The following is a 115343-nucleotide window of genomic DNA, read 5'->3' on the forward strand; positions in this document are numbered from 1 at the left end:
CCCATCCCGAACACAGAAGTGAAACAGCTCAGCGCCGATGATAGTGTGGGAGTTCCCATGTGAAAGTAGGACACTGCCAGGCTTTAATACTAAAAAGCCCGACTCTAATCGAGTCGGGCTTTTTTTTCGCCTGGTTAATAGGTAATCAACACATCACCCCACGCGTAATAATTCTTGCCAGTTAGTTGTATAGCTTTGGGTCTTATGATCTTGTTTCATTTTCCAGGGTCGTGTGAAGCCTTCTCGTGCGATCTTCAACATATCCCTGCCTAATCTATTATTAACATCATCTAATAACATCATCAGATCTGTGTCGATACGACTGTGTGGTTCTGAAAATAGACTTGGCTGTTGCTGATTAATTGACGTTATTTCACTGAGAATAATGCCTGCTTTGGCATAACGTACTCTGGGAAGGTATATTTTATCTAAGGCAAATAGCGCTGCCTTTAATAGCTGCCTTGTGTCATTGGTGGCTACATTTAAAGCAACACAAAGATTACCGTGATAAAAACGGGTATGGTCTTGGAATGGACTGCTACGAATAGATACGTATACCAGCGAGCATAACGATTGTTGCTTCCGGAGTTTTACAGCTGCACGACTAATATAAAGCGTGATAGATTCTGCCAAACTTTGTTTTTCGGTAACGGGAATACCAAAACTCCGCGAACTAAGAATTTGTTTTCTGGGCGGGATCATCTGATCTAATTCAAGACAGGCAACACCGTTGAGCTCTCTAATCGTTTTTGCCATAACAACACTGTATTGACTACGTAAGTTATTGGCTTGGGAATGCTTAAGATCAAATGCCGTTGATATGTTGTTGCTATGATTTAGTTTCTCAGCGAGTTTTCTGCCGATCCCCCAGACTTCGCTATGTGGAATAGTAGCGAGCAAACTATCTAATGATGTATTCGAAAGCTCGTTAAAGTTAGAAACGCCGGCTTGATGTTTTTTGGCACAATGGTTTGCCAGTTTAGCTAACGTCTTAGAAGAACCAATACCTACCGAAACAGGTAACCCCGTCCACTGTCTAATAGTTTCGCGCATCTGCCTAGCGTAGTCTGTAAGATTTAAGTGCTGAAAGCGGGTTAGATCTAAAAAGCATTCATCAATAGAGTAGATCTCTTGATCGGGGCTAAATTGATTAAGGATCCGCATTACGCGATTACTCATATCCGCATATAAAGCGTAATTTGAAGATAAAGCGATAACGTTGTGCTGCTGTGCGAGATCTTTGAATTTAAACCATGGTGCCCCCATTGGTATGCCAATTTGCTTGGCTTCATCGCTACGGGCAACTGCACAACCATCGTTATTGCTGAGCACGACGACGGGACGACCATTTAATTTGGGGTTAAATACACGCTCACAGGATACGTAAAAGTTGTTTACGTCGATAAGTGCGATATGACGAGCTGGTTTTGTCATATCAAAACCGTCGGAATGCGCCAGTCACAACACCCCAAATTTCAAATTGCATACCTTCATTAATGATGATTGGACGGTAGTTGCCACTGCTATTTTCTGGCAATAGTAATGGCCGTCCATTAGCATCTATACCAAGCCTTTTGATAGTAAACTCACCATTCACGACGGCGAGAACGATGTGGTTCTTAACCGGTTTTTTTGAGCGGTCAACGATCGCTTTGTCACCCGGCATTAAACCAACGTCAATCATTGACTGTCCTTCAATCGTGACAAAGAAGGTGGCATCTTGGTTATCGATCAGAAACTCATTTGGATCAAGCCGTTTTTCCATATGCTCATCTGCAGGGGACGGAAATCCGGCTGCGACTTTACTGCTAAATAATGGATAGCTATGGTTTTGTAATGCAGCACTTGGATAACTAATCAGATTATCGTTTAGCGCTACTATTGGCTGCTGGCTTTTATACATCTGAATATAATCACGCACTAACTGTTGTTGGCTTTCAGGAATGCGCATGACAACGGTTGGCTCTTGTGTCGAACTGCCTTTTTTACGACCAGCCCCTAAGCGTTTGCCACCATGTGAAGAACGTTTTTCCACGATATACAACTTGATATATTGAAACAATAAATCAAGTTTAGTGATTATCTATCATGCTGACAAGTATCGATCGCTATTCACACTCTGCATAATTTTCAACGCGAAACCTTGGTGTACAGATCGCTAAAAATATTAAATCTCCAATACCCGTATTGGTCATTCGTTGACGTGTATCTGGTGGAATAACGACAACATCACCAGCAAATACCGTTTGTGCAGGAAGATCGCCGACTTCAACATCGCCTTGCCCTTCCAAAATGACATAACGCTCTGTTGTTGCACTTAATTGGTGCCAATGAGTGGTTACGCCGCGCTCAATACGTGCACGCGCGATAGAAACATCCGGATCTTGCGCGGCATTATGTAACTCATTGATGTAGCAACCTTCAACAAAAAAATATTCTTTGCTGGCTGCAAAACGCTGGATATATGGCTTCATAGCGACATATTAGCGCTGTTTGATGACAGTAAGCAAAGCTGAAAAAGATCGTGCACAACTCACTATGGCACTGTTAATGCAGCATTTTTTGTGAACTCACTTGTGGGAGGCGCGATATGAAACTGTTCATGGTGCTCTTACTCTTTGTTTCGTCGGTTCACGCTCAACCAGAACCGATGCCGTGGAAACGTATGATGTTCACGGGCGGTAACCATATCATTATGGGCTTTGCACCGCCTAATTTGCAGTATGCCGAAACCTTAAATATTTTCATTGAAGGTGATGGCATGCCTGGAACGGCACTGGCTTTAGCACAAAGTACAGGAGGTAACTCGGTATATCTTGCACGGCCTTGCCAATATCTTGAAAGCACACGATTTAATAGCTGTGATAAAGCGATTTGGACATCACATCGCTACTCACAAGAAGTCATTGATTCAATGAACCGTGCAATTACGGCAGTAAAAATTCGCTATCAAGCCAAGTCGGTGCGTTTGATTGGTTACTCAGGCGGCGGTGCGGTGGCCAGTATTATCGCTGTAAAACGTCCGGATGTTGATTTACTACTTACTGTTGCTGGTAACTTAGATCATAAGCGTTGGACCGATTACAACGCGTCACAGCCGCTTATAGGTTCACTTAATCCTGTCGATTTTAGTAAAGCCCTAGAAGCGATACCGCAAATCCATCTAATAGGCGAGCGAGATGATGTCGTGCCAGGCTCGGTACTAGCGTCGTATTTATCGAAGTTGGAAAAATTCGATAAGGTGACTAGCCGTATAATTGTTGGGGCTAATCACACGTGCTGTTGGTCGATGGCAGTTGCTGAAGTGTTAAGCCACTAATTAATCTAGGCTGGCGAGCCACTCATCGTCAGAGCCTTCGTTTATGCCTTCAAATAAATAAGTAGATAGATAGCGTTCACCGGTATCAGGAAGCATCGCTAAAATGACAGCGCCAGGCTCAACTTGCTCAGCCACTTTCATTGCTGCGGCTAATGTACCGCCACATGAAAGTCCAACAAAAATGCCTTCTTCACTGGCTAATCTTTGTGCCCAATGCTTAGACTCTTCATCTGAGACAGTATAAAGCTCGTCATAGACATTTCGGTTAAGCACGTCAGGAATAAAGTCAGGTGTCCAACCTTGAATTTTATGTGGCTGCCAATCGGCACCTGATAATAGGGCTGCATTTTCAGGTTCCGTTGCGATGATTTTGGTTTGTGGGCGTGCTTGCTTAATCATTTCACCAGCACCGGTTAATGTGCCGCCAGTACCCCAGCCTGAAACCCAATAATCTAAACGTTTACCAGCAAAGTCTTTGAGGATTTCGGGACCAGTAGTATTTCTGTGATAGGCTGGATTAGCTGGGTTTTCAAATTGTCGTGCTAGAAACCAGCCATATTTGTTGGCTAATTCTTCTGCCTTTTTCACCATACCCGTGCCTTTTTCTGCAGCAGGCGTCAGGATCACTTTAGCACCTAAGGCACGCATTATTTTGCGTCGTTCTACAGAGAATGTTTCCACCATGGTCGCAACAAATTTATAACCTTTAGCAGCACAGACCATGGCTAGAGCTATACCTGTGTTACCTGAGGTTGCTTCGACAACGGTCATTCCTGGCTTTAAAACACCGCGCTGCTCAGCATCTTCAATAATGGCAATAGCAAGCCGATCTTTTACTGAAGCCATTGGATTAAATGATTCGACTTTAACGTACATATCAACATGCTTAGGCGCGATATGATTAAGGCGAACAATAGGGGTGTTACCAATGGTGTCGAGGATGCTGTTATAAATCATGATGAGCTCGAATGTAATGAATTAGGCTAAGCCTACAAGAAGTTAGTGTTAGAAACAAAAACAGCCGCATGAGCGGCTGCCTATGAACAACAGATCAAGGTATTAAGTTGGGCTGCTGACGTGAATATTTTGTTTGGTTGACTGTTGATGGCTTGGCTTTTTAACCGACTCTGGATTTGCGGTGATCTGCAACGCCTTAAGAATATTTTGACGGGTAATAGAACCGACCAAACGATTTTCTTTAATGACTGGCATGCATTTGTAAGCTGTCTTTAAAAAAATATCGGCTACATCGATGATAGAGGCCTCGAAGTCGATAGTTTCAACGCTGTTGTGCATATATTCTTCAACGCGGCCAGCTGTTTCACCTTGGTAAGCCGCATTTAAAGCTACTTGCATACAGTCTTTTTCAGATAAAAAGCCGATAAGGTTACCGTGATGATCAATCACCGGTGCCCCAGACACCTTAAATTCAATTAACTGATGAATGGCTTTTAATACATCCATGTCAGGCGTGAACGTTAGTTTAGTACCGTTCATGTGATCTTTAACTTTCAGTGATGCCAACATGTTGCTCTCCTCAGCGCGTTAAGCATTTTCCTGCGCATGCTTTCTGGCTGCGCATTCTTCTTTTTCTGCGGCTGAGCAGGCACCACCACAACTTCCTGACAAGCCGACCTGATTAAGGCCACCACAACTGCCTTTGATGGCATTACGTCCAAACAATACGCCAATTGCCATTGCCGCGACAACAACTAATAACAGGACAAAAGCAGCGATAAATGTCGACATTTAGCCCCCGAAGTCATCCAGCATGATGTTTTCACGTTCAACGCCTAAGTCTTCAAGCATTTTGATAACAGCAGCGTTCATCATTGGTGGACCACACATGTAGAACTCACAGTCTTCTGGTGCTGGATGATTTTTTAAGTAATTTTCATAAAGCACGTTGTGAATGAAGCCGGTGTAACCTTCCCAGTTATCTTCTGGTAAAGGATCTGACAGGGCGACATTCCAAGTGAAATTGTCATTTTCAGCCGCCAGTTGATCAAAGTCTTCGGTATAGAACATCTCACGTAGGCTACGAGCGCCGTACCAGAAAGTGATCTTACGCTTAGACTTCAATCGGCCAAGTTGATCGAAAATATGTGAACGCATTGGTGCCATACCTGCACCACCGCCGATAAAGACCATTTCTTTGTCGGTATCTTTGGCGAAAAACTCACCAAATGGACCTGAGATAGTCACTTTGTCACCCGCTTTCAGGTTAAAGATGTATGACGACATAATGCCCGGTGGTACATCATCAGCATTTGGTGGTGGTGATGCGATCCGTACGTTCAGCATGATGATGCCTTTTTCTTGCGGATAGTTCGCCATTGAGTAGGCACGCACAACATCTTCTTTTACGATTGATTTGTAGCGCCACATGTCGTAACGATCCCAGTCGCCACGATATTCATCACCAATCGAGAAGCTCTTATATTCAACAGTATGCGGAGGGCATTCGATTTGAATAAAACCACCGGCGCGGAATTTAACATCTTCACCTTCAGGTAATTCCAGAATCAGCTCTTTGATGAATGTGGCTACGTTGTCATTAGAGCGAACAGTACATTCCCACTTCTTAACACCGAAGACTTCTTCAGGAACCTGAATACGCATGTTTTGTTTAACGGCAACTTGGCAAGAAAGGCGATCACCTTCGGCTGCTTCACGTTTAGTGATATGTGACTCTTCCGTTGGCAAAATTGAGCCGCCACCTTCAAAAATCTTGACCTTACATTGAGCACAAGTACCACCGCCACCACAGGCAGATGAAACAAACAAATTAGCATCTGCTAATGCGCCGAGTAATTTACCGCCTGCAGGAGTGCGAATAGTTTTTTCGTCATTGACGATAATTTCAATATCACCGGTCGCGACTAATTTAGAGCGTGCGCTGAGAATGATACCGACCAGTACTAAGATGATCAGTGTGAATAAAACGATACCAAGTATGATTTCCATTACAGTTGAATCCCCGAGAAGGCCATAAACCCAAGCGCCATCAGACCGGTGGTGATGAATGTGATCCCCAAACCTTGTAAACCATCAGGTACATCAGAGTATTTTAATTTTTCGCGGATACCAGCAATGGCAGTAATTGCTAATGCCCAACCAAGTCCACTACCCACACCATAAACGGCACTTTCTGCGAGGTTGTAATCACGTTCAACCATGAATAGCGTTCCTCCCAAAATGGCACAGTTAACGGTAATTAACGGTAGGAAGATACCCAATGCGTTGTAGAGTGCTGGCGCATATTTATCCATCGCCATTTCAATGATTTGCACCATCGCTGCGATAACGCCGATATAACTGATAAGACCTAAGAAACTTAGATCAACATCAGGTAAACCAGCCCAAGCCAGCGCACCTTCTTGCAGCAGATATTGGTAAATCAAATTATTAGCTGGAACCGTGATGGCTTGCACGACAATAACGGCGATACCCAGACCTAATGCTGTTTCAATTTTTTTCGAAACAGCAAGGAAAGTACACATGCCCAAGAAGAATGCTAAGGCAAGGTTCTCGACAAAAATCGAGCGAATAAACAGACTGAGATAATGTTCCACTTACAGTACCTCCGTCCGGTGAACTTGATGAATTTGATAATCCGGTGATTCCGCTTGTTGTGGTTTCCAACTACGGATAGCCCAAATCATCAGACCAATAATGAAAAATGCACTTGGTGGAAGTAGCATTAAGCCATTTGGAATATACCAACCACCTTCATTGGCTAAAGGAATAATGGTTTGACCAAATACTTTACCTGTACCAATTAATTCACGGCAGAACGCAACCGCCATCAAGATAAGGCTATAACCCAGGCCATTACCTAAACCATCTAGAAAACTCATCATCGGTGGGTTTTTCATCGCGTAGGCTTCAGCACGACCAAGAACGATACAGTTGGTAATAATCAAACCAACAAATACCGATAATTGTTTACTTGCCTCATACGCATAGGCTTTGAGGATTTGGTCAACGATGATTACCAGAGAAGCAATAACCGTCATTTGCACGATAATACGAATGTTGGTCGGGATATGCTTACGAATAGAGCTGATAATAGCGCCCGAGAAAGCCGTAACACTAGTGAGGGCTATCGACATGATTAATGCCGCAGTCATACTCGTTGTTACCGCAAGGGCTGAACAAATCCCGAGTACTTGCAGTGTGATTGGGTTGTTGTCGATTAATGGATCAACAATATTTTTTTTCGCCTGACTTGCCATTAGTTACTCTCCAACTCAGCGCGTAAGTTATGTAAAAACGGACCAAAACCTTGCTCGCCCAACCAATAAACCATCATGTTTGAAACACCTTGACTGGTTAATGTTGCACCCGAAAGGCCATCGATTTTGTATTCAGCATTGCTGGCATTTTCATCTACAAAACCACGAACAACACGTAGTTCAACGGTGCCATTTTCATCGTAGACTTTTTTGCCTTCCCACTTGGCGCGCCAGCGAGGGTTATCAATCTCACCACCAAGACCTGGCGTCTCAGCATGTTGATAAAACCGCAGACCGCTAATGGTATTTAAATCGGACTCAAGGGATATGAAACCGTACATGGTTGACCATAAGCCATAACCACTAACAGGCAGAATGACTTGTTGGACTGCATCTGTTTCGGAATCACGTAATAAATAAATCGTGGCGTATTTCGCACGACTACCAATTCCCGCGATGTCGTTTTCGATATCAACACCATACTCTGGTGTGCCGGCCGCTTTATACTGATCGAAGCTGGTTGGATCGATATCAGTTTCGGCATATTTGCCTTCATCCAAATTAACCAGCTCAACGTCAAAACGCTCAAAAGCAGCATCGATATCCATGCCCGATTCATAAAGACCGGTCACAGCCAGAATATTTTGGCGAATATCATTTTTTTGATTAATTGTCTGTTGACCTCTAAGGGCGACTGCAGCGGTTGATACTAAAACCGAGCAGACCAGACAAAGTAAGACCGCGATGAAAATGGTTTTACGCGGATCGTCATTTGGCAGGGACATTAGCCCACCAAGAAATCCTGATTTTTTAGTCGTATCAGTCATAGTTTAGCTTCGTTGTAGTCTGCGTTTAACGTTAGCTTGCACCACAAAATGGTCAATGAGCGGTGCAAAAATATTGCCGAACAAGATGGCAAGCATGATGCCTTCAGGGAAAGCCGGGTTCACAACACGAATAAGTACCGTCATAAAACCAATCAAAATGCCGTAAATCCAGCGACCTTTATTGGTCATGGCCGCAGATACTGGGTCAGTTGCCATAAACACCATGCCAAAGGCTAAACCACCCAAAGTCATGTGCCAGTACCAAGGCATAGCAAACATTGGGTTCGTGTCACTGCCGATGACATTAAAGAGGGCGCTGGTCAGGAACATGCCGAGGAATACGCCGAACATGATCCGATAAGAAGCCACGCGAGTGATAAGCAAAAAGGTCATACCAAACAAAATGGCTAATGTGGAGGTTTCACCTAATGAGCCAGGCATAAAACCAACGAATGTTTGCCACCAAGTGTAACCAGCATCTGTTACTGCCTGAATACCACCTAATGCAGCCAAGCCTAACGGTGTTGCACCTGTATAACCATCAATCGCTGTCCAAACGGCATCACCTGACATTGATGCTGGATAGGCAAAATAAAGAAATGCACGGCCAGTTAAAGCTGGGTTCAGGAAGTTTTTGCCTGTACCACCAAAGACTTCTTTACCAATCACGACACCAAAGATGATACCCAAGGCAACCTGCCAAAGCGGTGTTGATGGCGGTAGTGTCAGGGAGTAAAGCATTGAGGTAACCAAAAAGCCTTCATTTACTTCATGGTTACGGACGGCGGCGAAGATAACTTCAAAGATACCACCGGCAACAAGGGTGGTGAGGTAGATGGGCAAAAAATACAGCAGCCCGTGGAACATATTAGAAAAAATACTTTGCGGGTTATAAGCAATACCAAAGGTATTCATGATCCAACCGCGCCAGCCTTCTGCAGTCGCCATGCCGAGTTCTGCCATGGCGCTGTTAGCTTGGAAACCTGTATTCCAAAGCATTAACAGTAAAACGGGGAATGTGGCGACAACCACATAACTCATGACCCGTTTTAGATCGATACCATCACGAACATGCGGTGAGCCGCGGGTTGTATCCGCAGGGCTGTAGATAAATGTATCAACCATTTCGTAGAGAGCATAAAACTTCTCATATGGCCCACCTTTTTGAAAGGATGGCTCGATACGGTCAAGGAATCTTCTAAGACGCGCCATGATTAACCTTCTTTTTCAATTTGCGAGAGATTGGCTCGCAATGCTGGGCCGTACTCATACTTACCGGAACAAACATACGAACACAGGGCCAAGTCTTCTTCGTCTAATTCAAGACAGCCCAATGCTTGCGCTGAATCGGTATCACGTACCAATAAAGCCCGCAGTAATTGTGTTGGCAGAATGTCTAATGGCATTACATATTCAAAAACACCGACCGGCACCATGGCGCGAGGGCTACCATTTTGCGAACTAGTCAGTGCCAAGTTTTTCTTACCAAAGATTTTCGAGAAGAAAACATTTAATGCCGAGAATTTATCTTTACCACCTGGGCGGATCCAGCCAAGTAATTCACGTTGATTACCTTCAGCGATCACAGAGATTTGGGTATGGAAACGACCCAAATAGGCTGCCCAGTTGTTAGCTGTATGGCCTTGTAATACGGAGCCCGATACCACGCGAGACTGAATACTTTGCACTTCACCACGCACCAAGTCTTCGGTATTAGCACCAAGACGAGTACGAATTAAGCGTGGTGAGTTAACCAGTGGGCCGGCCATCGCGACGATACGTTCAACCCAATATTCACCAGTGGTAAATAATTTACCGATAGCTATAACGTCTTGGTAACCAATGTGCCAAACAGTTTTCTTGACGCTAACAGGATCAATGAAGTGAACGTGAGTACCTACTAAACCACTTGGATGTGGGCCTGAGAAAGTATGCGTTTCAATCTGTTCGTTGGCAGGTGTTGGCAATGCCGCTTGTGGCGTTTGGCATAAGTTAATTTTGCCTGCAGTGAGTCGGCTTAAGACAGTTAAACCATTTTTGAAGTCGTCACTGTATTCGTTAATGATGACGGCTGGATCGGCTGCTAAGGGATTACTGTCGATCGCCGTGACAAAAATGGAGTGGGGTTCGGTGCCCGGTAGCGGAGACTTGCTATATGGGCGTGTGCGTAAGGCTAACCATAAGCCAGAATCTAACAGTTGCTTCTCAACCGTTTGTTTATCAAGTTGGTTAAGTGCATCGGCTTGATAGCTATTAAAAGTGATGGCGTCATCACCCTCAAGATCGATGACAACAGATTGGAGTGCACGTTTGGCGCCACGGTTGATGGCTTTGACAATACCAGCGCCGGGAGCGGTGAAAAAGACGCCTGGATTTTTCTTATCTTCGAACAAGGGCTGACCAAGTTTGACTCGATCTCCTTCTTCTACCAGCATCGTGGGGCGCATTCCCACGTATTCATTCCCTAGAACAGCGACCGAAGTGACCGAGTTACCATCGCTGATGGTTTGTTCCGGCGCGCCTGCTATGGGCAATGTTAGCCCTTTCTTGATTGAGAAGTGCATATCCCACCTGATTAGTGACAAGCCAATGTTGTCTACAGAGTTCGTTGATTTAATAGCCTCTGATTATAGCTGCTAAAGTAAGGGGAATGGAAGCCAATAAGGCAGATTTAATGCGGGTTTTCAGCCGGTTTTTTGTCGTAAATTGGTTGCTGCTTTAACCAGACATAACCTACCAAGAAGCCAATAAGTGCAACAACCGCTGCAAGCAGGTAGGTGGCTGATGGGCCTGGTTCGAGCCAGAGATAACCGCTAATCAGACTGCCTGCAGCACCGCCGGCGCCGAAGCTGACACTACTATACAAGGCCTGCCCTCGGCCTTGATTGCGACCTGTGAAGTGTTCGTGAACCCATGCGATAGCTGAGGCATGGAACATGCCGTAACTTGCTGCATGTAAAGTTTGCGCAGCAATCAGCATGGGCAGATTTTCTGGAAACAGTGCGATTAAGGCCCAGCGAAGTGCACTTAAAATGCAGCTAGTTAACAACACCAACCGAATACCAAACTTAGGTAACCAGCGGTGCATTAACAAAAAAACACCAATTTCAGCGACGACACCAAGTGACCATAAAATACCGATGAGGCTTCTCTCGTACCCATACATCTCAAGGTAAATACTATAGAACGTATAGTAAGGCCCATGCGCTAGCAGCATTAGAAAACAAATGGCTAAAAAGGCAATGACCGACGGCTGTTTTAAAATCGTTTTTAGCGGGACTTGTTTAAGACTTAAATGTCGACTTGCTGATTCCGGCACTGTCAGGCTGACTAGCCAAATACCTGCTGTGCTGATAAGTAAGGCATACGGAACAACCCCAGCATCATACTTTTCAGTCAACCAGCCCAACAATAAAACAATGACGATAAAACCAATCGAACCCCATAACCGAATTTTGCTGTAGTGGTGGCTGTGTTCACCCAGATGTTGCAGGGTGGTGACTTCAAATTGCGGTAGGGTGGCGTTCCAGAAAAAGCTAAATCCCATCAATACCAAAGCCATCCAAAGATAACTTTGGTCGATAAGAATACCGCTGAAAATGATGACGCCGATAAAGCTTGCCAGACGCACAATCTTCATCCGCTGACCTTGATGATCGGCTATCCATCCCCAGACATTGGGTGCAATGATCCGGCTTGCCAACAATATGGCGGTTAATTCACCAATTTGGCTGGCTGAAAATCCTTCCCACTGCAAATACAGGCCAAAGTAGGGGACCAATACCCCTAATGTGGCAAAGTAGAAGAAATAAAAGCCAGACAGTCGCCAATAGGGGACTTGTGGAAGTGGCATTAATCCTGAGCTTGAGCCGGAATAATTGGCGTGTCAGTTACGACATCCGCATTTTGTGCGCGGTGACGTAGCATATGATCCATTAATACTAGCGCTAGCATCGCTTCTGCGATAGGCGTCGCCCGGATACCAACACAGGGATCGTGACGACCATGAGTCACAACTTCGATTGGATCACCGTTAACATCAATACTTTGGCCAGGAATACGTAAACTTGATGTTGGCTTGAGCGCCATACTGACAACAATATCCTGACCGCTCGAAATACCACCTAATGTGCCACCGGCGTTATTGCTTAAAAAGCCATTCGGTGTCATTTCATCACGATGTTCGGTGCCTTTTTGGGTGACAGAGTCAAAGCCTGCACCAATTTCCACACCTTTAACGGCATTAATACTCATCATTGCGTGAGCGATATCAGCGTCCAGACGATCAAAAATAGGTTCACCTAAGCCTGGAGGTACATTGCGAGCAATTACATTCACTCGGGCTCCAATCGAATTACCTTCTTTACGAAGCGCGTCCATATAATCTTCTAATTGGCTTTCGATAGCCGGATCCGGGTTAAAAAACAGGCTGTTATCAAGGTGTGAGAAATCGAGTGTTTCGGCTTTAATGGGGCCGAGCTGGGCCAAGTAGCCTTGAATCTCAATTCCATAGCGGTCACATAGGTATTTTTTGGCAATACCACCAGCAGCGACACGCATTGCGGTTTCACGAGCTGACGAACGGCCACCACCACGATAATCACGAACACCATATTTGTGATGATAGGCATAATCAGCATGGGCTGGACGGAATTGCTGTGCGATGTTGCCGTAATCTTTAGAGCGCTGATCAACGTTCTCAATTAATAGGCCAATCGGTGTTCCGGTTGTTTTACCCTCAAAAACGCCAGACAGAATTTTGACTGAGTCAGGCTCTCTACGCTGCGTTTCGTGTCGGCTTTTGCCCGGACGACGACGATCTAAATCGCCTTGTAAGTCAGCTTCAGTTAATGCCATTCCCGGCGGGCAACCATCGACAATAGCACCAAGCGCTAGTCCATGACTTTCACCAAAGGTGGTGACTGTGAACAGTTTTCCGAAGCTGTTGCCTGACATAAAAATTTCCGGTCAAAAATTAAACAATAAAAAGCGTAGCAAATCCGAGGAATGCCATAAAACCTACCACATCTGTGATGGTGGTTAATAAAACACTGCCTGAAAGTGCAGGATCAATACCGAGGCGTTTGAGCGCCAGCGGAATGGTGACACCAGCCATTGAGGCGGCTAAAAGGTTGATGATAATCGAAACACCAATTAACACCGCTAAGCCAACTTCTTGGAACCAAAGGTAAGTTACAAAGGCGATCGTAATCGCCCAAATCACTCCATTTAGCGCACCAACGGCAATTTCTTTTTTGAGTAGCCAACGTTTATTTTTATCATTGAGCTGGCCCAGTGCCATAGAGCGAATAACAAGCGTTAACGTCTGGCTACCAGCAATGCCGCCCATGCTGGCAACGATCGGCATTAATACGGCAAGCGCCACTACTTTTTCGATGGTGGTATCAAATAAACCAATGACCCATGCAGCCAGAAAAGCGGTGATCAAATTGATACCAAGCCATAAAGAACGACGATGAACACTTTTCTTAACAGGGGCAAAGGTATCTTCATCTTCACCCAAACCCGCCATACTCAACATTGAGTGCTCGGCGACATCACGGATAACGTCAACCACGTCATCGATGGTGATACGGCCTAGCAAGTGATTATCTTTATCGACAACCGGTGCAGAAATCAGGTCATGTTTCTCGAAGCGGTGCGCAATGTCTTCATCAGACATATTGGCCGGAATCGGCTCAACCTGATGCGACATAACTTCACGCACGGTCATTGAGCGACTGCGACTGACGACTTGCGACAATCTTAGTGTGCCTAGGTATTTGTCATTGTGATCGACGACATACAAGCTATCGGTGTTTTCAGGCAATTCACCAAGCATACGCAGATAACGAAGTACAACTTCCAGCGTGATATCAGAACGAACAGTCACCACGTCGGTGTTCATCAAACCACCGGCGGTGTCTTCTTCATAACCCAAAATCAGTTCGATGCGACGACGGCGTTGACTGTCCATCGCTCGCAAGACTTCTTGCATCACATGATCTGGCAGATCTTGTAATAAGTCGACCACGTCATCGGTGTCGAGATCTTCGGTCGCGCTGAGCAGATCTGCAGTGTCCATGTCGACCATCAAACTGGTACGGACATCTTCACCGATATAGGAGAGGACTTCACCACGCAGCTCTGGATTGATGATAGGCCAGCAAACTTTACGTTCAGGTGGTGGTAACGATTCGAGTAAATGCGCTGTTTCTGCCGGGTGTAGGCTTGCCAGTAATCGACGCATTCGTACAAAGCGACCACTATGCAGCGCTTCAGCGAGGGTATCTAATGATCGATTTAAAGCGTGGTGTTGATCCAGCTCTGACATTTCCGGCTCCACATGGCGTCGGTGTTTGGGGATTGATTTGCCGCGTATTTTAGCTTGTGGCGCCGATACTTGATAGCGTTAAATCTCATGCCGCTTAGTTGATGACAGTCAAACTAGTCGTTTGCAATGGGAATAAAACTCAGATTTATCACCAACAAGCGGAATAAGAAAATTAATGATCGTGCACGGGCGCGTTGATTTGCTCCAGCAACATGTCTGCTTCGAGCGCATCAGACACTTCCATGATCTGCATGGTATTACTTGGCAGTTGGCTCAAGTCTGTTTCGTTGATGATCTGTTTGACTTCAAGCAACGCATTGGGATGCATACTGAAATTTTCTAATCCCATTGCCAACAGTAGACGTGTAAATCGCGGATCACCAGCCATCTCACCACACATCGAAACAGGCACGTTATGACGTTTACCTGCTTCCAAAGTAATGTGAATCAGCTTCAATACGGCAGGATGCAGCGGATCATAAAGGTAGTTCACATGATCATCGATACGATCGATCGCCAAGGTGTACTGAATCAAGTCATTGGTACCAATCGACAAAAAGTCGACATGGCGGGCAAACATATCGGCACATACCGCACTGGCTGGAATTTCAATCATGGCACCGGTTTCGATATGTCGGTCGTATTCCAACCCCTCACGATCTAATTCAACTTTGCATTGCTCAAGCAAATTACGCGCTTGCAGGAGTTCATGCATGGTTGAAATCATTGGGAACATGATTTTGATTTTGCCAAACGCCGAGGCGCGCAAAATGGCACGTAATTGCGTGCGGAACATGGCAGGTTGCGCTAGACAAAGGCGAATAGCACGCAGACCTAAAGCCGGATTGGTCACAACGTTTTGTGATAACTGGCGACCACCGTCAACCGTTTTGTCAGCACCTAAGTCAAAGGTACGGATGGTTACCGGGTGATTATTCATGCCCTCAACAACATCACGATAAGCAGCTAACTGCTCTTCTTCTTCCGGTGGTGTTAATCGGTTCATGTACAGAAATTCGGTACGGTATAGACCAATACCTTGAGCACCTGCTGCCGAAATAGTACTGATATCTTCAGGCAACTCCGCATTAGCCAATAGTGTTATATCTTTGCCATCCCGCGTTTTGGTTGGCTGCGATTTATAGCGGCTTAAAGACGAAATATGTTCGTCAAAGGCAATACGACGTTGTTGGAATTCAGCAGTGACTTTTTCGTCAGCCCCGGCAATCATAATACCGGCTTCACCATCTACAATTAATGGTTCGTTATCTTGGACATAACGTCTGACCGACTCAACACCAATAATCGCAGGAATACCAAGACTGCGCGCCAAAATGGTGGTGTGAGATGTGGCGCCACCATGCTCCGTGACAAACGCGGCAATGCCTTGATGCTGCATCAAAACGGTATCTGCTGGTGTCAAATCTTCAGCAATGATGATATGGCCTTTCAGGCGGCCATCTGGAATTTCGTGATCAGCAACTTCTTGATCGGCCAAGATCCGGTGAACACGGTTTACCACATGGTCAACGTCATCTCTGCGGGTACGCAGATAAGGGTCATCCATTTCATTGAAAACGTTGATGAGTGCATCACGCTGTAACTGCAACGCCCACTCAGCGTTACAACGACGCTGACGAATCATATCGACAGGCACTTTGCTTAATGAGGAATCATTAAGCATGAGAATGTGCGTATCGATAAACGAAATCACATCTGATGGCGCATTCGCCGGAATATGATTTCTAATGGATTTCAACTGCTGCTTGGCTTGCTCAATGGCATCGAGTAAGCGGTCGACTTCTTGCTCAATAGCAAATGCCGGGATTAAGTATTCTCTAACATCGGGCTGATTGTGAAACAGAATATGGGCACGCCCGATGGCGATACCTCGAGAAACGCCTAACCCTTGTAATTCTAGGGTCATTCGCCTTCTCCAAAATAATTGCCGATTAATTCGCCAATGGCTTGTAATGCGTCATCCGCATCTTCGCCATCAGCTTTCACGGTAATTTCTGTACCTTTAGCCGCAGCGAGCATCATGACACCCATTATGCTTTTACCATTGACTTCACGATCTTGGCGACGCACCAAAATATCGGCTTTATACGCTGAGGCGGTTGTGACAAACTTTGCCGCTGCACGTGCGTGTAGGCCTAATTTATTAATGATAGTAAAGGTTTGCTCGGTCATGACAGGTATCCAGAGTGATGACAGCGAACAATACCTTCCTGGCCACCACTGATTGCTTTATTTTCTAATTCTTCTAGGTTCAGTGTCGGATAGTTCAGCACCCGAATCAGCATGGGCAGATTCAAACCAGAGACAATTCGAATGTCATTGCGGTCTGAAACAGCACAAGCAATATTACTGGGAGTGGAGCCAAACATATCCGTGAGGATCAGGATTCCATGTCCTTGATCCAGCCCGACTAAATCGCGATCCAATTGCTTTCGAATAGCATCGGGATCATCTTTGACCTCAATCGAAATGACTTTGGTCGGCAACGGGCAGCAAGACAACATCTGTCGTGCAGTGTTGATAAGCTCAGTACCGATATGGTTATGCGATACGATTAAAATACCTACAGTCATGCGCTGTCTCTGGGCCAGTTTTCAAGGCGGGTAACGGCCTTGAATGTAATGGATAACAAGTGATTTCGCAAATCTCAGCTGTTTTCTGAGCTGTCTCTATAAAGCGCGTTTACAAACTTTTCTTCGGTGTCGGTAAGGCTTTTTTGGCGTAGCCAAATGCTAAGCCGCTCATGTAAAGATAAAGTGTTTTGTGTACACAAGGTCAGTTGCGGTAGAACGACACCAAGTATTGTCATGGTCTGTTGCGGTGAAAATTGCACCGTATCTGTTGGTGTATTGGTTAACAAAACCATGCAATCAATTTCACAGTGGCTTATAAGTTGTTCAACGCCAAATAGCGCTTGGATGTCCAATAGACCAAGTTCTCGATGATGTAAAAAGCCATACGCATTTTGAGGCGCGTTGGCGATAACACTATCTTGCTGTCGATGAAGTTCAACGATGTCGTCAGCGATGAATTGAGCGCCTTGGTTCAGCAAACTCAAGGCAAAACTACTTTTACCAACGCCGGGCTCGCCGCAAATCAGAATGCCTTGTGATTGCCAACGAACCATCACACCATGTTGGTGATGTTTTTCTTCGTTAGACATAGATGGGAGGGTAAGAAGTTGGTAACAGGAAATTAATCGTCGTCGATCGACAATAGGTATTCAAATAAGGCTTCAGCACTACCCGCATTACGGATTTTGCCGCAACAATCAGCATCCCTGAATAAGGTCACAAGACGTGATAAGTGTTGTAGATGATTTTCAGAATCTTCTTCTGGTACCAACAAACCAAACGCGATATCAATTGGCTGTCCATCTGCAGCTTCAAAATCAATGGGTTCTGCCAAGGTCAACATGGCTGCAATCGTGTGGGTTAAGCCCGGCACGCGTGCGTGCGGAATTGCGACACCTTTACCGAGACCGGTACTGCCTAAGCGTTCCCGCTCAAGCAGTACCTGAAACACTTTCTCAGCGCCCAAAGACTCACTGTTGGCCGCCAGCTTATGGCTGAGGTTCTCCAACACCCGTTTTTTACTGGTGGCTTCGTCTTGATAACTAATGTTATCTGCATTCACTAACAGTGCAGCGATGAGCATATGTCAGACCTTAACTCGCGTTGTGCTTTTTCATTGCACCATCGGCTTGATGGTGGTCTTTGATTTTATCTTTGTGTTTGATGATCTGACGGTCCAATTTGGCCACCAGATTTTCGATCGCGGTGTACATGTTTTCATTTTCGTCTGAAGCAAACAAGTCTGCACCACTAACGTGAACAGTCGCTTCTGCTTTTTGACGCTCTTTCTCGACGGACAGAATCACATGAACATTCGTCATATGGTCAAAGTGTCGGGTCAGTTTTTCAAATTTTTTATTTACATGATCCCGAAGACTGTCGGTGATATCTAAATGTTGTCCGCTTAGGTTTAATTGCATAATGCATCACTCCTCTTGGTGGATGAAAACTGGTTTACACCAGTCGCTTACGCTCATTTGAGGGCGCTATCATCAATGTCTCACGGTACTTAGCGATCGTTCGACGCGCTACATTGATGCCCTGTTCACCGAGAATATCAGCAATTTTGCTGTCACTCAGTGGTTTTCTTGGATTCTCAGCCGCTACTAGTTTTTTGATAATGGCACGAATTGCGGTCGCTGAACATTCACCACCGCTTTCTGTGCCGACATGGCTTGAGAAGAAAAATTTCAATTCAAATATACCGCGCGGCGTATGCAGATATTTCCGGGTGGTTACGCGAGAAATAGTCGATTCATGCATTTCGACCGCTTCAGCAATATCTGCAAGCACTAGCGGGCGCATCGCTTCTTCACCATGGTCAAGAAAGTCTCGTTGTCTTTCGACAATGGCTTCGGTGACTTTAATGAGGGTTTCATTTCGGCTTTGTAAGCTTTTCAAAAACCAGCGTGCTTCTTGCAAATTATTTTTTAAGTAAGTGTTTTCGGCACTGCTATCTGCGCGATTAATAAGTTGTGCGTAGTGATCAGCAATTTGTAAGCGAGGCGCGTTGTCAGGGTTCAAAGATAACTGCCAGCGGCCATTAATTTTTTTGGCATAAACATCAGGGACAATATATTCGGTATTGTCCGTTTGAATTGCGCTGCCGGGGCGAGGGTTCAGTAGCTGAATACTGCGGACCAACTCGGTAAGCTCATCATCACTAACTTTTAATGCGCGTTTAATGGCAGCATAGTCACGTTTGGCAAGCGTATCGAGATGTTTATCAATCAGCTCAGTAAGCAAATCGATATGTTGTAATGCGGCAACATCATAGACGCGTAATTGAATTAACAAACATTCGCGAAGATCTCGTGCGCCGACACCGACAGGATCAAAATGCTGGATCCGGTGTAATACGGTTTCAATCTCATCCAACTCAATGTCTGCAAGCTCTTCACCTAGACTTAGCTGAACATCTTCCATTGTGCATTTGAGATAACCGTCATCTTCGATGGAGTCGATGATAGTGGTGGCGATGGCTTGTTCGGCATCGGTAAACGGTGTTAAGCGCATCTGCCATAACAAGTGTTGTTGCAGACTATCACTACTTCCGTCTTGGCCTTCACGGTCAAAATCACCATCCGAATTATTGCTACTGCTGCTTGGATTGGAAGGCTGATGGTCGTAGGTGTCTTCCCACTGTGAATCTACCGGCAAATCTTCAGGTATATCACGGTTGTCCAGTGAACTGATTTCTCGACTGTCGTCGTTATTATTTCGCGCACCCACTTCCGGCGCGTCGTAATCGTAGTCTTCTTCGACTTCCAGCAACGGATTACTTTCGAGCGCTTCCTGAATTTCGGCCTGAAGTTCTAATGAGGAAAGTTGCAACAAGCGAATGGCCTGTTGTAACTGTGGCGTCATAGACAGACTTTGGCCGACACGTAGCTGTAATGAGGGTTTCACTTATTTTGGACGACAAGATGTTATGAGCATGATTCAATGTTACCGCAAAGCAAACGCCGTTGCCTATACAGCTTTTTAAAAATTAATGACTCAATGTTCGTTTGGTAAAGCGCTATACAACGTCTAGCAATGATTTCAGTGATTTTTGAAAACTAAATAAAGCGATATGAGCGCTAAGATTTAGAGCAGTTTTACCGCGCTTGCTTTAAAACTGAGCCATAGCCAGTCACCAATTTGAAACTGCAACTCTTTCAGTGATTCATAACTGATAATGACTTTAAATGTCTCGCCACATTCGATGTGAAGGCGAACCTCATGACCATCCTCAGCGATTTGAGTTAAACGTCCTTGGAGCTGATTTCTAGCACTACTGTCTGAATGTGACTCCCGACTTAGCACGATATCTCTAGGATCGATGGCAATGTGGCGGGCAGATGGCTTAGTTGCGGTGGTAAATAGTTTGATTTTGCCGGTTTCAAAGCATTCACCGGTCAAATGCCCGTGAAACAAATTGAGTAGTGGTGTTTCGGTCAGTTGCCCATGCATTAAATGGATATGCTTAGAGGCAAGGGCATAAGCTTGCAGCCTATCGTGGGTGGTAAAAATAATGGTGCGATTTTCAGTTTGAAAACTTTGTATCAACCTTTCTAACTGTTGGATATGCTGACTATCGAGATGTGAGAAGGGCTCATCAAGCAACAAAATATCTGGACGGTAAGCCAGCACCCGCGCTAAGGCTGCACGTTTCAGTTCCCCGCCAGAAAGGGTCGCTGCATCTTGTTCGGCGAGATGCGTCAGGTTGGTGGCAACTAATGCTTCTGCAATTCGCTCAGCATGTAAAGCTTTAGGGATGTGCTGGCAACGTAACGCTAACGTGATGTTATCGCGAATCGATCCCGGTAATAAGTAGGGTTGTTGTGTGACAAGACCAATACGTTGGCGTTGTAATCTTGTTATCGGCGATGTTGGCTCGCCAGATAATAAAACATCACCAGTGCTTGGTTGGTTGAGTAGTGCCAAAAGCGACAGTAATGTCGATTTCCCCGCGCCATTTTGCCCTAGGATTGCAGTTGTCTCACCTTGTGGAATATCAAGTGTTGGGATTGCCAGCGCACAGTGTGAGCCGTAATTCACCTTTATATTGCGTAGTTGATAACAAGTTGTCATCGGATACGCTTATCCAAAGCTGATAAGGTGAAGTTCAAAACAAAAGCAATCACCAGCAGTACAACGCCCAGCGCAAGGGCTAACTCAAACTCACCTTTGCTGGTTTCTAAAGCGATGGCTGTCGTCATGGTGCGGGTATAGCCCTCAATATTACCGCCTAACATCATGGCAGCCCCGACTTCGCCAATCGCACGACCAAAACCCGTGATAATGGCAATCACGATAGCTAGCCGAACAGTCCGAATGATTTGGAAAGTTTGCTGGCGGCGATCTGCGCCAAGACTTTTTAAGGTCGGTAACAAACGCGGGTCAGCACTTTTCACCGCAGTAATGCTGAGGTTCATCATGATCGGAAAAATCAAAATGGCCTGAGCCAAGATGATTGCTGTCGGGGTATAGAGTAGTCCCCAACTACCGAGAGGGCCCATGCGGCTGAGTAATCCATACAGTAATAAGCCAATCACAACCGTTGGCATGGCCATTAATGTATTTAAGAGATGCTGGAGACCGTTTTTACCGAGAAATGATGAGACTGCCATCAACACCCCAGCAGGTACGGCGAATATCGCTGCAATCAGTGAAGCGACTACGGAAATCGCCACTGAGGTAATGATGATTTGCCAAACAGCGGCATCCAACTGCAATAGCAGTTGTAATGCTGCCATTAAAGAGTCTGCAAAATACTGCATGAAAGAACTGGCTAAAAGGCTAGTCTTCGATTAAGCCTAAGCGCTCACAAACAGTTAATACCGGTTCGGATTTATTCATGCTGTAGAAGTGCAATCCCGGTACTTCAATTTCTAATAATTGTTCTGTGAAATCGGTTAAGAAGTCCGTAGTGAAAGCCTGCATCGATGGAATGTCATCGTAATAAGCTTCCAGCTGTTTACGTAACCAGCGTGGAATTTCGGCGCCACAGCCTGCGGAAAAACGCGCTAATTGTGCGTAATTATTAATCGGCATGATGCCCGGAATGATCGGAATATCAATACCTGATTGCATACAACGGTCGGCAAAGTACAAATACGCATCGATATTGTAAAAATACTGCGTAATAGCACTGTCAGCGCCGGCATCTACTTTGCGTTTAAAGTTTTCAAAGTCACTGTTGGCATCTTGTGCCTGTGGATGAACTTCAGGATAAGCGGCAACTTCAATAGTGAAGTGATCACCCGTTTCCGCGCGAATAAATTCGACTAACTCATTGGCATAACGAAAATCGCCTGGATCACGCATACCGGATGGCAAGTCACCGCGTAAGGCGACGAGGCGCGAAATATTATTATCGCGATAGGTTTGCAAAATACTGCTAATGCGCTCTTTGGATGAACCAACACACGATAAGTGTGGTGCGGCATCAATGCCTGTTTCAGCAGCACGTTGTTGAATAGCGACGACAGCATCAAGCGTATTGTCTTGCGTAGAACCACCAGCACCAAACGTGACCGAATAAAAAGCCGGATTAAGTGCTGCTAGGTCATCTTGAACCATTTGCAGGTTGCTAACGCCTTTTTCCGTTTTGGGTGGAAAAAACTCGCAGCTAATAACAGGTGATGTCGCCATAAGGTTTACTTCTCTACAAAGAAAAAGGGCTAACCGAAAGTTAGCCCTTTTCCGGTTTTAGTAACGGTAATGATCAGGTTTATATGGGCCGTCTTTTTCTAGTCCCAGATATTTTGCCTGATCTGCAGTCATTTCGGTTAATTGTGCACCGATACGACTTAAATGCAGACGCGCTACTTTTTCATCTAAATGTTTTGGTAAGACGTAAACTTTGTTTTCGTAGTTTTGGTGGTTATGCCATAACTCGATTTGCGCCATTACTTGGTTTGTAAATGAGGCTGACATCACAAAGCTTGGATGGCCAGTTGCACAACCCAAGTTAACCAAACGACCTTCAGCTAACAGAATAATACGTTTGCCATCAGGGAAAATGACATGATCAACCTGAGGTTTGATATTTTCCCATTCGTATTTACGCAGAGATGCAACGTCAATTTCGTTATCAAAGTGACCGATATTACAAACGATGGCTTCGTTTTTCATCGCAGCCATATGGTCATGATTGATGACATTGATGTTGCCGGTTGCCGTTACAAAAATATCGGCTCTATCAGCAACTTCATCCATCGTAACAATGCGGTAACCTTCCATTGCTGCTTGTAGCGCGCAAATTGGATCAATTTCAGTCACCATGACTGTTGCGCCCATGCCGCGGAATGCTTGAGCACAGCCCTTACCAACGTCGCCGTAACCCAACACCACACAGATTTTACCGGCGACCATCACGTCAGTGGCACGCTTGATACCGTCTAACAATGATTCGCGGCAGCCATAAAGGTTGTCGAATTTTGATTTAGTCACTGAATCGTTAACGTTGATTGCAGGGACTTTCAAAGAACCTTCACGCATCATTTCATAAAGACGGTGAACACCAGTGGTGGTTTCTTCTGACAGACCACGCACATCAGCTAATAACTCAGGGTAGTCGGTGTGCATTAACATCGTTAAGTCACCGCCATCATCCAAAATCATATTTGGACGCCAGCCATCTGGTCCTAAAATTGTCTGACGGATACACCAAACAGCTTCTTCTTCGGTTTCGCCTTTCCAAGCAAAAACGGGAATACCTTGGTCGGCAATAGCCGCCGCAGCATGGTCTTGGGTTGAGAAGATGTTGCATGATGACCAGCGAACTTCTGCACCTAATTCAACCAGCGTTTCGATAAGAACGGCTGTTTGAATGGTCATATGTAAACAGCCAGCGATACGCGCACCTTTTAATGGTGCTTTGCCGGCATATTCTTCACGTAATGCCATCAATCCAGGCATTTCGCTTTCTGCGATTTTAATTTCTTGATGACCCCATTTCGCCAAATTGATATCGGCGACTTTGTAGTCAGGCACTAAGTTTTCTACGACTGATTCCATGATAAAAAATCCTGTAATTATTTGAGGCCAGCAGCGTCACGAAGGACGGGGGCCAGATCGGTGTTTTCCCAACTAAAGCCAAGTTCTTCACGGCCAAAGTGACCATAGGCAGCAGTTTGTTTATAAATGGGTTTAACCAAATCAAGCATTTTGATAAGGCCAACTGGGCGAAGGTCAAAGTGTTCACGAACCAGTTCGACCAGACGGGCTTCACTGACTTTGCCTGTACCAAAGGTATCAACACTGATCGAGGTTGGTTCGGCAACACCAATGGCATACGACACTTGAATCTCACAACGATCAGCAAGGCCAGCAGCAACAATATTTTTGGCAACATAACGACCAGCATATGCTGCACTACGATCGACTTTTGATGGATCTTTACCTGAGAAAGCACCACCACCGTGACGTGCCATACCGCCGTAGGTATCAACAATGATTTTACGACCAGTCAAACCACAGTCACCGACAGGGCCGCCGATAATAAACTGACCAGTTGGGTTGATATGAAAACGGGTTTTTGATGATAACCACTCAGCCGGTAAAACGGGCTTGATGATGTGTTCCATGACGGCTTCATGCAGATCACTTTGTGTTACATCCGGGTTATGTTGGGTAGATAAGACAACTGCATCAACGCCAACCGGTTTACCGTCTTCGTAAATAAACGTGACTTGGCTTTTCGCATCAGGGCGCAGCCATGATAGCTCGCCTGATTTACGCACTTCAGCCTGACGTTTAACCAAACGGTGTGCGTAGGTAATTGGTGCTGGCATCAAAACATCCGTTTCACTGCTGGCATAACCAAACATTAAACCTTGGTCACCGGCGCCTTGCTCTTCTTCGCTGCCACGATCTACACCCATGTTGATATCAGGCGACTGTTTACCGATGACTGACATCACACCGCAAGTTTGGCCATCAAAGCCGACATCTGAACTGGTGTAACCGATATCACAAATGGTATCTCGAACGATTTGTTCAAGGTCGACCCAAGCCGTTGTACTGATTTCACCAGCAACAATTGCGACACCGGTTTTGATCAGCGTTTCGCATGCAACGCGAGCAGCAGGATCCTGTTCGATAATAGCGTCGAGCACGGCATCGGAGATTTGATCAGCGACTTTATCTGGATGACCTTCTGAAACAGATTCAGAGGTAAAAAGATAAGCACTACTCATAGACTGCATCCTCATTAGATAATGTAGGTACAGATAGACGGACTAGGAGAAAAGTTCAGCAACCTTGTCCATTACTATCAGTGACCTGTTAATAATGAACGCGGTTTAAAGATTTTAGTGGGTAAGCCTAGCAGAGTAATCTCTGTCGCAGCGTTCCTTACCCGAGTGATACATGATAATAGAAAGCCCAAAAAAAACAAGTTGAGCGGGCCTAATCAAGCATTAGTTGCTGGCCATATTGTTTTAGCCAATCTCGGTGCTGACGGTAGTTGGGTTCGTGCGTTGCAACTAATTGCCAAAAGGCGGGGCTATGATTCATATGGCGAAGATGGCAAAGCTCGTGAATGATCACATAATCAACCACTTCCGCTGGTGCTTGAATTAAAAGCCAATTGAGTTGTACTTCACCTCGACTATTGCAACTTCCCCAACGTGCTTTATACCGACGAAGACGAATCGCTTTTGGGGTTAACCCTGTTGCAGTTGCTAATTTTTGGCAGCGATTCGGCAAATAGTCTTCAGCTAATTGTCGATAGCCTTTTAGAAAAGCATTTTTAATCTCAGCTTCTGTTGCGTCATTCGGCAGTTTGAGAGAAAACTGCTGTGTATCAAACATCAACTGACGGCGCTGCGATACGTTTAGATTCAACTGGATTGGATAGTCTTGGCCTAGGTATGGTTGATGACTACTCACTAAAAATTGGCGTTGGGATATTGCTGGCAGTGCGTTAAGTTTTGCTTGTAACCAAGCTTGCTGGCGGGTCGCAAATTGTTTTCCAAGCCATAGTGGCGCGCGCTTTGGCATGAGTAACGATACTTGGCCTGCACGCACTTGTAATGCCATCGTTTTGCGTCTACCACTGCGTTTCACCTTGATGGTGATGTCGTTAAGGGCAAAACTACTCATGTTGAAATTAGGCCAAAAAGATCCATGCGGGCATTTTACCCGCTGATTTGCGAAAATAGCCGATTAACTTTTAAGAAAACTTGCTTGTGAACGCTGAATTAACTTTTGCACACCGATTATCCGTAGCGCCCATGCTGGATTGGACCGACCGTGATTTTCGCTATCTTTGTCGTTTGTTGTCGCGGCATACCTTGTTGTATACCGAAATGGTAACGACCGGTGCTTTATTGCATGGCGATACGCAGCGATTTTTAGACCATGATGCGGCAGAGTATCCATTGGCTTTGCAATTGGGTGGCTGTGAACCCAAAGATTTGGCGGCTTGTGCAAAATTAGCTGAAGATGCGGGTTATCAAGAAGTAAATCTTAACGTTGGTTGCCCGAGTGATCGTGTGCAAAATGGTCAGTTTGGTGCTTGCTTAATGGCGAGCCCAGATTTGGTCGCCGAGGGGGTGGCAGCGATGAAAGCGGCGGTCAATATCCCCGTCACCGTGAAAACGCGATTAGGTATTGATGAGCAAGATAGTTATGCATTTTTGCATCAGTTTGTGACAGCGATAGATAGCGCGGATGCGGATGCCTTAATTTTACATGCACGTAAGGCATGGCTTCAGGGATTAAGTCCGAAGCAAAATCGTGATATTCCGCCATTGGATTATGACCGTGTGTATCAGATTAAGCAGGATTTCCCGAGTCTTCATGTCGATATTAATGGCGGTATTCATACACTCGATGAAGCTGAGGAACATTTAGTGCATATCAATGGCGTGATGATTGGCCGCGCTATTTATCACCAGCCTTATTTATTGGCTGAGGCCGATAAACGCCTTTTTGCTGATGAGCATGCTGTCCTGTCAGAGCATGAGATTGTTGAACAAATGTTGCCGTATATTGAGCAACGAATGCGTGAGGGACGACCTTTAAAATCTATTACGCGTCATATGTTGGGGATGTTTCAGGGTAAGCCCGGTGCGCGCCGTTGGCGCCGCTACTTAAGCGAAAACGCCCATCTCAAAGGTGCTGATACGGACGTTATTCGCCAAGCGCTCAAGCTATTGGTCTAAAGTTTAATTACGCAGGCCAGTGCCTTTATTTAATAAATGTAGTGCATAAATGGTCAGTGCGACAATAAATAACAGAATGATGCCAAAAGCTGTGAATACTGAGACATCTGAAATGCCCAATAATCCATAACGGAATGCATTTACCATATAAAGTACGGGGTTTAGCATCGATACTTTTTGCCAAAACTCTGGCAGTAAAGAAATCGAATAAAACACACCACCCAAATAGGTAAGCGGCGTCAGAATAAAAGTCGGGATAATCGATATTTCATCAAAGCTACGTGCATATACCGCGTTGATAAAACCACCCAAAGCAAACAGCACGGCGCTTAACAACACCATGGTTAACGTTATCCAATAATGTTGAATGGTGAGGTTAGTGAAAAAGAGCGCTACAACAGAAACAATCAAACCAATACATAAACCTCGCGCCGTACCGCCAGCCACATAACCAGCCAAGATTAGATAATTTGGCACAGGGGCGACAATGAGCTCTTCAATATGACTTTGAAATTTGGCGCTAAAAAAAGATGAGGCGACATTGGCATAAGCGTTGTTGATGATTGCCATCATAATCACGCCAGGCGCAATGTATTCCATATAGGTAAAACCATCCATTTCGCCAATACGACTGCCAATGAGGCTGCCGAAAATGATGAAATACAATGTCATTGTAATCGCCGGTGGTAATAGGGTTTGTGCCCAGATCCTTAAAAAACGACGCACTTCACGAGTCAAAATGGTTTGGAATGCAATCCAATGCTGATAGTGACGAGCAGGGCGCATTAATGATTCTCCGATGGTTCAACCAATTTCAAGAATAACTCCTCTAATCGGTTAACTTTATTTTTCATACTGGCGATTTGAACACCACGTTCGGTGAGGACCTGAAATAGACCATTCAGGCTTTCGCTACGATTCAGTTCTACTTCGATGGTGGTGCTATCAATCTGTTGATGCTCAATACCAGCAAGCAAACTGCTGTCAGTAAGAGGTGTTTGCAGATCTAAAACAAAAGTTTCTTTATCAAGACGGTTTAACAACGATTTCATGTCGGTGTTTTCGACAATACGGCCTTTATCGATGATGGCAATATTGCGGCATAGGTTTTCTGCTTCTTCAAGATAGTGAGTTGTCAGAATAATGGTCGTACCTTGTTGATTAATATCACGCAAAAACGTCCACATAGAACGGCGTAACTCAATATCCACACCCGCAGTGGGCTCATCCAGAATTAATAATTTAGGGTTATGGACCAGTGCACGCGCAATCATCAAACGACGCTTCATACCCCCTGATAAAGCGCGAGAAGGGGTGCTGCGTTTATCCCAAAGACCTAATTGCTTAAGTAGAGCATCAGCGCGTGGCTCGGCTTCTTTGGTCGACATACCGTAGTAACCAGCTTGGGTCAGCAGAATATGTTTAACCTGTTCAAAACCATTGAAATTAAATTCTTGTGGTACAAGGCCAATGTAACTTTTTGCCAGCTCGGTATCGGTATCGAGATCGGCATCGAAAATATGGACTTTGCCTGCGCTCTTGGTCACCAATGAGGTTACAACACCAATCGTTGTCGATTTGCCGGCACCATTTGGTCCGAGCAGAGCAAAAAAGTCACCTTGTTCGACACTGAGATTGATATCTTTGAGGGCTTCTAGCCCGTTTCCATAGGTCTTGTTCAGATTTTTGATCGTGAGTGCTGTCAAAATTTTCAGTCCCAAGCAGAATTAGGGGCGTTAGATTATCATGCCCATATGTCAGATGAAATTTTGCCGTCCGTAGTTCCCCCACAATCAGAAGATGAACTGATGCAGCGCTGTCAGCAAATTGCTGGCCAAACACTGGGTCAGTTAGCTGCTCAGGCTGGCATTATCGTGCCAAATGATCTTCGTCGCCATAAAGGCTGGGTGGGAAACTTACTTGAAAATCTACTGGGTGCCGATGCAGGCAATCATGCTGAGCCAGATTTTACTGGGCTTGGCATTGAGCTTAAAACTTTACCGCTGGCAGCCAATGGACTCCCCAAAGAATCTACATATGTTTGCACTGTGAGTATGACGGAAACTGGCGAGCTAAGTTGGCAGGATAGTTGGTTATGTCGAAAGCTTTCAAAAGTGTTGTGGTTACCGGTTGAAGCAGACAAACAAATTCCCCTAGCAGAGCGTTATGTCGGACAGGGGTTTATTTGGCAACCAGATGAAACGCAAACAGCACTGTTAAAACAAGACTGGGAAGAGCTGATGGATGCCTTAGTGCTGCATGGACAAGCTGGACTTACAGCAAGACATGGGCAGGTATTACAAATTCGTCCCAAAGCGGCAAATAGCCGTGTGTTAGCGCAAGCAATTGCTGATGATGGTAGTGTAGAACTTCAGAATCCACGTGGCTTTTATTTACGCAGTGAGTTTACCGCTCAAATTTTGCAAGCTGATAAGGCTTGCCGTAGCCCTGCCTGAAAAGGCAGAATGTGGGCAATGGAGAAGGAATCACCTGTGCCAAAACTCAATGCGCTTGTGGTAGATGCGTCTGCCGAATTTCGTGATAAAGCAAAAAATATCCTTGAATCTGCTGGGTTCAGCGTCGAACTAGCAGAAAACGGTCAGCAAGGTCTGGTATTGGCTAACGCCGCACGATTTCGCTTAGTTTGTTGCAGTGACGATCTGCCTGATATTGCGGGAAGCGAGTTTTGCGGCCAATTGCGAGCAATCAACGGCTATGACTTTGTTGCCGTTCTGGTGCTCACTGAGAATGACACGGCCCGCACTTTAAAGCAGGCCTTACTCGCTGGCGCTACCGATATTTTCAGTAAACATGATGCCAAAGAGCTGGAAACCTATGTTCAACGTTTGGCAGAACGTGAAACTCGACACTTGTCTGGTCGTGTGTTGTTTATTGAGGATTCAAGAGTTCTTCAAACCATCATTATCGACTTGCTGACTGATATGGGCTTGGATGTGGATGCCTATACCTTTGCTGAGGAAGCTTGGGAGGCATTTAATGGTGGCGACTATGATTTGGTTATCACTGACATCATGCTCGAAGGCTCAATGAGCGGTATTTCACTTGTCAGAAAAATCCGTCGCCTGCGTGAAGAATATGCCAATGTGCCTATCATCGCGACCTCTGGGTTTGACAATATTTCACGCAAAATTGAGTTATTTCATTTAGGCGTTAATGACTTTGTCTCCAAGCCTATTGTTCGTGAGGAACTTCGCCAACGGGTTTTTAACCACATCACTAGCTATCAAAATGTACGTGAGCTACGTGCTCAGCAAAACTCTCTATACAGCTTGGCGATGTTGGATCAACTGACACAGCTATTTAACCGTCATGCTTTACGTGAGTTTGCCGGTAAATATTTCAGTGAGGCTTATCGTTTCAAACGAAACTTATCGATGGCTGTACTGGATCTGGATAATTTTCGAGCGCTCAATGATGAGTTTGGTCATGTCAAAGGTGATCAAGTGCTGGCGGAGCTTGGTAACTGGTTTAAGCGCCATGTCCGAGATGTCGACATGGTTGCACGTTGGGCTGGCGAAGAGTTTGTTATGTTGTTACCCGGCTGTGATGCCGCAGCAGCTGTCGGATTGATGGAGCGTATGCAGAAGCGTTTAACGCGCTTTAAACCAGCTAATTTAGATATCACTATCAGTGTTGGTGTGGCTGAACTACGTCATAAAGAACATGACACCTTAAATAGCTTATTTGAGATGGCTGATCGGGCGATGTATCAAGCCAAAATGGCAGGTAGGAATTGCGTTCGACATTACCAACCAGAAAACGATTAACAGACCGGTGGTTAGCCTTTAGCAAACGCTTCGCATTGTTGTTGGGTCAGCATAAAGATGCCGTGACCACCGTTCTCGAAATCCAACCACATAAAGCCCGTTTCTGGCCATTTCTCGGAAACGGCTTCATCACTGTTGCCAACTTCAACAAACAGTAAGCCATCTTTTGTTAAGAACTCTGCTGCGCCACAAATAATCTTTTCAACAAGCGCTAGGCCATTGTCATCGGCGCGCAATGCCATTGTTGGTTCATGCCGATACTCGGCAGGCAGTGTCGCCATTTCATCGTCACCAACATAAGGTGGATTACTAATAATCAAATCGTATTGTTGTGATCTATCAAGGTTTGACCATAAATCAGACTCAATCAAAGTTAAACGATCCGTTAATAGATGTTTGTTTTGATTAATTTTGGCAACAGTTAAGGCGTCACTACTGATATCAACAGCATCCACTTCTGCTTCAGGAAATGCTATTGCCAGCGCGATAGCAATGCAGGCACTACCCGTGCACATATCTAAGATGCGATGTACTTCGGTTTCTTCATGCAACCATGGTGAAAACTGTTCATCAATGAGCTCTGCAAATGGCGAGCGAGGAATAAGGACACGCTCATCTACATAAAATGGTAAGCCAGCGAACCAGGCTTCGTGGGTTAAATAGGGGACAGGAATATGGTTCTCAACGCGCTGTTTTACCAGATCTAAAAAATCCTGTTTTTCGTCAGTCGTTAGACGGGAGTCGAGAAAAATCTCAGGGAGATCATTAACGGGTAGGTTTAGGCAATGCAAAAGCAACTGTGCAGCTTCATTGAAGGCCGAGTCATTTCCATGACCATAAAATAATTGTGCCTCATGAAAGCGAGATGTTGCCCAACGAAGCAGGTCACGCAGTGTAAATAACTGCGTAGCTGCTGCTTGATAATCTACAGCCATTAGTGCGCTGTAATATCAACAAAGTGGCCGGCAACTGCAGCGGCGGCAGCCATTGCAGGGCTTACCAAGTGGGTACGACCACCTTGTCCTTGACGACCTTCAAAGTTACGGTTTGAGGTTGAGGCGCAGTGTTCACCTGACTCTAAGCGATCCGCGTTCATTGCCAAGCACATAGAACAGCCTGGATCACGCCACTCAAAGCCTGCCTCGATAAAGATTTTATCTAAGCCTTCTTGCTCTGCTTGTTGTTTAACTAAGCCTGAACCAGGCACGACCATGGCCTGTTTTAAAGTGCTAGCAACTTTGCCACCTTTAATGGCAGCCGCTGCTTCACGTAAATCTTCAATACGCGAGTTTGTGCATGAACCAATGAATACCCGGTCCAGTTTGATATCCGTAATGGCTTGGTTTGCAGACAAGCCCATATAGGCTAATGCTTTTTGCATACCGTTGCGTTTGACGGCATCTGTCTCAGTGGCAGGATCTGGAATGTTGGCACTCACCGGGACAACCATTTCTGGTGATGTTCCCCAAGTGACTTGTGGTTTGATATCTGCCGCTTTTAAAACCACAACTTTATCAAAATGCGCACCTGGATCTGAGTGTAATTCACGCCAAGCGGTAACTGCTTTCTCCCAATTTTCACCTTTTGGTGCGAATGGGCGGTCTTTTAGGTAATTAATCGTCGTATCGTCTACAGCGATCATGCCAGCACGAGCACCAGCTTCGATGGTCATATTGCAAACAGTCATACGACCTTCAACACTTAATGCTTGGATGGCTTCACCAGCAAATTCAATTGCGTAACCTGTACCACCAGCGGTACCAATTTCACCAATGATAGCCAAGACAATATCTTTAGCTGTGATACCAGGATTCACATGACCTTCAACACGCACTTGCATGTTTTTAGATTTACGTTGGATTAGGCATTGCGTAGCCATAACGTGTTCGACTTCAGAGGTACCAATACCAAAGGCCAAAGCACCAAAGGCACCATGCGTTGAAGTATGAGAGTCACCACAGACAACAGTCATGCCAGGCAAGGTCGCGCCTTGTTCTGGGCCAACAACATGCACAATACCCTGACGCATATCGTTTAAACCAAACTCTGTGATGCCAAACTGCGAGCAGTTTTGATCCAATGTTTCGACTTGTAAGCGCGAGATAGGATCCGCAATACCTTGGTCGCGATTGCTCGTCGGCACATTATGATCTGGTGTCGCCAAGATCGAATTTAAACGGTAGGGCAAACGACCGGCCAAACGAAGACCTTCAAAGGCTTGCGGTGAAGTCACTTCATGGACTAAATGGCGGTCAATATAGAGTAGCGCGGTGCCATCGCTCTCACTGCGAACTACGTGTTGATCCCATAATTTGTCGTAAAGTGTTTTTGCGGTCATATTCGTGCACTACAACTGAGTAAATAAACGAGTCATTATACAGCGATATATGCTGTCGCTCTATGGACTCTTCAAGTCTGCAATGCTTGAGTGTTTTTTCAGGCAAAAAAAAGGCAGCCCGGAGGCTGCCTTTTCTGGCATAGCATTTCAGGAAAGTGATTATTCCATGTTTGCGTGACGGTAACGCATATCTTCTTCTGCAATACCTTTCTCGTGAATCAAGTAAGAAATGGTTGCTTCCAGAAAAATCAATGTCGACAGTTCAAACATAGTACCCATAGGCATGCCTTTGGTTGTCGCAAAGCTGTCATCGTTACCGATTTGAACAGTTTGATCTGCAATATCACCAATCGTTGACTTAGATTTTGAGCAAATCAAAATCACTTTAGCGCCTTCAGATTTAGCTTTATTGGCAAATGACACCAATTGCGTTGTTTCACCAGAACCAGAGATAACGATTAATAAATCGCCACTACGGATGCTTGGCGTAGCAACTTCGCCTTGCACATAGGTTTCATAACCACTATGCATCAATCTCATTCCTAGGAAATTACCTACCAGCTTGGAACGACCCGCACCGGTAATAAAGATGCGTTTGGCGTCATCACACATTGAAACCAATTTGGCTTCGTATGAATCGTCAGTCTGACCAAGGATGTCAGTGATTTTGTTTAAGAGTAGATCACGATGCATTGTATTTTTCCTTATTTCTATAATGCTTAGGCTGCGTCAACCAGTGCACGCAGTTCTTTAGCAGATTCTGCTGGAGAAGGTGCGCCGTAGATAGCTGCACCAACAACAACGATAGCCGCACCTGCTTGTACGCAGCTTTGGATAGTGTCTTTGTTGATACCACCAGCAACAGAAACTTTCAGACCCAGACCTAAACCAGTGATGGTTTTCAGATCTTCAAAAGGAGTTTGACCAGCAGCTTGTGCGTCAAGACCAGTGTGAACACCGATGATGTGAGCACCGTTAGCAGCAGCTTCTTTAGCAACAGCAGCTTTATCTTCAACACCGATCAAGTCGATTTGAGCTTCACCGTTGTTAGCGTTAGCAGCTTTGATAACACCTTTCATGGTAGCCATATCTGAAGCACCCAGAACAGTAGTGATATCACCACCAGCTTCAAAGAAAGGAGTCGCTTCGTATTCGCCAGCGTCCATAGTTTTCAGGTCAACCAAGATTTTCTTGTCTGGGTGAGCTGCTTTAAGCGCTTTAACCAGTTTCAGACCGTTGTACTTGATGCAAGGTGTACCGATTTCCAGGATATCAACGTAAGGAGCGACTTGTTCAGCCAGCGCCATAGTTGCGTCAAAATCCAGTGAGTCCAGAGCCATTTGAATTTCAGCCATGTTTTTTACTCCTATAAATTAAAAAATAATCCCAGCTTTTGTTTAAGGGACTTTCTAATCATCAATTAGAACAGCAGGCTGTTCCAAAAGACTGTTGTTGAGCCGGCAAGACTTTGCTAATCGGCTCAACGAATGCTAATAAATTGCGATTAGCCTTCCAGTTCTGCCAGACGTGTAGCCAGCAGGTCTTCCAGTGTTTCCAACGCTTTAGCAAAACCATCAATACCTTCTGACAGTTTTTCAGTTGCCATGCGGTCTTCAGCATGCATAGCGTCGAAAGTTTCTTTTGTCATTTCGATGCGTTGAACGTCAGATGATTGTGCATCTGCTTCGTTCAATTTACGTGGCAGTTCACCTTCAGTTGATTGCAGCTCATCCAGAAGGCCTGGAGAGATAGTCAACAAGTCAACACCTGCCAATTCAGTGATTTCACCAACGTTACGGAAGCTTGCGCCCATAACTTCAGTTTTCAAACCAAATTTCTTGAAGTAGTTGAAGATTTGCGTAACAGAAACCACACCTGGATCTTCTGCTGGTGCGTATGAATCACGACCAGTGTCTTTCTTGTACCAGTCAAGGATACGACCAACGAAAGGAGAGATCAGTTGGATACCGTTTTCACCACAAGCAACAGCTTGGTGTAAACCAAATACCAATGTCAGGTTAGTGTGGATGTTTTCTTCTTCCAACACTTTCGCAGCCATGATGCCTTCCCATGTCGCTGCGATTTTGATCAGGATACGATCACGTGAAACGCCAGCCGCTTCGTATTGAGCGATAAGGTCACGACCCTTAGCGATAGTTGCTTCAGTGTCGTAAGACAGACGTGCGTCAACTTCTGTAGAAACACGACCTGGAACGATGTCTAGAATTTTCAGACCGAAAGATACAGCCAGGCGGTCAAATGCCAGTGTAGCAACTTCTGTTGCTGAAGCATCAGCACCCAGAGTTTCACGAGCAGCTTTCAACGTGTCATCAACAATGCTTTGGTATTGCGGCATTTGTGCTGCAGCAGTAATCAGTGATGGGTTAGTTGTTGCATCACGAGGAGTGTATTTTTCGATGGCTTGAATGTCACCGGTGTCGGCAACGACCACGGTCATTTGCTTCAGTTGATCAAGTAAGTTCGCCATGTGAGTACCTTTATTACTTAGCTAATTAAATATAGTTTTATTGTCACTGTCGGGCGGGCTCAGTAAAAATTGCCGGCCAAAGCCGGCATTTTTCAGAGCCTAAAAATCATCAGCACATGTTGGGCGTGCCGATAATGGTAGATCTGTTTGTAACGTGCTTAAGCTTTGCTACGGATGTAGCTTTCTACACCAGTCAGCGGCTTGCCGTTAGCATTGCTACGGATGTATTTTTCAACACCGGTCATTGGTTTGTTGTTGCTCATCTTGTTACGGATGTAGCTTTCAACGCCAGTTAATTGTTGACCATTTTGTGCTTGGTTACGGATGTAACGTTCAACACCTGTCAAACCGTCGTTTGCTGAAGCTTTCGCAGCATCATTACCACAGCAGCTTGCGCTACTAGATGATGAAAACAGGCCTTTAAAAAAGCCACAGATTGAAGCTAATAAACCTTTTTCACTCATGAGAAATACCCCTGTTACCTTTATTCGAACCCCATCTGCCCAACAATCCAATGAGGTTGGTGCAACGGGTAAATTACTATTTTAGGTTTATTGTGGCAAGCCAACCCACTTTAGTAGACCTTCAATTATAGATCTGCTTTACGAGATTTGACCACAGTCAACAGATGAGACTTTTGTTGTCTTAACTGTTGCGCATAACCCGGTGTGAATGAACCTTTATAAAAAAAACGAGTGGCTAAAAGCCACTCGTTTTAGTCTTAACGAATTGCGTTAACTCCGCTTATGCAGCGTCAACCAATGCGCGCAGTTCTTTAGCTGATTCAGCTGGTGAAGGTGCACCGTAGATAGCAGCACCAACAACAACGATAGTAGCACCAGCTTGGATTGTTTTCTGGATGGTGTCTTTGTTCAGGCCACCAGCAACAGAAATACGAACACCCAGGTTCAGTGAAGCGATCGCTTGCAGGTCAGCAAATGGAGTTTGACCAGCTGCTTGTGCGTCCAGACCAGTGTGAACACCGATGATTTGCGCACCGTTTTTAGCTGCTTCAGTTGCAACAGCTTTTTTATCTTTAACGCTGATCAAGTCGATTTGAGCTTCTGCGTTGTTAGCGTTTGCAGCTTTGATTACGCCACCCATTGTTGCTTTGTCAGAAACACCCAGAACTGTACAGATATCTGCACCAGCTTCGTAGAAAGGAGTTGCTTCGTACTCACCAGCATCCATAGTTTTCAGGTCAACCAGGATCAGGTTGTTAGGGAATTTGGCTTTCAGCGCGGTAACGATTTCCAGACCGTTGTACTTGATGCAAGGGGTACCGACTTCCAGAATGTCGACGTAAGGGGCAACTTGCTCTGCAAGTGCGATAGTTTGGTCGAAATCCAGAGAATCCAGAGCCATTTGAATAAGTGCTTTTGCCATGCTGACATGCTCCTAAAAATTGATTTAATTTATGGTTTTACGTTGAATTTACGCTCGCAGACTATAAAGCAGTTGCTTTAGACCTGTCAATTTTTAGGGCAATGCGCACTGTTATGGGGCGTGTTGTTGCTGGACAGGTTGATTTCAACTATGCGAGGCTTTGCTGCAAACGAGGTTGGATAAAACAACCTATCTATCAGCTAAATGAGCAATAAGATGACATTAAAAATAGATGATATTGGCGGTTTAATAATCGACATGGATGGCGTGCTTTGGCACGGTAATCATGCATTGCCGGGCTTGAGCGAGTTTTTTCAGACTTTGCGTGAGTTGGATATTCGCTTTGTTCTCGCCACCAATAATGCCAGCCTGACGCAGCAACAATATATCGATAAATTAGCCAACATGTCGGTTGATGTCGCGCCTTCTGAAATACTGACCTCCAGTATGGCGACTGCGCTTTATTTAAAAGAAAATTTACCTGAGGAACATCGACGAGTTTATGTCATTGGTGAAGCAGGATTAACTGAGCCCCTTGAAATACAGGGGTTTACTATTACTGATTTATATGAAGTTAATCAACCAGAAAAAGGCATCACAAATGTTGGCGCTGACATTGTGGTCTCTGGGCTAGACCGAAAGCTGACTTGGGATAAGCTCGCGACGGCGACACTAAATATTCGTGCGGGAGCGGCTTTTTATGCCACTAATGCAGATACGACTCTGCCAACTGAGCTTGGTGAAGTTATGGGAAATGGTGGCGTGATTGCTGCGCTAATCGCAGCGACCGATGTAAAACCTAAAGTAATAGGTAAGCCAGAGCCTATTTTGTATCAACAGGCATTAGAAATCCTAGGCACAAACCAACAGAATACGATTGCCATTGGGGATCGTTTGAATACAGATATTTTGGGTGCAGTTAATGCAGGAATGCGCAGTCTGATGGTGTTAACCGGAGTGTCTAGTGAGGCTGATTTGGCATCGATTGACTATGCACCGGATTGGATTTTGCCTGATTTACCTGCCGTGACAGCCACACTAAAAGCAAGCTTCTAAAGGATTTGACCATGAAAAAAATCATTAACAACGTCGATGAACTGTTGGATGAAAGTTTAAATGGTTTTGCCATTGCGCATCAGAACATTGTTGTTTTTAACCAAACACCGCGCTTTATTCAGCGTAAACAGATTGCGAGTAAACCCAAAGTCGCCCTTGTTTCTGGTGGTGGCAGTGGCCATGAACCATTACACGCAGGATTGGTAGGGCAAGGCATGTTAGATGCAGCTTGTCCGGGGCAAGTCTTTACTTCACCAACGCCAGATCAAATGTTAGCTGCTGCTGAGCAAGTGGAAAATGGTGCCGGCGTGCTTTTCATCGTCAAAAACTATGCAGGCGATGTCATGAACTTTGAGATCGCTGCAGAAATGTTGGACAAAGATAATGCGACAGTTTTAGTCGCCGATGATGTGTCTTTGCCTGCTGATCACAGTACTGGTCGACGCGGAGTTGCGGGGACTTTGATAGTTGAAAAAATCGTTGGTGCAGCCGCCGAACAAGGATTTGACTTGCAAGCTTGCAAAGCTATTGGTGAGAAAGTCGCGAAAAACACGGCATCAATGGGCTTAGCTTTAACCAGTTGTACAGTTCCTGCGGCGGGCAAGCCGACGTTTACCATAGGTGATGACGAGGTTGAAATTGGTGTTGGGATTCATGGTGAACGTGGCCGAGAGATTACAAAGCTGGTTGAAGCCAACCAACTTATCAGCAAGTTAACTGAAACGATTGATAAGGAGCTTCAACCAAAAGCCAGGCAGAAGGTGCTTTTGCATGTGAACGGTCTAGGTGGGACACCACTAATGGAGTTGTATCTTGTCTTTGAGATTGCCGCAAAATATTGGCAAGACAAAGGGGTAGAAATTCACCGTTCTTTAGTTGGTAATTTCACTACCTCCTTAGATATGGCAGGATGTTCGGTGACCTTAACATTGCTCGATGATGAACTGACCGCACTGTGGGATGCACCAGTGCATACTGCCGCATTACGTTGGGGATGTTAGTTAGCTTTTCCGCTAATTACTTCTGAGACCGCTGCCAGTATCAGTTGACTGGTTCTTGCTCCAGCATCGATATGCCCGCGTGCTCTTTCACCCAGGAAAGACGCGCGGCCCTTTGTGGCTAACATCTCTTTCGTCGATAACATTCCGTGTTCAGCAGCTTGGTTCATAGCGGCTAATGCATCGTTCAAAGATGCTTGTTTCTTTACACTCTCATTAAGGCTAGTCATTGCTGGAATAAGGGTATCCAGCATAGTTTTCTCGCCAATATCAGCTTTACCTCGGGCTTTTACTGATTCCACGCCAACGGTAAATATTGTTGCCATATTTATCATATCAATGGGTTTATCTTTTGCTGTTTTCCCCATAGTCACAAACATGGAGCCAAATAAGGAACCGGAAGCACCACCCATCGTGGACATCAATGTCATTCCGACTTTACTAAACGCTGCAGCCAAATCGAGTTTATCAAGTGCATCCGCATCTTTGATTAATGCATCAAGGCCTCTTTGTAAATTGATTAAGTGATCACCATCACCGATGGCTTGATCAAGTTCTGCAACTTCATCTGCATGATTATTTAATGTTGTTTTGATGCTGTTGAGAAAAGAGGAGATAGGTGAGTACATGTATATTCCAAGCTGCTCATATTTCATTTCAAGCTATTAAAAAATAACTATTAGAGCAAGTTTTAGTTAAAAAAAAGCCCCAACCCGAAGGTTGAGGCTTTTTCAGACTTAAGTTTGAATCCTAAGATTCAAAACTATATGGTCTTACCAAGTGATGAAACCACCCAATGTGAACACATCAACTTCTGCATCAGTTCCGTCATGCAGTTCAGTTTCCATCATTGAGTATTCAGCAACCAGTTTCAGGTTAGCTGTAACATCATGATAAATACCAAAAGTTGTCAGTTCATTTTTATCATATGGAGCTGTTGTTGTCAGATCAGTTTCACCTGAAGTGGTATCAAGTGTTGATTCACCAAATGAAACAGATGCAAGTGTGGTGCCTGCAAAACGGTAACCAGCTTGAACAAACCAGCCATCACCGTCACGTTCTTCACCATTAGCATCGACAGCTGAATATGCAAAAGCATCAGCACCGAAGATTTGTTCCAAACCACCAGCAGCACCAACACCTTCATTATCAAAGTAAGAACCTACAAACTCAAATCCTGCAAACTTCAAGTGAGTACCAATTGAATATGCATTTGATTCAACTGATTGTTCGCCAACAACGCCACCGAAATTAGCATCAATTTCTTGGGTCATACCAGCTAACCATAAGTTTACTGAGCCATTGTCAAAAGCAGTTGCATAACTGATTTGACCTTCAAAACGCGGGTCAGCTTCAACGAAATCAGCAGTGTTAGTTTCGCCAGACGGAGTAACATCAACTGCATCCATTACAGCAAAGGCAGCTTTGAAACCATTCATGTCTGGAGTGGTATAACGGATTTGTGAACGCCAATCAGCGTAATCGTAACCGTAACCAATACGACCTAGAGTGGTTGTACCAGAACTTTGACCACCAAAAGCTGTAACGCCAGTTGCACCAACACCAAATAATGTTTGCTCTGCTAGAATTTCGTTTGAACCATATAGACCTAATGCTTTACCAAACAGAACTTGACCAAAGGAACCGTCAACAGTACCAAATGCTTCACGTTGTTCCATCTCGTTCTCACCGGCATTACCAGTAAAGTTGTTAGTGGATGGTGAGATAGAAACACGTGCACCAATTTTCAGACCATTAATTTCTGGTGCTGAAACATTGAAACCGAAAAATGCTGGTAAAAGACCGTTTGCAACTTCATTGTTGTCTTGACCGCCGCCAGCGCTATCTTGATCAGATGCGATGAAGAATTGGTTGATGTTACCGTCAACACTGAATTCGTAACCATTTTCACCACCAACAACGATTGTCGCGTTGGCTGCGCCGGCTGCTGCGAATGCTGCTGCGCCGACCAGTGTAGCTAATGTAGTTTTTTTCATTGTCTGTTCACCTTCTATAGTTGTTAACAGATTACTTTAAGTTTCTCTCGTAACCGGATTCAATCGCGGTTAGAAGTCTATTTTCCACATCCGTTTTCTGTTTGCAACACTTTTACAACAAAAAAACCACAGATTTTGTATCTTTACCAAAAAGTGTGTGTTTTTTACAACAGTTCGGCGTTTTGATGAATACGGATTTGTTGGGTGGTTTTATCTAAGGTTTTGAAAATAAAGTTATTATTTGTGTTTTGGCGGTTTGTTGTGATTTGTGTCGCAAAATAACGATTGATGGTGAATAATCTTTAAGCATTATTTAAAGAGAAAGTTTCAGGCAATAAAAAAGCCCGCTATGCATGCATAGCGGGCTTTGAATTCGATGGTGGCTCGACCTGGAATCGAACCAGGGACACAGGGATTTTCAATCCCTTGCTCTACCAACTGAGCTATCGAGCCAACAAGGTGGCGTATTAAACCTGCTTGCCTTTGGACTGTCAAGCCTCACGGTAATACTTATCAGAGGATAGCTTGTAGCAATATGGGCATCATGTTGTAATGGCGGCGATTTAACTGGTTTTGCATGGATAGAATAATGATAAAAAAACAAAGCTGGGGAGTAGCGATAGCACTAGTGTTAGCGCTAGCTATTGGCATTTTAGTTGGTCCCTTAATCACGGATGTTGATTGGCATCGTCAGCTTGATAGCTGGTTGGTTGCTAATGATGACGATGACGACCATGATGATGACGATGATGTTGCAATTGCGCCAATGACGGTGGTCTTGGATGAAACGGCGCAGCATTTAGCTGGTATCAAGACAATCAATGTAGAGCCAAGTCGTTTTTATCCTGAGAATCGTGCGAGAGCCACGGTTATTAGTATTCAACCGATGCTAAATCAGCAAGCAGAGCTTCGCCAGTTACGGGCAGCCTATGATGTCGCCAAGGTGCGGGCAGAATCAACAAAACAAGAGTTAAATCGCTTACAACGACTGGTAAAAGCAACTGGCAGTATTGCCAATAAAGATGTTTTAGCTGCAGAGGCTGCTTGGCAGGAAGCTAAAGCAGCTCAAAATCAAGCTCAAGTCCAAATTAGCAATGCAGAGCACACCATCCGTCAGCAATGGGAAACCAATATGGCTGATTGGATCTTCAACCCTCAAGACAATGACTTTAAGAGCTTAGTTGAACGAACTGACAGCCTATTATTAGTGACAATGCCTGTCGGCCAACCGTTACAAGCTGATGTTAATGTTATTCGTGTTGCCCCTGAAGGTGATAGATCCCAGGCTCGTAAGGCTCATTACATTGCACCAGCTATCAGTGTAGATAGTAGCTTACAAGGTGAGACTCATTATTTCCGGGTAAATACTGGCCGGTTACGCGCTGGAATGCGTTTGGATGCCTGGGTGCCAGAAAGCCAAGAGCCTGTGACCGGTGTCATGATTCCTGATGATTCAATCATTTGGTATGCAGGACAACCTTGGGCTTACACTGAAATTGATGAAGGTTTATACCAACGTGTTTCTTTACAACACACTTTACCTGCCGCAGAAGGATTGTTTGATGAGCAAGGGCTGATAAATCCAGGTGATTTACTTGTAGTGGATGGTGCCCAAACATTGCTATCTGAAGAGTTCAAATGGCAGATAGTTGAAGAAGATGATGATGACGATTAAGTATCGGCTGAAACGGATTTTAAGTAACTCATTGGTTTAGCCGAGGTTAGCATGTTATCGAAACTTGTCGCTTTTTCAGTACGTTTTCGCGGGGTTGTGATCGCGCTAGCTGTGTTAATGATGGCTTATGGTGTCTATAAGTTATCTAATGCCAGTTTGGATATTTTTCCAGAGTTTGCCCCGAAACAAGTCATTATCCAAACAGAGTCTCAGGGCTTAACTGCCGAGCAAGTCGAAATTCTAGTGACCCAACCCTTAGAGAATGGTTTAGGTGGGCTCCCTGATGTTGAGTTTGTTCGTTCAGCATCGACGCCGAGTTTGTCCGTCGTCACGATTACCTTTAAAGATAGTTCGGATACCTACACCAATCGCCAACTGGTTTCCGAGCGTCTGGTTAGCGTCCAATCAGCAATGCCAGCAGGTATTACGCCATTAATGGTGCCTTTAGAGTCATCTTCAGGAACGATTATGACGATTGGCCTTACCAGTGATCATCATGATTTGATGACGCTGCGTGCATTGGTTGATTACACCTTGTCGCCAAGATTGTTGACAGTGCCTGGTGTTGCCGATATCAACACCTTTGGTGGTCATGAAAAACAATTACAGATCCAAGTTAATCCGCAAGCCTTAAAACGTTACGACCTATCTATAAATGACATTACTCAGATAACGCAAGGCGCGACAGAGCTTCGAGGAATAGGCTACGTCGAGAACCATAATCAACGCATGATGTTGACGGTATCAGGCCAGCCGATGACACCACAAGAAATGGCTAAAGTCGTCGTCCGCAAGCAAGGCGATGATCTTATATTACTGGGTGATGTTGCAGATATCAGATCTGGCCCTGCACCAGCAATTGGTGGCGCGGCAATTAGTGGTGAACCCGGTATTGTCATCATGGTGATCGGCCAATACCAAGCAAATACGTTAGCGGTTACCGAAGGTATTGAGGCGGCATTAAAAGAGTTTAAAGATGGTTTCGCGGCGGATGGCATCACGTTACATGATGATTTATTTCGACCTGCCAACTATATCCAGAACTCGTTAGACAATATCCAGCATCACCTGATGATCGGTGGTGGTTTAGTGCTACTGGTCTTGTTCTTATTTTTATTCAATATCCGTACGGCGCTAATTTCGATTACCGCTATTCCATTGTCTTTGTTTGCTGCGATTATCGTGCTACTCGAGCTAGGTGTGAACATCAACATTATGGTGTTGGGTGGACTTGCAATTGCGCTGGGCGAAGTGGTCGATGACGCCATTATCGATACCGAGAATATATTCCGTAGACTTCGCGAAAATGCGGCTTTGGCTGTACCAAGGCCAACGATGCAGGTGGTATATGAAGCCTCTATGGAAGTGCGTAGCTCGGTGGTTTACGCAAGCTTTATCGTGATGTTGGTATTTATTCCGTTACTCACACTCAGCGGTGTAGCGGGGCGTATGTTTGAGCCGTTAGGAGAAGCTTACATTTTGGCGATTTTCGCTTCTTTGTTAGTGGCGTTAACCGTAACACCTGCGCTTTGTCATATTTTGCTAAGCAAACAAATGCGTCATGACAGCCAAGAACCACCATTAATTCGTAAAATGACGCCGATTTATGGCCGTATTTTAGGGCGAGTAAGTCGTTTCCCTAAATTGACCTTATTTGGGGTACTTATTTTCTGCCTAAGCGGTATTGCAACTTTACCTTTCCTTGGCGGTGGCTTTTTGCCAGAACTTCGCGAAGGTCATTACATTATTCATACAGCAAGTATTCCCGGCACCTCAATTGAGGAGTCATTGCGTGCTGGTGGTTTAATTGAGAAACACGTTGCGGAAATTCCGGGTGTTAGAGCGACATCTCAATGGGCAGGCCGGGCAGAGCGTGGTGCCGATACCTATGGCACGCATTACAGTGAATACGAGGTTGATTTGGAGCCAGGATTAAGCGGACCAGAACAACAAGCCATTTTGGATGAAATACGGGAAATTCTAGAGTCTTTCCCCGGTATGGCATCAGAAGTTAATACTTTCTTAGTTGAGCGTATTGATGAAACGATTTCAGGTTACACCTCGTCGGTCGTCGTTAATATTTTCGGTAAAGATTTAGATGAACTCGACCAAAAAGCCAAACAAGTTGCAGCGGTCATGGCTGAAATCGAAGGTGCGGTTGATATTCAGATCCGTGCGCCTGCAGGCGAACCTCAAATACAGCTTCGTTTGAGATTGGATGAGCTGGCATTCTGGGGACTAAGTCCAGCTGAAGTTACGCAGACATTACAAAGTGCTTATGATGGCGCCCATGTTGGCCGAATCAATGAAGGTAACCGTTTATTTGATGTGGTGGTGGTATTGCCAGAATCACTTCGTAAACAACCAAGACAAATTCTAGATCTGCCATTACGCAGTGCTGATGGCATTATGATTCGTATGGGGGATGTTGTTGAGCTCAACCAGATAGCAGGACGCCATGCCATTTTGCATCAAGGTGGTCAGCGTCTCCAAACAGTCACATGTAGTGTCAGTGGTCGTGACCTCAACTCATTTTTTGCTGAGCTGAGTGAGCGTGTGCATGATGACGTCGACTTTTCTGCCCACCTCTATCCTGAGTTTACCGGGGCTGCAGTGGCACAAGCCCAATCACGTGAAGATCTAATCGTACATTCAACGTTAGCTGGTATTGCCGTTTTACTCTTGCTTTATATGGCGCTTCGCAGTTTGCCGAATATGTTGCTGGTATTAGTTAATCTGCCATTCTCACTAGTCGGTGGGGTTATCGCCGTATTAATGACCACTGGTGTGTTATCCATTGGTTCATTAGTTGGCTTTGTGACGTTGTTTGGTATTACGCTACGTAACTCAATTATGTTGGTCTCGCACTACCATTACTTAGTCGAAAAAGTGGGCATGCCGTGGAATATGGATACTGCGATTAAAGGTGCGCAAGAGCGTTTGCCATCCATTTTAATTACGGCTTTAGTTACCGCACTAGCAATGTTACCGATTGCTTTAAATGCAGATAGTCCTGGACGTGAGATCATGGGACCGATGGCAGCAATTATTATTGGTGGCTTGGTATCCTCGACTATTCTTAACTTGTTGGTCTTACCAAGTGTGATGTTACGTTTTGGTCGATTCCGTCAGGGACAAAATGACGAAATCGCTTATTGAGCTAATCAATAGGGGTTAACCAAGCGATGGCAATGATCAGTAGCACAACGCCGATCATTGCCAGCTCTAACCACATCAGCTGCCAATCGCGAAGGTTTTGACATCATCCCCTCGCTGCTCTGCAAAGAATAGATAAATCTCACGTAACTCATCAGGGCTGAACTGAATCATGATGAGTTGCTGGCCGGGATAAATCAGGTTGGGATCACGACCCATTACATTGGTTTTAAAGTTATAGACATAACTTGTTGTGACTTTATTATCGAGAATTTTGCCCAGAAATGAGCTAAAGCCATCAGGTAACGGTTCATCAGCATCAGCCGGAATAATCGCACTAACGTTAGATTGTCGTCCGACACCTTCAATACGCATTCCTTGACGAAATTTCTCAATCAAGCCGGCATGAATAATGCCCCATAAACCCTGACGGTCAGCATCGGTCACACGATGCAAATAAAGCAAACTATCATCAGTGATGACATCAGCACCCAGGATATCGCGTACGGCGAACTCTTGAGTGCCACGGTTAATGGTGACATGAATTTCCTGTTCATCATCAATGGCCAGCGTTTCTAACTCACCGGCAGTTAACTCACGTTGCAGGTTTTCTGTTCTAAGCTCGGTCACAGGTTGGTCAATATCATCACGATTTAATAATACGTTTAATGGGGCGGTGATGGTTTCACCTGATTCGGTAATGATAGTGACAGGGGCGATATGATCTTCTTCACGCTTACCAATGTCAGCGATCGTTGTTTGCTCGCGAGTTTCTTCAACATAGTTGAGTGTTAATGGCGTGTCATCATCAAGGCTTTTATCCGCCATTAATTTCTTTAATGTCGTGACACGTTCTTCAAGTTGAGGAAGGGCGATTAAACCATCAGGGCGAATGAACTGATCTTGATGTTCATTGATAGTGGTGGCTTCTTGCTGTTCTGGCGCAAGATTATCAACAAAAGCATCCGCCTCATTTTCACGGATTTCTTGCTGGCTAGGCAGATTGTCATCAACCTCTATCGTTTCAAGCGGTAAATCAGGTTCCGCCAGCTCTATTGGTGGATCGACAATCTCTTTTTTAGAGATCGATTCACCATCAGTAAATAGGATATAGCCAAACAACATCAAGATTGCGACTGCCAGCAAGGCTGCCAGCCAGGCTGATCCGGATCTAGCAAACTGAGCCATAATACCGCCTCTGGTTATGGGTGTACCTTCGTCGAGAATAAGTCAGCAAGTGTCGTTTTATCAAGTTGTCGCGCCCAACTAACTTGTTGCCATGAATGATGTTCTAGTTGTTTTATGAGCGTTTCGGCCTGTTGTTGGTTAAATGCTGCTTGCGCTGGCAAGAGCTTTAATAAGGCGCCTTGAAGAGCTGTTAAATTGACTGACGTTGAACTGACAACGGCGATTAAGGCGTCAAATAAAGCGTGTAATGATACTGCGCCAAGTAAGGCTGGAAACTGTCGAATTTGAATACCATTTTGAGTAACGACTAAGCTAAGCGCGCAATTAGACAGTAAATTGGCATGTTCGCTGATGGCTTGTTTTTGTTCATTAGTGGCAGGAAAGTCAATCGGTACCAAAACCGGACGTGCTGTTACCTGTCCAGATTCTAGTGACTTGTGTAATTGTTGTTGGCGGATTTCACGGTCAGCTTGGCCCAAATCGATTAGCCATGTTTCATGCTGTTTTTCGACTAGCGCATAACTATTTGCCACCACTTTTAAAGCAGAATTGGTTATTTCTGGTTTTGCTTTTAGTAGTGGCGGTGCTTGATACGGTTGTCTTTGTTCAACAACTTTATTGGCAGGTTTTGCTTTTTCTGGTGTCGAGACCATCGGCAATGGCAATGTGTCAGTCTCAGCTAGCGCATCTCTAACTGCGCCCGTTATCAAGCCATGGATCAACCTCGCTTCACGAAAACGCACTTCATGTTTGGTTGGATGAACATTGACATCAACACGATCCAGCGGCACTTCGAGGTATAAAACATAAGCAGGATGACGTCCTGCTGGTAGTGATTCAGCAAATGCTTGGCGGACAGCATGACTGATTAATCGATCGCGAATGACACGACCATTAATAAAAAAATGCTGAATATCGTTATGCGGCCTGTGGGCACTCGCTGGTGCTAACCAACCAGTAAGGTGCATAAAGTCGATTTTTTTATCAATTATTAAAGCTTGATTGGCAAAGCGACTACCGCAAAGTTTAGCGATGCGTTGTTGCTTAGCTTTATCGTTATCAGCAATGGGTAGGGCAAGTTTTTGTTGGCCATTAATTTGGCAATCAATGCCTAATTCAAAACGGCTTAATGCAAGGCGCTGCAAAGTCGTCAAAATATGCTGTTGTTCGGTGCGTGCGCTACGTAAAAAACGGCGACGTGCGGGAAGGTTAAAAAATAAATCACGCACTTCAACGGTGGTGCCTAAAGGATGTGCGGTTGGTGAAACTTGGCTGTCTTCTCCTTTAACCTGCCAGCCGCAGTCGCTATCTTTTTGCCTTGAAGTCAGCGTTAAGTGTGCAACTGAAGCGATACTTGGCAATGCCTCGCCCCGAAACCCTAGACTCGCAATATGACTTAAATCTTCGCTGCTGGTTAATTTGCTGGTGGCATGTCGACTTAATGCCAGAGGTAAATCTTCAGGGTGGATTCCTGTGCCATCATCACGAATACTGATGAGCTGACTGCCAGCGCCATCGATACGAATGGTGATTTGTCGGGCGCCAGCATCAAGACTGTTTTCAACGAGCTCTTTGACAACTGAAGCAGGACGTTCGATAACCTCACCGGCCGCAATTTGGTTGGCAAGTTGTAAGGGCAGGGCATGGATGCGTTTGGCTTCAGACATCAGCCTAGTTTAGCAGTTGTCGACTTAATATCGACTTACGGAATTTGTAATACTTCGCCAACTCGGAGCGTTGTACCACGCAAGTTATTGCTAGATTGCAGCTCAGCCATTTTGACTTGGTAGCGTTGTGCAATACCACTGAGCGTGTCACCACTGCTGACAATGTGTTGCTGTGGACGCACTTGCTGGGTAACAGGGTTACGTTGGAAGTAGGTGCGAATACCATTCATCATCGCGGCAGCCAGTTTGTACTGGTGATTACCGTTTTTCAGGTTTTGCTCTTCAGTTGGGTTCGAAATAAAGGCTGTTTCAACCAAAATTGATGGAATATCAGGTGATTTCAGAACCACGAAACCGGCTGATTCAACTTGTTTTTTGTGAACTTTACCAACCCGTTTTAGGCCGCTGAGTACGGTATTACCGACTTCTAAGCTTGCCTCTAAACTCGCTGTTTGAGACAAATCTAATAAGACTGAGGCCAATAAGTCATCTTTATCTTCAAGGCTAATGCCACCAGCTAAATCGGCTGCGTTTTCACGATCTGCCAGAATCTGTGCTGCTTCACTACTCGCGCCGCGATCAGATAAAACAAACACCGATGATCCTCGTGCATTTTTATTCGTAAATGCGTCAGCGTGGATTGAAATAAACATATCAGCACCGTTTTGTTTGGCGCGTTGAATACGTTGGCGTAAGGTCAAGAATACGTCACGGTCTCGCGTTAAATACGCTTTCATGCCAGGTTCGCTGTTGACCAATGTGGCAAGTCGCTTTGAAATTTGCAGTACGACATCTTTTTCGCGAGTACCTGTTGGGCCAATGGCACCAGGATCTTGACCACCATGACCTGGGTCAATCGCGATCACAATGTCTCTGCGTGGCAACACATAGGTGTTTTTTACCGTTTGGTTTGTCGCAGGTGTTGGTGTTGGCGCTACTTTTTCTTCGGTAACTGATGGCACAGAAACTAAAGCAGGTTTTTCTTCTTTGTCAGCTTTTTCTGCTGTAGCTAATTGTGTCTTATCGGCAGCTAAATCAACGACAAGTCTATGAGGGTAGGTGCCATTTGCCGCTAGCTTTTGCGTTTCAAATACTTGGTCTTTGTGTAAGTCCAAGACTAGACGAAGTGTTTTACTATCAAGCTGACCCTGACGAATATTTTTGACTGGCGTATTGCTTAGTGAAGGCAGCTTCAACTGTTTATTGGTTTTACCGCCACTGATATCGATAACCAGACGAGAAGGGTTTTGTAGGGTAAAAGTTTTATAGCTAACTGACTCATCTAAATCGAGCACTAAACGGGTTGTTTTGTCAGTTTGAGACATGCGGATCTCTTCTACCGTCGCCGAATAAGCCGGCAACGTTAGGCCAAACATCATCAGTGAGATGAGCAGATAACGCATTTTTCAGTTTCCGCTTTTCTTGAGTCTTGGCCTAATTGTGAAATCGCTTAGCAGAAAAATCAAGCTTTTTGTTTATTTTTAAACAAGATAGCGTTGAAAGCTTGACTGAGTGTGAAGTTCGTCGCAGATTTTTTTGCCTAACGAACTTTGGCTAATTAATTCAATCTCACGGCCTTCGGTTTGATATTGCAACTTGATCGTCATATCCGGCTTGGGAAGTAAGTCCCCACCTTGTTCTGGCCATTCAATTAATAGCAGTGCCGAGTCACTTAAATAGTCTTCAATACCTAAGTAAAGTAACTCTTCAGGATCGGCGAGTCGGTATAGATCAAAATGAAATACAGTTTTGCTACCGAGCGTGTAGTGCTCAACCAGGGTGTATGTTGGGCTTTTTACATTTCCCTGATGCCCTAAAGCTTGTAAAAGGCCACGAACAAAAGTGGTTTTACCGGCACCCAAATCGCCTTCTAGGTGAATGGTAAAACCTTCAACGGGCAGAACATTGGCCAATAAAGTGGCAAACGCCAGTGTATCTTGTTCATCTTTGAGCCACATAATTGGTCAATCTTTTTGGTTAATCAGTCGTTGCAAAAAAGGCAGTAAATCCAGCGCTAGCAGACCACACTCACCGTTTACTTTGGCGGCATTATCGGCAGCAAGTCCATGCAAGGCAACCGCCATTTGTGTAGCAAGTTTGATGGGAAAATGCTGAGCTAACAGGCCACCAATAATACCAGTCAGACAATCTCCCATGCCGCCAGATGACATACCGGGGTTGCCGAATGGTGATAGCAATAATCCATCTTCTGAGCAAACTAAGCTGCCACAACCTTTTAGCACAACGGTGCCACCATATTTTTTCTGTAAGGTATGTGCGGCCTCAATACGATTATTTTGGACTTCTGAATTCGAGATGCCCAATAACGTGGCAGCTTCGCCAGGATGTGGGGTTAATACCCAATTATTCGGACAACTTGGATGCTGGCTTAGTAGGTTTAATGCGTCAGCATCAACAACCATGGGTTTTTCTGCAGCCAAAGCAGCATGTAAAACTAACTGTGCCCACTCGTCTTGACCAAGTCCGGGACCAATACAAATAACCGTGGCTTTATCGATAAGCGGCGATAAGTCACTGGCTTGGTTAATGCCGTGACACATGATTTCAGGTCGCGATAAATTCAAAAATGCTGCATGACTTGGGTGTGTTGCCACACTGACAAGGCCAGCACCTGTCCGGGCTGCAGCTTGGGCTGCAATATTGACCGAACCTGACATGCCCTCATTACCGCCAATGATGAGCACATGACCAAACTGACCTTTATGTGCGTTTCGCTTGCGAGGGGCAAGGTTTGGCAAAAGCGCATCTAGACTAATGCGATTAGCCAATGGCGATATTTGCGAAAAAATATCTGCTGGGACGGCTAAGTCCACATAGTGAATTTCGCCAGCATGATCGGGGCCATCATGGCTCATCAAGCCAATATTGATACCGATAAAACTGAGCGTCTTATCGGCTTTGACGGCTTTGCCCATGACACTGCCAGTGTCGGCGTTTAATCCTGATGGAATGTCTAACGCAAACACCGGCGTATTGGATAAGCTGTTGATTTTATCTATGGCTAATCCGTAGTCACCACTTACTTCACGATTGATACCCGTACCTAACAATGCATCAACCAGCAGATCTGATTCTGGCCACTCATCTTGAAGGGTTTGAATTTGAATGCCTGATGTCAGCGCGGATTGATAGCTAGCTTTAACGGCTTCAGACATCGAATCAATTGCGCCAACAAAAACAATGTGCGCGCTAAAACCTGCTTGAGTAGCTTGCTTGGCAAGTTCAAAACCATCACCACCGTTATGACCATGACCACAAACAATTAATATGTTTCGGCTAAAAGGCCATTGCTGTTGCAGCATTTTTAGCGCCGCTTTACCGGCTCGCGCCATCAAAATCGGTGACGATAATTGATGTTGTTCAAAAGCGAGTCTATCTAACTCACGTGTCTGCGCTGCACTATAGAGTGCATTTGGCAATATCGACATGATTGACTCCGCAGCCTTATGGTTCATTTCTCTATAATAACGGGCATGGCCGATTTAAATACAGCACAGTCTGCAAACGCATTGTTGAACCAGCTTCAGCAATTGGCTGTGCAATGTGGTTTTCAGCAACTCGGCATTAGTGACATTGATTTAAGTTCAGCCGAGCAACACCTCCAAAGTTGGTTAGCCAAAGGGTTTCACGGTGAAATGAGCTTTATGGCTAAACATGGTGATAAACGTAGTCGTCCTGCTGACTTACTGCCAGATACCATTCGTGTGATAACTGCCCGTATGGATTATTGGCCGGATGAGACTGCAGAACCATGGCAAATTATCGGTGATGATCAAAAAGGTTTTGTCTCACGTTATGCGCTGGGCCGTGATTATCACAAACTCATGCGTAAGCGCTTACTACGTCTATCGCAAAGTATTGAAGAGGTCCTTGGCCCGATGGGCTATCGAGTTTTCTGCGACAGTGCGCCAGTGATGGAAAAGGCACTGGCAGAAAAGTCTGGACTAGGTTGGATTGGAAAACATACCAACGTATTAAATCGCCAGCATGGATCTTATTTTTTTCTCGGTGAGATCTACACCGATATGCCGTTACCGTTAACGTCGCCCGTGTCGGCACATTGTGGTGATTGCACGGCTTGTATTGATATTTGTCCGACGCAGGCGATTGTTGGGCCGTATCAACTTGATGCGAGGCGTTGTATTTCATATTTGACCATTGAGCTACGTGGCATTATTCCGGTCGAATTACGGCCGATGATGGGCAATCGTATATATGGTTGTGATGATTGCCAGTTGGTATGTCCTTGGAACAAATTTGCCAAACCAAGCCGAGAAGATGCTTTCCAGCCACGAGAGGGCTTAGATGCGCCGCAATTATTAGATCTTTTTGCTTGGACAGAAGATGACTTTTATCAAAAACTTGAAGGTAGCCCGATCCGCCGAATAGGTTATAACTGTTGGCTCAGAAATATCGCGGTTGCGTTAGGTAATGCCAAACCCAACGAAAAGATTACACAAGCGTTAAATGAAAAACGTAGCCAAGTCAGTGACATGGTGGCAGAGCACATTGATTGGGCCATCGAACAACATCGTTTGTCATAAATTTGTCACGGCAAACCGCTACCCTCACGCATTCAGAAAGTCTGTAATGAGCTTCGTTTGTGAAATTAATTTTTGTGTCTCGTGCCTTAATAACAGCCATGTTGTTGTTAATCCTCATTGCTGCGGCAGCCGGTTTTTGGGGCTGGCAGCAACTTGATAAACCCTATCAAATCGTCCAGCAGTTCCAGCAATACAAATCCACTTTTGATAGTGATATCAAAGAACTATTAGCGCGCTACTTGGCTTCGGGGGATGCCGAGTTACTTCAACAAGCCGAGACTAAGCTGATTGATTTGCAAGACAGCCGACAATATTGGCTTAGCGATGACGACAATACCTTGATTCAGTCTGAAGTGATTGCCCTGCAAGAAGAGATTGTGAATGTGCGTGCCGCAGGTAAGTTAGCCGGTAATCCACAAGCGTTGTTGGTCAATAACGAACGTGAGCGTGACGGTGAAATAGGCGTATTAACGACCTACGGTTTGCATGAAAATGCGCAATATACTGAAACCCAGCCTAAGTTCTTAGCCAACCTGACACGAATGAGTGCCAGCTTGAATCAAATTGGTCGTTTACGTCAGGGGTATTTGAGTAATCCAACTGAGCAAGCAGAGCAGGCTTTGCTTGCCGAAAACCAAGCGTTTGCTGACTTGCTGAAAGAAATCGAAGCGATGCCACGTTTTGATGTTTTTAAAGAACAAACCATGCCGACTTTGCGACCTGAACCACCAAGTGAAATTGGTGAGACAGCCATTGATTCGCTCAAGTCGCTAACGAATCGTTATCAAAAAGAGTTGCAAAACACGTTGCAGTTTCGTGCTGATCTGCAACAAGGGCGTGACAACCTAAATGCCCGTATCAGTCAATTATCGACGACGTTAGCGCAATTTCAGCAACAAATAGACGATATTAAGCAGCGAATCAGTCAAAGAGTGAAATGGACATTACTCGGCGTCATGTTAATGATCATTGCCACCTTAGCGACTGTTTCGATTTTGCAGCAACGCCTTATCCGCTTTCTGGTTCAGCTCGAAGGCTTTTTCAGTCGCATGTTAAAAGGTGACTATGAGCAAACCTTGCAAGCCGCATTGCCTTATGAAGAACCGCGAAGTGTTGAGCAATCCGCATTACAGCTTCAGCAACATTTAGCTGAATTGGTTAAACAGCTTGGTGAGCAGTCCGTTGCGGTAATGGCAGCGAGTGATGAGGTGATGATGTTGTCAGGCAAAGCGGTCAGTTTAAGTACACAGCAAAAACATGCTAATGACGAAGTCGCCACAGCGATTACCCAGCTGTCATATTCATTTAAAGAAGTTGCTGAAAATGCCAGCAATGCCTCGGATTCAGCAAACTCTGCTTCAGATGCCACACAAGCTGCACGTTCGCAGTTAACAGAAGCGGCCGAAGCCAGCCAAAAAGTGGCGAGCGATTTGTTAGTCCTTGAAACCGTGATGAGCGAGTTAGAAGGCCAGGGCAAAAATATCAGTGCCGTGCTGGAAGTCATTCAAGGCGTTGCTGAACAGACGAATTTATTAGCATTAAATGCGGCGATTGAAGCAGCCCGTGCGGGTGAACATGGTCGCGGTTTTAGTGTGGTTGCCGATGAAGTTCGTCAATTAGCTTCACGCACACAGCAATCAACAGAAGAAATTCGCGGCATCATCACAACCATCATGCGTAGCAGTAGTGAGGCTGCGGTGATCGTTAGAAATCAAAGTGAAGCGGCAAGCCGTACTGCAGAGCAGGGCTTACAAGCCAAATCTGCGATGAAGCCAGTGGTTCAAGCCGTCGAAAAAATTCGCGAGATAAACTCGGCCATAGCCGTTGCGACGCAACAGCAAACTTCAGTCGTTGATGATATCGCCAGAAGCACTGAGAAAATTAAAGTGCACTCCGATAAAGTGAGTACACAAATGGCTGATATTGAGCGTGCTGGTGGTGGTCTGAGTACGGTGAGCCAATCCCTTAATTCGGTGATACAACGACTCAGAGCCTGATTTTCTGATCCCGGAAAGATCGTTATCATGGGCCGTCAAATAAGGAGCCAACGATGTCCGGCAATTTTTTTCAGGATGTATTAGCACAACAAATTCAACGCCGAAAAGTGCTGAAACTCGGTTTAGGTGGTTTGGTAGCGGCTGCGATGCCGAGCTCACTGCAAGCTGCCAAATTACTTACCGAATCAAGCAGTTTGATGGGCTTTAAGCCCGTTCCCGCTGCTGATTTATTAGATACCGTTGTTGTTCCTGATGGCTATAAAGCTGAGATTTTCTATCGTTGGGGGGATCCGATTTCTGATGGTCCGGCATTTAAATTAGATGCCAGCAATAGCGCGGCAGATCAGTTACAACAAGCGGGTATGAACCACGACGCGATGCAATATTTTTCGTTACCAAAAGGCTCAGCAAATAACGATCATGGCCTTTTGGTCATGAATCATGAATATCTAGATTTAGATCTGATTCATCTCGATGGCAGTCATAATCGTTCGCCTGAAACCTACACCGCTGACAAGGTCGCCAAAGAGCAAAATGCACATGGCGTGTCTTTAATTGAAGTGCAAAAAGTCGATAATCAGTGGCAGATCGTTCGTCCATCACAATATGCCCGACGACTGACGGCAAATACCGAAATGATGGTTAGTGGGCCTGCTGCCGGTCATGACTTGTTAAAAACAGATGCTGATCCTGAAGGCACAAAAGTACTCGGCACCTTTAACAACTGTGCCAATGGCAAAACGCCGTGGGGTACTTACCTCACCTGTGAAGAAAACTTCCATTTCTACTTTGTGTTTGATGCCGAAAAAACACGTGATCCCGAAACAACGCGTCGTTGGCAGCGATACAAATTAGGCTTTAGTTATTATGGCTGGCAGCAATTTGATAAGCGGTTTGATTTGGACTTTGCCCCGAATGAAGCGAATCGTTTTGGCTGGGTTGTTGAGTTTGACCCTTACGATCCTAATAGCACGCCAGTAAAACGAACGGCTTTAGGTCGGTTTGCCCACGAAAATGTGGCGCATAAAATTGCCGAAAATGGGCAGATCGCTTTTTACTCAGGTGATGATTCCAAGTTTGAGTACATCTATAAATTTATTACCCGCGATGCATGGGACGGCAGTTTAGGTGCCCATAACGGTAAATTACTGGATGACGGTGACTTACACGTAGCGCGGTTTGAAGCTAATGGCACCGTAAAGTGGATACCTTTAATCTTCGGAGAAAAAGGTTTAACACCTCATAACGGTTTTACGGATCAGGCTGATATTTTGATCCATGCAAGAGCAGCGGCAGATACTGTCGGTGCGACCAAAATGGATCGGCCGGAGTGGATAACCGTTCACCCTGAAACTGGCGATGTCTATGTCTCGCTAACCAATAATAGCGATCGCGGAGTGGATGGTAAGCCGGGTAAAGATGCGGCAAATCCACGTAACCAAAATATGTTTGGTCATATTATTAAGATTTTTGAGACGGATGCCACGGCAACAGATGCAAGCTGGCAGGTTTTTGTTTTGGGTGGCGAGGGCGAAGGCGAACAGTTTGCTAACCCGGATGGTTTATATATTGATGACTGTGGTGTGCTCTGGATTCAAACCGATGTCAGTCCAAGTGTTATGAATGATGGGCCATTTAAAGCCTTTGGTAATAACCAAATGCTGGCGGCTGATCCGAAAACGGGGGAAATTCGACGGTTTTTAACTGGCCCAATTGGTTGTGAAGTCACGGGTGTCATCATGACGCCGGATATGAAAACCATGTGGGTGAATATCCAGCATCCCGGTGAAACATTATCTTTTTTAAGTAAACAAGGTGTTGAAACAACACCAGACAATCCAAGAGCCGTTAGTAACTGGCCAGATCAATTGGCAACTGGACGACCACGTTCGGCAACAGTGTTAATTACCAAAGAAGACGGCGGCATCATCGGTAGTTAAATTAAACGTCTAAAATGTGATTAAAGGGGAGCATTAAAAGCTTTAATTCTTCCTTAAGTTTTCCTTTTGATAATGCTCTCCAACTCACTAGGAGAGCGTTGTCATATGTCATTCCAACCTGCAAAAACACTCGCTTTTTCTGATAAATATGACGAAAGTCATGCTAAAGCGTATTTCTTAAAACATACCCAAGGATTTGCCAGACGTTTATCGAATTGGCGAGATCAGCAAATTGCCCGAAAAGCATTAAAACTTGCCGGGGATCCAAAACAGGTGCTAGATTTGCCCTGTGGTACCGGACGTTTTTGGTCGGTGCTGGCAGAGCGGCCAGACCGAGAAATTTACGCCTGTGATAACAGTCAGCAGATGATTGACATGGGCTTGGCTTACCGATCACCTGAGTTAACAAGCAGAATTAAAACTTTTCAGGGATCCGTTTTTTCTTTATCGGTGCATGATAATTTTGTTGAGACAATTTTCTGTATCCGGCTTTTGCATCATATTGGTGACGCGACTGACCGTTTAAATATACTGAAAGAGTTTCATCGCGTTGCTAAATCAACTGTCATTATTTCACTCTGGGTAGATGACAACTTTAAAGCTTGGCGACGTAAGAAACTGGAGGCGAAAAGAAATGGACGCGCCTACCAGAATCGTTTTGTCATCCCCAAAGAAACGATTGAACAGGAGTTTGCAATGGCAGGTTTTTGTATCAAAGGTCATTTGGACTTTATACCTAAGTGCGCGATGTGGCGAACTTACGTTCTCGAAAAAGTTGAGGTGTAGTGATGCACGATCAACAGCAAGGCCCTTCGAGAAATCCCACTTTTTTTTCTGAAACCTCAAATGCGTTATGGATGAATGATTCCGACTGGTTTGAGGAGCCAAACTTTCGCCGAGGTGGCTGGAGTGGCGTGATTAAAACCACGTTGAGCCAAGCGATGCAAGCTGACGAAGTCTTTATCAAACGTCAGGAAAATCATGTTACCCGCTCAATCATGCATCCCATCAGTGGTCTGCCCACTTTCTTTAGAGAATTCCGAAACATTAAAAAATTGCAGTCAAAATATATCTCAACATTAGATGTGATTTATTTTGAAATGCGGGCATCAAAAGCCATTATTGTGACCAAAGCATTGGTTGGTTATGTCGGTTTAGATGCGCTTGATCTAAACCATTTAAATGCTGACGAAAGACGCACTTTAATTCGTGATATCGCCATTGAAGTTCGCAAATTACATCAAGGCCATTTCCGACATAATTGCCTTTATCCAAAACACATCATGGTGAAACCGGATGGTGATCATTGGTCAGTCAAACTCATTGACCTTGAGAAGCTCAAATATTCGGTATTTAGCTGTAATGCCACATTACATGACCTGAGTAGCTTTTTCCGTCATCGTCCTGAAGCATGGACGGTTAAGGACACCGTGCAATTCTTTCAGGTGTATTTTGATGAACAGCAATTAAGCATAGAAACCAAAAGAATTATTCGTTTAATTGGCAAAAAGATTTGGCTTAAAGATCAGCGCCAGCCTGTGGGTTTAACCGGTGAAGATTTAACCGTAAACCAAGTCACCAAAATGCAGTTGGTATTTACTGCTTTACAAGTCACTTTTGAGCACTTTAACTCACAGGCGCGACAAGGTTTTTCTCGGGTATTTCGTCGGATTGCTGCCTTATAAGTTTTTAAAGGCAGCAATCGCGTCTTGTCTTGCCTGTTTGTAGTCAACAATAGGCTGCGGGTAACCGCATTGTTCACGTAGTTCTGCTGGCGGATTATGAATTTGCTTAGCAGGCACGTCGGCAAGCTCTGGCACAAAACGTTTGATGAATTTGCCCTCAGGATCATATCGCTCTGATTGCAATGTTGGATTAAATACACGAAAGTAAGGCGCAGCATCAACGCCAGTTGATGCACTCCATTGCCAGCCACCGTTGTTGGCTGCAAACTCTCCATCAATTAATTTATCTAAGAAATAATCTTCACCTCGTCGCCAGTTGGTCAGCAGTAACTTGGTTAAAAAGCTGGCAGCAATCATGCGGAGACGGTTATGCATCCAGCCAGTTTGGTTAAGTTGACGCATCGCGGCATCGACAATCGGAAAGCCGGTTTTACCCTCACACCACGCTTGAAAATCAGCCTCGTCCTGACGCCATTTAACGTTTTTGGTTTCTGGTTTAAATGGCTGCAACATACTGATCCGTGGGAAATACAGCAGTAATTGACGATAAAAATCCCGCCAAGCGAGTTCACGAAGCCAGTCATCATGTCGCCATTCTCGATTTTGTTCACCGCAATAAAACTGCACGACGGCCAATAATCGGCGAGGGCCAAGCTGGCCATTTGCCAAGTAGGGCGACAAAACGCTGGTGGCAGGTTTTATCGGAAAATCACGCTGTTTTTTATAATCCTGCAATTTAATATCGGCAAACGCCGAAAGTTTGGTTAATGCACTTTCTTCATCTCCCGGCCATAAGTCTTCACGAAAGTCGCCAGCCCAATGACAGTCGAGTTTAGGTTTAGCTAAAGCTTTGCCTTGTGATTTGGGTAATGGGTGAGGCGCTTGTTGTGTTTCTTCGAGAATTTGCAGCCAGCGGCGGTAATACGGCGTGAAGACTTTAAATGCCTCGTCTTGTTGGGTTTTAACCGGTAGTGACACTAACAAGTCATGCGGTAAAGCATGTACTTCAACATCAATGTCAGACAGGGTTTGTGTGACGGCATCATCACGCTTATTTTCATCCAGCGGTGTTTCTAGTTGAAACCATAAGCCGTCGATTGAGGCATCTTTGCAAAATGTTTTCAGTAGCGCCGGTACATCAGCAAACCAATCTGCTTCTAGTAAAGTAAAAGGGATGCCGAGCTCAGCCAATCGTTCAGCAATATCTTGAATTGCTGCGGCTTTTAATCCCAAACGGGCTGGTGATTCATGATGCTGTTGCCATTGTTTTGGCGTTGCGACATAAAGCACGTGTAATGGCCCGACTTGCTGTGCTTGGTATAACGCAGGGTTGTCATCGAGTCGTAAGTCATTACGAAGCCAAACGGCTTGGGTATTAGGCATGTTTGCTCCTACGGTAAATTTCGATGCAATTTTTCAGCATGTTGCAAAATTGCGTCGCGCTCATTATCTGATTTTCGCTGCCAATTTTTAACTTGCATACTCAATCTTGGATTACTGCTCAACAAGTCTTTATGTCGATCAATAAACGCCCAGTACAGCGTGGTAAACGGGCAAGCTTTGTCGCCATGGGCTTGTTTGGGATCAAATGGACATGACTTGCAGTAATTCGACATCCGATCAATATACGCACCGCTGGCAATATAGGGCTTTGAGCCAACTAAGCCGCCATCTGCATATTGGCTCATGCCAAGGGTATTGGGGATTTCAACCCATGCCACGGCATCAACATACATGGCGAGATACCATTCATGAATCGCTTTGGGTTTCACACCCCAAAGTAAGCTAAATAACCCCGTTACCATCAGTCGTTGAATATGGTGGCCGTAACCATAATTCAAAACCTGTGAGACCGCTTGGTTTAAGCACGTCATTTGGGTGTTGGCATCCCAATACAGTTTGGGTAAATCACGACGAGCGTTTAAGGCATTCATGTCATGCCAGTCATTTCGTGCATGCCAATATAAACCGCGAATATACTCACGCCAGCCCAGAATTTGCCGGATAAAACCCTCTACAGCATTTAATGGCGCTTTGTTGCTTTCGTAGGCATCGACAGCGGCGTTGATGATTTCTTCAGGGGAAATTAATTTCAGGTTCATGCTCAATGACAAACGCGAGTGGTACAACCAAGGTTGCTCTGTCCACATCGCATCTTGGTAATCACCAAAGTTAGCGAGCCTTTCATTAATAAAGTCATCAAGCACCTGCAAAGCTTGTTCACGGGTCACCGGCCAGACAAAGTCATCCAGTTCACCGGGTAAGTCGGGCAGGTATTTAGAGATGTCTTTGATGACTTGTTTGGTAATGTCGTCGGTTTCGAATAACGTTGGCTTTGGCACATCTTTGGGGCCGGATTTGGCAAAGCTTTTACGGTTATCTTTGTCGAAATTCCATTGTTCACCGACTGGATGGTCGCCATTCATCAAGATATTGCGTTCTTTTCGAAGCTGGCGATACCAGTATTCCATTCGAGGCTGTTTGCGTTCAGCCATCCATTGTTTAAATTCGCCTCGACGGGAGATGAAGTGATTATCCGCTAGCCATTCGACTTCAACTTGGTGAGGCTTTGCCCAGTCAGCAATTTCTTGCATGACACGATAATCACCGGGTAATACACAGTGAAGTGACGTGAAAGGCTGTTGTTCAAAATGATGGTCGAGTGCCGTGGTGAAGCAACTAAAACCATCTTTCAATGTGTAATAAGTGAGCGGCAGCTTTTCATCATGAAGCCTTTTAGCAAAGTGACGCATGGAAGATAAGAAAGCGACACTTCGTTGCTTGCTGGACAGTGTGGTGGTTGATTCGCCGATAACTTCCATCATTAACAACTGATCTTTTTCATCAGTCGCATCAAACAGCAAACTGTCACAATTGAGTTGATCACCCAAAATGAGAAACAAGCGTGCCATTAATGTACTAACGCTGTTGCCATCAAACTCAGAGCGGCTATTAATGAAAGCTGCCCACGAAGACGTATAAACTCTGCACTATAGACCATTGATATATAGTATTTCTCGTATAGCCAAAGCCCAAGAAATGACCATGCTGCAAGCCAGAACCAATTAAGTGTAGGCCATAGTAACCAACACCAAGCCCAAAGCATTAGACCGACACTAACAAAAGGCACATGTTTGGGTAATTCATACTGCATGGTTATCACCCAGAGTAAGCCGCCAAGGAAACTGAGAATCAGTGCAGCATAGGTCAATAACCATTCACTGCTATTGGGATAAATACCGGTCATGCTGATTATTGCAAGTCCAACAAAAGGAATTAGTCCGGCATAGCCAAGTAGTTGATGTAATCTGGTCATGACCATTCCTCAACAAAATCTGGTAAAGGGTGAATCGTGAGTTGTTTAGGTTTTAATCGCATTAAAAAGCGTAGCTGAATTTTATAGGCATCCAAATCAAAGTAGTGAGGAGCATTTTTTACTTGCCTGAGTTGTTGCTGGGCACTCTCAATATCATCAACCCGGCCCAAGTACAGCCACTGGTCTATTAAGTGATGGTGTGATGCTTCATGTTCTCCGTTGATAGGGATTTCGCTGACTAAAATAGGTCCTTGCCATGGCCAAACCTGATTTTTAAGCCCGCTAAGTGCGGTTTGTAAGCGCAGATTGTATTGCAAAGCCGGTTCTGCCTCGCAGCATGCGCCTTTGCACTTTTTTAGTTGATAACCAAAACAGCTGCCTTTTTTTGCTGGCTCAAGTCCGGTTAGTTTTTGGCAAAGCTGGTGGTCGTTAACTAGTTGTAGCAGTTTTTGTTGTCCTTGGCGTTGACTGCGAAATAAACCATAACGATTGGTAAATTCGGGTGGCTGGCCGAGATCAGCCATTTCAATATGCACCTGCTGGTAGCCTGTTTTATTTTCACTCAACACCAACTGATAAAGCCGTTTCGCTTTGGTTTGACGACGGTTATAAAGTGGCTTTTCATCTTTAATAAGCTGGTTTTCAAGTAATTGCGCACCAAAATCAGAGGGTGTTTGTATAAAGTCGATATGACTGAGTCGTTGCAGCATTTCGTTGCTGCGTAAATTCCCTTTGGCAGCAAAATGACTCAGTACGCGTTGTTTGATGTTGATGGATTTGCCGATGTAGAGCAGGGCGCCATGTTCATCATAAAAGCGATACACACCAGCCGTTTCTGGTAGTTGTTCCACTTCAGCAGGATCAAGCTGACTTGGTAGCCGTGTTTGTTGCATTAACTTTTGGCAGGCTCTGGCAACGCCTTCTTGAGTGTAATCAGCCGTAATTTGTTGAAATAAATGTCGAATGACATCGGCATCATCAAACGCTCGATGACGGTTTTCAATATTGAGATTGAGACGCTCGACAATGGCATCAATGCCATGCCGTTTGGCTTGCGGATAAAAGTGTCGACTGAGCTTAACCGAACATAATGTTTTTGCTGAGAAGTTAATGCCGGCCCGTTCAAACTCAGCCCGCAGAAAACCATAGTCAAAACGTGCATGGTGCGCGACTAAAACATGATCTTTTAAAAGGTCCTGAAGGGGGGCGGCCAGCTCTGAAAAATCTGGCTTATCAGCGACCATTTCATCGGTGATGCCGGTCAGTTTGCTGATCCATGGTGGAATTCGTTGACCGGGATGAAACAGTTGCTGCCATTGACCAGTGATTTCACCATTTTCGACGAAAATACAAGCGAGTTCAGTGATGCGATCACGAAGCGGGTTTCCGCCCGTGGTTTCGCAATCCAGCAGCACCATTTTATTTGGGAAGCCTGCTGATAGCGTCATGCAGTTAAGCCTGTGTGTTTATGGCGACGGCAACGCTCTGAACAATAAACGACTGATTCCCAACAGTTAGCCCACTTTTTTCGCCAACTAAAGGGCCTTTGGCAAACAACACAAATTTTTTCGGGTAAATAGGGCTTTGAATGCGGCATAACAGCACTTTGCAAAACGAGTTTGCAAAGTGTCTAGTTTAAGCCGTGAAAGCCTTGTGAAGCTGCTACTCTTCGGTAGGCAGTTTGATCATATGCTCGCGGTAATGTTGTAACTCGCGAATAGAATCTTTGATGTCGTCCATTGCCAGATGGCTAGATTTTTTCTTGAAGGCTTTTTCAACTTTCGGTGCCCAGCGACGGGCTAATTCTTTAAAGCTACTCACATCAAGGTTGCGATAGTGGAAGTAGGCTTCCAGTTCCGGCATGCAGCGCGCCATAAAACGGCGATCCTGACAAATGCTATTCCCACACATCGGTGACACATTGGCAGGGACATATTTGCGCAAAAACTCGATGGTTTCCGCTTCGGCTTGTTGTTCGTTGTAAGTGCTTTTTCGAACCCGTTCAACCAAACCTGAGCGGCCATGTTGTTTCGTATTCCACTCATCCATCGCATCTAAAACCGCATCAGGCTGATGTATAGCAATGATTGGCCCTTCGGCGAGTACATTGAGTTCGCTGTCGGTGACGATAGTGGCAATTTCAATAATATAATCGTTATTGGTGTCGAGACCGGTCATTTCCAGGTCTATCCAGATAAGGTTATTTTTGCTTTTAGCCATGGTCTCCGTCTTTTCTTTTCCGACAAGGGGGTGAACTATGTTGCCAGCGATTGTATCAAAGGCTACTCTGCTCGACACAATTTAGAAATTTTATTGGTTTAATAATGATGAATGAGTTTACTTGGGTTTTTGTAATTGCCCTATTAGTTATGACGGGAATTGAGATCTGGCTATCACTTCGCCAGAAGCGCCATGTATTGGCAAACCGTCATCAAGTCCCGGCGGCTTTTAGCGAGCAAATTAGCCTAGAAGCACACCAAAAAGCGGCTGATTACAGCGTTGCAAAAGGTCAGTTTAAACGCACAGAAGCTTTATACGGTGCGGTCATTTTATTGGTCTGGACTTTGGGCGGCGGCCTAGCTTTATTGTCGGGTGCTTGGGAAAGCCTTGGTTTATCTGCAACTGTCACCGGCATTTTATTTGTGCTGAGCTTTTTAGTTATTGGTTCACTTTTAGAGCTACCAACCAGTTGGTTTAAAACCTTTGTAATGGAAGACAAGTTTGGTTTTAACCGCAGCACGCCAGGCGTGTTTTTTGGTGATTTTGCGAAGCAACTCTTATTGACACTGATTATGGGTACGCCAATTATTTGGGTCACTTTGTGGCTGATGGAAAGCTCTGGCGCTTATTGGTGGTTGTATTTATGGGGGGCTTGGATGGGCTTTGCATTATTTATGATGTGGGCATACCCAGCCTTTATTGCACCGATTTTTAATAAGTTTTCACCACTTGAAGACAAGCAGTTAGAAAGTCGTGTTGACGGATTGTTAAAGCGTTGTGGTTTTAAGAGCCAAGGCATTTTTGTCATGGATGGTTCCCGCCGCAGTGGGCACGGTAATGCCTACTTTACTGGCCTTGGCAATAACAAACGAATTGTGTTCTTTGACACGTTATTAAGCACATTAAACGGTGACCAAATCGAAGCCGTTCTGGCACATGAGTTAGGCCATTTCCGTCGTAAACATGTCATCAAAAATATGGCGCTGCTGGCGGTGTTGAGTCTGATTGGTCTCGCATTTTTGGGCTGGGCATCAGCACAAAGCTGGTTTTATAACGGCTTAGGTGTTGAAAGCCAAAGTGCCGCGATGGCACTGGTGTTATTTATGCTGGTGATTCCTGTGTTCAGTTTTTATCTGCATCCATTATTGACGCATTTGTCACGTAAATATGAATACGAAGCCGATGATTATGCGGCTTCAGTGGCAAATGCAGATGATCTGATTGCTGCGTTAGTGGCTTTGTATAAAGAAAATGCCAGCACATTAACGCCAGATCCTTTGGTTTCTGCAATTTATGATTCGCATCCACCTGCATCACTGCGAATTGCGGCATTGCAGGCGCGCACGGCTTAATGTCAAAAAGCCTCACGCTGATTTGTTTACTGTTGGCCAGCACTCTATCGCTGGCCGACGGTAAGTCATTGCATGATAAGAGTTGTATGCAATGTCATGCATCACTCACTGGCGGCGATGCAAATAGTTTGTACAGTCGCAATGACCGCAAAGTGACATCTTTGGCGGGCTTAGAAAAACGTGTTGCGAATTGTGCAATTGCTGCTGATGCCAACTGGTCAGTAGATCAGCAAAAGCAAGTTATCGATTATTTAAACAGCCAGTTTTATCGTTTCTAAACATCGATAAAAATTTGGTTTCGACCATTTTGTTTTGCGGTATAAAGCGCCTTATCACTGCGCTCGAATAAGCTGCTTGGTGTGTCACCGGGCGTGAACATACTGATACCGATTGACACCGTGACTTCCCCAATAGACTCATGACTGTCTTTCTTTTTCAGGCGGCTTTCTTCGAGCGAGCTGCGAATAGCTTCTGCAATGGTATGTGCTTCGTGTGGATTGCTATGGAGTAACAACATGCAAAACTCATCACCACCTAAACGGGCAGCAATATGTAAATCATCACAGCGTTTTTGTAAGGTAGTGCCAAAGAACTGCAGTAACTTGTCGCCCAATGCATGACCAAATCGGTCGTTTACCTGCTTGAAGTTGTCAATATCAAATACCATCAGGGCAAATTTGACCTGACCGGTACGACACAATTGGGCTATTTCTTTGCTGAAGCTATTGCGGTTTAACAAGCCCGTTAGGCTATCCAAACGCGCTTCTTGTTTGACGGCTTCAAGTTCGCTACGAAGTTTAAGTATTTCTTGAGTCGATTCTGCGAGCTCTTGTTTAAGACCACTGCTAGATTCACTCAACTTACGGGTATTTTCTAAGATGCCAGAAAGAACATTTTTGATGTCATCAATATCTTGGCAGTTTTCAAGCAGGCTATGACTTTGATTTAAGTCTGAAGCCAAATCGCCAGCTGTAATTTCAGCTCGATTAATATTACTGATAGTGTTATCGACAACTAAACGAAGACCATTATTGGTTTGCTCTAGGCGTTCTGGCATGCCCATCAAGACATATTTTTCGTACAAATATTGGGTTAGCTCTTGGGTGATTTCATCACCCTTATTGAGGCGAGTATCAATGGCGTTAATTAGAGCTTGATTGTTACCTGAGACATACTCATACCAAACAGCATAGTTAACTGGGGTAATAGGCGTTTTGTAGCGATTTACTAAGGGGAGTGTTCGTCGTAAATTTTCCGATGCTTGTTGAAAAGCGTCACCATATACGGGAGGAAAAGAAGAGTTATTTGCCACAAACACGACCTTACAAAACAGTTACTGAAGATTATTGCTATTTTTTCAAATAATCAACGAATCTTACGGTGCAGTTGCAACAACACCGGGATAATTAATATTAACGTCAGCCAAGGCAAAAACCTTAAAAAATCTACACTACTTAACTGACCACTAGCGGCCAACCAAGTCAGAATCAAAAAGCTCACCATGGTGAGATTTTGTATCCAATTATTGCCAGCGAGCACGGTGCCTAGCTTTTCAATAGGTGCTTCACGTTGAATTAAGGCATTGAGTGGAATGATAAACAGACCACCAAATATGCCAAAAGCGGCGATTGCGATGGCAAATCCGATAACCGTGTTTATCAAGGTAATAACGGCAAGTGTGGCAAACAAGCCAATACCACCAATTAACATCAGACTAAAACGGATATGTTCTCGGCAAAGTCTGCCAGCGGTTAAAGAGCCAAGGATGATGCCAATCCCTGAGCAGGCGAGTAGTCCCTGAATGATAATAGTGTTGTTTTCATTTAATACGATTTTGGCAAAGGCTGGAAAGACTGCGAGCATGGTTTGTGAAATGCCCCAGAAAATCGATAAACCCAAAATACACCAGAGGATCAAACGGTCGTTACTAATGATGCTTAGGTTCTGACGCAAAGTATGACCACGCCGATACGCAGGCCAGTCAAACGTTTGTTTTGGACTCGCAGCATCTATCGCAGGTAGCTTGCGTGCAAACAGATATTCAAGACAAGAAAAGCCAACCAACAACCAGCCCAAAGGCGCGATATATTGAATTAATTCGGCTTCATTGCTGTAAGTCACATCAGCCAATAACACTTCAAAGAAAATCGAAAACAAAAAAATGCCGGTCAAAATAGCAACGATGGTGGTCGCTTGCAGAAAACCATTGGCCGAAGCCAGACTTTGCTCACCTGTTGTTTCTCGGATATAACCATATTTAGCAGGCGAATAGACGGCACTTTGTGCGGCAAGAATAAAGGTCAGTGCAAACGCTAATTGAAACCAGCCTTGGTAATAACTCAAGGTGATGAGCAAGGTGATAAAGATCGCTGATAAGGCTGCCCAACGCATGATTTTGGGTTTGGCAAAACGATCCGATAAAAAGCCAGCCGGCGTAAACAACAAAATAAAGGGCAGCAAGATTAAGGCATTGACCACCGCCGTTAGAGCTACTTGGGTGGCGTCATCATAAATCTTGAATAGGGTGTTTTGGATGATGATCTTATGGCCGAGATCAACGACGGCATTAATAAAAGCAACTAATAAAAACGGGACCAGCCCGACGGTGCGTCCCGTCATCATAAATTTAATCCGTGTCTTGCAGTCTTACCGCTAACACATCACATTTAGCGTGATGCAAAATGGCATTGGCAGTTGAACCAAGCAGCATTTTAATACCATGACGACCATGAGAGCCAACAACAATCAGGTCAACATCATGTTCATCTGCAATACGCACAATATCGCGACCCGGACTGCCAAATTCAGCCCATTGGTGATCACTACTGATTTGGTAGCGTTTCCCAACATCAGCTAATTGTTGTTGGCCCGCCTCAAGCAGCGAATCACGCATATCGCTGTCGACACTAATCATCGGCTCGTAAGCAAAATCGGTTAACGGAAAGTCCTCGACAATATGGCATAAACAGAGCTGTGTATCTGCGACTGCTAAAGCCTGTGCACGCTGAATGACTTCCTCGGTATGTGCTGAGAAGTCGATAGCAACGAGAATATGTTTGTATGCCATGATTTTCCCCTCCGTAGATACAAAAAAGCAGGCTTTCGCCTGCTTATTCGATATTACTTCTGACTTTCTAGAAAGCGTTCTGCATCCAGTGCTGCCATACATCCCGCACCGGCTGAGGTAATAGCTTGTCGATAAATTGGATCAGATACGTCACCTGCTGCAAACACACCAGGAATACTGGTTTGTTGGCCTTTTTTCAGGATGATGTAATCGTGCTGCATTTCCAACTGATCTTTAAACATAGACGTGTTTGGCTGATGACCGATGGCAATGAAGACACCTTGAACATCCACTTCTTTGGTGCTGTCATCTTCAGTGCTTTTCACGCGAACGCCAGTCACACCCGCATCATCACCTAAGACTTCGTCTAACGTTGAATTCCACAGAATTTCAACATTGCCACTTTCGGCTTTTTTCATTAACTGATTAATCAGAATTTTTTCAGCGCGGAAGCTATCACGACGGTGAATAACAGTGACTTTTGATGCAATGTTTGATAAATACAGCGCTTCTTCAACAGCCGTATTACCACCACCAACGACAGCGACAGGTTGGTTTTTATAGAAAAAACCATCACAAGTTGCGCAAGCAGAAACACCGCGGCCTTTGAAGGCTTCTTCAGACTCCATACCTAAGTATTTAGCTGAAGCACCTGTGGCAATAATTAATGCATCAGCAGTGTATGTGCCAGCATCACCGGTTAAGGTAAAAGGGCGCTTGCTTAAATCAGTGGTGTGAATGTGGTCGAAGATGATTTCAGTACCAAAACGTTCGGCGTGTTTTTGCATACGCTGCATCAATTCTGGACCTTGAACACCTTCGGCATCACCTGGCCAGTTATCAACGTCAGTGGTGGTGGTTAATTGGCCGCCTTGCTCGATACCTGTGATCAAAACAGGATCTAGTGAAGCACGAGCCGCATAGACTGCTGCTGTATAACCAGCAGGGCCACTACCTAAAATCAATAATCGACAGTGTTTGCTGTCAGCCATAAACCATTCTCCGCAATTCGTAAAAGGTGGCGATAAGAGTAACCATTGCCATAGATTTGGACAAGCGTCGTAGTTGAAAAGCTGTGTTAGAATCTGCCGATAATCTATTGGCTTCACTGGAATTCTTACATTGGCACAAGCGACGCGGGTAAACGACAAAGGCAAACAAGAAGTCACCGCTGGCGCAGTCGGCTTTCGGTTGCGCGAGGCAGCTTTGATTTTAGCGCTGGCATTAGCAGCCTATCTATTACTCTCTTTAATGAGTTATGAGCCAACCGATCCGGGTTGGTCAACCACCGGCACAGACGATGTTGTTTCAAATAGCGGCGGTATTGTCGGAGCTTGGTTAGCAGACGCTTTGTTATATGGCTTTGGTTTTCCTGCATATTTGGCGCCGCTGATGTTGGGCTTTTCCGGGTGGTTACTATTTAGCTGGGGAAGACGCGCTGATAGTGCTGATGCCGTGCATTTTTGGGTATTAAAAGGTGTTGGATTACTAATGGCTTTGGCTGCTGCCAGTGGTTTATCAACACTTGGACTGATGAGCTATGCCGAATTACTACCGCTAGGGGCGGGTGGTGTTTTAGGGGAAGTCGTTGGCCATGGTTTTGAAGCGGTATTTGGGGCCTCAGGCACCAGTTTGTTGTTATTAGCGTTATTACTGACTGGGGTAACACTGTTTACCGGTTTGTCATGGTTAATGGTTATTGACCGTCTTGGTGCCGGTGCCATGATCATTTTTGCCTGGGGCGCCCGCCGCAGCCGCGATATGCAGTCTGAAATTCAGGCTAAACGTACCCGCCAACAACGTGAAGAAAACTTTAAAGAGCAAACTGAAAAGCTACAACACAAGGCCAAAGTTCGCGTAGAACCGACCATGCAGCAAGCACCAGCCGTCAGTAAGCGCGAAGAAAAAGAACGTCAAAAACCTTTGTTTGAAACACCCGATGTACCGGGCATGCCAACACTGTCTTTGCTGGATATGCCAAAAGCGACACAGCAAGGTTACAGCGAGGAAGTACTTCAGGCTTTGTCTCGTCAGGTTGAGTTGAAGTTGAAAGACTTTGGCGTTGAAGTGCAAGTTGTTGAGGTACAACCAGGTCCTGTCGTTACACGTTTTGAATTACAACCGGCTGCGGGTATTAAAGTGAGCCGCATCAGTGGCTTGGCAAAAGACTTAGCCCGTGCGTTATCAGTCAGCAGTGTGCGGATCGTGGAAGTTATTCCGGGCAAACCTGTGGTGGGTTTGGAAATTCCTAATGAACATCGTGAGATTGTTCGTTTGCGTGAAATTCTGGCTTGTAGTGACTACGAAAACAGTAAGTCACCATTGGTGATGGCCTTAGGTAAAGATATTGCTGGCCGACCAGTGGTTGCTAACTTAGAAAAAATGCCGCACTTGCTGGTGGCGGGTACGACTGGTTCGGGTAAGTCTGTTGCTGTAAATGCCATGATTTTGAGCTTGTTGTACAAAGCAACAGCCAAAGAAGTTCGTTTGATCATGGTTGATCCGAAGATGTTGGAACTATCAGTTTATGAAGATATTCCACATCTATTAACGCCGGTTGTGACTGACATGAAAGAGGCTGCTAATGCCTTGCGTTGGTGTGTTGCTGAAATGGAAAGACGTTATCCATTAATGGCCGCATTAGGTGTTCGTAACATCGCCGGTTATAACAAAAAGGTTCAAGAAGCCATTGATAAAGGCGAGCCGATTACCGATCCATTAGCAGAAGTTTTGCCGGGTGAGCCATTACCGAAATTAGAGCCAATGCCATTTATCGTCGTCATTATCGATGAGTTAGCTGACATGATGATGGTTGTTGGTAAGCAGGTTGAAGAGCTTATTGCACGTTTGGCACAAAAAGCACGTGCTGCTGGTATTCACTTGATTTTAGCGACGCAACGTCCATCGGTTGACGTTATTACCGGCTTAATTAAAGCCAATATTCCAACCCGTATGGCTTTCCAAGTTTCTTCACGAATTGACTCTAGAACTATCTTAGATCAGATGGGCGCAGAGCAATTGTTAGGGCAGGGCGATATGTTGTATTTGCCACCGGGTACGGGGTTACCTGAACGTGTCCACGGTGCTTTTGTTGATGACCATGAAGTACATGAAGTGGTGAACTTCTTGAAAACCCAAGGTGGCCCGGATTATCTAGAAGAAATCACCAAGGCGTTGAGCGCTGATGAAGAGGGCGGTGCTTTTGGTGATGCCGGTGATGGCGAACAAGACGAGCTTTATGACCAAGCTGTAAAAATCGTCACCGAATCTCGTCGTGCCTCTGTTTCTGGTATTCAGCGTCGTTTAAAAATTGGTTATAACCGTGCCGCGCGAATTGTCGAAGCGATGGAAGCGGCTGGTGTGGTCTCGGCCATGCAAGGTAATGGTAGCCGTGAAGTCTTGGCACCACCACCAAGAGATTAAATACGCACTTATCTGACATCGCGAGGGTCTAAGCCTTGCGATGAATCATCAGGAGAAAAATATGTTGAAGCGATTTTCGCTTATGCTGATTGGCAGCTTAAGTTTGGTTAGTGGTATGGCCCATGCTGAACAAGATGCTGTCGATCGTTTGCATCAATTTGTTGAGCAGGTTAATGAGTTTCAAGCCACATTTACGCAAACAGTAGTTGATGGCCAAGGTAACTTGATTGAAGAAGCCGAAGGCGAGTTTTTACTGTCCCGGCCGGGTAAGTTTCGCTGGGATTATGTCAGTCCTTATGCACAAGAAATTGTCGCGGATGGTGAAAATATCTGGTTTTACGATGTTGACCTTGAGCAAATTACTGTAAAAAATCAGGATGAGGCTTTGGCTGATACGCCTGCAGGTCTATTATCAGGTCAAAGCATGCCTGAGGATACCTACAACATTACCGTCTTAAATAAAGGTGATGATCTGCAATGGGTAGAAATGACGCCGAAAGATCATGACTCTAATTACCAGCGTGTTGAGTTAGGTTTTGACAAAACAGGTCTGCAACAAATGTTGATGACTGATGCCTTTGATCAACGCACTAAACTGCAATTTAGTGATGTGAAAGTGAACCCATCATTGGATGTTAGCCGTTTTGACTTTGAGCCACCTGCTGGCGTTGATGTCGTTGGAGACACGCAATAAGTGAGTTTGTTTGATAACTTACAATCAACAGGTCGGCCTCTGGCCGACCGAATGCGTCCACAGTCACTAGATGATTACATTGGACAGCAACATTTAATCGGTGAAGGTAAACCCCTCAGACAGGCAATCGCGACCGGCCAGCCACACTCCATGATTTTCTGGGGGCCACCGGGTACTGGTAAAACCACATTAGCACGTTTGATTGCTGGGTACTGTGATGCTGAGTTCATCACCATTTCTGCGGTGCTGGCCGGTGTTAAAGAAGTTCGTGAAGCCGTTGCTAGGGCTAAGCTAATCGCCCAAGAGCGTGGTAAAAGTACCATGTTGTTTGTTGACGAAGTTCATCGATTTAATAAATCTCAACAAGATGCTTTTTTGCCTTACGTTGAGGATGGTACGTTTACATTTATCGGTGCAACCACCGAAAACCCCTCATTTGAACTGAATAACGCCTTACTCTCTCGGGCTAGAGTTTACGTTCTCAAGTCGTTAGAAACGGCCGATTTGCGGTTAATTATCGATAAGGCTATGGCTGACGGCATAAAAGGCCTCGCTGGACGCAATATCAGCCTCGCAGATGGTTTGCGGGATCAGTTAGCTGAAGCGGCTGATGGTGATGGTCGCCGAGTTTTAAACCTCTTAGAAATTATGATTGATTTGGCTGATAGCAAAGGCCAGTCAGCCGTAGCAGAAGATGATTTAAAAGAGGTGTTATCAGGTAGTTTCCGGCGCTTTGATAAGGGCGGAGAGTCATTTTATGACCAGATCTCCGCCTTGCATAAATCTGTTCGCGGCAGTGCGCCTGATGCCGCTTTATATTGGTTGTGTCGCATGCTTGATGGTGGTTGTGACCCAGTTTATTTGATGCGTCGCATTGTCAGAATGGCTGTTGAGGATATCGGTAATGCCGATCCTCGCGCACTAGAAATCACCTTAAATGCTTGGGACAGTTTAGAAAAATTAGGTCGACCAGAAGGTGAATTATCGATTGCACAAGCTGTGGTTTATCTTGCTTGTGCTCCGAAAAGTAATGCCGTCTATACGGCCTTCAAAGCGGCAATGCATGATGTCAAAACCCATGGTTCTGCCGAAGTGCCACTGCATTTACGCAATGCACCTACGAAACTGATGAAAGAGCTCGATTATGGCAAAGCCTATCGTTATGCTCATGATGAACCTGATGCATATGCTGCTGGGGAAACCTATTTTCCAGAGTCGATGGGTGAGCGTCGTTATTATCAGCCGGTCAACCGTGGCTTAGAAATCAAGATTGCTGAGAAACTGGCGAGACTGAATCAACTCGACGAGCAGGCACGTAAACGGCGTTAAGCTCTAACGGGTGCGTAAATATCGTATCGGGTATTTTTGCTGGCAACTTCTGCGACAGGCTTTTTAGTACTTAACAACGGTGCTCCTTTGGGCCTTTTCACGACAACACGTTTGTTAGCACGCTGAAGTGCAATGGTTAACAAAGCTTCGCCGGTTTGGTCATGACCAACCAGTTGATGTAATAGCTGCATATCTTTTTTGACTAAAGCGCTTTTATCTCGACTGGGATACATTGGATCAAGATAAATAACATCAGGCCAATTGGTCTCATCAAGCGACGTCAGGTAATCAACCGCATTCGCATGCTTTACAGCCATTCTGGCGGCAATGGTTGAGGTTTCCTCATGGCCAATAGCTCTTGCAATACCATCATCAATTAAAGCCGCCAGAATAGGCTGCTGTTCAATCATTGTGATAGAGCAACCTAAGCTTGCCAGTACAAAGGCATCTCGTGCCCAACCTGCTGTTGCATCGATAACAGTTGGTGTGTGACCTGATTTAAGGCCGATGGCTTTTGCTAAAGGTTGACCTCGACCACCACCAAATTGACGCCGGTGGGCATTTTTACCGCTGATAAAATCAACTTGAATTGGACCGCCTAAAGAGGGTGCCCATAAACTCAGACCATTATCATCAACAAGCAGTTGTAATGGGGCATCAGATTGTTGGCTACTAGACAGGTTGAGATTATTGGCCAGTGTTTCCGCACGTGCTTGGAAATCGGCCGTTGGCCAACTCACTTCACAGTCCAGCATTGATTTTAGGGGCCAGCAATAAAATCGCCAAAGGCACGACTGCCCGCTGCGGTAGGGATATTGTCAATTAACTTATCTGTTTGCGCATCGATAATAGATACTTGGCCGCTACCCCAATTAGCCACATAGACATAACGACCATTGTTACTGACATCAATGCCTTCTGGGGTGTCATCAACCTCAATGACAGCGATGACTTCTTCTGAGGCTAAATCAACTTTTGAGACTGTATGTTCATCTTGGTTAGTAACATATAGTGTCGAGTCGTCTGGGCTCAATGTTGCACAATATGGCCATTCACCGACTTCTATACTAGACACGGTTTTTTGTTGCGTCGTATCAACAACGCTAACGCTATTGTCTTGAACGTTGACGGTATATAAACGGCTGCCATCTTGGCTCAATGCAATGCCAAACGGGGCTTTGCCAACTGCAACTTCGGCCACTGCTTGATGGGTCGTTAAATCAACGATACTGACAGAATTGTCGTCACGGTTCGCAACGTACAATTTTTGTCTGGCATCATCGACAATCATGCCTGCCGGTGACTTACCTACGGCAATGTGATTAATGATTTTTTTCTGTTCAGTATCGACGACACTGACTTGATGTTGATACCAGTCTGCAACGTAGAGCAGGCTGCCATCATCATTGCTTGCAATACCGACAGGACCATCACCGACTTTCAGGCGATCGGTTTCTTGCATTAGGGTGGTGTCGATAAAAGAAATATCTTGCGAGTCAGCATTACTAATAAAGACTTTTGTGCCATCTTTACTCAGTGCAACACCTGCTGGTGCCTTACCTACGCTGATCGTATGTGTAATTTGGTTGGTTTGCAGATCGATAACACTGACGTTATCGGCTAGCTGATTGGTAATGTATGCAAACTGCGGCGTGTCATCATCGCAGCCAGCAATTAAAAGACTTGGGATAATTAAGAAAGCGGCCCACAAAGGGGCCGCTTTTTTATGTCTGTTCGAAAAACCGAACATTATTTTTCCAGAACAGTTTTCATGTTTTCCAGACCTGCTTTGTATACAGCAGTAACTGCATCAACTGCGTCTGAATCTGATTGACCTTCTGGTACTGGTGGGTTGTCCATGAATGAACGGTAGAACTTACCGCGCCATTTGACTTCTGTACCACCGTCAACTTCTTTTACATACATCCAAGATTTGTAGGTAGATACTGGCAACGTATAGTAAGGAGTATCTTTACTGTTAAAAGTAATCGTTTTAACAACACTCATGTCTTCGATTTTATAAATCAGTGTTTTACGTTCTTCGTCAACTTTATCCAATTCTTCTGTAATTGTTGGATTACCATCAACGTTCAGCGTCAGAACACGAACATTGTCGCCTTTCATTTCAACGCTTTGTACAGCTGGGTGCCATTGGTCGATGGCTGTAAAATCGCTTACTAATGCCCATACTTTGTCTGCTGGTGCATTGATCACAACTTTTTCTTCAACCATTTGGCGTGTTGGGCCATGAGCACTTGCCACAACAGGTACAACTGTCATTGCGATGGCAAAAAACTGTAACAACTTTTTCATTATTTTCTCCGTCTTTTATGAGGTGACTTGAACATTACCACGAGGATTCTGAACGTACTCTGAACAGAAGCCAAGTATGAATTTTTCCTGATTTATTGGAAACGTTGCAGACAACTTTAACGGATTGGCTTGCGGTGTTCCATAGTATGATTTGACTTAACCCCGCAGATTACCGAAAATTAGCCCCCTTATTTTTAAGATACCGGCTGGGCTATGACGCCACTGATCAAAATCAGAGATTTGCACTTTTATCGTGGTAACAAAGCGATTTTCGACGGCGTCGATATCGATATTTATCAGGGTAGAGTCACAGCTATTATGGGGCCTAGCGGTACCGGTAAAACCACGCTACTCAAGCTGATTGGCGGTCAACTGCGTCCGCAGCGAGGCAGTATCATTGTTGACGGACAAGACGTCCACAAGCTGCCGAGAAAAGCGCTCTATGCGCTACGTAAGCGCATGGGTATGCTCTTCCAAAGTGGTGCGCTGCTAACTGATATTAATGTGTTCGACAACGTGGCTTTTCCGCTGCGTGAACATACTGATTTGCCTGATTCGATGATCCGTGACTTGGTATTGATGAAGTTACAGGCAGTTGGTCTTCGTAATGCGCGAAATTTGATGCCTGCAGAGTTATCAGGCGGTATGGCAAGACGCGTTGCTTTAGCGCGAGCGATGGCATTAGACCCGATGATGATTATGTACGATGAGCCATTCACCGGCCAAGATCCTATTTCAATGGGAACATTGGTCAATCTGATTCGTCGGGTGAATGATGCTATGGGCTTAACCAGCATCGTGGTATCACACGATGTGGCCGAGACTTCTCAAATTGCTGACGATATCTATTTATTGTCAGGTGGCAAAGTAATTGAGCAGGGCACGCCTGAGCAATTACAAAAATCTGGCTCAAGTTGGGTTGAACAATTTTTACAGGGTAAACCTGATGGTCCGGTGCCATTCCACTATCCGGGTACAGCGTTTGCGGATGATTTACTGGCGGATGAGGACAACCGATGATTGACTTTATTCGGGGGCTGGGCCGCTGGGGATTAGCCACCATGGAACGACTTGGTCGGGCCACAATGTTGTTGTTGCAAATTCTGGCGGGTATTCCAGAATTGATGATGCGATTTTCACTGGTTATTCAACAACTTTTTTATGTTGGTGTTTTATCAGTACTTATCATTTTGGTTTCGGGTTTATTTGTCGGCATGGTCTTGGGGCTGCAAGGTTACAATACGCTAGTAGATTTTGGCGCCGAAGAGTCTTTGGGGGTTTTAGTCTCACTATCATTAGTCCGTGAGCTTGGCCCTGTGGTAACGGCTTTATTGTTTGCCGGTCGAGCAGGCTCTGCATTAACTGCTGAAGTCGGGCTGATGAAAAGTACCGAGCAGTTATCAGGCATGGAAATGATGGCTGTTGACCCAATCCGTCGCGTTATTGCGCCACGTTTCATTGCCGGCTTTATTTCAATGCCACTACTGGCAGCTATTTTTAGCGCCGTAGGTGTGTTTGGTGCATTTTTAGTTGGCCATGGTTTATTGGGTGTTGATGACGGTGCTTTCTGGTCACAAATGCAGGCAAAAACAGATTGGTATGACGATGTGATGAACGGCGTCATTAAAAGTATTGTGTTTGGATTTGTTGTGACCTGGATTGCTTTGTTTGAAGGCTATGATGCGGTGCCAACGTCGGAAGGCGTAGGGCGCTCTACAACGCGTACAGTAGTACATTCTGCGTTTGCGATTCTAGGGCTGGATTTTGTACTAACAGCGTTGATGTTTGGAGAGTGAGAAAATGATTCAAAGTAAGCAAACCGAGATTCTGGTCGGCCTGTTTGTCGCCGCCGGTCTGGCTGCGTTGTTTGTACTGGCCATGAAAGTAAGTAATCTGGGCAGTATTAGTGATGACTCTGGTTATCAAGTGACTGCACACTTCCAAAATATTGGTGGATTGAAACCGCGCTCACCAGTCTCTATGGCGGGGGTTCGTGTTGGTCGTGTTGCAAGTATTCACCTCGACCCGGAAACTTATGATGCGGTTGTGACACTCAATATCTATTCGCAGTATGACAATATCCCGTTGGATTCATCAGCGAGTATTTACACTGCAGGCCTGCTGGGTGAGCAATACATTGGCTTAGAAGCAGGTGCAGATGATTTTTATCTGGCAGATGGCGATGAAATTACCTTAACGCAACCTGCTGTTGTGTTAGAGCAAATCATCGGTCAGTTCCTTTACGGTATGGCAGAAGGTGAATAATGATGCAAATCGCGAACACATTTAAAGTTGGTGCCTTATTGTTAGCAGCAATGCTAATGACGGTATCAGCGATGCACGCTAAAGCAGAAGATATGCCTGCACCGCAAGCGTTGGTAAAACAGGCTTCGGATGAAATGTTGGCTGCGCTTGAAGAGCATGAAGCCGAGTTGGCTGAGAACCCAAGCAAAATTTACAGCTTGGTTGATGAGATTTTAATTCAACATTTTGATTTTGCTCGCATGGCAAAACTGGCGTTGGGTAAAAATTGGAATAGCATTAGCGAGGATCAACAAGCGCGCTTTGTCGAAGAATTTCGTCTTTTGTTAGTTCGCACTTATTCAACAGCAATGTTGGAATACACAGACGAAGAAATCCGTTTCTTGCCGTTTCGTGATGATTTGAGCAAAAAACGTGTCAATGTCCCAATGGAAGTAGTGCAAGCCGGTGGCCCTGGCATTCCAATGGTGTTGTCTTTGTATCAAGACAATGCTGATCAATGGAAAGTCTATGATGTCAAAATTGAAGGCATCAGCTTGGTGACCAATTACCGCTCATCATTTAGTCGTGACATTAACAACGGCGGTATCGATAAATTGATCGAAGATTTAGCTCAGCGTAACGAAAAAGCCAAATCATGAGTATTCGCATGGATAATGTCGCTCAATGCTTGCGAGTTAGCGGCGATTTAACGCTAGATGCTGTACAAGATTATATCGATCAAAGTAAGTCAGCTTTTAAAGAGTTAGCAACGATCAATGTTGACTTATCTGAAGTGAAAAAAAGTGACAGTGCTGGATTAGCACTGCTTTTACGTTGGATGCGTGAAGCACGTGCCAGCGATAAACAAATTATTTTTATGCAGATGCCAGCGCAAATGTTGGCAATGGCTGAGGCCAGTGGCTTGGACGCTATTCTGCCCCTTGATTCACAGAGTGCATAATGAAAGCCAGCGACATTAAGCAAATGATCGAACAAGGTCTGCCAGGTTCAGACGTTGAAGTTTTGGGTGATGATGGGCAACACTTTGATGCCATCGTCGTCAGTCCAGCATTTGCAGGAAAAAGTTTGATTGAACAACACCGTATGGTGAAAGCTACCTTAGGTGATAAGTTTAGCAGTGGTGAATTACACGCTTTATCACTGAAAACCCGTGCTAGTTAATAAGCGCCGTAACCACAAGAGATATTATGGATAAACTGATAATCAGAGGCGGCGTGCCGCTGGACGGCGAGATCCGTATTTCCGGAGCAAAAAATGCTGCGTTGCCGATCCTTATGGGCGCTTTATTAGCTGACTCACCAGTTCGAATTGGTAATGTTCCGCATCTGCATGACATCACGACAACCCTTGAGTTGTTGGGCCGTATGGGTGTGTCATTAACGGTAGATGAGCGTTCAGGCGTTGAAATTGACCCGACCACTTTAACCGCAACCGAAGCGGCTTATGACTTGGTTAAAACCATGCGTGCTTCGATCTTGGTGCTTGGTCCTTTGTTGGCGAGACATGGTAAAGCGGATGTCTCGTTACCAGGCGGTTGTGCTATCGGTTCTCGTCCAGTTGATCTGCATTTACGTGGTTTAGAAGCCATGGGCGCACAGATTAAAGTTGAGAATGGTTATATTCGAGCAACTAGTGGTGAAGGTTTAAAAGGCGCGCACATTTTCATGGATCAAGTTACCGTAACCGGTACTGAAAACTTGATGATGGCTGCCACCTTAGCCAAAGGTAAAACCATCATTGAAAATGCGGCACGTGAACCTGAAGTCGTCGACTTAGCTAACTATCTGATCAAGATGGGCGCTGATATCAAAGGTGCAGGCACTGCAACGTTAGAAATTAATGGTGTCGAAAAACTGCATGGCACGCGTTATGACATTTTGCCTGACCGTATTGAGACGGGTACTTATTTGGTTGCTGCGGCAATCACGCGTGGTCGCGTAAAACTCAAAGATACAGATGCCAACCAACTGGAAGCAGTTTTGTTAAAGCTTGAAGAAGCTGGTGCCAAAATTGAAGTTGGTGAAGACTGGATAAGCCTTGATATGGAAGGGCGCCAACCAAAAGCTGTCAATATTAGAACAGCGCCTTATCCTGCGTTTCCAACTGATATGCAGGCACAGTTTACAGCCTTAAACAGTGTGGCAGATGGTCAGGCGACGATTGTTGAGACTGTTTTTGAAAACCGTTTCATGCATGTACAAGAAATGCAGCGTATGGGCGCGCATTTGCAAATTGAAGGTAATACCGTTGTCAGCAAAGGTCGTGATGCGTTAACTGCTGCGCCAGTGATGGCAACTGATCTTCGGGCCTCTGCATGTTTAGTCTTGGCAGCATTGGTTGCCGAGGGTGAAACAGTTGTTGAACGTATTTACCACATTGATCGTGGTTATGAATGTATTGAAGAAAAGCTACAGCAATTGGGGGCACGTATTCGTCGTATCCCAACTGGTCTGCGGAGCGTAGAAAATGGCTGAAACATTGACACTGGCACTATCTAAAGGCCGTATTTTTAAAGAAACACTGCCTTTGTTAGAAGCTGCCGGTATCGTGCCACTGGATGATCCTGAAACCAGTCGTAAGCTGATTCTTTCGACCAACCAACCCGATGTACGGTTAATTATTGTCCGCGCTTCTGATGTACCGACTTATGTTGAGTATGGTGGTGCTGATGTTGGTGTTGCAGGTAAAGATGTGTTGATGGAGCATCCTGATGCTGAACTTTATGAGCCAGTTGATTTGCAGATCGCTTGCTGCAAACTGATGACAGCAGGACATAAAGATGCACCGTTGCCACCAGGACGCCTGAAGGTCGCCACCAAGTTTGTTGAAAGCACCAGACGCTTTTACGCGGCACAAGGTCAACAAGTCGATATAATTAAGTTATACGGTTCGATGGAGTTGGCACCATTGGTTGGTTTAGCGGATCGAATTGTCGATGTTGTTGATACTGGTAACACGCTCCGTGCAAATGGTTTAGAACCTTTAGAACATATTGCGGATATTAGTTCACGTTTGGTGGTCAATAAAGCTTCAATGAAAACAAAACATCAACGGATTCAGAAATTTATTGACGATATCCGTGCCGCTGTAAGAGAACGAGAAAATGTTTGAAGTAACCCGCTTAAATTTTCAACAAGATGATTTCTGGTCAGAGCTATCTACGCTGCTGGCATGGGAAGGTGTGTCTGATGCTGCTGTGACAGATACCGTTCGCAACATTCTCGCTGATGTTAAGCAGCGAGGTGATGATGCTGTTGTTGATTACAGTCAGAAATTTGATCGTGTTAAAGCGACAAGCTTAACGGATTTAGAAATTTCTTTAGAGCGTGCTCACCAGGCATTAAACAATATTCCTGCTGCACAACGTGAGGCGCTCGAAAAGTCAGCTGAGCGTGTGCGTCGTTACCATGAACATCAAAAACAAGACTCGTGGCAGTACACAGAAGCTGATGGCACTGTTTTAGGCCAACAAGTCACGGCATTAGACCGAGCCGGTTTATATGTTCCTGGTGGTAAGGCTGCTTATCCTTCATCGGTTTTGATGAATGCCATTCCTGCCAAAGTAGCTGGTGTGAAAGAACTTATCATGGTGGTGCCAACGCCTGATGATGAAGTTAATGAGCTTGTATTAGCTGCTGCTGCGATTGCTGGTGTTGATCGTATTTTTGCTATTGGTGGTGCGCAGGCTGTTGCTGCATTAGCTTATGGCACACAAACTATTCCACAGGTCGATAAAATCGTTGGCCCAGGTAATATCTTTGTTGCTACAGCAAAAGGCATGGTATTTGGTACCGTTGGAATCGATATGATTGCTGGCCCATCTGAAATCTTAGTCATTTGTGATGGCAAAACGGATCCAGATTGGATTGCCATGGATCTATTCTCACAAGCAGAACATGACGAAGATGCTCAGGCAATTTTGGTCTCTCCTGATGCTGACTTCCTTGAAAAGGTAGCAGCATCGATTGATAAATTATTGCCAACGATGGAACGCGAAAAAATCATTAGCGCGTCATTAGGTGGTCGCGGTGCTCTGATTCAAGTTGCTGATATGCAAGAAGCTGTTGAAGTTGCTAACTTCATCGCTGCCGAACACTTGGAGCTATCAGTCGATAACCCTGCTGATATGGCTAAACAAATTCGCCATGCTGGTGCTATTTTCATGGGGCGCTATACACCTGAAGCGTTAGGTGATTATTGTGCTGGTCCAAATCATGTGTTGCCAACATCTCGTACGGCGCGTTTCAGTTCGCCGCTGGGTGTTTATGACTTCCAAAAACGTTCAAGCTTGATCCAGGTATCGGCGGAAGGCGCACAAACACTTGGAAAAATTGCTTCTGTATTGGCGCGTGGTGAGAGTTTGACCGCGCATGCCCGTAGTGCTGAATATCGTTTAAAAGACTGATATGAGCCGCTACTGGAGTGATTTTGTTCACACACTAGACCCTTATGTACCTGGGGAACAACCCCGTGGTGCAAATTTGGTTAAGCTCAACACCAATGAGAATCCATTTGGTCCATCACCAAAAGTGATTGAGGCCATCCGTCTCGCTGCAACAGACCGACTGCGTTTGTATCCTGTGCCAGATGGTGGTGCCTTGCGTCAGATCATTGCTGACTATCACCATGTAGATGTGAGCAATGTTTTTGTAGGTAATGGCTCAGATGAAGTCTTGGCGCACGTGTTCTTTGGTTTGTTTAAACATGCTGAGCCAATTTTATTTCCGGATATCACTTACAGTTTTTACCCGGTCTATTGCCAGCTCTACGGTATTGATTACGAAAATATTCCGCTGACAGATGATTTTGCAATTAACATTGCTGATTATCTACGTGCTAATGGCGGCATTATTTTCCCAAATCCTAATGCACCAACGGGACGTTTGCTGGAATTAAATGAGATTGAGACATTACTCAAAAATAATGTGGACTCAGTTGTTGTTATTGATGAAGCCTACGTTGATTTTGGCGGTGAATCAGCTATCTCCTTAACGAAGCAGTATCCGAATTTGCTGGTGACGCAAACACTGTCAAAATCACGATCTTTGGCTGGTATGCGGGTCGGTTTTGCGATTGGTCATGCTGATCTCATCGAAGCGTTAATTCGCGTTAAAGACAGCTTTAACTCATATCCTTTAGATAGTTTGGCGATTGCCGCAGGCGTCGCAGCTTTTGAAGATCGTGCTTATTTCCAAGACTGTCGTCAGCAAGTTATTGCTGAGCGTGATTTGGTCACAAAAGCGATGCAGGAAATGGGCTTCAAGGTTATTCCATCAGCGGCTAACTTTATATTTGCCCGGCATCCCGAGCAAGATGCTAAAGCGCTGGCCGATGCTTTACGTGAGAAAAGCATTATCGTGCGTTACTTTAACAAGCCACGCATCGAACAGTTTTTACGTATCACGATCGGCACTCATACCGAAAATCAATTACTGCTTAGCGAGTTAGATCTGTTGGTCTAACGTGGCGGCGTCAATAGCTTGTTCAAGCGTTGACGATCACTTTCATACTGTTCTGTTAATGCGCTAATTTCAGCACTAAGCTCATTGATCATTTGTCGATTGATGGTGAGTTCTTGCTCTGCTGCTGCAAGACGCTTTTTCAGATTATTTGAAATGGCAGCACCACTAAGTTCGCGTTTTGCTGCTTCTTCTTGTGCCTCGACAAGTCGCTGCTCAAGTTTAGGTTGTTTCGCGACTAGGGCATCAAGTCTTGCCTGTCGAACACCAAGCTCTTGATCGCGGTCGGCGACTAGCTCGGTTTCAGATGAATAGATGCTTAGTAATTGTTGGTCATGAATTTGCTGCTGACGTCTTAAATTAGCGGCTTGTTGAGCTTCAACTGCTGCGGCTTTTTGCTGCGCTTCAAGCTCAACTTGGCGTTTTGCTTCTTCTGCAAGTTCGGCTTCATTTAGAGCCGGTGGCACGCGCTCAATAAGGCGCATGCTCTTATCATCTAAAATATCGTAGCCTTGCTGTGCAGCTTCAGGCGGTAGGGTTTTACTCAGCGTCGGTGTACCACTTTCGTCATTAAAACGATAAAGTTGGCCGGCAAAAACGGTGTTACTTGTGAGACATAAACTCATCAAAAAGCTGCTGCTAAGTAAAGCTTTGCGTATCATCCTAATCCTCAACAATTTGAACGGCGTAAACCTTGACCCTTTTCGAACATTGTATTCTGTTTGTTATATCTTTGCTGTCCAGTATCTTTTCTGCACTAAGCGGCGGCGGTGCTGGCTTAATTCAGTTTCCAGTACTCATTTTTTTGGGGCTAAGTTTTTCTGTCGCTCTTGCAACCCATAAAGTAGCCAGTGTCGCTTTGGGGCTTGGTGCTGCACTTCGCCATATTTCTACCAGCCGTCTTGAGAGACAGTTCGTTGTATTGTTACTTATTGCTGGCCTGCCAGGAGTAGTTCTTGGCGGTAGCGTTATTTTATTAGTCCCTGAAAGAGTCGCCGAAATCGCATTAGGCATCTTAACGGGTAGTTTAGGCATTTATTCATATTTTAAGCCTGAACTAGGTCAAGTTTATCAGCCGAAAAATCGTTATCCGCAAGGTTATCTTCTTGGCAGCTTAATGTTATTTTTTTTAGGGATTCTAAGTGGCTCGTTAACATCTGGAACAGGGTTGTTTGTGACTATCTGGCTCATCATTTGGTTTGGCATGGATTACCAACGAGCAATAGCCTATACGATGATTTTGGTTGGCTTATTCTGGAACGGAACTGGCGCGATTACCCTATCAATACTAGGTGAAATTCGTTGGGACTGGCTGCCTGCGTTATTACTGGGCTCATTAATTGGCGGCTATCTAGGCACCCATATGGCCTTAAAGGCCGGAAATCGCTGGATCAAACGCTGCTTTGAGCTTGTTACCGTACTTATAGCCGTGAAGTTAATTTTCGGCTAATTACACGCCGTATTCGGCTCGATAGGCTGCAACGGCATCACGATGGGTTTGCAGATCTGCTTGACCATCAAGATATTGCAATAAGTCAGCCAGACAAATAATGCTTACAACAGGAATGCCGTAATCAGCTTCAACTTGGGCAATAGCTGATAATGCCGTTTTGCCACGTTCTTGTCGATCTAACGCGATGATAACGCCAGCAGGTTCTGCACCCGCAGCACGGATCATAGTGACCGACTCACCGACTGATGTGCCCGCTGAAATGACGTCATCAATAATCAGCACTTTGCCTGTTAATGGCGCACCAACAAGTTGTCCACCTTCACCGTGATCTTTGGCTTCTTTACGATTAAACGCATAAGGAATATCAATATTATGTTGGTCAGCTAAAGCAACAGCTGTTGTTGAAGCTAATGGAATACCTTTGTAGGCAGGGCCAAATAGCACATCAAACTGCAATTCACTATCGACGATACGCTGTGCATAAAAACGACCGAGCTGTGCAAGGCTGGCACCACTATTAAATAAGCCGCTATTAAAGAAATAAGGGCTTTGGCGCCCAGACTTTAAAGTAAAACTGCCAAATTTTAGAACGCCAGTCGCTAGTGCGAATTCAATAAAGTCGTGTTGATATGCTTTCATTTATTTTTGGTTATTTTGAATCAAGTAAACGGCCGTTTCGCCAAATAAATTAGGTAACAAGCGAATCGCTAAAGTGTCTTTATATTCGTGGTTTACAATGCTGCGATTGATAACATTAAAGCTGTTTTCGCGGCATAAACGCTCAAAATCTTGAATGGTGCACAAGTGGATATTGGGCGTTTCAAACCAATGGTTGGGTAGACTTTTCGACACCGGCATATGACCGCCAATACCTAACTGCCAACGACATTGCCAATGACCAAAGTTTGGAAAGCCAATGATGCCGTGACGACCAACACGCATAATTTCTTGTAATAAGAAGTCTGGACGTTTAATCGCCTGAAGCGTTTGTGACAGGATCACATAGTCGAAACTTTGATTGGCAAACTGCGTTAGACCCTCGTCTAAATCGGCTTGTAATACGTTGACGCCACTTGCCAAGCATTCAGCAAACTTACTGTTGTCAATTTCAAGGCCGTAGCCTGTGATATCACGCTGTTGTAGGTGTTTGAGCAAAGTGCCATTGCCACAGCCCAAATCAAGCACGCGAGATCCATTCGGGATCCAGTCGCTAATAATTTGTAAATCTAGGCGTAAGTTCATGCGACACCTATATCTTTGGCAACTTGCTGCATGTAGGTACTGAAAATTTCCATGTAGCGCGGGATCGGCATCAAAAAGGCATCATGGCCTTGATGTGCCTCTATCTCAGCATAGCTAACTTGTTTATTAGCACTTAATAGGGCATTGACGATTTCCAGTGAACGTAACGGTGAAAAGCGCCAGTCACTGGTAAATGACATTACCAACGTCTTAGCTTTAATGCTTTGCATCGTGGCATTGAGATCATCATTAAACGCTTTAGCCGGATCAAAATAATCCAGCGCTTTGGTCATCAATAGATAGGTATTTGCGTCAAACCGCTCAACAAAACTTGAGCTTTGGTAGCGAAGATAGCTTTCTATTTGAAACTCAACATCGTAGCCATATTGAATTTGTCCGCTTCTTAGCTCGCGGCCAAACTTTTGTCCCATCGCTTCATCTGACAAATAAGTAATATGCCCCAACATTCTGGCTAAACCTAAGCCCTGGCGGGGCAAGGTATTATGTTCTGCATAGTGACCACCATGAAAGTCAGGATCAGACTTGATGGCAGTACGAGCAACTTCGTTAAACGCAATATTCTGTGCGGATAATTTCGGTGCAGCAGCAATGATTAAGACATGTTTAACTCGGTCAGGAAGCGAAATCGCCCATTGCATGGCTTGCATACCACCAAGACTGCCGCCAACAACCGCTGCCCACTGATGGATGCCGAGGTTATCAGCCAAAATGGCTTGGCTTCGAACCCAATCAGGAACCGTCATGATAGGGAAGTCTGGGCCGTATAACTTGCCTGTTTGTGGATTGATGGTATTTGGGCCTGATGAGCCTTTACAACCACCAAGGTTATTTGGGCAAACGACAAAGAATTTGTTGGTATCAATCGCTTTGCCGGGACCAATTGCGGTATCCCACCAACCCGGTTTTTTATCATCAACGCTGTGGTAACCAGCCGCATGATGGTCACCGGACAATGCATGACAAATTAGTACTGCATTACTTTTATCAGCATTTAGTTGGCCGTATGTTTCATAAATCAGATCAAACTCCGGCAAGCTACGACCGCAATCTAATTCAAGCGGCTCTGAGACATGCAGATATTGAGGACTGACAAGGCCAACCGAATCAGTCGGCAAATTATCGGACATAACAACGGTCATCTAAAAAGTAAGCAGGCATTTTAATCAGCAAGGCCTTGGCAAGCAATTAAACCGCACCAATCAAAAGGGGTAAGACCAGCATTTGCAATACTTGCAGGCCAATAATAACGACAAGTGGTGAGAGATCAATACCGCCCATATCCGGCAACATGCGTCTGACTGGATTTAGTAAAGGCGCATTAAGTCTGACCAATAGCTCAGCCATGGGGTTGTAACTGCCGGGCGTGGTTAACCAACTTAATACCACCTCAATAAGAATGCTGACGGTAAATAAAGTGATAAACAGCTTAAAAACTTCTGCAAATGTAAATGGAATCAGTGTCAGTAAGCCGGGGACATTACCCATCAATGCTGAGGTCAGCACTAACTTTAATAAAGCCACAATCAGTAATAACACCAGTACTGCGGTATCAAGCTTACCTATGGCTGGTAATACGGCTCTAAGTGGTTGCACGACAGGCTGAGTGGCTCGAATTAACAGTTGTGTTAACGGTTGGTTACTCGGCCAGCGACTCCACGGCAGCAGTAAGCGTAAAGCTATCACCATCATGTAAAGGATAAATAACGTATCGATGATGAAAATCAGCGGGTTGCTGAGATAGCCATTAGTCATGATCTTGTCCTAATTGCGTACCAAGTTCGCGAGCACGCAGTGCGGCAGCAACTAAGGCATTTTCAAATAAACCATGCAATCCACCATCTTCAAGTTCATGGATTGCTCGCTCCGTGGTGCCACCAGGTGAGGTCACTTGTTGGCGAAGTGTCGCCACAGGTAAGTCACTTTCTAATGCCATTTTGGCGGCGCCAAATGCGGTTTCAAGGCATAACATTCGGGCTGTTTCTTGGGTAAGACCCAATTCGATAGCCGCATTTTCCATCGCTTCCATGACGAGGAAGAAGTAGGCTGGGCCACTTCCAGATAATGCTGTAACAGCATCCATCTTTGATTCAGTTTCTAACCAAATTGCAATACCAACGGCTCTGAGAATGGCTTCGGCTTGTTCTTTTTGGGTATCCGTAACATTTTCATTAGCAAACAAGGCGGTGGCTCCCGCTTGTACCAAAGATGGTGTGTTTGGCATGGCACGAACAATCGCGGCAGGTTGTTGTAACCAGCGACTCATATCTTCTAAACGAATGCCGGCAGCAATTGAAATTAGCAATGCTTTCTCTGGCCAAGTTGGTGCCAGTGACTTAATGACATCCTGCATTTGCTGTGGCTTAACTGCCAACACCACGACGTCAGCATCTGATAACGCTGCCGAGATCTCATCATGCACTTGTACGGCATATTTTTGTTGAAGATTGGTTAACACTTCTGGCTGCTTGTCGACGACATGAATCTGTTCTGCCGACTGTCCATCAGCAACTAATCCGCCGATTAAACTGCGAGCCATATTGCCGCCACCGATAAAAACAATTTTGCCTGTATTCATATTGACGCGAAATTACCTTGAGAAATGTAAGAGTGCCAGTGTACTGATAATCATTAAGCCTGTGTATGGCGTTTGCCAAAAAGTGCCGTGCCGATACGAACCATATTACTGCCTTCAGCAATAGCTGCGGTTAAATCGCCCGACATACCCATTGATAATGTATCAACCGTTGGATAAGTATTTTTGAGCTCTCTAAAGAGCGCAAAGCTTCGTTTGAAAGCATCATGTTGTTGGTCAATATCATCAGTTGCTGTTGGAATGACCATCAATCCCCGAAGGCATAGGTTGGGCATTTCATTTACTTGCTGGGCAAGGGCGGGAAGCTCATCAACGGTGAGACCTGACTTGGTATCTTCGTTATCAATATTAACTTGTAAGCAAATATTTAAAGCAGGCAAGCCGTCTGGCCGCTGGTCGTTGAGTCGTTGAGCGATCTTCTGGCGATCTACACTTTGTACCCAAGCAAAATTGGCCGCGATATCTCGTGTTTTATTTGATTGGATAGGACCAATGAAATGCCAAGTGAGCGATAAATCCGCAAGAGCATGAATTTTTTCTAAGGCTTCTTGAAGATAATTCTCGCCAAAATCTTGTTGGCCGGAGAGGGCGAGTTCACGAAGTCTATCGGCTGGCCAAGTTTTACTGACAGCAAGCAGATTGACTGAATTTTCGGGGCGATTTGCAGCATTTTCTGCAGCATGAATTTGCTGCAAAACTGCCTGCAAGTGATTTTTTATCTCCGTCATGTTGCAAGCCTTTTGAGAGCGCGCTACCTTAACTGTATCCACATCACGGTTAACTGCCGGTAACGAACAATTATTTTAGGGAAAGCCCATGGATATTACTGAATTGCTTACCTTCAGTGCAAAGAATAACGCTTCGGATTTGCACATTTCCTCAGGCGAACCACCAATGATTCGTGTAGATGGTGATGTAAAACGCATTAATTTGCCGCCAATGGAGCATAAAGAAGTCCATGGCATGATTTACGACATCATGAATGATAAGCAGCGTCGCGACTTTGAGGAGTTTTTAGAAGCTGACTTTTCATTTGAAGTGCCTAATCTTGCTCGTTTCCGGGTAAATGCATTCAACCAAAATCGTGGCGCTGCTGCCGTTTTTCGGACGATTCCATCGGTTGTGTTAACGCTTGAGCAATTGGGCGCGCCAGATATCTTTAAGCAAATTGCCGACAACCATCGCGGTATTGTTTTGGTTACAGGGCCAACCGGTAGTGGTAAATCAACCACTCTAGCGGCGATGATTAATTACCGTAATGAAAAAGATAATGAACATATCCTGACTATCGAAGATCCGATCGAATTTGTTCATAAAAGTAAAAAATGTTTGATTAACCAACGTGAAGTGCATCGTGACACCTTAGGGTTCAGTGAGGCATTAAGAAGTGCACTGCGTGAAGATCCTGACATTATTCTCGTCGGCGAGCTGCGTGACCTTGAAACCATTCGATTAGCATTAACTGCTGCTGAAACAGGTCACTTGGTATTCGGTACCTTACATACTTCCTCAGCGGCTAAAACTATCGACCGTATCATTGACGTTTTCCCTGCCGCAGAAAAAGACATGGTGCGTTCGATGTTATCTGAATCACTACGTGCCGTTATCTCACAAACACTGATGAAGAAAGTTGGTGGCGGTCGTGTCGCGGCACATGAAATCATGATTGGTACACCGGCAATTCGTAACCTTATCCGTGAAGATAAAGTGCCGCAGATGTATTCAGCCATTCAAACTGGCGGAGCAATTGGTATGCAGACATTAGATCAATGTTTGCAAGACCTTGTCCGTCGTCAACAAGTTACTAAAGCAGAAGCACTGCCACGCGCGGTGAACAAAGACCTGTTCCGTTAGGAGATTATGATGGAAATTGTCACTATCCTAAAAGCTGCCGTTAAGCATGATGCTTCGGATATTTTTATCACTGCTGATCGACCACCAACGCTTAAAGTAAGTGGACGCATGGCAACCTTATCGCAAGAACCTCTTAGTGAAGAAGAGGCGAGAAACCTCGTGCTAAGCACGATGAATGATGAGCAAAAGCGTGTCTTTGAGCGTGATAAAGAGTGTAACTACGCAATTGATACCAAAGGTGCTGGTCGTTTTCGTATTAGCGCACTGTATCAACGTAACCGTGTCGGTATGGTAATGCGTCTGGTGAAAGAGGATATTCCTTCGATTGACCAACTCCATGTGCCTGAAATTATTAAAGATCTCGCCATGACCAAACGTGGCTTGGTGATATTTGTTGGTGCAACAGGTAGTGGTAAATCAACCACGCTAGCAGCGATGATTGGTTATCGTAATCAAAATAGTTCTGGTCACATCCTAACGATTGAAGATCCTATCGAGTTTAACCACAAGCATGCAGGCTGCGTGGTGACTCAACGTGAAGTCGGTGTTGATACCGAATCATTTGATATTGCATTGAAGAACTCACTTCGTCAGGCACCTGACGTCATCATGATTGGTGAGATCCGCTCAAGAGACACCATGGATTACGGTATGGCCTTCGCAGAAACAGGCCACTTATGCCTATCTACACTGCATGCTAATAATGCTAACCAAGCCATGGATAGGATCGTTAACTTCTTCCCTGAAGAGCGCCACAAACAACTGTTTATGGATATGTCTCTGAACCTTAAGGCGGTTGTTGCCCAGCGATTAATTCCTAAGAAAGATGGTACGGGTGTTTGCGTGGCTGTTGAAGTATTACTGAATACGCCGCTTGTAGGAGACTTGATTGAAAAGGGTAAAGTCTCTGAGATCAAGGATGTTATGAAGCGTTCTCGGGAACTTGGCATGCAAACATTTGACCAAGCTGTGTACGATTTATACAAATCCGGTCAGATTTCATACGAAGATGCATTGAAAAATGCTGACTCAACCAATGAAGTACGTCTGATGATCAAGCTCGGTGCCGAGTCTGGCGACATCCCTGAAGAGCCTGGTATGCAAGGTTTATCATTAGAACCCGAACATGATGGTGTTATTGGTCGGATTTAAAAGGGGTATGTAGTCTGACGAAATTGTTATTTTTTTAATATGTTAGACTGCAAATGTAATTCGTATTATTATTAGTGTGAGTCAAACGCAACAAGGTGTTGTTTTTACGCAACGTAGCGTTGTACTGGCTGAATACGAAAGTTTTCCGCTTTAAATTAAAGAAAAAAGGAATCACTCATGAATCGACTATTTAAACTTGCTGCAGTTTTTCTGACTGCGGGTATGTTGGCTGCCTGTGCAGGCGTTGATCAACGTACAACTGATACTTATCTGCTTTGCTCTGTAGCTGGCGGTGTTGTAGGCGGTGCTGCAGTAGGTAGTGTCTCAGGTGGCGCAGGTGCCGTTGGTGGCGCTGTAGCCGGTTCACAATTAGCATTAGTTCTTTGTAATCCTGAAGGTGAAGTGCCAGCTGAAGCTGCTCCAGCGCCAGTTTGTGATGTTCCACCACCAGCAGGTGCGCTGACTGATGAAAACGGTTGTGCATTTGATAGCGACAAAGATGGTGTTGTTGATGGTATCGATATGTGCCAAAACACACCAGAAGGTGTTGAAGTTGACAGCGTTGGCTGCCCATTAGATTCAGACCGTGACGGTACTCCAGATTACAAAGATCTGTGCCCAGGTACACCACTGGGTGTAATCGTTGATGCTGATGGTTGCCCATTAGCTGGCGAAAACATTCTGTCTCTGACTGGTGTTAACTTTGCCTTTGATAAAGCTGTCTTGACTGCAGAAGCTGAAGGTACTCTGGATCAAGCGGTTGCTTTATTGAAAGAAACTGATGATGTTTTAGAAGTACGCGTTGAAGGTCACACAGACAGCGTTGGTAGCGAAGCTTACAACAAAGACCTGTCACAACGTCGCGCTGAAGCAGTTGTTGATTACTTAGTTGCACAAGGCGTTAACTCGACTCGTTTAGTCGCTGTTGGTATGGGTGAAGGTTTCCCAGTTGCTAGCAACGATACTGACGCAGGTCGTGCAGCGAACCGTCGTGTAGACTTCGTTGTTGTTGAATAATTTCAACAATAGTTAATACGGAAAAGGCCCTTTCGAGGGCCTTTTTTGTTTCTGCTTAATTTCCCATCAGAGGATAAAGCCCCTGCTCATATACAGCGTGATAAGCTTTTTCTAGCCATTGCTGAAACGCTTTACCTTGCATGACCTGCCGGATAGCTGCTTCGCTTTCTTGCTCGCCCATTCCAGGCTTTAAGGCTGGGTGATAAAGCAGCTTCAATAAGATGTAGTCTAAACCTGATAAAAAATCATCATGACTTAGGTCATTAAAGATTGAAGGAAAAACGGCAGCATCATCATTAGGTAACCCCATAACTTGCGTGAGCTCCTCAACAATACAGGCTAATAATTTGGCATGTGCTCTTGCTCGGTTTACAGGGATTAAAACAACAGCATGCTGAATTTCTCCGCGTTGATTTGCTGTTAAATTAGCGATGCAGACACTGTTCCTGCTGAGCTGTTTAGCAAGTTCTGGGCTTAGGTGTTGTCTAGTTCCGAGATAACTTAGAATCGTGCTTTCTTCAGTAAAAATAATCTGCAAATTAGCACTATGACTGTTGCTGACGGGCTCTATTTGGTGACCAGTTATGGTCGATAGATGCGTTAAATGGATATTGCTAAGTTTTTCGTGAAGTTCTGCATCACCCACGTCATGGTGAAACTGAAATCGAATAGGTGACTGCCATTTTCGTAACTGCGGAGTATGGTCAAGGTATTCGCTGCTGAGTGCAATCCGCTTAAAACTATCGAGGATATAATTTTTATCTTGCCACTCATCAGCAAGACTGACGCTACAAAAAGTTAGTAAAAGACTTAAAAGTAAATGCCAGGCTTTAAAATCTTTAAAGAAGTAGAGACTCCAAGATGATAAATTCTTGTGTGTCATTAATTTGATTGCCGAGAAATTTTTAAATATGAACATAAGGTTATCGTAAATCGCTAGCCAAAATAAATTAAAAGCATGACTAACTCAGACATATCAATTTCTTAAATTTATTTTATGAATAGCTATAAAAATAATGCATTTAATTAGCAATTTTCAGCAAGAGTTTCAGTAAAGCCTATTCAGTCATATCGCCAAGCATTAATCTTTTTGCCACACCTTTGCGAGAAGGTTTTTTAGCAATAAATTGATAGATGGGCTTTCAAACTGATGACTAACATTGCACTCATTAGTAACTTACCAAACGAGTCACTTAGAAAGAATGGTCAAACAATTCCGGATGTTCAGCTCGATGGGCGAGCTGATTTCTTAATAATGGCTGGAAACATTGATGTACAAGAGCATGGCGTTAAATATGCTGTGCAACAAAGCCAGAAACTCGAATTGCCCGTAATTTATATACTAGGTAGCCAAGAATATTATGGTGCTGACAGTGAGCCGCTATATAGGAAGATTGAACGGGAGATAGCTGGCTCCGAGGTGCATGTACTACATACGAAGTCTGTGGTGATGTCAGATGTCATGTTTATCGGCGCAACACTTTGGACGGACTTTGAACTATTTGGCAGTAGAAGTCGAAACAGAGTACTTAGCCATGCGGCATTTCATCTAGAAGATTTTTACAATATTAAACTTGAGCAAAGAGTGTTTTCGGCTAACCTCACGCCAAGTATTTCTTATGAATGGCATCAACGTGATAAAGACTTCATTCAGACGTCACTTGCTGAAGACTTTGCTGGCAAAAAAGTAGTGATTACCTACCATGCGCCTTCAATGCAATGCATACCCGTTACAGAACAAGATAATTTACTGTCCGCTTGTCATGCTAGTCATTTAGATGGGCTTATTAAAAAGTACCAACCTGATGCATGGTTTTATGGGCAAAGTTCAGCAAATCAATTCCAACTCGGCAAAACAACAATAATTAATAACCCAGTTACAAATTCAAAAAGCCTCGAAGCATACACACCCTTACTAATGCAAATTTAAGGCTTTTTGCTTAAAACGCTGTTTAAGTTTCAGAAAAAATCTATAAGTTCACCTAGTTCGATCCGTGCGCATTTTTGCTACTGGCTTTAAAAAACCGCCATTACACTTGTACTCGCAATTAGTTATTTTTTTGGAGTTAATATGCGTTTTTCTTATTTGTTTATCCCTTTAGCTTTTGCATTGCCAAACTTAGCGAGTGCAAACACATGTGAAGTAGCTGTTTCATCTAATGACTCTTGGGCGTATGACACAAAAGCCATTAGCATTCCTGCTGAATGCAAAGAGTTCACGGTCAATTTCAGCCATAACGGTCAATTATCTAAGGAAGGACTTGGCCATAACTGGGTATTAGCTAAGACCGCAGATGTTAATGCGATTGCTCAAGATGGTGGCACTCAAGGTCTCGAGAATAATTTCTTACCACAAAACGATGCACGTATTATCGCCTCAACACCAATTATTGGTGGTGGTGAAAGTGCCTCAACAACCTTTAAAACCAGTGCATTAGATGCAAACGAAAGTTACACGTTCTTTTGTTCGTTCCCAGGTCATACTTTTATGATGCGTGGCACGGTAAAAGTAGCGCAGTAAAAAACGTTCAGCCTAGCTGAACCAATATCCTCTTGTACTCTTTTATAAAGGTGAGGTGGTTTTCCACCCACCTTTATTTTTTTATTTATGTTTTTTGACCATCCCAACTAAGTCTAGCTTCATCGAAAGTGCTCCCTCATGACATTCATCAAGACAGGCTCCACAACGGGTGCAGTCAACGGAAGTGACTTTCTGAGCCTGCTTTGAAATGACGGGGGCTAATACATGAGGTTCGGGGCATACCGTTATACATCGTGAACAGCTACTAGCATCACATGCTTCGCTTGGTGCCGCCGTCACTTTAAGCCGGCCATAGCGACCGATGAGGCCATAAAAAGCACCCACGGGACATATATGACCACACCAAGCCCGGCGACTTACTAATAAGTCGAACAAAAATAGGGCGCCTAATAACATCGCGCCACTGAGTGAAAACCACACCAGTTCTCGTTGTAATCGTGTGATGGGGTTAATAATTTCCCAGGCAAGACTGCCACTAACAATAGAAAGCGCTAACGATAACGCCAATACCCATAAACGCAGGCTACGGGACAAGCTCATATTGCCTTTGATGTTCAGTTTTTTACGTAACCAATAGGCAAAATCTGTCAGCAGGTTGATAGGGCAGACCCAGCTACAGTAGATGCGGCCGGCCAAAAAAGCATAGAAGCTTGCCACGATGACAGCCCCTAATATCGCCGGCCAAGCTATCAACCATCCAGCCAAAAAAGACTGAAGCAAAATGAATGGATCAGTGAGTTTTAATTCGTTAAACCAAAGGCTGGACGATAAATTACCTTCAGCAATTTTGCCATAACCTGGTATATGAATAATAAATGCTAGAAGGATGGATATTTGCACTATGCGTCGGCTAAGAAGCCATCGGTTCCGGTAAATAGAACGTTTCAAAAACAATCGCATTTTAGTTTCTTCCTACAGCGTTCCTACCAGATAGACCGAGTCCCAACTCTCTAGGTAAAACCCGAATCGCAGCTTCAGATAACACACAATGTTTTTCACAAGTGCCGCAGCCGGTGCATTTATCCGAATGCACAGTAGGAATCAAAAGTTTGCCCGTTTCAGACTGAATAGGTTCTAACGTTATTGCTTCATCACGTATCGGGCAGACTCGCCAGCAGATACTGCAAGTCATGCCTTTGTAGTTAAGACAGGTCTCGTGATCTACCAGCACAGCCACACCCATATCGGCTTTTTTTATATCGGTCATATGCCGATCTAAAGCGCCGGTTGGGCAGGCTTTTGCACAAGGAATATCAGTGCACATTCGGCATGGCTCTTCCCTCGCAATAAAGTAGGGTGTGCCCTGGGGGGCCGGGTCAGCCCAGCTAGCTAACTTGAGAATATCGTAAGGACAGTCATCTACACATAAGCCACAACGTATACATTGTGAGTCAAAAGCCAGATCGGGTAAGGCGCCTGGAGGTCTGAGCGCCTCTGCGGCACGGGCTGGCCGGGATAAAATCATTGATTGACCAACCATTGTGCCAACCACAACCATTCCAAAGCGTTTAAAGATGTTTCGAAACGTCTCTCGCTTGGTGGGATCTTCTAGTTTGGTTTTATATCGCTGTACCTTGTCATCCATTGTTAAGCTCCTTCAGGTACGCTGTAAATAAACGCTAAGGAGAAACGGTCATTTCTGCTTTGATGATCGGGTGAATCCAGCATTGCAGAAGAAAATCGCCTGCCGTAGGAATAATCCAAGTGACCGTTGCATTTGGCAGCTGGACGCCAAGATTGACAACGCTGCCATCTGGGTAGGTGACGTAAATACTATGGGCAATATCTGACCGGTTGGTAATGAGCACCATATCGTTTACCTTGGGGGTAAAGGTCCAGTCTTCAAAGTCATGGTGTGTCAGTGACAGGTGCCGAACGATTGGTTCTGATGTATCGGGTTGCTCGGCATGTGTTACACCACCAAGCAAAGCGCCGAAGATCAGCGTTAGCCTAATAAGCAAAACCTTTAAATCTTTAAACATGCCATTACTCCTTGGGTAATCGCGGAGGTTTAACCGCTAATGGACCACCATCAAGGGTTTTCAGAAACGCGATAAGATTGGCTCTTTGCTGCTCGCTAAGCACAAAAGGCTTCATCTCTTTAGATAAGCTGGCGCGTTTAATACCGCCGTCTTCATAATGTTTAATCACTTCTTCTAGGTTAGACATAGAGCCGTTATGCATAAAAGGACCGTTTTCAGGAAGGTCTCGTAAGGTCGGCGTTTTAAATGCATGTTGCATGATGGTCACTTCAGCCGGAACGTGTTTACCACGCCCCAGATCTGGGCTATCAAGGCCGATATCATGAAAACTATCGTCAGTGAACCGCCAAGACTTATGACAGGCAGCGCATTGCGCTTTACCGTTAAATATTTCAAAGCCACGCTGTGCACTTGGACTAATGGCTTGCTCATCACCGTCAACCCAGCGGTCAAAGCTTGATTTATTTGAAATTAAGGTGCGTTGGAAAGTCGCCAATGCCATTGCAATACGCTCTGTTGTGATTTCGGTATCACCATAAGCAGCTTTAAATAAAGGCTGATATCCCTTAATTTCGGCGAGTCTTTGAACCAGCTCTTGCATGCTGTAGTTCATTTCATGTGGCGTTGTTATTGGCAGTACGGCTTGTGCTTCTAGTGAGTTGGCTCGGCCATCCCACATTAGCGCGGAAAGCCATGCACTATTGAGAACCGTTGGTGAACGCCGTGGTTGTTCTAGATTTTCTGAACCAATTGGTACCTTGCGGCCATCGCTCCAGCGATGGGCTGGTGAATGGCAAGTCGCACAAGAGATGCCTTTATCGCGAGATAAACGCGTGTCAAAAAATAAGGTTTTCCCCAATGTGGTTTTTTCTACGCTAAGGGGATTTGTCGATGGGGTTGGAATACTCTCGGGACGTTGGAATTCAGCCCGATTGGTAACGTCATCTGCCAGACTGACATGCACGGAAAATACCGTGCATGCCAACATGACGAGGCTTCTAATTTTCATACTTAAAGAATGCCTCTAACCGCTTTAGCTGGCTTTACCAACTACTGGTGAGATCGTGCAGTGATAAGTCATATCATCATTTTCTGCACCAAAGCACCATACGATGTCGTTTGAGAACTCTGGACGGTAAACTGGCAGTTCACCTTCAGTGTTCAAACACGCACATTGACCACACGTTTGTTTACCACAGCAGTCACGGTAAGCGATGAGATACGTCTGACCATCACCTGGGTTGTAGCAACTCGCCACCCAAGAACTTGGGGATAAGCTGGTACCAGGAGGACATGAAGTCAATGTACCACCACAGCAATCACAGACGTTACCGTCGATAGAACAGTGACGCCAGTAATCACATGCTTGTGGATCTTGATCTTGAGGTGTCCAACCCGCTCTTAAAACATCACCACCTGATGCTGACGCTGCATGCGCTTCTTTCAGGCGTCCACGGCGGTCTACTGGAAGCAGTGGTAACAAGGTTGCACCAACCAATAAGCCACCCAATTTACCGACGAAACCACGACGACCTGTTTTGTTGGCGGTACGACGGCTCAGTTTTTCAATCGCTGCATCAAATCCTAATTTCTTTGTCATTTGCCTTCTCCGTTTCTATTTATTTAGGGCTCTATCTGGTCAATGCTTAGTGCAGGTGTTCGCCAACAGTCACTTCTTTTGCAGTAGAGCTGTCTTTTAAGTAGCTCTGTAAAGAAGCGTGGCCGAGTCGAACTGTTTCGAACAGGCTTTCAACATGCTCGCGAGTGTTGCAAAGGCCTTTGCCTTTGATAACACCATCTGCATCCAGTAGAACGCCGTATGGCACTTTAGAAATTTGGTATCGCATACCAATTTCAGGGGAGTTAATGTAAAGCTCGCCTTTCAGTGGGTGATTACTCAGGAATTCACGATGTTCCGCTGCAGTACCGTCACTAATCAGAATCACATCAGCGCCTTCTGCCGCAGCAACATCACGAATGATAGGAAGCAACTTGGCACAAACAGGACAAGAAGGGCCGGTGAACATCAATAGACTTGGATGGCCTTTGGTAACGGCACGACCAACCAGTACATCTTTTCCATCGGTGAATGTTTTAACGTTGAATACTGGTGACTTCTGGCCAATTTCAGGGCCATGGTCGACCATCATTGCGCCCAGCGGTGCTGAACGTTCATGCAAAAGACCAATTTGTCGGATAACACCAACCATTAGTGCTGCCAGTGCTAGGAAAGAGGCCCAAAGCAACACGTTTGAAGCAATAAGAATATCGAAGGTCATAATAAATTTTCCTTACTAAAAATTAGGTTCTTGATTCACGGGAGTTTGGTAAACCCACCATCACATCAGCGGCGATATAGAGCATGGCCAGCAGCGCTGCCGATGCAATACCGATTAGCCAAGAGGCGAGGGAAATGGTTGAAATTTCCAGTGAACTTAAAGCGATGTAAATGCTAACGCCGGCAAGCAATAAGGCACGTAGGACATGAAACATGCCGATACGGCTTTTACTCGTTGGACGACGAACACAACCACAATCAATGTGAGTGCGTCCTCTACCGACGTTAATTGCTAATGCCATAGCAAACACAACAAACAAGCCAACCGCTACCCAAGCTGCCATTTCACGAAGTTGTGGAATCATCAGTGCAGCAGCACAGACTAATTCCACTACGGGCAATGTTCTTGCTACCGGCGCCACCAAAAATTCTGGCAACAAACGGTAGTTTTCGACGACGCCTTGGAACTCATCTAGACTTCTGAGCTTGGATACAGCGGCCACAAGGAGTACTAGCCCCACAAAAAGTGTGGCTAGTACTGACAAAGCAGGATCGTTAATTAACCAGCTCATAACTTACTCACTATCCTGAGGCAGAGTAAGAATGTGCGGGTAGCGACCTAAATTGCCGATTTCTGCAATTTGTTTGCCCGTTTTTGCATCAAAGGTGTACATCGTTCTTTCACCGGCTGACACAGCAAACAGATAAGGATTGTCATCTTGGCTAACAGCAATCGAATCGATTTCATGTTTTAGCTCAATACGACGAAGACGCTTACCTGTATTGGCATCAACCACGAAGACATAACGACTTGGTGATTTGTGAGTCCAATCACCACGTTGATCAGCCAGTAGGTACAATTCATTACTGTCGTTATGAATGGTAACCAACTGCCAACCACCTGGACGCCATTTTTCTGCTTTCTCTTTTTCAGTGAAAACATCAATCGGCTCCATGAACTTGGCACCATCAGCCGATAATGTTGCTTGATAAATACGGCCTTCATAGTCAGGCCATGCCAAGCGGTTTGTCACATCGGAGTAATAAGGTTCGTTAACCAGATAACTATCTTCTGGATGGAAAACCTTGCTGTGAGTCTGAGTTGAGTTACCCTCATCGTCATACTTGATTTTCATCATTGAACCATCACGACAGTGCATATACACGTTCTGTTCAGGTGCTGGGAACAGGTGGTAGCAATCTGGCGTATCCATCATTTTGACGAACTTGTTTTTCTCCAGATCAACCAGACCGACAGCCGGTACAGGTGAGAACTGTTGGAACAACATATGTTTATCGTCAGTACTCAGTGTTGCCATGTGTGTAAAGACAGCAGTCAAGAAGCGACCTTCTGGAATGTCGATATCAGCAGTGACATTGTGAGTCTGCGTATCAAACACTTCGATATAGTCGTTACGCTGACCACGGGCAATACGGTCATACCAAGTATTGGCAACGGCCATAAATTTGCCTTTATCACCGACTAATACGTGAGGCAATTTACCGGCATCCACCATACCCAGAATTTTGTTGTTATTACCGTCGATAGTGAAGACCTGAGAAGTCATCTGGAAATGGCCCGGGTCGGTAACGTAAACCCGTTTTGAGTCACTTGCAGGTGCAACTTCGATCGACTGTTGTTCAATGGTAATCTCAGCAAATGCTGGTAGAGTCGTTGCCATCAGCGCCGCTGCAGCAATACTGCCTGCAAGAGACTGATGTCCACGCTTTGCTTTTAAGTTAAATATAGTCATTTCTCCTCCAAATTATTCTTTGGTTTATTAAGCGTTAAGGATTAAGTTTCGCCAGTGTTTACAACGTCAGCATGGTGATGGCCGCTGCGCCGCATGACAGTAGGAGGAACCCATCCAGTTCAACAGCACGTTCCTGCCATTTCGCCAACCAGGCCTGAACAGACTGGTTAGTGATTGGCAAAAAGTTCACCGCAACAGGCAGAGAGCGCCCGATGTTGAAGATGGCGATGATTGTGATTGCTGTAGTGATATCTGCACTCAGCAATGCAGCACCGGTCACGATGTATAAGATCGGTGTCTGTACGTATGTCAGGTAATTCATCCCCAGTGCATAGCCATACAGCAGGCCAATCGTGGATGAACGAAAACGCAGGCGTGCATCATGTGGCACTTGTGCTCGGCGTTGTGGGTAAGGCATTTTCATAAAGCCAAGTTGATGGGCGCCATAACCAATAGCGAGTACAGCTAAGCCAATAACCATGTAGCTAAAAGCCAGTTGTTCGAAAAAGAAAGCGCCTACGAGACCCAAGCCGCCACCCAGCATTAACGCGCCAATAGCGTAACCAAGGGCATGCGTAAGAAATGTTGGGGTCCAGCGAGTTACTGAACTAAAAGAATATTTTCCAGCCGGTCTCAATAAACTCAGGCTGGAATAACCACAAGGTGACCAAGTAGAGAGCAAGCCACCAATAAAGGTCAAAACCAGAAAGAGGCTTGTTAACGCTGTCGGCATTTGTGTGCTGAACAACAAGCCAAAAGTCACACCAGCTGCAATCGCTGAAGCCATAATCAGCAAACGTGCGCGAGTTGACTTTGACTCTGAAAAACTGATGGCATCTGGCACACAGGCCACGTTGTTGTTCACGGTGGATGTCTGGCCATAATTGCCAGCGTGGATATCTGAACTCACTCTCTCCTCCTCGGACCTATGGTCACTTGTTGTTGATGAAATAATTTCGTAACAACTATAGCCAGCCGAAAAGTGAGGGCCGTATCAAAAACTGGCATTGCAGTATCAAGATGGCGAATTGGGGAGAGGGTGTTGCCGATTTTTGCTATCAATTCTCCATAAAGCTGGAACTTTGAATGGATGGCTAGGCTGGCGAAGCTCTATTTTTGCCTATGAAAAGAGGCTTTGCGTTTTTCGGACTTTATAAATTCAACCTTTACACACTGAGTTTTTCGTTTTTTAAACAAGGTGTTGCTACTTAATAAGTGGTTTCATACATATTTAGATTTGTTTGGAAACAGTTGGCACAGTGCATTTTTACTAGCGCTAGTCTAACGCCTAGAGATTGAGATCGTTCATAGGGGAGAACAATGTTGCCGATTTATACTATTTGAGTTCAAAAAAAGACCTATTATGGTGTTAACCAGTGGTAGGCCCGACAAAAAATATTACTATGGGCATACTAGGACTTTTCTAATAAAAACAATAGAGTCCGCCATCTCGGCATCTGGTTGAGAGGGAGAGAAATATGAACGAAGAAAAGATATGGGTAGATAATCACCAACCATTTGAGATCCAGTCAGTCAGTAGCAACTTATCAGATGTTTTAGAGCAAGCTGCTGCTTTACCTATGTGGTCTCAGGACTATACGCAGCTGGATAAAGGGCAGTTTTCCGGTTCCGTTACTAGCGTGGCTTGCCATGGTGTACAGGTTTTTCGAGAAGCGATGAATCGTTCTGTCGATGAGCTTGCGAGTGCGCCACCGGATAGTTACGTCATCGGATTGCCGACAATTGTGGAAGGTGAGGCGCTGTGGTGTGGCAATAAGTTAAGTAAAAATTGCCTCATTACATTAGATAAAGGTGACGAGTTACTTTTTAGAACTTCTCACTCATCTGAAATCACGGCGGCAGTCATTCCTGCTCAACAACTCGAAGAATATGCTGAGCGTGTGGAAAAGGTAAGTCTACGGCCAGTGATGAGCAAAGTGAACCCAGTGGAAACGTTACCACCCGCTATACAAAGTCGGCTCTTGGCAACGTTATATATAGGTACAGAGCATCTGGCAAAAAACATCAAAGACGGCGTCTGTCATCAAAACAGTTGGCGTCAGTTCGAGGATAGTGTGCTGAGTATCTGTGTGCAGGCTATGACCACAGCAAGTAACAACAATGGTCGGCATCACGAATACCGTGTGCACCGTTATATTGTGAAAAGCGTCCGTGAGTTAACTCTCACACAGCACTGTGATCCAATTACCATCGGCGATATTTGCACTGCACTCAATATTAGTCGCCGGACGCTTAACCATGCCTTTCAGCAAGTGCTCGGCATCACCCCGGTTGCTTATATGCGTAACATCCGTTTGCACAAAATTAGAGCCGAACTTCAGTACCAATCTGAGCAAGTGAGCAATATCGCCTGTGTCGCTTCGCATTGGGGATTTTGGCATATGAGTTTATTTGCACGTTATTACCGAGAGTTATTTGGTGAGTGTCCAAGCGAAACGCTTGAGCGGTCACGTCACTGAGTCTATGTGAGACTTTTTTAGACTCCAATTTTCCAAATTATATTGAGGAGACAAATTCATGGGTTCGTTCAGCATTTGGCATTGGCTGGTTGTGTTGCTGGTGGTTGCACTTGTTTTTGGCACCAAAAAATTACGCAATTTAGGTGGTGATTTAGGTGGTGCCGTTAAGGGGTTTAAGCAGGCCATGAATGAAGAGCAAAACGCTGGCGTTATTGAGCATGCTGTCAACGAAAACGACAGTGTGAATAACCAAGCTAAACAGAAAATTTAAAACCAGCCTGGCTTGCTATGTTTAATATCGCCTTTCCAGAACTTGTTGTGATCCTGTTGGTTGCGCTGATTGTCATTGGCCCCGATAAGCTTCCAAAGGTAGCGCACACGTTAGGGCTGATGGTGGGGCGAATGCAACGCTTTATGAGTGCTGTTAAAAATGACCTCGACCAAGAGTTGAAAAATAACGATCTGCTTCGTTTGCAAGAAGAGCTAAAACACCAGCAAGAAGGCCTAAACGAAGAGCTTCGCAGAGGTATGAAACCGGTTGCAGATGTGATTCGACGTTCTGAAGCAGAAGTCGCAGAAACAATACAAACCACTTCAATTCAGCCTGTCTATACAAAAGCAAAACAGCCAACAGCGACGATCAAATCTGAGGGGGCGACCTATGAGTAGCAAAGAAGAGTTTCTAGGTCATTTACTGGAGCTTCGTAACCGCTTACTAAAAATCGTGGTTGGTATCTTTGTGGTGATGCTGGCACTGGTGCCATTTGCGAATGATATTTATCAGTTTTTAGCGAGCCCTTTATTGCTGGCTTTGCCTGATGGGGGGCAAATGATTGCCACGGAAGTCACTACGCCTTTCTTTGTGCCACTAAAAGTCGTGATGTTGGCTGCATTTATCATTTCATCGCCATATACCCTCTATCAAATCTGGGCTTTCATAGCGCCCGGCTTATATGCCAATGAGCGTCATCTGGTTGCGCCATTAGTGATTTCTAGTGTTTTTCTTTTCCTGTGTGGGATGGCTTTTGCCTATTTTTTAGTTTTTCCTGTCGTGTTTGGTTTTATTACTAGTACAGCACCAGATGGGGTCGCCGTGATGACCGATATCGGTAAATATTTAGACTTTACGATTAGTCTGTTTATCGCGTTTAGTCTGGCATTCGAAACGCCTGTAGCAGTCGTACTTATGGTGACTGCGGGCATGGTGAGTGTTGTTGCTCTGAAACAAGCTCGTTCGTATGTGATTGTGGGGGCGTTTGTTATCGGTGCGATTATTACGCCCCCGGATATTATTTCTCAGTTTATGTTGGCGATACCGATTTGGATGTTGTACGAAATTGGCATCTTGGTCGCGAGTGTCATTGAACAAAAAAAACATCATCAGTATGAACATCAATCTTAAGCAATACCTTCAAGCCGCCAAGTAGACTGAAGATTGAAGTGATTAAGGTTCTAAAACTTTCGGTATCAAAAGGTTAGTGTGACCTTGTTGAAAACCCAAACTATTAAAAATACATCTAGCAAAATTTAAGTTAATTGCACTGCAATAAAAAATGTGACAGCTTTGCTCACCATTATCGGAAACTCTCAGACAAGCTCGCGCTCCAACCAGAGTTCGGTAAATGACATCTCGGGAGTTAAAGAATGCATTTTTCGATTCAACAACGTTTCAGCATATGGGCTGGTCTAGGCCTACTAAGCGTTGTGTTGATGGCTGTCATTGTTGGTTTATGGCAGTTTGACAAGATCAAGCAGACTATTGCTAATCAAAGCTATGACGTTACTCGCAGCCAAGTTGAAGATTATCTTCGCGTGTTGGCAAGTGATACGTCTACAGACCTATCCATGCCCCTCCAATCCGCCATGCAAGCTATCCAAGCGACGGCGGCTGCAATGCAGGCTGTTGTTAACACTGACAGCAACCTAGATAAACGGACTTTAGCTATCAAAATTCTTGAGCAAACATTGGCCGAGCATCCTGATTTTCTTGGAACCTATGTGGCTTTTGAGACTGATAAATTTGATGGTGAAGATGAGCTTGCTAATCGCAGTTCGGGGAGTGACGAGACAGGACGATTTATGCCTTATGTGACTAGGGCTGATAATGGTTTTAGATTGTCCTTGCTTGAAGGTTTAGAGAGTAAAGAGCTGGATCAAAATGGTATTCGTCTGGGGGAATATTATCTTTGCTCCAAGGAAAGTGCGGAAAGCTGCATTATCGATCCCTATCTTTATCCAGTAGGCGATGAAAATGTCTTGTTGAGCAGTCTGGTGGCTCCGATCAAGCATGGTGGGGAATTTATTGGTATTGCTGGTGTAGATATCTCTGTCAGTTTTCTGCAATCAGTTATCACTGATGTTGATTGGGGACTCTACAACGGTCAGGGGCATGTTTTGCTGGTCAGTCCAAAAGGCATTATTTCAGGCCATAGCCAACAGCCAGACCTAGTTGGACAGAACCTGAGTGTGTTAGAAGCTTCTTTGCGTGACAATCTTAAAGAAGCGGCCATCAGTGGTGAAACCAAGATCATTAACGAACAGAATCAATTCATCGTTCTTAAGCCGTTTTATCTATCAGATAACGGACAGCGTTGGGTGGCTTATTTAGAAGTCCCCGAAGAGATTGTTATGGAAGATGTGGCCAAACAGAAACAGTTTTTAGCGGCCGCACAAACTCAGTTTATAACCGCAACGACCGTACTGGGATTATTGCTGTCATTACTCGGTGTGGTGACGATATGGTTGGTTGCACGTAAGAGTATTCGGCCCTTGTCTGAAATGACTACTTTAGTAGCTTCAATTGCCGAAGGTGAAGGCGATCTGACGCAGCGTTTAAATATCAGCTATCGAGATGAAACTGGCAAGTTATCAAGTTTGCTTAATACCTTTATCGAAAAGTTACAGAGCTTGGTCCAACAGCTTTTGCCTGTCGCTAAGGATGTGAGTGCCTTATCCGCTGAAGGACGTAATATCAGTGTGGAAACCAGTGTTCAGATGCTGGAGCAGGAGGGGCTTATTCAAGATATGGTTCTTGCGATGAGTGAAATGGCTGCTTCTGCACAGCAAATTGCTGTAAATGCTGAGCGAACGGCGCAAGCAGTCCAACAAATCAATGATACAACCACCGCAGGTTCTGAAGTTGTTAAGAAAAAAGCTGAGTCGATTAATCGAGTCAGTGATTCGATGCTTCAATCTGAGACTGCGTTACAAAAACTGGAACAAAATAGCCAAGATATTTTGAAGGTATTAGCGGTTATTGAGAACATCGCCAAAGAAACAAATGACATTGCCATTCAAGTAGCGGCTGAGGCAAATGCCAATGAAAGCACGTCAAGTTTTTCGGCAATTTCTGAGCAGGTCAAAACATTGGCAAACCATACTCAGCAGGCAACAGCTGACATTCAACAAAAACTTACTGTGCTTCAGCAAAGCAATCAGCAGGTTGCAGAGGTGATACAGGCTAGTGGTCAACATTTGACCGCGACGGTCGTGCTCACCCAGCAAGCTGAGTCTATGTTGAATGAAATCCATCAAGCGATTGAAGAGGTTATGGAGATGACGTTGCAAATTGCCGCTGCTACAGATGAGCAAAGTGCTGTCTGTGAGGAAGTTAGCCATAACCTTTCAGAGGTTTCACGATTGGTAAATAAGACAAGCAATGGCGCTCAGAAACTGCGTGGTGTTGGTAACGAATTGGACGAGGCTGCAAGTAAATTGCAAAGAAGACTATCTCGGTTCAAAGTCTAAGACTAGGACTTTAATTTTGAAGTAAAAAATGGCGCGCCTGACAGGAATTGAACCTGTGACCTTCGGCTTCGGAAACCGACACTCTATCCAACTGAGCTACAGGCGCGTAATGAGGAAAGGTTTTGCAAACCCTAACCTTTATGCGGGGTTGCATTATACGCGCGAAGGTCTATACCTGCCAGAGAAATTGATTTTCTCAAGGTGAGCATTCCAGACATATCAAGTGAAAGATTCACATTTTATTGATAACCAGGCGAACATAATATGCAATAAAATACATGTATGATGTCGTTCCTTAAAAACCATTGAGAACATTAATAATGACTAAATCTGTCAGCATAAAAATTCGTTTTCATAATGATGATTTTGTTGCCATCGGGCCGGGAAAAGCAGACTTGCTTGAAGCGATCAATGTTCATGGTTCTATCTCTGCTGCTGGCAGAGCAATGGGGATGTCATATAAACGTGCCTGGGATTTGGTCAAAGCAATGAATAATGGTTTTACCAAACCGTTGGTTGAAACTGTTAAAGGCGGCAGTAATGGTGGTGGCGCAACAGTTACTGAGTTAGGCCAATCGGTATTAGAAAACTACCGTCAGATTGAACAAAAAGCTTCGCACGCTGTAGAAGCCGATCTGCTTCGTATCCAAGAATTAATGGCCTCATAAATAAAATACGCACAAGCAAGGGTTTATTTACACCCATCGCTATATGTGTTGGAATATTCCGCTTATCCCATCCGGTAAACCTGAAGTATGTCTAACAAACTTTTTATAGGTATTGATGACACCGACAATTTAGAGAGTCGGGGAACAGGTTTTCACGCTCGTTCACTTTGTGCCGCTATTAATGAAAATGGTTTAGGTCGTTGTAGATATGTAACGCGCCACCAGCTCTTAATGAGCCCTTTGGTGCCATTTACTTCCCACAATAGTGCGGCTTGCTTGGTGGTGGAGTCTCCTAATTCTTTAGGTGATATTGAATCACTGTGCAAAACCTACTTACTGAAAAATAGTGCCGAAGGTTCAGATGCTGGTCTTTGCTTATTACCGTATGAAAATTTTGACCTAACTCTTTCAAGGTTTGGCGTGCTTTGTAAGCATCGTGTTGTGACACAAGCAGACGCAAGAGCGCTGGCTCAACAGTCACAAATCGGTTTGTTTGGCTTAACGGGTACTGAAGATGGTGTGATTGGCGCGCTCGCTGCGGCTTCACTTTGTGCATCAGGTAATGATGGGCGTTTGCTTTGGCTAGAAGGAATGCGTGATCACGCTGAGCAAACACTAAGCCTAGAGACTTTACAGCAATCTGTTGATATCCCTGTCGTACAAAACCTTGAAGGTGCTGTTTTACGTGATCCGCAAAGTCAAATAGTGATGGGAAGTTGGCCGCGTGCTATTTGGCTAAATGGCGAACCTTGTTTAATCGTTGAACCTGTTGAGGAACAAAGCAATGTCTGGCAAGTTGCTGCAAAAAACTATCTCAAACAGTTCTGATTTACTGCAATCAGATCGCGTTCGGCATGTGCTGATATTTTTTGCTGGTGCCATGGCGATGGTGCTGCATGAGACTTTTAGGTTTGGTCTAGAACTGCCGGGCAGACAAGGGCTGACTCTGATGGCAATCATGATTTTTGTTCGCTGCAGTGCCCCTTATGCTTATACCGCAACGCTTGCAGGGGCTGGTGGCTTGGTAGCGGCATTGGTTGTTCGTAATAATCCAGAAGCCGCGGTGATTATGATCAGTCAAGGTTTCCTGCTTGATCTCAGCTATCGTGCATTATCCAGAAATCTCTCAATGCTGTGGTTACTGCCGCTGGCTGCCGGTGTTATTCACATGGTCAAACCATTATTTAAGTTTGGTTTAATTATCATGGCTGGCGCAGAAGAAAATACCTTCAGACATGGATTAGGTTATCCATTTATTACGCACTTCCTATTTGGTTGTGTTGGCGGTTTAATCGGCTTTATGGCTTGGCTTAGCCTTAAAAAACAACAAAAATTAAAATAATAAGAGGGTTAAAAGTGAAATCTCTCCCATCGTTTACTAAGCGATATGCATACAAAAATATATCCTTAGCCATTTTTGCCGCCATTGTTGCCTCACCGGCGCTGGCAGCAGAAGAAGAGTCTGTATACGAACTAGGCAGTTTGGTTGTTAACCAGCAACCTGAAGCAGGTACCCAATATCAAATTGATCAACAAGATCTTGAGTTGATGGGAGCAAGAAGTTTAGAAGATGCTTTACGTTTACTGCCAAGTACCAATGTTCGTTATGGTGGTGATGGTACGCCTCGCATGGACATTCGCGGCCTTCGCACACGACAAATCAAATTGCTGTTGAATGGTATTCCATTTAACTCGACATCTGATGGTCAGTTTGATCCAAGCCTGATTCCAGCTTTTGCAATTGGTCGAATTGATACCCACATCGGCGGCTCATCAGTGCTATATGGTGATGGTGGTATGGCGGGTGTCATTGATATCAAAACCCGTGGGGTTACGGATGGTTTTCAAGCGGCATCAAAACTAGAACGCGGCAGTGATGATTTTTGGTTAGCCAATGGTCAGGTCGGTTATGGTGATGCCGATCAAGACTTCTTCTTTGGCTATGGTGTGCGAGATCGTGATGCTTTTGCGGTATCCAACAATTTCAATACTGATCTCGCTTCAACTGCTGATAATTTCCAAGATAATCAAGAACGTAATAATAGCGATAATCGTCGTGAAAACTTGGTGATGTCTTACCATCGAGATCTCACAAGTCGTTTGACCGTCGGAATGTTTGCCAGTTACCTAGAAGGTGAATACGGTAAACCTTCTATAACTTATGATGATAATTTTGCACAGCGAGCAAGATATGATCGTGTTGAGTCTCAGAGAGGTTATTCGCTGCAGGTCGGTGCTGATTACGATTTTACAGATAATTGGACTGGTCGATTATGGTTCTTTGATAACCATATGCAAGAGCGAAGTGCAAGATACGACGACAACTCATTTGCCAGTATCACATCTAATGGAAGTTATTTGAGTAATGAAGAAACGCAAAGCCAAGGTGTTCATGCCCAATTGATTGGTCAACTGCCAACCACTGGCAGCCAAGTGGCATTTAGTGTTGATCACCGTAATGCAGACTATGATGAAAATGGTCTGGACTGCACAATCGCTTCCGGCGGTGGCGGTGGCGGTGGCGGTGGCGGTGGCGGTGGCGGTGGCGGTGGCGGAAACCAGCCATGTCCAGTAACACCTTATACGCCAACGAGTACCGATGAGGATATTAGTGTTCGTTCATATGCGGTGGAATTAACACAAAGCCTTCCTTATGACATGACTGCTGTAGTGGGTATTGGACGCCATGAATTAGACTTGTCAGGTGCGAGTGATGAAACGGCTTACAGTACGCAGTTTTCACTGAGCAAACCGTTGACTGAAGTCACTTCAGTTTATGGGACATTTGCGCGTAAGGCTGAGGCACCAACTCTGAGAGATCTTTATGACCCTCGTCGCGGCAATATTGAACTTGGTTTTCAACGTGCTAAACATTATGAATTAGGTATGCGTAACCAATGGCAACGTGGTTTGCTGAATATTGCGTTGTGGCAAACATATGCTGATGACTTTATTCAGCGAGATAGCGATACAAACCTATATCAAAATCGTGAAGCATTACGCTTTAAAGGTATTGATATTGATGGTGCTTATCAAGTGAACCAAAAATTCACTTTGCGAGCGGCATTGGGTTTTATGGATAGTGAAGATAAATCAACAGATGCTTTAACTAACCAATTACAGTACCGCCCAACGCACAAAGCTAGTTTGCAAGCGATTTATCAACTCACACCTCAGTGGCAGTTATCTGGTGATGTTGTCAGGATCGGGACGCAGAACTATTTCTATGAAGACAATAATAACGTTGTTTACCGTGAAAAATTGGATAGCTTTGAGCTAGTTAATGCTCGTATCAAATATATGTTTGCTGGTGGTAATGCAGACGTTTATGCTGGTGTCGAAAACTTATTCGATAAGGATTACGAAACCAGTTATGGCTATCCTCAACCTGGCAGGTTCCTCTATACCGGCGTTAACTTACGCTACTAATAGGCAAAAAAGCTAATGCGTTCATCACTGAGCGCATTAGCTCGCTTAACCATTGTAAGTCTTGTTCTTTGGACTACCGCTTGTAGTCATTCCCCTCAGTTTCAAACTTCTAATACTATTCGACTTGCGGTCGTAAATACGCCACAAGATAGTGGTTTGATTGACTATCTGTTGGCTGACTTTACTACTGAGACTGGCTATCAAGTGAATGTTTACAGTGGCAGTGATGTTTTTGAAAGAGCACTTGATGGCCAAGCGGATTTGGTGATTGCCCATTATGGTAAATCGGGCATGCAAGAGTTTGTGCAGAGCGGTTTTGGAAGTTGGCCTAAAATGGTCTTTGCTAACCAAGTGGTTTTAATTGGCCCGATTTCTGACCCGGCAAATGTTGCAGAGGCTGATTCTCTCGAGCAAGCTCTGACGGCTATTCAGACATCACATAACAAGCTGTTAGCCAATAATAATCATGGGGTTGAGGCATTGACCAATACGATTATGGCAATGCTGAATACGACGGCAACCGCGGAATGGTTTATTGATGACGGCGTAAGTAATAGTGAGGCCATCGAGGCTGCTGAGAAGCATCAAGCGTATGTCATTTGGGGGGCAGTGCCATTTCTGAAATATCAAGAAACACACGCTTCTGCGATGCGAATCATTTACACCGATGATGCGGTTTTACAACGTATTATGGCAATTACTAGAGTGCTGGATGATAAACGGCCAATTAATCGTGCAGGGGCGCAAGCGCTAGAAGCTTACTTGTTACGCGATGATATTCAGGCAAAAGTATTGGCATATCGAATGGCTGATATTGATAGCCCTCTTTGGTGGCCTGCAGCGAGACATAATTAATACTGACCTACTTTCGTAGGTCAGTATCTTTGGCTATTAGAAATCTTTAGGCTGAATTTTTTCTAGTTTCCAAATGTCATCGTTGTACTCATCCATAGTGCGATCGGTTGAGAACTTGCCACTCGCCGCCGAGTTAATAATGCTCATTTTGATCCAACGTGTTTGGTCCTGATATACCAAACCCGCTTGATGTTGCGCATCAACATAACTACGGAAGTCAGCCACTGTCATCCATGGATCATGAGAGCTGGTAAAGGCATTAATCACGTTATCAAAACAACCCGGTTCAAATTGATTGAAATGACCGCCACGTAACAATTCCATGACCCGTTTTAGATCAGGGTCACTATTGATAATGGCTTGTGGGTTATAGTGCTGACGCATGGCATCCACTTCTTCTTCTGAGAGGCCAAACAAGAAGAAGTTTTCATCACCAGCTTCTTCTCGGATCTCAATGTTCGCACCATCTAAAGTACCGATGGTCATGGCGCCATTCATCATGAATTTCATATTGCCGGTACCTGAAGCTTCTTTACCGGCAGTTGAGATTTGTTCAGAAAGATCAGCAGCAGGACAAATAACTTCCATTGCTGAAACCTGATAGTTCGGTAAGAAAACGACTTTTAACCAGTCACCGACTTCAGGATCATTATTCACCACGTTGGCAACGTTATTAATCAGCTTGATGATTTGTTTGGCCATGGCATAGCCGGGTGCAGCCTTACCACCAAACAAAACACAACGTTTCGCAATACCCTCGGTATCACCACGTTTAATACGATCATACAAATGAATCACGTGAAGTACGTTCAGCAACTGACGTTTGTATTCGTGAATACGTTTCACTTGAATATCAAACATAGCGTCTGGGTTAAACGTTACGCCACAACTTTGCTGAACTAACTCAGCCAATTTTTGTTTGTTTTGGCGTTTTGCATCATGCCATTTCGTTTGAAAGGCTTTGTCGTCGGCAAATGCAGCAAGCTTTTTCAATTGTGATAAATCGGTGATCCAAGCTTCGCCGATTTTGTCGGTGATTAACTCACTCAGAGCTGGGTTACACCATGCCATCCAACGACGTTGGGTAACACCGTTGGTTTTGTTATTAAATTTTGTCGGCCACAGGGCATAAAAGTCTTTGAACAAGCCTTTTTTCAGTAACTCTGAATGCAGTGCAGCAACACCGTTAACTGAAAAACTGCCGACAATTGCAAGGTGAGCCATACGCACTTGCTGTTGAGAGCCTTCTTCAATGATCGAAAGGCGAGATAAGCGTTCACGATCACCTGGCCAATGATTTGCGACTTCGCGTAAGAAGCGGGCATTGATTTCGTAGATGATCTCAAGAATGCGGGGCAGCAAACGACCAAATAAATTAACTGGCCAGCGCTCAAGTGCTTCAGGCAATAACGTGTGATTGGTATAAGCCATGGTGTTGCTGG

119 protein-coding genes, 2 tRNA genes and 1 riboswitch (1 of these 122 running past the window's edge) are annotated in these 115343 nt (G+C 44.9%); of the genes, 44 read left to right on the forward strand and 77 right to left on the reverse strand.

The annotated features are described in order from the left end of the window. Positions 1–153 precede the first annotated feature (153 nt). From OMP94_RS08955 to OMP94_RS08965, 3 genes are all read right to left on the reverse strand, one after another. Entirely contained in the window at positions 154–1434 is a 1281-nt protein-coding gene (locus OMP94_RS08955; protein ID WP_266277948.1) for a Y-family DNA polymerase, read from the reverse strand. 1 nt (position 1435) lies between these two features. Beyond that, entirely contained in the window at positions 1436–2035 is a 600-nt protein-coding gene (locus OMP94_RS08960) for a LexA family protein (protein ID WP_266277949.1), read from the reverse strand. A gap of 73 nt (positions 2036–2108) precedes the next feature. Then, entirely contained in the window at positions 2109–2474 is a 366-nt protein-coding gene (locus OMP94_RS08965; RefSeq protein WP_266277950.1) for a cupin domain-containing protein, read from the reverse strand. A 116-nt stretch (positions 2475–2590) separates the two neighbouring features. Between OMP94_RS08965 and OMP94_RS08970 the strand changes: the two genes are divergently transcribed. Then, positions 2591–3319: an alpha/beta fold hydrolase gene (locus OMP94_RS08970; RefSeq protein ID WP_266277951.1), complete on the forward strand. Its 729-nt coding sequence runs from the start codon at positions 2591–2593 to the stop codon at positions 3317–3319. On the opposite strand, the gene cysK is transcribed toward OMP94_RS08970, so the two are convergent. From cysK to OMP94_RS09095, 25 genes are all read right to left on the reverse strand, one after another. Beyond that, entirely contained in the window at positions 3320–4276 is a 957-nt protein-coding gene (cysK, locus tag OMP94_RS08975) for a cysteine synthase A (RefSeq protein ID WP_266277952.1), read from the reverse strand. It abuts the gene before it with no gap. 102 nt (positions 4277–4378) lie between these two features. After that, positions 4379–4846 carry a CBS domain-containing protein gene (locus OMP94_RS08980; protein WP_266277953.1) on the reverse strand — a complete coding sequence of 156 codons (468 nt, stop codon included), beginning with the start codon at positions 4844–4846 and terminating at the stop codon, positions 4379–4381. Between the two features lie 18 nt (positions 4847–4864). After that, positions 4865–5068: a (Na+)-NQR maturation NqrM gene (nqrM, locus tag OMP94_RS08985; protein ID WP_266277954.1), complete on the reverse strand. Its 204-nt coding sequence runs from the start codon at positions 5066–5068 to the stop codon at positions 4865–4867. After that, on the reverse strand, positions 5069–6286 hold the full coding sequence (gene nqrF / locus OMP94_RS08990) for an NADH:ubiquinone reductase (Na(+)-transporting) subunit F (protein WP_266277955.1): 1218 nt from the start codon (positions 6284–6286) through the stop codon (positions 5069–5071). It lies immediately after the preceding gene. After that, on the reverse strand, positions 6286–6894 hold the full coding sequence (gene nqrE, locus OMP94_RS08995; RefSeq protein ID WP_266277956.1) for an NADH:ubiquinone reductase (Na(+)-transporting) subunit E: 609 nt from the start codon (positions 6892–6894) through the stop codon (positions 6286–6288). Before nqrE ends, nqrF begins: the two co-directional genes overlap by 1 nt. Next, the gene (locus tag OMP94_RS09000) at positions 6895–7557 is read right to left on the reverse strand and encodes an NADH:ubiquinone reductase (Na(+)-transporting) subunit D (RefSeq protein WP_266277957.1); all 663 of its coding nucleotides are present in this window, start codon (positions 7555–7557) and stop codon (positions 6895–6897) included. After that, entirely contained in the window at positions 7557–8342 is a 786-nt protein-coding gene (locus OMP94_RS09005) for a Na(+)-translocating NADH-quinone reductase subunit C (protein ID WP_266277958.1), read from the reverse strand. Before OMP94_RS09005 ends, OMP94_RS09000 begins: the two co-directional genes overlap by 1 nt. A gap of 45 nt (positions 8343–8387) precedes the next feature. Then, the gene (locus OMP94_RS09010) at positions 8388–9596 is read right to left on the reverse strand and encodes an NADH:ubiquinone reductase (Na(+)-transporting) subunit B (protein ID WP_266277959.1); all 1209 of its coding nucleotides are present in this window, start codon (positions 9594–9596) and stop codon (positions 8388–8390) included. 2 nt (positions 9597–9598) lie between these two features. Then, positions 9599–10948 carry a Na(+)-translocating NADH-quinone reductase subunit A gene (locus OMP94_RS09015; protein WP_266277960.1) on the reverse strand — a complete coding sequence of 450 codons (1350 nt, stop codon included), beginning with the start codon at positions 10946–10948 and terminating at the stop codon, positions 9599–9601. A gap of 107 nt (positions 10949–11055) precedes the next feature. Continuing rightward, entirely contained in the window at positions 11056–12237 is a 1182-nt protein-coding gene (locus OMP94_RS09020) for an MFS transporter (protein WP_266277961.1), read from the reverse strand. Further along, positions 12237–13340, reverse strand: coding sequence for a chorismate synthase (gene aroC / locus OMP94_RS09025; protein WP_266277962.1), 1104 nt, complete (start codon positions 13338–13340; stop codon positions 12237–12239). Before aroC ends, OMP94_RS09020 begins: the two co-directional genes overlap by 1 nt. A 19-nt stretch (positions 13341–13359) precedes the next feature. Then, the gene (mgtE, locus tag OMP94_RS09030) at positions 13360–14718 is read right to left on the reverse strand and encodes a magnesium transporter (protein ID WP_266277963.1); all 1359 of its coding nucleotides are present in this window, start codon (positions 14716–14718) and stop codon (positions 13360–13362) included. A gap of 172 nt (positions 14719–14890) precedes the next feature. Then, on the reverse strand, positions 14891–16645 hold the full coding sequence (ptsP, locus tag OMP94_RS09035; RefSeq protein WP_266277964.1) for a phosphoenolpyruvate--protein phosphotransferase: 1755 nt from the start codon (positions 16643–16645) through the stop codon (positions 14891–14893). Beyond that, the gene (locus OMP94_RS09040; RefSeq protein WP_266277965.1) at positions 16642–16911 is read right to left on the reverse strand and encodes an HPr family phosphocarrier protein; all 270 of its coding nucleotides are present in this window, start codon (positions 16909–16911) and stop codon (positions 16642–16644) included. Before OMP94_RS09040 ends, ptsP begins: the two co-directional genes overlap by 4 nt. Further along, positions 16908–17312: a PTS sugar transporter subunit IIA gene (locus OMP94_RS09045; RefSeq protein ID WP_266277966.1), complete on the reverse strand. Its 405-nt coding sequence runs from the start codon at positions 17310–17312 to the stop codon at positions 16908–16910. Before OMP94_RS09045 ends, OMP94_RS09040 begins: the two co-directional genes overlap by 4 nt. Positions 17313–17386: 74 nt before the next feature. Beyond that, the gene (locus OMP94_RS09050) at positions 17387–17902 is read right to left on the reverse strand and encodes an HPr kinase/phosphorylase (protein ID WP_266277967.1); all 516 of its coding nucleotides are present in this window, start codon (positions 17900–17902) and stop codon (positions 17387–17389) included. 32 nt (positions 17903–17934) lie between these two features. Next, entirely contained in the window at positions 17935–18396 is a 462-nt protein-coding gene (locus OMP94_RS09055; protein WP_266277968.1) for a PTS sugar transporter subunit IIA, read from the reverse strand. A 10-nt stretch (positions 18397–18406) separates the two neighbouring features. After that, on the reverse strand, positions 18407–18733 hold the full coding sequence (hpf, locus tag OMP94_RS09060) for a ribosome hibernation-promoting factor, HPF/YfiA family (protein WP_266277969.1): 327 nt from the start codon (positions 18731–18733) through the stop codon (positions 18407–18409). Positions 18734–18767: 34 nt separating this feature from the next. Continuing rightward, positions 18768–20222 carry an RNA polymerase factor sigma-54 gene (locus tag OMP94_RS09065; RefSeq protein ID WP_266277970.1) on the reverse strand — a complete coding sequence of 485 codons (1455 nt, stop codon included), beginning with the start codon at positions 20220–20222 and terminating at the stop codon, positions 18768–18770. A gap of 180 nt (positions 20223–20402) precedes the next feature. Further along, complete coding sequence (locus tag OMP94_RS09070) at positions 20403–21389, reverse strand: ABC transporter ATP-binding protein (RefSeq protein ID WP_266277971.1); 987 nt, start codon at positions 21387–21389, stop codon at positions 20403–20405. Continuing rightward, the gene (locus OMP94_RS09075; protein ID WP_266277972.1) at positions 21386–22054 is read right to left on the reverse strand and encodes an ABC transporter permease; all 669 of its coding nucleotides are present in this window, start codon (positions 22052–22054) and stop codon (positions 21386–21388) included. The genes OMP94_RS09070 and OMP94_RS09075 overlap by 4 nt, the downstream gene beginning before the upstream one ends. Before the next feature lie 43 nt (positions 22055–22097). Continuing rightward, on the reverse strand, positions 22098–22952 hold the full coding sequence (metF, locus tag OMP94_RS09080; protein ID WP_266277973.1) for a methylenetetrahydrofolate reductase [NAD(P)H]: 855 nt from the start codon (positions 22950–22952) through the stop codon (positions 22098–22100). A 57-nt stretch (positions 22953–23009) separates the two neighbouring features. Continuing rightward, positions 23010–24320, reverse strand: coding sequence for an adenosylhomocysteinase (gene ahcY, locus OMP94_RS09085; protein ID WP_266277974.1), 1311 nt, complete (start codon positions 24318–24320; stop codon positions 23010–23012). A 17-nt stretch (positions 24321–24337) separates the two neighbouring features. Further along, positions 24338–25501: a methionine adenosyltransferase gene (gene metK / locus OMP94_RS09090; RefSeq protein ID WP_266277975.1), complete on the reverse strand. Its 1164-nt coding sequence runs from the start codon at positions 25499–25501 to the stop codon at positions 24338–24340. Between the two features lie 89 nt (positions 25502–25590). After that, a riboswitch (S-adenosyl-L-homocysteine riboswitch) is annotated at positions 25591–25666 on the reverse strand. 46 nt (positions 25667–25712) lie between these two features. After that, positions 25713–26408 (reverse strand): M48 family metallopeptidase, encoded by a 696-nt coding sequence (locus tag OMP94_RS09095; protein WP_266277976.1) that lies wholly within the window; start codon positions 26406–26408, stop codon positions 25713–25715. Positions 26409–26539: 131 nt separating this feature from the next. Here OMP94_RS09095 and dusA point away from each other — a divergent pair, with 131 nt between their 5' ends. Continuing rightward, positions 26540–27472: a tRNA dihydrouridine(20/20a) synthase DusA gene (gene dusA, locus OMP94_RS09100; protein ID WP_416240458.1), complete on the forward strand. Its 933-nt coding sequence runs from the start codon at positions 26540–26542 to the stop codon at positions 27470–27472. A gap of 3 nt (positions 27473–27475) precedes the next feature. Here the strand turns inward: dusA and OMP94_RS09105 are convergent, their stop codons facing one another. Beyond that, positions 27476–28258, reverse strand: a complete 783-nt coding sequence (locus tag OMP94_RS09105; RefSeq protein ID WP_266277978.1) for an ABC transporter permease — start codon at positions 28256–28258, stop codon at positions 27476–27478. After that, positions 28258–29181: an ABC transporter ATP-binding protein gene (locus tag OMP94_RS09110; RefSeq protein WP_323135079.1), complete on the reverse strand. Its 924-nt coding sequence runs from the start codon at positions 29179–29181 to the stop codon at positions 28258–28260. The genes OMP94_RS09105 and OMP94_RS09110 overlap by 1 nt, the downstream gene beginning before the upstream one ends. Positions 29182–29226: 45 nt before the next feature. Between OMP94_RS09110 and mutH the strand changes: the two genes are divergently transcribed. Both mutH and OMP94_RS09120 read left to right on the forward strand, forming a co-directional pair. Next, positions 29227–29928 (forward strand): DNA mismatch repair endonuclease MutH, encoded by a 702-nt coding sequence (gene mutH, locus OMP94_RS09115; protein ID WP_266277980.1) that lies wholly within the window; start codon positions 29227–29229, stop codon positions 29926–29928. Positions 29929–29964: 36 nt separating this feature from the next. Beyond that, entirely contained in the window at positions 29965–31260 is a 1296-nt protein-coding gene (locus OMP94_RS09120; RefSeq protein WP_266277981.1) for a diguanylate cyclase, read from the forward strand. An 11-nt stretch (positions 31261–31271) separates the two neighbouring features. Here OMP94_RS09120 and prmB read toward each other — a convergent pair whose 3' ends face one another. From prmB to hxlA (OMP94_RS09155), 7 genes are all read right to left on the reverse strand, one after another. Continuing rightward, positions 31272–32195 (reverse strand): 50S ribosomal protein L3 N(5)-glutamine methyltransferase, encoded by a 924-nt coding sequence (gene prmB / locus OMP94_RS09125; protein ID WP_266277982.1) that lies wholly within the window; start codon positions 32193–32195, stop codon positions 31272–31274. Continuing rightward, positions 32195–33598: a 3-isopropylmalate dehydratase large subunit gene (leuC, locus tag OMP94_RS09130; protein WP_266277983.1), complete on the reverse strand. Its 1404-nt coding sequence runs from the start codon at positions 33596–33598 to the stop codon at positions 32195–32197. The genes prmB and leuC overlap by 1 nt, the downstream gene beginning before the upstream one ends. Before the next feature lie 159 nt (positions 33599–33757). Then, positions 33758–34291 carry a 6-phospho-3-hexuloisomerase gene (gene hxlB / locus OMP94_RS09135; protein ID WP_266277984.1) on the reverse strand — a complete coding sequence of 178 codons (534 nt, stop codon included), beginning with the start codon at positions 34289–34291 and terminating at the stop codon, positions 33758–33760. 26 nt (positions 34292–34317) lie between these two features. Continuing rightward, positions 34318–34953: a 3-hexulose-6-phosphate synthase gene (gene hxlA, locus OMP94_RS09140; protein ID WP_266277985.1), complete on the reverse strand. Its 636-nt coding sequence runs from the start codon at positions 34951–34953 to the stop codon at positions 34318–34320. 149 nt (positions 34954–35102) lie between these two features. Next, positions 35103–36086 carry a transaldolase gene (locus OMP94_RS09145; RefSeq protein ID WP_266277986.1) on the reverse strand — a complete coding sequence of 328 codons (984 nt, stop codon included), beginning with the start codon at positions 36084–36086 and terminating at the stop codon, positions 35103–35105. Between the two features lie 158 nt (positions 36087–36244). Further along, positions 36245–36550, reverse strand: a complete 306-nt coding sequence (locus OMP94_RS09150) for a hypothetical protein (protein ID WP_266277987.1) — start codon at positions 36548–36550, stop codon at positions 36245–36247. Positions 36551–36830: 280 nt separating this feature from the next. After that, positions 36831–37472: a 3-hexulose-6-phosphate synthase gene (hxlA, locus tag OMP94_RS09155; protein ID WP_266277988.1), complete on the reverse strand. Its 642-nt coding sequence runs from the start codon at positions 37470–37472 to the stop codon at positions 36831–36833. Positions 37473–37688: 216 nt separating this feature from the next. Here hxlA (OMP94_RS09155) and OMP94_RS09160 point away from each other — a divergent pair, with 216 nt between their 5' ends. Then, complete coding sequence (locus tag OMP94_RS09160) at positions 37689–38528, forward strand: HAD-IIA family hydrolase (protein ID WP_266277989.1); 840 nt, start codon at positions 37689–37691, stop codon at positions 38526–38528. 11 nt (positions 38529–38539) lie between these two features. Beyond that, positions 38540–39529: a dihydroxyacetone kinase subunit DhaK gene (gene dhaK, locus OMP94_RS09165; protein WP_266277990.1), complete on the forward strand. Its 990-nt coding sequence runs from the start codon at positions 38540–38542 to the stop codon at positions 39527–39529. Here dhaK and dhaL read toward each other — a convergent pair. From dhaL to OMP94_RS09180, 3 genes are all read right to left on the reverse strand, one after another. Further along, positions 39526–40155 (reverse strand): dihydroxyacetone kinase subunit DhaL, encoded by a 630-nt coding sequence (dhaL, locus tag OMP94_RS09170; protein ID WP_266277991.1) that lies wholly within the window; start codon positions 40153–40155, stop codon positions 39526–39528. The two genes, dhaK and dhaL, sit on opposite strands and share 4 nt — an antisense overlap. A gap of 144 nt (positions 40156–40299) precedes the next feature. After that, positions 40300–41523 (reverse strand): porin, encoded by a 1224-nt coding sequence (locus OMP94_RS09175; RefSeq protein ID WP_266277992.1) that lies wholly within the window; start codon positions 41521–41523, stop codon positions 40300–40302. Positions 41524–41900: 377 nt separating this feature from the next. Beyond that, positions 41901–41976: transfer RNA gene (locus OMP94_RS09180), tRNA-Phe, on the reverse strand. Between the two features lie 136 nt (positions 41977–42112). Between OMP94_RS09180 and OMP94_RS09185 the strand changes: the two genes are divergently transcribed. Then, the gene (locus OMP94_RS09185) at positions 42113–43198 is read left to right on the forward strand and encodes a hypothetical protein (RefSeq protein WP_266277993.1); all 1086 of its coding nucleotides are present in this window, start codon (positions 42113–42115) and stop codon (positions 43196–43198) included. 51 nt (positions 43199–43249) lie between these two features. Next, a complete protein-coding gene (locus OMP94_RS09190) occupies positions 43250–46357 on the forward strand; it encodes an efflux RND transporter permease subunit (RefSeq protein ID WP_266277994.1) in 3108 nt (1035 codons plus the stop codon). Between the two features lie 75 nt (positions 46358–46432). Here the strand turns inward: OMP94_RS09190 and OMP94_RS09195 are convergent, their stop codons facing one another. From OMP94_RS09195 to OMP94_RS09215, 5 genes are all read right to left on the reverse strand, one after another. After that, on the reverse strand, positions 46433–47542 hold the full coding sequence (locus OMP94_RS09195; RefSeq protein WP_266277995.1) for a hypothetical protein: 1110 nt from the start codon (positions 47540–47542) through the stop codon (positions 46433–46435). A gap of 14 nt (positions 47543–47556) precedes the next feature. Further along, entirely contained in the window at positions 47557–49209 is a 1653-nt protein-coding gene (mutL, locus tag OMP94_RS09200) for a DNA mismatch repair endonuclease MutL (RefSeq protein WP_266277996.1), read from the reverse strand. Positions 49210–49244: 35 nt separating this feature from the next. Then, entirely contained in the window at positions 49245–50612 is a 1368-nt protein-coding gene (locus tag OMP94_RS09205) for an N-acetylmuramoyl-L-alanine amidase (protein ID WP_266277997.1), read from the reverse strand. 78 nt (positions 50613–50690) lie between these two features. Further along, complete coding sequence (tsaE, locus tag OMP94_RS09210; RefSeq protein ID WP_266277998.1) at positions 50691–51167, reverse strand: tRNA (adenosine(37)-N6)-threonylcarbamoyltransferase complex ATPase subunit type 1 TsaE; 477 nt, start codon at positions 51165–51167, stop codon at positions 50691–50693. A 6-nt stretch (positions 51168–51173) separates the two neighbouring features. Then, a complete protein-coding gene (locus OMP94_RS09215) occupies positions 51174–52658 on the reverse strand; it encodes an NAD(P)H-hydrate dehydratase (protein ID WP_266277999.1) in 1485 nt (494 codons plus the stop codon). A gap of 45 nt (positions 52659–52703) precedes the next feature. On the opposite strand from OMP94_RS09215, the gene queG reads away from it, so the two are divergent. From queG to OMP94_RS09240, 5 genes are all read left to right on the forward strand, one after another. Then, positions 52704–53774: a tRNA epoxyqueuosine(34) reductase QueG gene (queG, locus tag OMP94_RS09220; RefSeq protein ID WP_266278000.1), complete on the forward strand. Its 1071-nt coding sequence runs from the start codon at positions 52704–52706 to the stop codon at positions 53772–53774. A 59-nt stretch (positions 53775–53833) separates the two neighbouring features. Beyond that, positions 53834–55771 (forward strand): methyl-accepting chemotaxis protein, encoded by a 1938-nt coding sequence (locus OMP94_RS09225; RefSeq protein WP_266278001.1) that lies wholly within the window; start codon positions 53834–53836, stop codon positions 55769–55771. A 53-nt stretch (positions 55772–55824) separates the two neighbouring features. After that, positions 55825–57711 carry a PhoX family protein gene (locus tag OMP94_RS09230; protein WP_266278002.1) on the forward strand — a complete coding sequence of 629 codons (1887 nt, stop codon included), beginning with the start codon at positions 55825–55827 and terminating at the stop codon, positions 57709–57711. Positions 57712–57816: 105 nt separating this feature from the next. Continuing rightward, positions 57817–58497 (forward strand): class I SAM-dependent methyltransferase, encoded by a 681-nt coding sequence (locus OMP94_RS09235; protein WP_266278003.1) that lies wholly within the window; start codon positions 57817–57819, stop codon positions 58495–58497. Between the two features lie 2 nt (positions 58498–58499). Then, positions 58500–59396 carry a lipopolysaccharide kinase InaA family protein gene (locus OMP94_RS09240; RefSeq protein WP_266278004.1) on the forward strand — a complete coding sequence of 299 codons (897 nt, stop codon included), beginning with the start codon at positions 58500–58502 and terminating at the stop codon, positions 59394–59396. Here OMP94_RS09240 and OMP94_RS09245 read toward each other — a convergent pair. The 6 genes from OMP94_RS09245 to orn form a co-directional block, all read right to left on the reverse strand. Continuing rightward, complete coding sequence (locus OMP94_RS09245) at positions 59391–60779, reverse strand: cryptochrome/photolyase family protein (RefSeq protein WP_266278005.1); 1389 nt, start codon at positions 60777–60779, stop codon at positions 59391–59393. The genes OMP94_RS09240 and OMP94_RS09245 overlap by 6 nt on opposite strands. A gap of 8 nt (positions 60780–60787) precedes the next feature. Further along, on the reverse strand, positions 60788–62308 hold the full coding sequence (locus OMP94_RS09250) for a cryptochrome/photolyase family protein (protein WP_266278006.1): 1521 nt from the start codon (positions 62306–62308) through the stop codon (positions 60788–60790). Continuing rightward, positions 62308–62712, reverse strand: coding sequence for a DUF3429 domain-containing protein (locus OMP94_RS09255; protein ID WP_266278007.1), 405 nt, complete (start codon positions 62710–62712; stop codon positions 62308–62310). Before OMP94_RS09255 ends, OMP94_RS09250 begins: the two co-directional genes overlap by 1 nt. Continuing rightward, complete coding sequence (locus OMP94_RS09260) at positions 62709–64160, reverse strand: 3'-5' exonuclease family protein (protein ID WP_266278008.1); 1452 nt, start codon at positions 64158–64160, stop codon at positions 62709–62711. The genes OMP94_RS09255 and OMP94_RS09260 overlap by 4 nt, the downstream gene beginning before the upstream one ends. After that, positions 64157–64309: a DUF2256 domain-containing protein gene (locus tag OMP94_RS09265; protein ID WP_266278009.1), complete on the reverse strand. Its 153-nt coding sequence runs from the start codon at positions 64307–64309 to the stop codon at positions 64157–64159. The genes OMP94_RS09260 and OMP94_RS09265 overlap by 4 nt, the downstream gene beginning before the upstream one ends. A gap of 65 nt (positions 64310–64374) precedes the next feature. Next, the gene (gene orn, locus OMP94_RS09270; protein ID WP_266278010.1) at positions 64375–64932 is read right to left on the reverse strand and encodes an oligoribonuclease; all 558 of its coding nucleotides are present in this window, start codon (positions 64930–64932) and stop codon (positions 64375–64377) included. 107 nt (positions 64933–65039) lie between these two features. On the opposite strand from orn, the gene OMP94_RS09275 reads away from it, so the two are divergent. Both OMP94_RS09275 and OMP94_RS09280 read left to right on the forward strand, forming a co-directional pair. Continuing rightward, complete coding sequence (locus tag OMP94_RS09275) at positions 65040–66284, forward strand: M48 family metallopeptidase (RefSeq protein WP_266278145.1); 1245 nt, start codon at positions 65040–65042, stop codon at positions 66282–66284. Beyond that, the gene (locus tag OMP94_RS09280; RefSeq protein WP_266278011.1) at positions 66284–66562 is read left to right on the forward strand and encodes a hypothetical protein; all 279 of its coding nucleotides are present in this window, start codon (positions 66284–66286) and stop codon (positions 66560–66562) included. Before OMP94_RS09275 ends, OMP94_RS09280 begins: the two co-directional genes overlap by 1 nt. On the opposite strand, the gene OMP94_RS09285 is transcribed toward OMP94_RS09280, so the two are convergent. Genes OMP94_RS09285 through trxB form a run of 4 tightly spaced genes read right to left on the reverse strand, consistent with a single transcriptional unit; the run spans position 66559 to position 70343 of the window. After that, complete coding sequence (locus OMP94_RS09285; RefSeq protein WP_266278012.1) at positions 66559–67596, reverse strand: GGDEF domain-containing protein; 1038 nt, start codon at positions 67594–67596, stop codon at positions 66559–66561. The two genes, OMP94_RS09280 and OMP94_RS09285, sit on opposite strands and share 4 nt — an antisense overlap. Before the next feature lie 53 nt (positions 67597–67649). Further along, a complete protein-coding gene (locus tag OMP94_RS09290; RefSeq protein WP_266278013.1) occupies positions 67650–68906 on the reverse strand; it encodes an MFS transporter in 1257 nt (418 codons plus the stop codon). A 4-nt stretch (positions 68907–68910) separates the two neighbouring features. Next, on the reverse strand, positions 68911–69351 hold the full coding sequence (locus OMP94_RS09295; protein WP_266278014.1) for a universal stress protein: 441 nt from the start codon (positions 69349–69351) through the stop codon (positions 68911–68913). A 53-nt stretch (positions 69352–69404) separates the two neighbouring features. Next, positions 69405–70343: a thioredoxin-disulfide reductase gene (gene trxB / locus OMP94_RS09300; RefSeq protein WP_266278015.1), complete on the reverse strand. Its 939-nt coding sequence runs from the start codon at positions 70341–70343 to the stop codon at positions 69405–69407. A gap of 130 nt (positions 70344–70473) precedes the next feature. On the opposite strand from trxB, the gene OMP94_RS09305 reads away from it, so the two are divergent. From OMP94_RS09305 to OMP94_RS09315, 3 genes are all read left to right on the forward strand, one after another. Next, the gene (locus tag OMP94_RS09305) at positions 70474–72774 is read left to right on the forward strand and encodes a DNA translocase FtsK (RefSeq protein WP_266278016.1); all 2301 of its coding nucleotides are present in this window, start codon (positions 70474–70476) and stop codon (positions 72772–72774) included. 61 nt (positions 72775–72835) lie between these two features. Continuing rightward, on the forward strand, positions 72836–73468 hold the full coding sequence (gene lolA / locus OMP94_RS09310; RefSeq protein ID WP_266278017.1) for an outer membrane lipoprotein chaperone LolA: 633 nt from the start codon (positions 72836–72838) through the stop codon (positions 73466–73468). Beyond that, positions 73469–74797: a replication-associated recombination protein A gene (locus OMP94_RS09315; RefSeq protein WP_323135078.1), complete on the forward strand. Its 1329-nt coding sequence runs from the start codon at positions 73469–73471 to the stop codon at positions 74795–74797. Here OMP94_RS09315 and OMP94_RS09320 read toward each other — a convergent pair. From OMP94_RS09320 to OMP94_RS09330, 3 genes are read right to left on the reverse strand one after another with little or no spacing between them, the layout of a single operon-like run. Beyond that, positions 74794–75537, reverse strand: a complete 744-nt coding sequence (locus tag OMP94_RS09320) for a class I SAM-dependent methyltransferase (RefSeq protein WP_266278018.1) — start codon at positions 75535–75537, stop codon at positions 74794–74796. The genes OMP94_RS09315 and OMP94_RS09320 overlap by 4 nt on opposite strands. Before the next feature lie 20 nt (positions 75538–75557). Next, entirely contained in the window at positions 75558–76547 is a 990-nt protein-coding gene (locus OMP94_RS09325; RefSeq protein WP_266278019.1) for a YncE family protein, read from the reverse strand. Continuing rightward, positions 76547–77110, reverse strand: coding sequence for an SRPBCC family protein (locus OMP94_RS09330; protein WP_266278020.1), 564 nt, complete (start codon positions 77108–77110; stop codon positions 76547–76549). Before OMP94_RS09330 ends, OMP94_RS09325 begins: the two co-directional genes overlap by 1 nt. A gap of 213 nt (positions 77111–77323) precedes the next feature. Between OMP94_RS09330 and OMP94_RS09335 the strand changes: the two genes are divergently transcribed. The 10 genes from OMP94_RS09335 to hisC are packed head-to-tail and all read left to right on the forward strand — an operon-like array spanning position 77324 to position 84837. Next, on the forward strand, positions 77324–78130 hold the full coding sequence (locus OMP94_RS09335; RefSeq protein ID WP_266278021.1) for an ABC transporter ATP-binding protein: 807 nt from the start codon (positions 77324–77326) through the stop codon (positions 78128–78130). After that, on the forward strand, positions 78127–78906 hold the full coding sequence (gene mlaE, locus OMP94_RS09340; RefSeq protein ID WP_266278022.1) for a lipid asymmetry maintenance ABC transporter permease subunit MlaE: 780 nt from the start codon (positions 78127–78129) through the stop codon (positions 78904–78906). Before OMP94_RS09335 ends, mlaE begins: the two co-directional genes overlap by 4 nt. Before the next feature lie 4 nt (positions 78907–78910). Continuing rightward, entirely contained in the window at positions 78911–79375 is a 465-nt protein-coding gene (gene mlaD, locus OMP94_RS09345) for an outer membrane lipid asymmetry maintenance protein MlaD (protein ID WP_266278023.1), read from the forward strand. After that, a complete protein-coding gene (locus OMP94_RS09350) occupies positions 79375–80013 on the forward strand; it encodes an MlaC/ttg2D family ABC transporter substrate-binding protein (protein WP_266278024.1) in 639 nt (212 codons plus the stop codon). The genes mlaD and OMP94_RS09350 overlap by 1 nt, the downstream gene beginning before the upstream one ends. Positions 80014–80021: 8 nt before the next feature. Next, positions 80022–80315, forward strand: a complete 294-nt coding sequence (locus OMP94_RS09355; protein WP_266278025.1) for an STAS domain-containing protein — start codon at positions 80022–80024, stop codon at positions 80313–80315. Next, the gene (locus OMP94_RS09360) at positions 80315–80536 is read left to right on the forward strand and encodes a BolA family protein (RefSeq protein ID WP_266278026.1); all 222 of its coding nucleotides are present in this window, start codon (positions 80315–80317) and stop codon (positions 80534–80536) included. The genes OMP94_RS09355 and OMP94_RS09360 overlap by 1 nt, the downstream gene beginning before the upstream one ends. Positions 80537–80562: 26 nt before the next feature. Then, a complete protein-coding gene (murA, locus tag OMP94_RS09365) occupies positions 80563–81849 on the forward strand; it encodes a UDP-N-acetylglucosamine 1-carboxyvinyltransferase (protein WP_266278027.1) in 1287 nt (428 codons plus the stop codon). Next, a complete protein-coding gene (hisG, locus tag OMP94_RS09370) occupies positions 81842–82486 on the forward strand; it encodes an ATP phosphoribosyltransferase (RefSeq protein WP_266278028.1) in 645 nt (214 codons plus the stop codon). The genes murA and hisG overlap by 8 nt, the downstream gene beginning before the upstream one ends. Beyond that, the gene (gene hisD / locus OMP94_RS09375) at positions 82479–83780 is read left to right on the forward strand and encodes a histidinol dehydrogenase (RefSeq protein WP_266278029.1); all 1302 of its coding nucleotides are present in this window, start codon (positions 82479–82481) and stop codon (positions 83778–83780) included. The genes hisG and hisD overlap by 8 nt, the downstream gene beginning before the upstream one ends. Position 83781: 1 nt before the next feature. Next, complete coding sequence (gene hisC, locus OMP94_RS09380; RefSeq protein ID WP_266278030.1) at positions 83782–84837, forward strand: histidinol-phosphate transaminase; 1056 nt, start codon at positions 83782–83784, stop codon at positions 84835–84837. Here the strand turns inward: hisC and OMP94_RS09385 are convergent. Continuing rightward, the gene (locus OMP94_RS09385) at positions 84834–85460 is read right to left on the reverse strand and encodes a DUF4124 domain-containing protein (protein ID WP_266278031.1); all 627 of its coding nucleotides are present in this window, start codon (positions 85458–85460) and stop codon (positions 84834–84836) included. The genes hisC and OMP94_RS09385 overlap by 4 nt on opposite strands. A 68-nt stretch (positions 85461–85528) precedes the next feature. Between OMP94_RS09385 and OMP94_RS09390 the strand changes: the two genes are divergently transcribed. Then, positions 85529–86284 carry a sulfite exporter TauE/SafE family protein gene (locus OMP94_RS09390; protein WP_266278032.1) on the forward strand — a complete coding sequence of 252 codons (756 nt, stop codon included), beginning with the start codon at positions 85529–85531 and terminating at the stop codon, positions 86282–86284. Here the strand turns inward: OMP94_RS09390 and pyrE are convergent, their stop codons facing one another. The 6 genes from pyrE to OMP94_RS09420 are packed head-to-tail and all read right to left on the reverse strand — an operon-like array spanning position 86285 to position 90871. Beyond that, the gene (pyrE, locus tag OMP94_RS09395) at positions 86285–86926 is read right to left on the reverse strand and encodes an orotate phosphoribosyltransferase (RefSeq protein WP_266278033.1); all 642 of its coding nucleotides are present in this window, start codon (positions 86924–86926) and stop codon (positions 86285–86287) included. After that, positions 86927–87529, reverse strand: a complete 603-nt coding sequence (gene metW, locus OMP94_RS09400) for a methionine biosynthesis protein MetW (protein WP_266278034.1) — start codon at positions 87527–87529, stop codon at positions 86927–86929. Next, entirely contained in the window at positions 87526–88677 is a 1152-nt protein-coding gene (metX, locus tag OMP94_RS09405) for a homoserine O-succinyltransferase MetX (RefSeq protein WP_266278035.1), read from the reverse strand. Before metX ends, metW begins: the two co-directional genes overlap by 4 nt. 58 nt (positions 88678–88735) lie before the next feature. Next, positions 88736–89302, reverse strand: a complete 567-nt coding sequence (locus OMP94_RS09410) for a YggT family protein (protein WP_266278036.1) — start codon at positions 89300–89302, stop codon at positions 88736–88738. After that, positions 89295–90125 carry a pyrroline-5-carboxylate reductase gene (gene proC, locus OMP94_RS09415; RefSeq protein WP_266278037.1) on the reverse strand — a complete coding sequence of 277 codons (831 nt, stop codon included), beginning with the start codon at positions 90123–90125 and terminating at the stop codon, positions 89295–89297. The genes OMP94_RS09410 and proC overlap by 8 nt, the downstream gene beginning before the upstream one ends. Before the next feature lie 53 nt (positions 90126–90178). Beyond that, positions 90179–90871 carry a YggS family pyridoxal phosphate-dependent enzyme gene (locus OMP94_RS09420; protein WP_266278038.1) on the reverse strand — a complete coding sequence of 231 codons (693 nt, stop codon included), beginning with the start codon at positions 90869–90871 and terminating at the stop codon, positions 90179–90181. Between the two features lie 88 nt (positions 90872–90959). Between OMP94_RS09420 and OMP94_RS09425 the strand changes: the two genes are divergently transcribed. The 3 genes from OMP94_RS09425 to OMP94_RS09435 all read left to right on the forward strand — a co-directional run bounded on the left by OMP94_RS09425 (position 90960) and on the right by OMP94_RS09435 (position 94166). Further along, the gene (locus OMP94_RS09425; RefSeq protein ID WP_266278039.1) at positions 90960–91997 is read left to right on the forward strand and encodes a type IV pilus twitching motility protein PilT; all 1038 of its coding nucleotides are present in this window, start codon (positions 90960–90962) and stop codon (positions 91995–91997) included. A 9-nt stretch (positions 91998–92006) separates the two neighbouring features. After that, positions 92007–93149: a PilT/PilU family type 4a pilus ATPase gene (locus OMP94_RS09430; RefSeq protein ID WP_266278147.1), complete on the forward strand. Its 1143-nt coding sequence runs from the start codon at positions 92007–92009 to the stop codon at positions 93147–93149. Between the two features lie 177 nt (positions 93150–93326). After that, a complete protein-coding gene (locus tag OMP94_RS09435) occupies positions 93327–94166 on the forward strand; it encodes an OmpA family protein (RefSeq protein WP_266278040.1) in 840 nt (279 codons plus the stop codon). 55 nt (positions 94167–94221) lie between these two features. Here the strand turns inward: OMP94_RS09435 and OMP94_RS09440 are convergent, their stop codons facing one another. After that, positions 94222–95049, reverse strand: coding sequence for a DUF2927 domain-containing protein (locus OMP94_RS09440; RefSeq protein ID WP_266278041.1), 828 nt, complete (start codon positions 95047–95049; stop codon positions 94222–94224). Positions 95050–95316: 267 nt separating this feature from the next. Between OMP94_RS09440 and OMP94_RS09445 the strand changes: the two genes are divergently transcribed. Together OMP94_RS09445 and azu are read left to right on the forward strand one after the other, a co-directional pair. After that, positions 95317–96096: a hypothetical protein gene (locus tag OMP94_RS09445; protein ID WP_266278042.1), complete on the forward strand. Its 780-nt coding sequence runs from the start codon at positions 95317–95319 to the stop codon at positions 96094–96096. Between the two features lie 141 nt (positions 96097–96237). Further along, on the forward strand, positions 96238–96687 hold the full coding sequence (azu, locus tag OMP94_RS09450; RefSeq protein WP_266278043.1) for an azurin: 450 nt from the start codon (positions 96238–96240) through the stop codon (positions 96685–96687). A gap of 81 nt (positions 96688–96768) precedes the next feature. Here the strand turns inward: azu and napH are convergent, their stop codons facing one another. From napH to OMP94_RS09495, 9 genes are read right to left on the reverse strand one after another with little or no spacing between them, the layout of a single operon-like run. Then, positions 96769–97608: a quinol dehydrogenase ferredoxin subunit NapH gene (gene napH, locus OMP94_RS09455; protein ID WP_266278044.1), complete on the reverse strand. Its 840-nt coding sequence runs from the start codon at positions 97606–97608 to the stop codon at positions 96769–96771. A 1-nt stretch (position 97609) separates the two neighbouring features. Further along, positions 97610–98293: a ferredoxin-type protein NapG gene (napG, locus tag OMP94_RS09460; RefSeq protein ID WP_266278045.1), complete on the reverse strand. Its 684-nt coding sequence runs from the start codon at positions 98291–98293 to the stop codon at positions 97610–97612. 34 nt (positions 98294–98327) lie between these two features. Next, entirely contained in the window at positions 98328–98690 is a 363-nt protein-coding gene (locus OMP94_RS09465; protein ID WP_266278046.1) for a hypothetical protein, read from the reverse strand. Positions 98691–98694: 4 nt separating this feature from the next. Next, on the reverse strand, positions 98695–99699 hold the full coding sequence (mauG, locus tag OMP94_RS09470) for a tryptophan tryptophylquinone biosynthesis enzyme MauG (RefSeq protein ID WP_266278047.1): 1005 nt from the start codon (positions 99697–99699) through the stop codon (positions 98695–98697). Between the two features lie 24 nt (positions 99700–99723). Beyond that, a complete protein-coding gene (gene mauA, locus OMP94_RS09475; protein ID WP_266278048.1) occupies positions 99724–100290 on the reverse strand; it encodes a methylamine dehydrogenase (amicyanin) small subunit in 567 nt (188 codons plus the stop codon). Positions 100291–100336: 46 nt separating this feature from the next. After that, positions 100337–100969 (reverse strand): methylamine dehydrogenase accessory protein MauD, encoded by a 633-nt coding sequence (gene mauD, locus OMP94_RS09480; protein ID WP_266278049.1) that lies wholly within the window; start codon positions 100967–100969, stop codon positions 100337–100339. 22 nt (positions 100970–100991) lie between these two features. Next, positions 100992–101540 (reverse strand): MauE/DoxX family redox-associated membrane protein, encoded by a 549-nt coding sequence (locus OMP94_RS09485; RefSeq protein ID WP_266278050.1) that lies wholly within the window; start codon positions 101538–101540, stop codon positions 100992–100994. Between the two features lie 3 nt (positions 101541–101543). After that, positions 101544–102722, reverse strand: coding sequence for a methylamine dehydrogenase (amicyanin) large subunit (mauB, locus tag OMP94_RS09490; RefSeq protein ID WP_266278051.1), 1179 nt, complete (start codon positions 102720–102722; stop codon positions 101544–101546). A gap of 58 nt (positions 102723–102780) precedes the next feature. Continuing rightward, positions 102781–103632: a methylamine utilization protein MauF gene (locus OMP94_RS09495; protein ID WP_266278052.1), complete on the reverse strand. Its 852-nt coding sequence runs from the start codon at positions 103630–103632 to the stop codon at positions 102781–102783. A 568-nt stretch (positions 103633–104200) separates the two neighbouring features. Here OMP94_RS09495 and OMP94_RS09500 point away from each other — a divergent pair. From OMP94_RS09500 to OMP94_RS09520, 5 genes are all read left to right on the forward strand, one after another. Then, positions 104201–105202: a helix-turn-helix domain-containing protein gene (locus OMP94_RS09500; RefSeq protein WP_266278053.1), complete on the forward strand. Its 1002-nt coding sequence runs from the start codon at positions 104201–104203 to the stop codon at positions 105200–105202. Between the two features lie 58 nt (positions 105203–105260). Continuing rightward, a complete protein-coding gene (gene tatA, locus OMP94_RS09505) occupies positions 105261–105473 on the forward strand; it encodes a Sec-independent protein translocase subunit TatA (RefSeq protein ID WP_266278054.1) in 213 nt (70 codons plus the stop codon). Between the two features lie 17 nt (positions 105474–105490). Then, the gene (gene tatB, locus OMP94_RS09510; RefSeq protein ID WP_266278055.1) at positions 105491–105871 is read left to right on the forward strand and encodes a Sec-independent protein translocase protein TatB; all 381 of its coding nucleotides are present in this window, start codon (positions 105491–105493) and stop codon (positions 105869–105871) included. Beyond that, positions 105864–106604: a twin-arginine translocase subunit TatC gene (gene tatC / locus OMP94_RS09515; protein ID WP_266278056.1), complete on the forward strand. Its 741-nt coding sequence runs from the start codon at positions 105864–105866 to the stop codon at positions 106602–106604. Before tatB ends, tatC begins: the two co-directional genes overlap by 8 nt. A 242-nt stretch (positions 106605–106846) precedes the next feature. Further along, on the forward strand, positions 106847–108949 hold the full coding sequence (locus OMP94_RS09520; protein WP_266278057.1) for a methyl-accepting chemotaxis protein: 2103 nt from the start codon (positions 106847–106849) through the stop codon (positions 108947–108949). Between the two features lie 29 nt (positions 108950–108978). On the opposite strand, the gene OMP94_RS09525 is transcribed toward OMP94_RS09520, so the two are convergent. Beyond that, a tRNA-Arg gene (locus OMP94_RS09525) sits at positions 108979–109055 on the reverse strand. A 214-nt stretch (positions 109056–109269) separates the two neighbouring features. Here OMP94_RS09525 and OMP94_RS09530 point away from each other — a divergent pair. The 5 genes from OMP94_RS09530 (at position 109270) to OMP94_RS09550 (ending at position 113901) form a co-directional block, all read left to right on the forward strand. Continuing rightward, positions 109270–109617: a winged helix-turn-helix domain-containing protein gene (locus OMP94_RS09530; protein WP_266278058.1), complete on the forward strand. Its 348-nt coding sequence runs from the start codon at positions 109270–109272 to the stop codon at positions 109615–109617. Between the two features lie 87 nt (positions 109618–109704). After that, the gene (locus tag OMP94_RS09535) at positions 109705–110445 is read left to right on the forward strand and encodes a hypothetical protein (RefSeq protein ID WP_266278059.1); all 741 of its coding nucleotides are present in this window, start codon (positions 109705–109707) and stop codon (positions 110443–110445) included. Continuing rightward, positions 110402–110959 (forward strand): hypothetical protein, encoded by a 558-nt coding sequence (locus tag OMP94_RS09540; RefSeq protein ID WP_266278060.1) that lies wholly within the window; start codon positions 110402–110404, stop codon positions 110957–110959. Before OMP94_RS09535 ends, OMP94_RS09540 begins: the two co-directional genes overlap by 44 nt. A gap of 14 nt (positions 110960–110973) precedes the next feature. After that, complete coding sequence (locus OMP94_RS09545) at positions 110974–113046, forward strand: TonB-dependent receptor (protein WP_266278061.1); 2073 nt, start codon at positions 110974–110976, stop codon at positions 113044–113046. A gap of 15 nt (positions 113047–113061) precedes the next feature. After that, positions 113062–113901 carry a substrate-binding domain-containing protein gene (locus OMP94_RS09550; protein ID WP_266278062.1) on the forward strand — a complete coding sequence of 280 codons (840 nt, stop codon included), beginning with the start codon at positions 113062–113064 and terminating at the stop codon, positions 113899–113901. A gap of 36 nt (positions 113902–113937) precedes the next feature. Here OMP94_RS09550 and OMP94_RS09555 read toward each other — a convergent pair whose 3' ends face one another. Beyond that, on the reverse strand, positions 113938–115343 hold the 3' portion of the coding sequence (locus OMP94_RS09555; protein ID WP_266278063.1) for a glycogen/starch/alpha-glucan phosphorylase. 1102 nt of this gene lie beyond the right edge of the window; 1406 of the gene's 2508 nt are visible here — the last part of the coding sequence; the start codon falls outside the window, past its right edge; the stop codon is at positions 113938–113940.

Origin of the sequence: Methylophaga sp. OBS3, from assembly GCF_026319325.1 — a bacterium.
Lineage (GTDB): Bacteria > Pseudomonadota > Gammaproteobacteria > Nitrosococcales > Methylophagaceae > Methylophaga.

What these genes read in the sequence shown, in the direction of transcription:
- OMP94_RS09280 (WP_266278011.1), top strand. Translation starts at nt 66,284, where the DNA reads ATGTCAAAAAGCCTCACGCTGATTTGTTTACTGTTGGCCAGCACTCTA.
- OMP94_RS09430 (WP_266278147.1), top strand. Translation starts at nt 92,007, where the DNA reads ATGGAAATTGTCACTATCCTAAAAGCTGCCGTTAAGCATGATGCTTCG.
- OMP94_RS09055 (WP_266277968.1), bottom strand. Translation starts at nt 18,396, where the DNA reads ATGCTCATCGCTGCACTGTTAGTGAATGCAGATAACATTAGTTATCAA.
- hisC (WP_266278030.1), top strand. Translation starts at nt 83,782, where the DNA reads ATGAGCCGCTACTGGAGTGATTTTGTTCACACACTAGACCCTTATGTA.
- metW (WP_266278034.1), bottom strand. Translation starts at nt 87,529, where the DNA reads ATGAACTTACGCCTAGATTTACAAATTATTAGCGACTGGATCCCGAAT.
- nqrM (WP_266277954.1), bottom strand. Translation starts at nt 5,068, where the DNA reads ATGTCGACATTTATCGCTGCTTTTGTCCTGTTATTAGTTGTTGTCGCG.
- mauG (WP_266278047.1), bottom strand. Translation starts at nt 99,699, where the DNA reads ATGAAAATTAGAAGCCTCGTCATGTTGGCATGCACGGTATTTTCCGTG.
- OMP94_RS09385 (WP_266278031.1), bottom strand. Translation starts at nt 85,460, where the DNA reads ATGAGTTTATGTCTCACAAGTAACACCGTTTTTGCCGGCCAACTTTAT.
- OMP94_RS09190 (WP_266277994.1), top strand. Translation starts at nt 43,250, where the DNA reads ATGTTATCGAAACTTGTCGCTTTTTCAGTACGTTTTCGCGGGGTTGTG.
- OMP94_RS09105 (WP_266277978.1), bottom strand. Translation starts at nt 28,258, where the DNA reads ATGCGCCCTGCTCGTCACTATCAGCATTGGATTGCATTCCAAACCATT.
- queG (WP_266278000.1), top strand. Translation starts at nt 52,704, where the DNA reads ATGGCCGATTTAAATACAGCACAGTCTGCAAACGCATTGTTGAACCAG.
- mauD (WP_266278049.1), bottom strand. Translation starts at nt 100,969, where the DNA reads ATGACCTTCGATATTCTTATTGCTTCAAACGTGTTGCTTTGGGCCTCT.
- OMP94_RS09350 (WP_266278024.1), top strand. Translation starts at nt 79,375, where the DNA reads ATGATGCAAATCGCGAACACATTTAAAGTTGGTGCCTTATTGTTAGCA.
- OMP94_RS09295 (WP_266278014.1), bottom strand. Translation starts at nt 69,351, where the DNA reads ATGGCATACAAACATATTCTCGTTGCTATCGACTTCTCAGCACATACC.
- leuC (WP_266277983.1), bottom strand. Translation starts at nt 33,598, where the DNA reads ATGACCGCAAAAACACTTTACGACAAATTATGGGATCAACACGTAGTT.
- OMP94_RS09335 (WP_266278021.1), top strand. Translation starts at nt 77,324, where the DNA reads ATGACGCCACTGATCAAAATCAGAGATTTGCACTTTTATCGTGGTAAC.
- OMP94_RS09215 (WP_266277999.1), bottom strand. Translation starts at nt 52,658, where the DNA reads ATGTCGATATTGCCAAATGCACTCTATAGTGCAGCGCAGACACGTGAG.
- OMP94_RS09095 (WP_266277976.1), bottom strand. Translation starts at nt 26,408, where the DNA reads ATGAGTAGTTTTGCCCTTAACGACATCACCATCAAGGTGAAACGCAGT.
- OMP94_RS09500 (WP_266278053.1), top strand. Translation starts at nt 104,201, where the DNA reads ATGAACGAAGAAAAGATATGGGTAGATAATCACCAACCATTTGAGATC.
- OMP94_RS09465 (WP_266278046.1), bottom strand. Translation starts at nt 98,690, where the DNA reads ATGTTTAAAGATTTAAAGGTTTTGCTTATTAGGCTAACGCTGATCTTC.
- OMP94_RS09445 (WP_266278042.1), top strand. Translation starts at nt 95,317, where the DNA reads ATGACTAACATTGCACTCATTAGTAACTTACCAAACGAGTCACTTAGA.
- azu (WP_266278043.1), top strand. Translation starts at nt 96,238, where the DNA reads ATGCGTTTTTCTTATTTGTTTATCCCTTTAGCTTTTGCATTGCCAAAC.
- dhaL (WP_266277991.1), bottom strand. Translation starts at nt 40,155, where the DNA reads ATGTACTCACCTATCTCCTCTTTTCTCAACAGCATCAAAACAACATTA.
- OMP94_RS09520 (WP_266278057.1), top strand. Translation starts at nt 106,847, where the DNA reads ATGCATTTTTCGATTCAACAACGTTTCAGCATATGGGCTGGTCTAGGC.
- tatA (WP_266278054.1), top strand. Translation starts at nt 105,261, where the DNA reads ATGGGTTCGTTCAGCATTTGGCATTGGCTGGTTGTGTTGCTGGTGGTT.
- OMP94_RS09005 (WP_266277958.1), bottom strand. Translation starts at nt 8,342, where the DNA reads ATGTCCCTGCCAAATGACGATCCGCGTAAAACCATTTTCATCGCGGTC.
- metX (WP_266278035.1), bottom strand. Translation starts at nt 88,677, where the DNA reads ATGTCCGATAATTTGCCGACTGATTCGGTTGGCCTTGTCAGTCCTCAA.
- OMP94_RS09540 (WP_266278060.1), top strand. Translation starts at nt 110,402, where the DNA reads ATGTCTGGCAAGTTGCTGCAAAAAACTATCTCAAACAGTTCTGATTTA.
- OMP94_RS09045 (WP_266277966.1), bottom strand. Translation starts at nt 17,312, where the DNA reads ATGACTGTAGGTATTTTAATCGTATCGCATAACCATATCGGTACTGAG.
- tatB (WP_266278055.1), top strand. Translation starts at nt 105,491, where the DNA reads ATGTTTAATATCGCCTTTCCAGAACTTGTTGTGATCCTGTTGGTTGCG.
- OMP94_RS09040 (WP_266277965.1), bottom strand. Translation starts at nt 16,911, where the DNA reads ATGACCGAGCAAACCTTTACTATCATTAATAAATTAGGCCTACACGCA.
- OMP94_RS09175 (WP_266277992.1), bottom strand. Translation starts at nt 41,523, where the DNA reads ATGAAAAAAACTACATTAGCTACACTGGTCGGCGCAGCAGCATTCGCA.
- OMP94_RS09325 (WP_266278019.1), bottom strand. Translation starts at nt 76,547, where the DNA reads ATGTTCGGTTTTTCGAACAGACATAAAAAAGCGGCCCCTTTGTGGGCC.
- napG (WP_266278045.1), bottom strand. Translation starts at nt 98,293, where the DNA reads ATGGATGACAAGGTACAGCGATATAAAACCAAACTAGAAGATCCCACC.
- nqrF (WP_266277955.1), bottom strand. Translation starts at nt 6,286, where the DNA reads ATGGAAATCATACTTGGTATCGTTTTATTCACACTGATCATCTTAGTA.
- OMP94_RS09205 (WP_266277997.1), bottom strand. Translation starts at nt 50,612, where the DNA reads ATGCGTTATCTGCTCATCTCACTGATGATGTTTGGCCTAACGTTGCCG.
- pyrE (WP_266278033.1), bottom strand. Translation starts at nt 86,926, where the DNA reads ATGAAAGCATATCAACACGACTTTATTGAATTCGCACTAGCGACTGGC.
- OMP94_RS09530 (WP_266278058.1), top strand. Translation starts at nt 109,270, where the DNA reads ATGACTAAATCTGTCAGCATAAAAATTCGTTTTCATAATGATGATTTT.
- OMP94_RS09240 (WP_266278004.1), top strand. Translation starts at nt 58,500, where the DNA reads ATGCACGATCAACAGCAAGGCCCTTCGAGAAATCCCACTTTTTTTTCT.
- dusA (WP_416240458.1), top strand. Translation starts at nt 26,540, where the DNA reads ATGCTGGATTGGACCGACCGTGATTTTCGCTATCTTTGTCGTTTGTTG.
- OMP94_RS09550 (WP_266278062.1), top strand. Translation starts at nt 113,062, where the DNA reads ATGCGTTCATCACTGAGCGCATTAGCTCGCTTAACCATTGTAAGTCTT.
- hxlA (WP_266277985.1), bottom strand. Translation starts at nt 34,953, where the DNA reads ATGGCTGAAATTCAAATGGCTCTGGACTCACTGGATTTTGACGCAACT.
- OMP94_RS09260 (WP_266278008.1), bottom strand. Translation starts at nt 64,160, where the DNA reads ATGACGCTATCAGCAGGCTTCCCAAATAAAATGGTGCTGCTGGATTGC.
- OMP94_RS09185 (WP_266277993.1), top strand. Translation starts at nt 42,113, where the DNA reads ATGATAAAAAAACAAAGCTGGGGAGTAGCGATAGCACTAGTGTTAGCG.
- hxlA (WP_266277988.1), bottom strand. Translation starts at nt 37,472, where the DNA reads ATGGCAAAAGCACTTATTCAAATGGCTCTGGATTCTCTGGATTTCGAC.
- tsaE (WP_266277998.1), bottom strand. Translation starts at nt 51,167, where the DNA reads ATGTGGCTCAAAGATGAACAAGATACACTGGCGTTTGCCACTTTATTG.
- OMP94_RS09070 (WP_266277971.1), bottom strand. Translation starts at nt 21,389, where the DNA reads ATGACAACTTGTTATCAACTACGCAATATAAAGGTGAATTACGGCTCA.
- OMP94_RS09020 (WP_266277961.1), bottom strand. Translation starts at nt 12,237, where the DNA reads ATGCCACTTCCACAAGTCCCCTATTGGCGACTGTCTGGCTTTTATTTC.
- OMP94_RS08955 (WP_266277948.1), bottom strand. Translation starts at nt 1,434, where the DNA reads ATGACAAAACCAGCTCGTCATATCGCACTTATCGACGTAAACAACTTT.
- hxlB (WP_266277984.1), bottom strand. Translation starts at nt 34,291, where the DNA reads ATGCATCGTGATCTACTCTTAAACAAAATCACTGACATCCTTGGTCAG.
- OMP94_RS09440 (WP_266278041.1), bottom strand. Translation starts at nt 95,049, where the DNA reads ATGACACACAAGAATTTATCATCTTGGAGTCTCTACTTCTTTAAAGAT.
- OMP94_RS09290 (WP_266278013.1), bottom strand. Translation starts at nt 68,906, where the DNA reads ATGATGACGGGACGCACCGTCGGGCTGGTCCCGTTTTTATTAGTTGCT.
- OMP94_RS09250 (WP_266278006.1), bottom strand. Translation starts at nt 62,308, where the DNA reads ATGGCACGCTTGTTTCTCATTTTGGGTGATCAACTCAATTGTGACAGT.
- OMP94_RS09235 (WP_266278003.1), top strand. Translation starts at nt 57,817, where the DNA reads ATGTCATTCCAACCTGCAAAAACACTCGCTTTTTCTGATAAATATGAC.
- OMP94_RS09330 (WP_266278020.1), bottom strand. Translation starts at nt 77,110, where the DNA reads ATGAAAAAGTTGTTACAGTTTTTTGCCATCGCAATGACAGTTGTACCT.
- OMP94_RS08980 (WP_266277953.1), bottom strand. Translation starts at nt 4,846, where the DNA reads ATGTTGGCATCACTGAAAGTTAAAGATCACATGAACGGTACTAAACTA.
- OMP94_RS09265 (WP_266278009.1), bottom strand. Translation starts at nt 64,309, where the DNA reads ATGCCGCATTCAAAGCCCTATTTACCCGAAAAAATTTGTGTTGTTTGC.
- cysK (WP_266277952.1), bottom strand. Translation starts at nt 4,276, where the DNA reads ATGATTTATAACAGCATCCTCGACACCATTGGTAACACCCCTATTGTT.
- proC (WP_266278037.1), bottom strand. Translation starts at nt 90,125, where the DNA reads ATGAATACAGGCAAAATTGTTTTTATCGGTGGCGGCAATATGGCTCGC.
- mlaD (WP_266278023.1), top strand. Translation starts at nt 78,911, where the DNA reads ATGATTCAAAGTAAGCAAACCGAGATTCTGGTCGGCCTGTTTGTCGCC.
- metF (WP_266277973.1), bottom strand. Translation starts at nt 22,952, where the DNA reads ATGGCGACATCACCTGTTATTAGCTGCGAGTTTTTTCCACCCAAAACG.
- hpf (WP_266277969.1), bottom strand. Translation starts at nt 18,733, where the DNA reads ATGCAATTAAACCTAAGCGGACAACATTTAGATATCACCGACAGTCTT.
- OMP94_RS09015 (WP_266277960.1), bottom strand. Translation starts at nt 10,948, where the DNA reads ATGCACTTCTCAATCAAGAAAGGGCTAACATTGCCCATAGCAGGCGCG.
- OMP94_RS09145 (WP_266277986.1), bottom strand. Translation starts at nt 36,086, where the DNA reads ATGGCGAACTTACTTGATCAACTGAAGCAAATGACCGTGGTCGTTGCC.
- ahcY (WP_266277974.1), bottom strand. Translation starts at nt 24,320, where the DNA reads ATGGAATCAGTCGTAGAAAACTTAGTGCCTGACTACAAAGTCGCCGAT.
- prmB (WP_266277982.1), bottom strand. Translation starts at nt 32,195, where the DNA reads ATGGCTGTAGATTATCAAGCAGCAGCTACGCAGTTATTTACACTGCGT.
- mgtE (WP_266277963.1), bottom strand. Translation starts at nt 14,718, where the DNA reads ATGTCAGAGCTGGATCAACACCACGCTTTAAATCGATCATTAGATACC.
- dhaK (WP_266277990.1), top strand. Translation starts at nt 38,540, where the DNA reads ATGAAAAAAATCATTAACAACGTCGATGAACTGTTGGATGAAAGTTTA.
- OMP94_RS08965 (WP_266277950.1), bottom strand. Translation starts at nt 2,474, where the DNA reads ATGAAGCCATATATCCAGCGTTTTGCAGCCAGCAAAGAATATTTTTTT.
- OMP94_RS09420 (WP_266278038.1), bottom strand. Translation starts at nt 90,871, where the DNA reads ATGACGGAGATAAAAAATCACTTGCAGGCAGTTTTGCAGCAAATTCAT.
- napH (WP_266278044.1), bottom strand. Translation starts at nt 97,608, where the DNA reads ATGCGATTGTTTTTGAAACGTTCTATTTACCGGAACCGATGGCTTCTT.
- OMP94_RS09050 (WP_266277967.1), bottom strand. Translation starts at nt 17,902, where the DNA reads ATGTCTAACGAAGAAAAACATCACCAACATGGTGTGATGGTTCGTTGG.
- OMP94_RS09425 (WP_266278039.1), top strand. Translation starts at nt 90,960, where the DNA reads ATGGATATTACTGAATTGCTTACCTTCAGTGCAAAGAATAACGCTTCG.
- OMP94_RS09435 (WP_266278040.1), top strand. Translation starts at nt 93,327, where the DNA reads ATGAATCGACTATTTAAACTTGCTGCAGTTTTTCTGACTGCGGGTATG.
- hisD (WP_266278029.1), top strand. Translation starts at nt 82,479, where the DNA reads ATGTTTGAAGTAACCCGCTTAAATTTTCAACAAGATGATTTCTGGTCA.
- OMP94_RS09230 (WP_266278002.1), top strand. Translation starts at nt 55,825, where the DNA reads ATGTCCGGCAATTTTTTTCAGGATGTATTAGCACAACAAATTCAACGC.
- OMP94_RS09075 (WP_266277972.1), bottom strand. Translation starts at nt 22,054, where the DNA reads ATGGCAGCATTACAACTGCTATTGCAGTTGGATGCCGCTGTTTGGCAA.
- OMP94_RS09160 (WP_266277989.1), top strand. Translation starts at nt 37,689, where the DNA reads ATGACATTAAAAATAGATGATATTGGCGGTTTAATAATCGACATGGAT.
- OMP94_RS09000 (WP_266277957.1), bottom strand. Translation starts at nt 7,557, where the DNA reads ATGGCAAGTCAGGCGAAAAAAAATATTGTTGATCCATTAATCGACAAC.
- OMP94_RS09485 (WP_266278050.1), bottom strand. Translation starts at nt 101,540, where the DNA reads ATGAGCTGGTTAATTAACGATCCTGCTTTGTCAGTACTAGCCACACTT.
- OMP94_RS09275 (WP_266278145.1), top strand. Translation starts at nt 65,040, where the DNA reads ATGAATGAGTTTACTTGGGTTTTTGTAATTGCCCTATTAGTTATGACG.
- OMP94_RS09195 (WP_266277995.1), bottom strand. Translation starts at nt 47,542, where the DNA reads ATGGCTCAGTTTGCTAGATCCGGATCAGCCTGGCTGGCAGCCTTGCTG.
- OMP94_RS09150 (WP_266277987.1), bottom strand. Translation starts at nt 36,550, where the DNA reads ATGAGTGAAAAAGGTTTATTAGCTTCAATCTGTGGCTTTTTTAAAGGC.
- lolA (WP_266278017.1), top strand. Translation starts at nt 72,836, where the DNA reads ATGTTGAAGCGATTTTCGCTTATGCTGATTGGCAGCTTAAGTTTGGTT.
- mauB (WP_266278051.1), bottom strand. Translation starts at nt 102,722, where the DNA reads ATGACTATATTTAACTTAAAAGCAAAGCGTGGACATCAGTCTCTTGCA.
- mutH (WP_266277980.1), top strand. Translation starts at nt 29,227, where the DNA reads ATGTCAGATGAAATTTTGCCGTCCGTAGTTCCCCCACAATCAGAAGAT.
- OMP94_RS09245 (WP_266278005.1), bottom strand. Translation starts at nt 60,779, where the DNA reads ATGCCTAATACCCAAGCCGTTTGGCTTCGTAATGACTTACGACTCGAT.
- mutL (WP_266277996.1), bottom strand. Translation starts at nt 49,209, where the DNA reads ATGTCTGAAGCCAAACGCATCCATGCCCTGCCCTTACAACTTGCCAAC.
- ptsP (WP_266277964.1), bottom strand. Translation starts at nt 16,645, where the DNA reads ATGACCCTAGAATTACAAGGGTTAGGCGTTTCTCGAGGTATCGCCATC.
- hisG (WP_266278028.1), top strand. Translation starts at nt 81,842, where the DNA reads ATGGCTGAAACATTGACACTGGCACTATCTAAAGGCCGTATTTTTAAA.
- OMP94_RS09355 (WP_266278025.1), top strand. Translation starts at nt 80,022, where the DNA reads ATGGATAATGTCGCTCAATGCTTGCGAGTTAGCGGCGATTTAACGCTA.
- OMP94_RS09360 (WP_266278026.1), top strand. Translation starts at nt 80,315, where the DNA reads ATGAAAGCCAGCGACATTAAGCAAATGATCGAACAAGGTCTGCCAGGT.
- OMP94_RS09255 (WP_266278007.1), bottom strand. Translation starts at nt 62,712, where the DNA reads ATGACCAGATTACATCAACTACTTGGCTATGCCGGACTAATTCCTTTT.
- metK (WP_266277975.1), bottom strand. Translation starts at nt 25,501, where the DNA reads ATGAGTAGTGCTTATCTTTTTACCTCTGAATCTGTTTCAGAAGGTCAT.
- mauA (WP_266278048.1), bottom strand. Translation starts at nt 100,290, where the DNA reads ATGACAAAGAAATTAGGATTTGATGCAGCGATTGAAAAACTGAGCCGT.
- orn (WP_266278010.1), bottom strand. Translation starts at nt 64,932, where the DNA reads ATGGCTAAAAGCAAAAATAACCTTATCTGGATAGACCTGGAAATGACC.
- OMP94_RS09010 (WP_266277959.1), bottom strand. Translation starts at nt 9,596, where the DNA reads ATGGCGCGTCTTAGAAGATTCCTTGACCGTATCGAGCCATCCTTTCAA.
- OMP94_RS08970 (WP_266277951.1), top strand. Translation starts at nt 2,591, where the DNA reads ATGAAACTGTTCATGGTGCTCTTACTCTTTGTTTCGTCGGTTCACGCT.
- tatC (WP_266278056.1), top strand. Translation starts at nt 105,864, where the DNA reads ATGAGTAGCAAAGAAGAGTTTCTAGGTCATTTACTGGAGCTTCGTAAC.
- OMP94_RS09535 (WP_266278059.1), top strand. Translation starts at nt 109,705, where the DNA reads ATGTCTAACAAACTTTTTATAGGTATTGATGACACCGACAATTTAGAG.
- mlaE (WP_266278022.1), top strand. Translation starts at nt 78,127, where the DNA reads ATGATTGACTTTATTCGGGGGCTGGGCCGCTGGGGATTAGCCACCATG.
- aroC (WP_266277962.1), bottom strand. Translation starts at nt 13,340, where the DNA reads ATGTCAGGCAACAGCTTCGGAAAACTGTTCACAGTCACCACCTTTGGT.
- murA (WP_266278027.1), top strand. Translation starts at nt 80,563, where the DNA reads ATGGATAAACTGATAATCAGAGGCGGCGTGCCGCTGGACGGCGAGATC.
- OMP94_RS09410 (WP_266278036.1), bottom strand. Translation starts at nt 89,302, where the DNA reads ATGACTAATGGCTATCTCAGCAACCCGCTGATTTTCATCATCGATACG.
- trxB (WP_266278015.1), bottom strand. Translation starts at nt 70,343, where the DNA reads ATGGCTGACAGCAAACACTGTCGATTATTGATTTTAGGTAGTGGCCCT.